Source organism: Pseudoalteromonas sp. Z9A4, assembly GCF_011378845.1.
GTDB lineage: Bacteria > Pseudomonadota > Gammaproteobacteria > Enterobacterales > Alteromonadaceae > Pseudoalteromonas > Pseudoalteromonas arctica.
On the sequence record NZ_WTLA01000004.1, the window covers coordinates 57672 to 173014 of the forward strand.

Annotated in this window: 114 protein-coding genes, 1 tRNA gene, 1 other RNA gene and 2 pseudogenes (2 of these 118 cut by a window edge); 48 read left to right on the forward strand and 70 right to left on the reverse strand. The window is 39.2% G+C overall.

Going from position 1 to position 115343, the window contains the following annotated elements; all coding sequences use genetic code 11:
* From GQR54_RS04895 to GQR54_RS04910, 4 genes are all read right to left on the reverse strand, one after another.
* A protein-coding gene (locus GQR54_RS04895; protein WP_166376720.1) for a type II toxin-antitoxin system RelE/ParE family toxin crosses the window boundary here: on the reverse strand, window positions 1-166 show its 5' portion. 122 nt of this gene lie to the left of the window's left edge; 166 of the gene's 288 nt are visible here — the first part of the coding sequence; its start codon is at window positions 164-166; its stop codon lies beyond the left edge, outside the window.
* Complete coding sequence (locus GQR54_RS04900; RefSeq protein WP_165728909.1) at window positions 156-407, reverse strand: type II toxin-antitoxin system Phd/YefM family antitoxin; 252 nt, start codon at window positions 405-407, stop codon at window positions 156-158. The genes GQR54_RS04895 and GQR54_RS04900 overlap by 11 nt, the downstream gene beginning before the upstream one ends.
* Before the next feature lie 88 nt (window positions 408-495).
* A complete protein-coding gene (locus tag GQR54_RS04905; RefSeq protein ID WP_166376721.1) occupies window positions 496-1506 on the reverse strand; it encodes an RDD family protein in 1011 nt (336 codons plus the stop codon).
* A gap of 152 nt (window positions 1507-1658) precedes the next feature.
* Window positions 1659-2744, reverse strand: a complete 1086-nt coding sequence (locus GQR54_RS04910; protein ID WP_166376722.1) for an alkene reductase — start codon at window positions 2742-2744, stop codon at window positions 1659-1661.
* Window positions 2745-2915: 171 nt separating this feature from the next.
* On the opposite strand from GQR54_RS04910, the gene GQR54_RS04915 reads away from it, so the two are divergent.
* Both GQR54_RS04915 and GQR54_RS04920 read left to right on the forward strand, forming a co-directional pair.
* Window positions 2916-3683, forward strand: coding sequence for a hypothetical protein (locus tag GQR54_RS04915; protein ID WP_166376723.1), 768 nt, complete (start codon window positions 2916-2918; stop codon window positions 3681-3683).
* An 82-nt stretch (window positions 3684-3765) separates the two neighbouring features.
* Window positions 3766-4290 carry a CIA30 family protein gene (locus tag GQR54_RS04920; protein ID WP_166376724.1) on the forward strand — a complete coding sequence of 175 codons (525 nt, stop codon included), beginning with the start codon at window positions 3766-3768 and terminating at the stop codon, window positions 4288-4290.
* Window positions 4291-4311: 21 nt separating this feature from the next.
* Here GQR54_RS04920 and GQR54_RS04925 read toward each other — a convergent pair whose 3' ends face one another.
* From GQR54_RS04925 to GQR54_RS04945, 5 genes are all read right to left on the reverse strand, one after another.
* Entirely contained in the window at window positions 4312-4860 is a 549-nt protein-coding gene (locus tag GQR54_RS04925) for a hypothetical protein (RefSeq protein WP_166376725.1), read from the reverse strand.
* A 146-nt stretch (window positions 4861-5006) separates the two neighbouring features.
* Window positions 5007-5261: a hypothetical protein gene (locus GQR54_RS04930; protein WP_002958531.1), complete on the reverse strand. Its 255-nt coding sequence runs from the start codon at window positions 5259-5261 to the stop codon at window positions 5007-5009.
* 25 nt (window positions 5262-5286) lie between these two features.
* Entirely contained in the window at window positions 5287-5763 is a 477-nt protein-coding gene (locus tag GQR54_RS04935) for an FKBP-type peptidyl-prolyl cis-trans isomerase (protein ID WP_166376800.1), read from the reverse strand.
* Between the two features lie 2 nt (window positions 5764-5765).
* Window positions 5766-8186, reverse strand: coding sequence for an AAA family ATPase (locus GQR54_RS04940; protein ID WP_240918871.1), 2421 nt, complete (start codon window positions 8184-8186; stop codon window positions 5766-5768).
* A 77-nt stretch (window positions 8187-8263) separates the two neighbouring features.
* Entirely contained in the window at window positions 8264-8722 is a 459-nt protein-coding gene (locus GQR54_RS04945) for a zinc ribbon-containing protein (RefSeq protein ID WP_007585575.1), read from the reverse strand.
* Between the two features lie 196 nt (window positions 8723-8918).
* Here GQR54_RS04945 and leuS point away from each other — a divergent pair, with 196 nt between their 5' ends.
* The 15 genes from leuS (at window position 8919) to GQR54_RS05020 (ending at window position 23819) form a co-directional block, all read left to right on the forward strand.
* Window positions 8919-11507, forward strand: coding sequence for a leucine--tRNA ligase (gene leuS / locus GQR54_RS04950; protein ID WP_166376727.1), 2589 nt, complete (start codon window positions 8919-8921; stop codon window positions 11505-11507).
* A gap of 1 nt (window position 11508) precedes the next feature.
* Window positions 11509-12000 (forward strand): LPS assembly lipoprotein LptE, encoded by a 492-nt coding sequence (gene lptE / locus GQR54_RS04955; protein WP_166376728.1) that lies wholly within the window; start codon window positions 11509-11511, stop codon window positions 11998-12000.
* Window positions 12000-13040 carry a DNA polymerase III subunit delta gene (holA, locus tag GQR54_RS04960; RefSeq protein WP_166376729.1) on the forward strand — a complete coding sequence of 347 codons (1041 nt, stop codon included), beginning with the start codon at window positions 12000-12002 and terminating at the stop codon, window positions 13038-13040. Before lptE ends, holA begins: the two co-directional genes overlap by 1 nt.
* An 18-nt stretch (window positions 13041-13058) precedes the next feature.
* Window positions 13059-13694, forward strand: a complete 636-nt coding sequence (gene nadD / locus GQR54_RS04965) for a nicotinate-nucleotide adenylyltransferase (protein ID WP_166376730.1) — start codon at window positions 13059-13061, stop codon at window positions 13692-13694.
* Between the two features lie 55 nt (window positions 13695-13749).
* Window positions 13750-14067, forward strand: coding sequence for a ribosome silencing factor (gene rsfS / locus GQR54_RS04970; protein ID WP_007585564.1), 318 nt, complete (start codon window positions 13750-13752; stop codon window positions 14065-14067).
* A gap of 37 nt (window positions 14068-14104) precedes the next feature.
* Entirely contained in the window at window positions 14105-14575 is a 471-nt protein-coding gene (rlmH, locus tag GQR54_RS04975; RefSeq protein WP_007585562.1) for a 23S rRNA (pseudouridine(1915)-N(3))-methyltransferase RlmH, read from the forward strand.
* Between the two features lie 9 nt (window positions 14576-14584).
* Window positions 14585-16453: a penicillin-binding protein 2 gene (mrdA, locus tag GQR54_RS04980; RefSeq protein ID WP_166376731.1), complete on the forward strand. Its 1869-nt coding sequence runs from the start codon at window positions 14585-14587 to the stop codon at window positions 16451-16453.
* The gene (gene rodA, locus GQR54_RS04985; protein ID WP_166376732.1) at window positions 16450-17556 is read left to right on the forward strand and encodes a rod shape-determining protein RodA; all 1107 of its coding nucleotides are present in this window, start codon (window positions 16450-16452) and stop codon (window positions 17554-17556) included. Before mrdA ends, rodA begins: the two co-directional genes overlap by 4 nt.
* Window positions 17556-18320: a septal ring lytic transglycosylase RlpA family protein gene (locus tag GQR54_RS04990; RefSeq protein ID WP_166376733.1), complete on the forward strand. Its 765-nt coding sequence runs from the start codon at window positions 17556-17558 to the stop codon at window positions 18318-18320. The genes rodA and GQR54_RS04990 overlap by 1 nt, the downstream gene beginning before the upstream one ends.
* A gap of 53 nt (window positions 18321-18373) precedes the next feature.
* Window positions 18374-19537, forward strand: coding sequence for a serine hydrolase (locus tag GQR54_RS04995; protein ID WP_010554697.1), 1164 nt, complete (start codon window positions 18374-18376; stop codon window positions 19535-19537).
* 175 nt (window positions 19538-19712) lie between these two features.
* Complete coding sequence (gene ybeD / locus GQR54_RS05000) at window positions 19713-19991, forward strand: DUF493 family protein YbeD (RefSeq protein WP_002958517.1); 279 nt, start codon at window positions 19713-19715, stop codon at window positions 19989-19991.
* Window positions 19992-20010: 19 nt separating this feature from the next.
* Window positions 20011-20664, forward strand: a complete 654-nt coding sequence (gene lipB, locus GQR54_RS05005) for a lipoyl(octanoyl) transferase LipB (RefSeq protein ID WP_010554695.1) — start codon at window positions 20011-20013, stop codon at window positions 20662-20664.
* Window positions 20661-21626, forward strand: coding sequence for a lipoyl synthase (gene lipA, locus GQR54_RS05010; RefSeq protein WP_002958515.1), 966 nt, complete (start codon window positions 20661-20663; stop codon window positions 21624-21626). The genes lipB and lipA overlap by 4 nt, the downstream gene beginning before the upstream one ends.
* Window positions 21627-21796: 170 nt before the next feature.
* A complete protein-coding gene (locus GQR54_RS05015) occupies window positions 21797-22036 on the forward strand; it encodes an RNA recognition motif containing protein (RefSeq protein WP_024605577.1) in 240 nt (79 codons plus the stop codon).
* Between the two features lie 163 nt (window positions 22037-22199).
* Window positions 22200-23819 (forward strand): M28 family metallopeptidase, encoded by a 1620-nt coding sequence (locus GQR54_RS05020; RefSeq protein ID WP_166376734.1) that lies wholly within the window; start codon window positions 22200-22202, stop codon window positions 23817-23819.
* Window positions 23820-23854: 35 nt separating this feature from the next.
* Here the strand turns inward: GQR54_RS05020 and GQR54_RS05025 are convergent, their stop codons facing one another.
* The 25 genes from GQR54_RS05025 to GQR54_RS05145 all read right to left on the reverse strand — a co-directional run bounded on the left by GQR54_RS05025 (window position 23855) and on the right by GQR54_RS05145 (window position 49006).
* Window positions 23855-24802 (reverse strand): PDC sensor domain-containing protein, encoded by a 948-nt coding sequence (locus tag GQR54_RS05025; RefSeq protein WP_166376735.1) that lies wholly within the window; start codon window positions 24800-24802, stop codon window positions 23855-23857.
* Window positions 24803-25022: 220 nt separating this feature from the next.
* Window positions 25023-25238 (reverse strand): EF-hand domain-containing protein, encoded by a 216-nt coding sequence (locus tag GQR54_RS05030; protein ID WP_024597051.1) that lies wholly within the window; start codon window positions 25236-25238, stop codon window positions 25023-25025.
* A gap of 95 nt (window positions 25239-25333) precedes the next feature.
* Window positions 25334-25540, reverse strand: coding sequence for a calmodulin (locus GQR54_RS05035; RefSeq protein ID WP_166376736.1), 207 nt, complete (start codon window positions 25538-25540; stop codon window positions 25334-25336).
* Between the two features lie 169 nt (window positions 25541-25709).
* A complete protein-coding gene (locus tag GQR54_RS05040; RefSeq protein ID WP_166376737.1) occupies window positions 25710-25922 on the reverse strand; it encodes a calmodulin in 213 nt (70 codons plus the stop codon).
* Between the two features lie 615 nt (window positions 25923-26537).
* A complete protein-coding gene (locus GQR54_RS05045; protein ID WP_007585532.1) occupies window positions 26538-26753 on the reverse strand; it encodes a TIGR02450 family Trp-rich protein in 216 nt (71 codons plus the stop codon).
* A gap of 70 nt (window positions 26754-26823) precedes the next feature.
* Window positions 26824-27177 (reverse strand): cupredoxin domain-containing protein, encoded by a 354-nt coding sequence (locus GQR54_RS05050; RefSeq protein ID WP_007378488.1) that lies wholly within the window; start codon window positions 27175-27177, stop codon window positions 26824-26826.
* A 20-nt stretch (window positions 27178-27197) separates the two neighbouring features.
* Window positions 27198-29444, reverse strand: a complete 2247-nt coding sequence (locus GQR54_RS05055; RefSeq protein WP_166376738.1) for a heavy metal translocating P-type ATPase — start codon at window positions 29442-29444, stop codon at window positions 27198-27200.
* Window positions 29434-29877, reverse strand: a complete 444-nt coding sequence (locus GQR54_RS05060) for a MerR family transcriptional regulator (protein ID WP_101217268.1) — start codon at window positions 29875-29877, stop codon at window positions 29434-29436. The genes GQR54_RS05055 and GQR54_RS05060 overlap by 11 nt, the downstream gene beginning before the upstream one ends.
* Before the next feature lie 510 nt (window positions 29878-30387).
* On the reverse strand, window positions 30388-30885 hold the full coding sequence (locus GQR54_RS05065) for a DUF2059 domain-containing protein (protein WP_166376739.1): 498 nt from the start codon (window positions 30883-30885) through the stop codon (window positions 30388-30390).
* 130 nt (window positions 30886-31015) lie between these two features.
* A complete protein-coding gene (locus GQR54_RS05070; protein WP_166376740.1) occupies window positions 31016-31348 on the reverse strand; it encodes a Na+/H+ antiporter subunit G in 333 nt (110 codons plus the stop codon).
* 9 nt (window positions 31349-31357) lie between these two features.
* Window positions 31358-31627, reverse strand: coding sequence for a K+/H+ antiporter subunit F (locus tag GQR54_RS05075; protein WP_166376741.1), 270 nt, complete (start codon window positions 31625-31627; stop codon window positions 31358-31360).
* On the reverse strand, window positions 31621-32157 hold the full coding sequence (locus tag GQR54_RS05080) for a Na+/H+ antiporter subunit E (protein ID WP_166376742.1): 537 nt from the start codon (window positions 32155-32157) through the stop codon (window positions 31621-31623). Before GQR54_RS05080 ends, GQR54_RS05075 begins: the two co-directional genes overlap by 7 nt.
* Window positions 32157-33674, reverse strand: coding sequence for a monovalent cation/H+ antiporter subunit D (locus GQR54_RS05085; protein ID WP_166376743.1), 1518 nt, complete (start codon window positions 33672-33674; stop codon window positions 32157-32159). Before GQR54_RS05085 ends, GQR54_RS05080 begins: the two co-directional genes overlap by 1 nt.
* Window positions 33671-34024 carry a Na+/H+ antiporter subunit C gene (locus GQR54_RS05090; protein ID WP_166376744.1) on the reverse strand — a complete coding sequence of 118 codons (354 nt, stop codon included), beginning with the start codon at window positions 34022-34024 and terminating at the stop codon, window positions 33671-33673. Before GQR54_RS05090 ends, GQR54_RS05085 begins: the two co-directional genes overlap by 4 nt.
* A complete protein-coding gene (locus tag GQR54_RS05095) occupies window positions 34024-36816 on the reverse strand; it encodes a monovalent cation/H+ antiporter subunit A (protein WP_166376745.1) in 2793 nt (930 codons plus the stop codon). The genes GQR54_RS05090 and GQR54_RS05095 overlap by 1 nt, the downstream gene beginning before the upstream one ends.
* Window positions 36817-37030: 214 nt before the next feature.
* Window positions 37031-38206, reverse strand: a complete 1176-nt coding sequence (locus GQR54_RS05100) for a hypothetical protein (protein WP_166376746.1) — start codon at window positions 38204-38206, stop codon at window positions 37031-37033.
* Complete coding sequence (nlpI, locus tag GQR54_RS05105; RefSeq protein WP_166376747.1) at window positions 38193-39071, reverse strand: lipoprotein NlpI; 879 nt, start codon at window positions 39069-39071, stop codon at window positions 38193-38195. Before nlpI ends, GQR54_RS05100 begins: the two co-directional genes overlap by 14 nt.
* A gap of 141 nt (window positions 39072-39212) precedes the next feature.
* Entirely contained in the window at window positions 39213-41339 is a 2127-nt protein-coding gene (pnp, locus tag GQR54_RS05110; protein ID WP_007585511.1) for a polyribonucleotide nucleotidyltransferase, read from the reverse strand.
* Window positions 41340-41959: 620 nt separating this feature from the next.
* A complete protein-coding gene (rpsO, locus tag GQR54_RS05115; protein ID WP_007585509.1) occupies window positions 41960-42229 on the reverse strand; it encodes a 30S ribosomal protein S15 in 270 nt (89 codons plus the stop codon).
* Window positions 42230-42382: 153 nt separating this feature from the next.
* Window positions 42383-43342, reverse strand: a complete 960-nt coding sequence (gene truB / locus GQR54_RS05120) for a tRNA pseudouridine(55) synthase TruB (RefSeq protein WP_007585508.1) — start codon at window positions 43340-43342, stop codon at window positions 42383-42385.
* On the reverse strand, window positions 43326-43811 hold the full coding sequence (gene rbfA / locus GQR54_RS05125) for a 30S ribosome-binding factor RbfA (protein WP_007585506.1): 486 nt from the start codon (window positions 43809-43811) through the stop codon (window positions 43326-43328). The genes truB and rbfA overlap by 17 nt, the downstream gene beginning before the upstream one ends.
* Before the next feature lie 156 nt (window positions 43812-43967).
* Window positions 43968-46628, reverse strand: coding sequence for a translation initiation factor IF-2 (gene infB, locus GQR54_RS05130; RefSeq protein WP_166376748.1), 2661 nt, complete (start codon window positions 46626-46628; stop codon window positions 43968-43970).
* A 25-nt stretch (window positions 46629-46653) separates the two neighbouring features.
* On the reverse strand, window positions 46654-48153 hold the full coding sequence (nusA, locus tag GQR54_RS05135; RefSeq protein WP_007585502.1) for a transcription termination factor NusA: 1500 nt from the start codon (window positions 48151-48153) through the stop codon (window positions 46654-46656).
* Between the two features lie 39 nt (window positions 48154-48192).
* Complete coding sequence (gene rimP / locus GQR54_RS05140) at window positions 48193-48648, reverse strand: ribosome maturation factor RimP (RefSeq protein WP_002958482.1); 456 nt, start codon at window positions 48646-48648, stop codon at window positions 48193-48195.
* A gap of 281 nt (window positions 48649-48929) precedes the next feature.
* A tRNA-Met gene (locus tag GQR54_RS05145) sits at window positions 48930-49006 on the reverse strand.
* A gap of 432 nt (window positions 49007-49438) precedes the next feature.
* Here GQR54_RS05145 and GQR54_RS05150 point away from each other — a divergent pair.
* Complete coding sequence (locus GQR54_RS05150) at window positions 49439-49900, forward strand: globin (RefSeq protein WP_166376749.1); 462 nt, start codon at window positions 49439-49441, stop codon at window positions 49898-49900.
* Window positions 49901-50092: 192 nt separating this feature from the next.
* The gene (locus tag GQR54_RS05155; protein WP_166376750.1) at window positions 50093-51649 is read left to right on the forward strand and encodes a cryptochrome/photolyase family protein; all 1557 of its coding nucleotides are present in this window, start codon (window positions 50093-50095) and stop codon (window positions 51647-51649) included.
* Between the two features lie 60 nt (window positions 51650-51709).
* On the opposite strand, the gene GQR54_RS05160 is transcribed toward GQR54_RS05155, so the two are convergent.
* The 10 genes from GQR54_RS05160 to GQR54_RS05200 form a co-directional block, all read right to left on the reverse strand.
* Window positions 51710-52156: an Hsp20 family protein gene (locus tag GQR54_RS05160; protein WP_166376751.1), complete on the reverse strand. Its 447-nt coding sequence runs from the start codon at window positions 52154-52156 to the stop codon at window positions 51710-51712.
* A gap of 229 nt (window positions 52157-52385) precedes the next feature.
* Window positions 52386-52916 (reverse strand): peroxiredoxin-like family protein, encoded by a 531-nt coding sequence (locus GQR54_RS05165; protein WP_166376752.1) that lies wholly within the window; start codon window positions 52914-52916, stop codon window positions 52386-52388.
* 113 nt (window positions 52917-53029) lie between these two features.
* Complete coding sequence (locus GQR54_RS05170) at window positions 53030-54427, reverse strand: sigma-54 dependent transcriptional regulator (RefSeq protein ID WP_197192714.1); 1398 nt, start codon at window positions 54425-54427, stop codon at window positions 53030-53032.
* 9 nt (window positions 54428-54436) lie between these two features.
* Window positions 54437-54811, reverse strand: coding sequence for an Hpt domain-containing protein (locus GQR54_RS05175; RefSeq protein WP_166376753.1), 375 nt, complete (start codon window positions 54809-54811; stop codon window positions 54437-54439).
* A 108-nt stretch (window positions 54812-54919) separates the two neighbouring features.
* Complete coding sequence (locus tag GQR54_RS05180; protein ID WP_231609322.1) at window positions 54920-55732, reverse strand: EAL domain-containing protein; 813 nt, start codon at window positions 55730-55732, stop codon at window positions 54920-54922.
* A 424-nt stretch (window positions 55733-56156) separates the two neighbouring features.
* On the reverse strand, window positions 56157-56447 hold the full coding sequence (locus GQR54_RS05185; protein WP_166376754.1) for a hypothetical protein: 291 nt from the start codon (window positions 56445-56447) through the stop codon (window positions 56157-56159).
* A 652-nt stretch (window positions 56448-57099) separates the two neighbouring features.
* Window positions 57100-59910, reverse strand: a complete 2811-nt coding sequence (locus GQR54_RS05190) for a PAS domain-containing hybrid sensor histidine kinase/response regulator (protein WP_166376755.1) — start codon at window positions 59908-59910, stop codon at window positions 57100-57102.
* A gap of 15 nt (window positions 59911-59925) precedes the next feature.
* Entirely contained in the window at window positions 59926-60066 is a 141-nt protein-coding gene (locus GQR54_RS19535; protein WP_346766072.1) for a hypothetical protein, read from the reverse strand.
* 127 nt (window positions 60067-60193) lie between these two features.
* On the reverse strand, window positions 60194-60451 hold the full coding sequence (locus tag GQR54_RS19540; RefSeq protein ID WP_231609323.1) for a hypothetical protein: 258 nt from the start codon (window positions 60449-60451) through the stop codon (window positions 60194-60196).
* Window positions 60452-60529: 78 nt separating this feature from the next.
* Window positions 60530-61567, reverse strand: a complete 1038-nt coding sequence (locus tag GQR54_RS05200; protein ID WP_166376756.1) for a response regulator — start codon at window positions 61565-61567, stop codon at window positions 60530-60532.
* A gap of 257 nt (window positions 61568-61824) precedes the next feature.
* Here GQR54_RS05200 and GQR54_RS05205 point away from each other — a divergent pair, with 257 nt between their 5' ends.
* Together GQR54_RS05205 and GQR54_RS05210 are read left to right on the forward strand one after the other, a co-directional pair.
* A complete protein-coding gene (locus GQR54_RS05205) occupies window positions 61825-62088 on the forward strand; it encodes a GrxA family glutaredoxin (protein ID WP_007585470.1) in 264 nt (87 codons plus the stop codon).
* 160 nt (window positions 62089-62248) lie between these two features.
* Window positions 62249-64114, forward strand: coding sequence for a DEAD/DEAH box helicase (locus GQR54_RS05210; RefSeq protein WP_166376757.1), 1866 nt, complete (start codon window positions 62249-62251; stop codon window positions 64112-64114).
* A gap of 198 nt (window positions 64115-64312) precedes the next feature.
* Here the strand turns inward: GQR54_RS05210 and GQR54_RS05215 are convergent, their stop codons facing one another.
* The 8 genes from GQR54_RS05215 to prmB all read right to left on the reverse strand — a co-directional run bounded on the left by GQR54_RS05215 (window position 64313) and on the right by prmB (window position 70282).
* Entirely contained in the window at window positions 64313-64588 is a 276-nt protein-coding gene (locus GQR54_RS05215; protein ID WP_002962183.1) for a YfcL family protein, read from the reverse strand.
* A complete protein-coding gene (locus GQR54_RS05220; protein WP_166376758.1) occupies window positions 64585-65748 on the reverse strand; it encodes an ATP-NAD kinase family protein in 1164 nt (387 codons plus the stop codon). The genes GQR54_RS05215 and GQR54_RS05220 overlap by 4 nt, the downstream gene beginning before the upstream one ends.
* Window positions 65738-66292, reverse strand: coding sequence for an elongation factor P hydroxylase (locus GQR54_RS05225; RefSeq protein WP_166376759.1), 555 nt, complete (start codon window positions 66290-66292; stop codon window positions 65738-65740). Before GQR54_RS05225 ends, GQR54_RS05220 begins: the two co-directional genes overlap by 11 nt.
* A gap of 336 nt (window positions 66293-66628) precedes the next feature.
* A complete protein-coding gene (locus tag GQR54_RS19545; protein WP_166376760.1) occupies window positions 66629-66871 on the reverse strand; it encodes a hypothetical protein in 243 nt (80 codons plus the stop codon).
* 62 nt (window positions 66872-66933) lie between these two features.
* The gene (locus GQR54_RS05235) at window positions 66934-67581 is read right to left on the reverse strand and encodes a glutathione S-transferase family protein (RefSeq protein ID WP_024593902.1); all 648 of its coding nucleotides are present in this window, start codon (window positions 67579-67581) and stop codon (window positions 66934-66936) included.
* A gap of 106 nt (window positions 67582-67687) precedes the next feature.
* On the reverse strand, window positions 67688-68065 hold the full coding sequence (locus GQR54_RS05240) for a DUF4112 domain-containing protein (protein ID WP_024591638.1): 378 nt from the start codon (window positions 68063-68065) through the stop codon (window positions 67688-67690).
* Between the two features lie 119 nt (window positions 68066-68184).
* Window positions 68185-69282, reverse strand: coding sequence for a chorismate synthase (gene aroC, locus GQR54_RS05245; protein ID WP_166376761.1), 1098 nt, complete (start codon window positions 69280-69282; stop codon window positions 68185-68187).
* Window positions 69283-69346: 64 nt separating this feature from the next.
* A complete protein-coding gene (prmB, locus tag GQR54_RS05250; RefSeq protein WP_166376762.1) occupies window positions 69347-70282 on the reverse strand; it encodes a 50S ribosomal protein L3 N(5)-glutamine methyltransferase in 936 nt (311 codons plus the stop codon).
* A gap of 152 nt (window positions 70283-70434) precedes the next feature.
* Between prmB and smrB the strand changes: the two genes are divergently transcribed.
* From smrB to GQR54_RS05285, 7 genes are all read left to right on the forward strand, one after another.
* Window positions 70435-70992, forward strand: coding sequence for an endonuclease SmrB (gene smrB, locus GQR54_RS05255; protein ID WP_007377742.1), 558 nt, complete (start codon window positions 70435-70437; stop codon window positions 70990-70992).
* A 27-nt stretch (window positions 70993-71019) separates the two neighbouring features.
* Complete coding sequence (locus GQR54_RS05260; protein ID WP_166376763.1) at window positions 71020-71949, forward strand: AEC family transporter; 930 nt, start codon at window positions 71020-71022, stop codon at window positions 71947-71949.
* Window positions 71950-72249: 300 nt separating this feature from the next.
* On the forward strand, window positions 72250-72708 hold the full coding sequence (locus tag GQR54_RS05265) for a hypothetical protein (protein WP_166376764.1): 459 nt from the start codon (window positions 72250-72252) through the stop codon (window positions 72706-72708).
* 72 nt (window positions 72709-72780) lie between these two features.
* A complete protein-coding gene (locus tag GQR54_RS05270) occupies window positions 72781-73383 on the forward strand; it encodes a DUF2589 domain-containing protein (RefSeq protein ID WP_166376765.1) in 603 nt (200 codons plus the stop codon).
* Window positions 73384-73412: 29 nt separating this feature from the next.
* Entirely contained in the window at window positions 73413-74072 is a 660-nt protein-coding gene (locus GQR54_RS05275; RefSeq protein ID WP_166376766.1) for a DUF2589 domain-containing protein, read from the forward strand.
* Window positions 74073-74126: 54 nt separating this feature from the next.
* Window positions 74127-74348: a hypothetical protein gene (locus tag GQR54_RS05280; protein ID WP_166376767.1), complete on the forward strand. Its 222-nt coding sequence runs from the start codon at window positions 74127-74129 to the stop codon at window positions 74346-74348.
* A 224-nt stretch (window positions 74349-74572) separates the two neighbouring features.
* Window positions 74573-74923: a hypothetical protein gene (locus tag GQR54_RS05285; RefSeq protein ID WP_166376768.1), complete on the forward strand. Its 351-nt coding sequence runs from the start codon at window positions 74573-74575 to the stop codon at window positions 74921-74923.
* 75 nt (window positions 74924-74998) lie between these two features.
* On the opposite strand, the gene GQR54_RS05290 is transcribed toward GQR54_RS05285, so the two are convergent.
* Genes GQR54_RS05290 through sixA form a run of 3 tightly spaced genes read right to left on the reverse strand, consistent with a single transcriptional unit; the run spans window position 74999 to window position 76593 of the window.
* Complete coding sequence (locus GQR54_RS05290; protein ID WP_166376769.1) at window positions 74999-75736, reverse strand: SDR family oxidoreductase; 738 nt, start codon at window positions 75734-75736, stop codon at window positions 74999-75001.
* Between the two features lie 8 nt (window positions 75737-75744).
* The gene (locus GQR54_RS05295) at window positions 75745-76098 is read right to left on the reverse strand and encodes a RidA family protein (protein ID WP_024591642.1); all 354 of its coding nucleotides are present in this window, start codon (window positions 76096-76098) and stop codon (window positions 75745-75747) included.
* A 24-nt stretch (window positions 76099-76122) separates the two neighbouring features.
* On the reverse strand, window positions 76123-76593 hold the full coding sequence (sixA, locus tag GQR54_RS05300) for a phosphohistidine phosphatase SixA (protein ID WP_166376770.1): 471 nt from the start codon (window positions 76591-76593) through the stop codon (window positions 76123-76125).
* A 192-nt stretch (window positions 76594-76785) separates the two neighbouring features.
* Between sixA and GQR54_RS05305 the strand changes: the two genes are divergently transcribed.
* Both GQR54_RS05305 and GQR54_RS05310 read left to right on the forward strand, forming a co-directional pair.
* Entirely contained in the window at window positions 76786-79509 is a 2724-nt protein-coding gene (locus tag GQR54_RS05305; RefSeq protein WP_010554661.1) for an insulinase family protein, read from the forward strand.
* Between the two features lie 54 nt (window positions 79510-79563).
* Window positions 79564-81816 carry a bifunctional diguanylate cyclase/phosphodiesterase gene (locus tag GQR54_RS05310; RefSeq protein ID WP_166376771.1) on the forward strand — a complete coding sequence of 751 codons (2253 nt, stop codon included), beginning with the start codon at window positions 79564-79566 and terminating at the stop codon, window positions 81814-81816.
* On the opposite strand, the gene GQR54_RS19550 is transcribed toward GQR54_RS05310, so the two are convergent.
* The gene (locus GQR54_RS19550; RefSeq protein WP_231609324.1) at window positions 81813-82007 is read right to left on the reverse strand and encodes a hypothetical protein; all 195 of its coding nucleotides are present in this window, start codon (window positions 82005-82007) and stop codon (window positions 81813-81815) included. The two genes, GQR54_RS05310 and GQR54_RS19550, sit on opposite strands and share 4 nt — an antisense overlap.
* A 352-nt stretch (window positions 82008-82359) precedes the next feature.
* Window positions 82360-82932 carry an elongation factor P-like protein YeiP gene (gene yeiP / locus GQR54_RS05315; RefSeq protein ID WP_007580599.1) on the reverse strand — a complete coding sequence of 191 codons (573 nt, stop codon included), beginning with the start codon at window positions 82930-82932 and terminating at the stop codon, window positions 82360-82362.
* A gap of 194 nt (window positions 82933-83126) precedes the next feature.
* Between yeiP and GQR54_RS05320 the strand changes: the two genes are divergently transcribed.
* A complete protein-coding gene (locus GQR54_RS05320; protein WP_166376772.1) occupies window positions 83127-83513 on the forward strand; it encodes an MmcQ/YjbR family DNA-binding protein in 387 nt (128 codons plus the stop codon).
* Window positions 83514-83549: 36 nt separating this feature from the next.
* Here the strand turns inward: GQR54_RS05320 and GQR54_RS05325 are convergent, their stop codons facing one another.
* The 3 genes from GQR54_RS05325 to fadI all read right to left on the reverse strand — a co-directional run bounded on the left by GQR54_RS05325 (window position 83550) and on the right by fadI (window position 87650).
* Window positions 83550-84059: a GNAT family N-acetyltransferase gene (locus tag GQR54_RS05325; RefSeq protein ID WP_010554658.1), complete on the reverse strand. Its 510-nt coding sequence runs from the start codon at window positions 84057-84059 to the stop codon at window positions 83550-83552.
* A gap of 73 nt (window positions 84060-84132) precedes the next feature.
* On the reverse strand, window positions 84133-86340 hold the full coding sequence (gene fadJ, locus GQR54_RS05330) for a fatty acid oxidation complex subunit alpha FadJ (RefSeq protein WP_166376773.1): 2208 nt from the start codon (window positions 86338-86340) through the stop codon (window positions 84133-84135).
* A complete protein-coding gene (gene fadI, locus GQR54_RS05335) occupies window positions 86340-87650 on the reverse strand; it encodes an acetyl-CoA C-acyltransferase FadI (protein ID WP_024608908.1) in 1311 nt (436 codons plus the stop codon). The genes fadJ and fadI overlap by 1 nt, the downstream gene beginning before the upstream one ends.
* A 306-nt stretch (window positions 87651-87956) precedes the next feature.
* On the opposite strand from fadI, the gene GQR54_RS05340 reads away from it, so the two are divergent.
* The 9 genes from GQR54_RS05340 to GQR54_RS05380 all read left to right on the forward strand — a co-directional run bounded on the left by GQR54_RS05340 (window position 87957) and on the right by GQR54_RS05380 (window position 97265).
* Window positions 87957-88913, forward strand: coding sequence for a MoxR family ATPase (locus GQR54_RS05340; RefSeq protein ID WP_024598407.1), 957 nt, complete (start codon window positions 87957-87959; stop codon window positions 88911-88913).
* Between the two features lie 3 nt (window positions 88914-88916).
* A complete protein-coding gene (locus tag GQR54_RS05345) occupies window positions 88917-89861 on the forward strand; it encodes a DUF58 domain-containing protein (RefSeq protein ID WP_010554656.1) in 945 nt (314 codons plus the stop codon).
* A 2-nt stretch (window positions 89862-89863) separates the two neighbouring features.
* Entirely contained in the window at window positions 89864-90298 is a 435-nt protein-coding gene (locus GQR54_RS05350) for a DUF4381 domain-containing protein (RefSeq protein WP_004335624.1), read from the forward strand.
* The gene (locus tag GQR54_RS05355; RefSeq protein ID WP_033028574.1) at window positions 90291-91277 is read left to right on the forward strand and encodes a VWA domain-containing protein; all 987 of its coding nucleotides are present in this window, start codon (window positions 90291-90293) and stop codon (window positions 91275-91277) included. The genes GQR54_RS05350 and GQR54_RS05355 overlap by 8 nt, the downstream gene beginning before the upstream one ends.
* Window positions 91277-93217 (forward strand): VWA domain-containing protein, encoded by a 1941-nt coding sequence (locus GQR54_RS05360; RefSeq protein ID WP_166376774.1) that lies wholly within the window; start codon window positions 91277-91279, stop codon window positions 93215-93217. Before GQR54_RS05355 ends, GQR54_RS05360 begins: the two co-directional genes overlap by 1 nt.
* On the forward strand, window positions 93211-94869 hold the full coding sequence (locus tag GQR54_RS05365; protein ID WP_166376775.1) for a BatD family protein: 1659 nt from the start codon (window positions 93211-93213) through the stop codon (window positions 94867-94869). Before GQR54_RS05360 ends, GQR54_RS05365 begins: the two co-directional genes overlap by 7 nt.
* A 61-nt stretch (window positions 94870-94930) precedes the next feature.
* The gene (locus GQR54_RS05370) at window positions 94931-95488 is read left to right on the forward strand and encodes a sigma-70 family RNA polymerase sigma factor (RefSeq protein WP_032827217.1); all 558 of its coding nucleotides are present in this window, start codon (window positions 94931-94933) and stop codon (window positions 95486-95488) included.
* On the forward strand, window positions 95488-96240 hold the full coding sequence (locus tag GQR54_RS05375) for a DUF3379 family protein (protein WP_024608912.1): 753 nt from the start codon (window positions 95488-95490) through the stop codon (window positions 96238-96240). Before GQR54_RS05370 ends, GQR54_RS05375 begins: the two co-directional genes overlap by 1 nt.
* Before the next feature lie 164 nt (window positions 96241-96404).
* Window positions 96405-97265: a TIM44-like domain-containing protein gene (locus GQR54_RS05380; RefSeq protein WP_166376776.1), complete on the forward strand. Its 861-nt coding sequence runs from the start codon at window positions 96405-96407 to the stop codon at window positions 97263-97265.
* Between the two features lie 48 nt (window positions 97266-97313).
* On the opposite strand, the pseudogene ggt reads toward GQR54_RS05380, so the two are convergent.
* Window positions 97314-98976, reverse strand: a pseudogene (gene ggt / locus GQR54_RS05385) (gamma-glutamyltransferase).
* 75 nt (window positions 98977-99051) lie between these two features.
* Window positions 99052-99489 (reverse strand): GNAT family N-acetyltransferase, encoded by a 438-nt coding sequence (locus tag GQR54_RS05390; protein WP_166376777.1) that lies wholly within the window; start codon window positions 99487-99489, stop codon window positions 99052-99054.
* Window positions 99490-99540: 51 nt separating this feature from the next.
* On the opposite strand from GQR54_RS05390, the gene GQR54_RS05395 reads away from it, so the two are divergent.
* A complete protein-coding gene (locus GQR54_RS05395; protein WP_166376778.1) occupies window positions 99541-99906 on the forward strand; it encodes a hypothetical protein in 366 nt (121 codons plus the stop codon).
* Window positions 99907-100009: 103 nt separating this feature from the next.
* Here GQR54_RS05395 and fabB read toward each other — a convergent pair whose 3' ends face one another.
* Entirely contained in the window at window positions 100010-101221 is a 1212-nt protein-coding gene (fabB, locus tag GQR54_RS05400; protein ID WP_166376779.1) for a beta-ketoacyl-ACP synthase I, read from the reverse strand.
* Window positions 101222-101399: 178 nt separating this feature from the next.
* Here fabB and mnmC point away from each other — a divergent pair, with 178 nt between their 5' ends.
* Together mnmC and GQR54_RS05410 are read left to right on the forward strand one after the other, a co-directional pair.
* On the forward strand, window positions 101400-103409 hold the full coding sequence (gene mnmC, locus GQR54_RS05405) for a bifunctional tRNA (5-methylaminomethyl-2-thiouridine)(34)-methyltransferase MnmD/FAD-dependent 5-carboxymethylaminomethyl-2-thiouridine(34) oxidoreductase MnmC (protein ID WP_166376780.1): 2010 nt from the start codon (window positions 101400-101402) through the stop codon (window positions 103407-103409).
* 342 nt (window positions 103410-103751) lie between these two features.
* Complete coding sequence (locus GQR54_RS05410; RefSeq protein ID WP_166376781.1) at window positions 103752-104387, forward strand: NAD(P)-binding oxidoreductase; 636 nt, start codon at window positions 103752-103754, stop codon at window positions 104385-104387.
* Between the two features lie 179 nt (window positions 104388-104566).
* Here the strand turns inward: GQR54_RS05410 and GQR54_RS05415 are convergent, their stop codons facing one another.
* Window positions 104567-105325, reverse strand: coding sequence for a sulfite exporter TauE/SafE family protein (locus GQR54_RS05415; RefSeq protein ID WP_166376782.1), 759 nt, complete (start codon window positions 105323-105325; stop codon window positions 104567-104569).
* Between the two features lie 184 nt (window positions 105326-105509).
* On the opposite strand from GQR54_RS05415, the gene GQR54_RS05420 reads away from it, so the two are divergent.
* Both GQR54_RS05420 and GQR54_RS05425 read left to right on the forward strand, forming a co-directional pair.
* Complete coding sequence (locus GQR54_RS05420) at window positions 105510-106514, forward strand: YHYH protein (protein WP_166376783.1); 1005 nt, start codon at window positions 105510-105512, stop codon at window positions 106512-106514.
* A gap of 35 nt (window positions 106515-106549) precedes the next feature.
* Window positions 106550-106846 carry a hypothetical protein gene (locus tag GQR54_RS05425; RefSeq protein ID WP_166376784.1) on the forward strand — a complete coding sequence of 99 codons (297 nt, stop codon included), beginning with the start codon at window positions 106550-106552 and terminating at the stop codon, window positions 106844-106846.
* Between the two features lie 485 nt (window positions 106847-107331).
* On the opposite strand, the gene ssrA is transcribed toward GQR54_RS05425, so the two are convergent.
* Window positions 107332-107688: a transfer-messenger RNA gene (gene ssrA, locus GQR54_RS05430) on the reverse strand.
* A gap of 98 nt (window positions 107689-107786) precedes the next feature.
* Between ssrA and GQR54_RS19555 the strand changes: the two are divergent.
* Window positions 107787-107984, forward strand: a pseudogene (locus tag GQR54_RS19555) (DUF342 domain-containing protein); the annotation flags it as partial.
* A gap of 1 nt (window position 107985) precedes the next feature.
* Here the strand turns inward: GQR54_RS19555 and rnt are convergent.
* Window positions 107986-108672, reverse strand: a complete 687-nt coding sequence (gene rnt / locus GQR54_RS05435) for a ribonuclease T (RefSeq protein ID WP_166376785.1) — start codon at window positions 108670-108672, stop codon at window positions 107986-107988.
* Between the two features lie 202 nt (window positions 108673-108874).
* On the opposite strand from rnt, the gene GQR54_RS05440 reads away from it, so the two are divergent.
* On the forward strand, window positions 108875-109753 hold the full coding sequence (locus GQR54_RS05440) for an OmpA family protein (protein WP_010554639.1): 879 nt from the start codon (window positions 108875-108877) through the stop codon (window positions 109751-109753).
* A 5-nt stretch (window positions 109754-109758) separates the two neighbouring features.
* Here the strand turns inward: GQR54_RS05440 and GQR54_RS05445 are convergent, their stop codons facing one another.
* The gene (locus GQR54_RS05445; protein ID WP_166376786.1) at window positions 109759-110652 is read right to left on the reverse strand and encodes a DMT family transporter; all 894 of its coding nucleotides are present in this window, start codon (window positions 110650-110652) and stop codon (window positions 109759-109761) included.
* Window positions 110653-110868: 216 nt separating this feature from the next.
* Here GQR54_RS05445 and tyrP point away from each other — a divergent pair, with 216 nt between their 5' ends.
* Window positions 110869-112071 (forward strand): tyrosine transporter TyrP, encoded by a 1203-nt coding sequence (gene tyrP / locus GQR54_RS05450; protein ID WP_166376787.1) that lies wholly within the window; start codon window positions 110869-110871, stop codon window positions 112069-112071.
* An 84-nt stretch (window positions 112072-112155) separates the two neighbouring features.
* Here the strand turns inward: tyrP and GQR54_RS05455 are convergent, their stop codons facing one another.
* The 3 genes from GQR54_RS05455 to GQR54_RS05465 all read right to left on the reverse strand — a co-directional run.
* A complete protein-coding gene (locus GQR54_RS05455) occupies window positions 112156-113346 on the reverse strand; it encodes an amino acid aminotransferase (protein ID WP_166376788.1) in 1191 nt (396 codons plus the stop codon).
* 80 nt (window positions 113347-113426) lie between these two features.
* Window positions 113427-114086, reverse strand: coding sequence for a GAF domain-containing protein (locus GQR54_RS05460; protein ID WP_166376789.1), 660 nt, complete (start codon window positions 114084-114086; stop codon window positions 113427-113429).
* Between the two features lie 56 nt (window positions 114087-114142).
* On the reverse strand, window positions 114143-115343 hold the 3' portion of the coding sequence (locus GQR54_RS05465; RefSeq protein ID WP_166376790.1) for a SpoIIE family protein phosphatase. The gene runs 449 nt beyond the window's last position; 1201 of the gene's 1650 nt are visible here — the last part of the coding sequence; its start codon lies off the right edge, out of view; the stop codon is at window positions 114143-114145.

Here is a 115343-nt window from a genome sequence, read left to right on the forward strand (position 1 = left end):
GCAATTTTATTTTGTAAACATTATCGAAGCCGCGTAATTTAGAGGCTGACACATGCGGGTTATCTAAGCGCTCAGTAAGTTTCTTTTTAAACTGGCTTTTAAGTGGTGGTGCAAGTTTCTCCCACTCCTTTAAGGCTGCAGGTAAAAACTTTAACTTATAAGTCATCTATACTAACTTCAACCGCTTGAGATAAATCGCCCCTGCGGCTCTCAACAACTTTAGTTAGTTCATAATCATCCAGTTGTTCCATTAGTAGCTCATACATTGCTGCAGGTACTAAGTAAGCTGCAGGCTTGTTATGATTTAATATGGCTATTGCAGCGCCATCTGCTTCATTTAAAAGCGCTGTTGGATTTTTTTTAAGTTCTGAAATACTTGCCGAACAATCAGCTAAAACTTGTCTCATAAAACACCTAAAAAGAACTAAATTAAGCCCTAATTTTAGACCTTTTTTTATTTATAGCTATTCTTTTTTATAATCTTGTTAGTTTTTATTACTCTTTCACTGCATCTACAACGGTTTCAACATTCACAGGTTGATTCAAGTTACCTTTAATAACCACTGTCGCTGATATTTTATCTTGAATCGCTTGCCTGTTTGGATCCCAATATATCTGTAAAAACCCTAACAGCCCGGTTGCAAAGCCTGCACCGTAGCCGCCGTAGCGACCAAAACAATCTAATAAACCTAATGGCTCACCGCTCAGTGCGACTACGCGGATATTACATACTTTTTTACCTGGTGTTTGGCCGCGCCAAAGTAATGAGAACAACGTAAAGTAAACAGCAGCCCAGCCAAACCCTAAGCCTAAGTCTTGAATAATGCCTTTGCTCCACTGCAAAATACTATTTGTGGTTGTTTGCGCTGGTTTTTCTTCTATTAACTGTGCAGGCTTTATTTCGTTATTTTCACTGAGCACTAATAGCTGTAAAAATACGGTAGCAAGTTGTGGGTTTTGTAGGTCATCCATTTCTGCTAATTTAGGAACTTCCCAAATTAAATTATCAAGCGCATTTTGTTGGCAAGGTTGCTCACAGCTGTCATCGGCTGTTTGCGCTAAATAAGTATTTACCCATTGTTTTTCTGTGGCAGTAAGCTCAATTTCATCTTGTATTTTTACGCCATGAACAGCCAAACCTTGATCTGCGTTATCGCCTTCTAGGTAATCTATGCCAATTGAAAGCACAGTAAGTGCGCTTACAAATAAAAAACTTGCTGCAAAAATTTTTAGGGTTCTTCGCCAAAACGACGACATTTTAGGTAAGTACTGTTGCGCAGTGCCTTTATAAAAAGCCATTGCCGCGACAAATGCGATTAAAGCCGCGCTGAGTTTGGCGGCTAAAAATATCAGTGCAACATCAATAATAATAGCTAGTGCACGCCTACTTGGTGTAGCTAAAGGCAAGCCTAGTAATGCACTGTCAATTTTAAAGGCGTAGGGTGTAATAACTTCTCGGGTTTCAGAATTTGATAATTCTAATTGTTCTATCTCTTTGGCTTTCATTTATTTTCTTGTTATTAAAATAGGTAACCCGGTTAACTTACGCGTTTTTTATTTTTTGCTCAAGATAAAGCTAATAGAATCAGTGCACAAAAAAGGGCTGCATAAAATGCAGCCCTTCATGTTTTTACTCAATGTTTATTACTTACTAGCAATTATACCGTTGGATAATCGGTATAGCCTTGCTCTGCACCACCAAACAAAGTGTCGGGGTTGTGGCTGTTAAGTGGCTTGCCTTGCTTTAAGCGTGCTGGTAAGTCTGGGTTTGATACAAACGGGCGACCAAAACCAATCATGTCGGCCCAGCCTTCGCTAAGTGCTTTGTCTGCGCGCTCTTTTGTGTACTTGCCTGCGTAAATTAATACACCGCTGTAGGCTTTGCGAATAGCGTGTTTAAACTCAACACTCATCAAAGGTGCGTCATCCCAATCGGCTTCGGCTATATGCATGTAACCTACGCTGGCCTTATTTAATGCCTCAGAAACCGCTAAATAAGTTTCCTCAGGGTTTTCGTCTACAGTGCCATTAAGAGTTGTTAACGGGGCTAGTCTTACGCCTACTTTGCTGCTACCAATTTCGTCGCTAACAGCATTTACCACTTCAATTAAAAAACGTATTCGGTTTTGCACGCTGCCACCATATTCATCGGTGCGAGCATTTGATTCTGAGTCTAAAAATTGGTTAATAAGGTAACCATTAGCAGCATGAAGCTCTATGCCATCAAATCCTGCATTAACTGCATTTTTAGCAGCTTGGCGAAATTCGCCTATGACATGCGTAATATCTTGTTTGCTCATTTCGCGTGGGAGTTGGGTGTCTACAAACCCCGGTGCGCCGTTTGTATCTACAAATACTTTTACGTCTTTTGCAGCAATGGCCGAGGCTGAAATAGGCTGCACGCCACCGGTATTGTCACTATGAGTTACGCGGCCAACATGCCAAAGCTGAGCAAACATCACGCCACCAGCGCTGTGTACTGCGCTTGTTACCTTACTCCAACTTACAACTTGCTCATTTGAATAAATACCCGGAGTCCAAGCGTAGCCTTTGCCAAGTTCACTAATTTGTGTGCCTTCGCTTACAATTAGCCCGGCACTTGCGCGCTGTGCGTAATATGTTGCCATTAAGTCGTTAGCTATATCGCCAGGCTGTGTTGAACGCGAGCGAGTCATTGGGGGCATAACAATACGGTTTTTTAATGTTTTACCTGCAAGTTCTATTGGTTCAAAAAGTAATGTCATAATGCCTCCTAAGTTTGATTGCGCTCATAATAACGTAACCAAGCACATGCAAAAACAACAAAATAGTTTTGTTGTATTTGCAATAAAGCTACAAAGTAAAACACATTAACTTTAGGTGAACTAAATGTATTTTATTGACTCTTAACAGCACTATTAAGTTGAGGGTTTGATGTGAATAAAGGGAATGCGTGGCCGTGGGTTATCTCGTTATGTATACATGGCGTGTTGCTGTACTTATTACTTTCACATAAATTACTTTCGCAAAAAATAAAGGTTGAAGAACCTCAAACAAAAAAAGACACCGTAATAAACGCTTATGTAATGGTTAACTTATCAACCCAACCTAAGTTAAGCACCGTTAACACCACCACTAACGCACCGATTGTTGAACCTGCAAAGTTAGAGGTAAAAAAAGTACCTGAATCTATAAGCACTAATAAAACACCTACAACTCAAACACAAGTTACTAAAGCACCCAAACAACGTGACGAAAAACCAAAAACAACAACAGTAACAAAGTCCACTATTACAAATAAACCTCAACCCCCTGCTCACACCATTAATACCAACACGCAAACGTTTAAAAAACTTAACCCGTATGCGTCTATTTATGGCGCACCTATAAATAACTTAACGCATAAAAAAATGGTCACGTTTGGCGAAGCTGATAACTCAGATAGTACTGATGATGCAATAGCTGCCACGCCCACAATTAAATCACCGGTTAAGTCACAAAAATCGGAAGTTATTAGCCAAAATACAATAGGCACACGACGATTAGAAAAATTTAACGGTAAATGCTATTTAATTGATACTTCAACCGTATTTGGTAGTAATGGCATGCCTCAAGGTAGCGCGCAACACTGCCCTGGTGAGCAAACTGATGATGAAATATTATTTAATAAAATAATGGATAAGTGGGCTCGTAAAAATAATTAGTTTTAAATTAGTGAACAAATACGTTGTTAAAGCGTATTAGTTATAGTTACTCCACTTACTTAATGCCAATTAGGAAACACGTATGACAACAAAGCAACTATCATCACTTTTTGTATTTAATTTATTAGTTGTAAGTGCACAAGCGAATGCAAACCAGCGCTGGTACGTTGTTAACGACTTAGTAATGGGCGGTGCATCTAATAGCCAATTCACACAAATACAAGGCAGTTTACTGTTTACAGGCAGTGTTTCGCTTGATAATAACGGCGGTTTTGCATCAATACGTACAGAGCTAAATACCCAAAGCCAAAATACTAAAGCTGTAGCGCTGCGTGTTAAAGGTGACGGGCAAACTTATCAGCTCAGGCTCAGAACAACTAATTCTCTTGATGGCGCAGCGTATACTCACTCATTTAAAACAGTAAAAAATGAATGGGTAGATATAAACTTTGCTCCGAGTGATTTTACTTTAACGTATCGCGGTCGCGTGCTTGAGCAGCAACCGATTATTGATTTTGACGATATAAAACAGCTAGGCTTTATGATTGCAGGCAAGCAAGAAGGTAAGTTTAAACTTGAAGTGGGTAAAATTGAGTTTAAAAGCTAACCCACCAGCATGTTGGTGGCGCTAAATAGTATAGTCGTCGCCCCGCCTCTTCATTTCACTAATAACCAGCTCAACCATTTGTTGTTTTATTGCTGCTTGCTCTGACTTTAACTCCCCTAATTGCAGCTCTAACATATCTATTTGTTCTTGCTGTTGCGTGTTTTTATATTTTTTTGCACCTAGGTGGTCAGCATCTAAAACTAAATTTGCATCACTTTTATCTAACTCACTTGCAGAAGTGTTTATAGTTAAACTACGTTGTACGGGGCTTTGTTTAAGTTTATTAATTTGTTCTTGCAGCGCAACAACTCGCCCAGTGAAGTGCTTGTATACTTTTTCTAGGTTTTTATATTGATTGCCAAACGTTGCGTTATCTTCACTATATTCTTGCGCTTTGGTATCTAGAAACTTTGATAACACATATTTTGGCTCTTCATCACTCTCTTCCTCGCTCTCTTCCTCGCTCTTTTCTTCACTCGCTTTTTCAACAGGTAGTTTATCTGATTGCGCTAAAGTTTGAGTATTTGAGCTGTGTACTTGGTATGGAATGGGAGTCGGTGAAATCTTCATTATTTTATCCCTAAAATAGCTTTGTAACTATTACAGGTATCGACCTCGTATTAAAATCCTTGAGTAAATTTTAATGTTAGCTAAAAGCAAAAAGCCCCACTTTATTAAAGTAGGGCTTATACCAATTTATTAAACTAACTCGTTGCTTACTTAGTGCTTTGGTTATCTTGTGAGAGCGCAATAAGTGCAAGCGCCGCATTTAGGCGAGTATTTAAATTATTATAAATAGTCATTCCAAACACACCAATAATACAAACTATTAAACCCATTTGTAGGTTAACGCTCATCTCTAGTAAAAAAACAGCTGCAACGAGTAAGCACAGCGCTAGTGCATAAATAATAGATTGAAAGGTAAAGTTAATATCACCTTTGGCTATTTTAAGTAATTCGTCTTTATTCATAATTTACTTCCTTGTTATTTAATCACTAAGACTCAATTGCCAGTAACTCTACTTCAAAAATAAGTACTGAGGCAGGAGGAATACTACCTACCCGTTTTTCGCCGTACGCTAATTGGTGCGGTACATATAGCGTGTATTTATCGCCAGGGCTCATAAGTTGTAAGCCCTCAGTCCAACCTTTAATAACTTGGTGCAAACCAAAGCTAATAGGTGTTTTACGCTCTACTGAACTGTCAAACACAGTGCCGTCGATTAGTGTGCCGTGGTAATGCACGTTAACCATACTTTTTGGGGTTGGTGTGTTTTCGTTTACGCTTTTATGGATTACTTTATACTGCAAGCCAGAAGTCGTTTCTACTACACCTTCTACCTTTGCGTTAGCGGCTAAATAATCTGCACCTATTTGTGCATTTATGCCTGCTTGTTGTTTTGCTTTTTTACTATTTTGAAATATTAAAAAACAAAAAATGGCGATAACTACCGCCAAAATTATATTAATCATCATTAACCTTTTTCGTTATCTAGCTCTTCGTCTTTTTCGTCATCATCGCCGTTTACTATGTCGGCAATCTCTTTAAGGCGAGCAAGCGCAATACCATTTACGGAGCTTTCTGGATACTGGTCATCAATAATATCGCCAGCTTCTATATCCATTAACAAGTTAAGCGCTTGGTCTACGGTTTCAACTGCGTAAATATTAAATTTACCCGCTTCAACCGCATTAAGTATTTCGTCATCAAGCACTAAGTTAACTTGGTTTGATTTAGGAATGATAACGCCTTGCGAACCTGTTAAACCACGCATTTTACACAGTTTAAAAAAGCCTTCTATTTTTTCGTTTACGCCACCAATGGCTTGTACATCACCATGTTGGTTTATAGAGCCTGTAAGCGCAATAGATTGGCTAATAGGTAGGCTTGTAATAGACGAAATAAGCGCACACAACTCTGCTAAAGATGCGCTATCGCCATCTATGTAACCATAGCTTTGCTCAATGGCAATATTAGCGCTAAGCGTTAAGCTAAAGTGCTGCGCATATTTATTACCTAAATAACCGGTAAGCAACATAACACCTTTTGAGTGAATTGCTTTACCAAGCTCAGCTTCGCGTTCAACATCTATTACGCCATCGGCGCCAGCATAAACCGTTGCCGTAATACGCGCAGGGGTACCAAATGAGGTATCGCCAATGTGTAATACGGTTAAGCCATTTACTTTACCAATGGCTTGGCCGTCGGTTGCAATAAGTGTGTGACCTTCTTTTATATCACTGAGCATATTTTCGCTAATTTGGCCGGTACGGTATTGCTTGCCTTCAATGGCTTCGTCAATATGGTGCGCGTCAATAACGGCTAATTTGTCTTGCTTTGCGTAGTAACTGGCTTCTGCAATAAGTTCAAGTACATCAGCAAAACGCGCTGATAATTTATTTTGATGCTCAGCTTGGCGGTAACTAAATTTAAGTAAACGCACCATAGCAGCCTGCGTTGCAGTGCACTTTAATGTTTGCTCGCAATACTCGGTTACTTTAGTAATAAACTGGTATTGCAATTTATCGCTACTTGGCAAGTAGTAATCAAAATCGGCTAATACTCTAAATAGCTCTGCAAATTCTTCGTCGTATTCACCTATGGTGTAGTACAACTCGCGCGAACCTAATAAAATAATTTTAACATCAAGCGGTATAAGCTGCGGGCGAAGTGTAAAGCTCGTCCCTACTGTGCTGTCTTGATACGGTAAGTCGTTTTTAATTTGATGTGTTTTTAACGCGAGTTTTAAACCATCCCACACTTGTGGGTTTGCCATGATTTTTTCAGCGTCCATAATTAAATAGCCGCCATTAGCACGATGCAATGCACCAGCCTGAATTGAGCGATAGCAGGTAATTAAAGAGCCTTGCGATGTTGAGTACTCAATTTTGCCAAATATATTGCCAAACGTTGGGTTAGGCTCGTACACAACCGGTGCTGCGTCGTCCTCTTTAAACTCAACTAAAATGTTAGGTGCAAAAAAGTCGGTAAGCATGCCTTTACGATCAAAGTCTTCTTTGCTTTCTTCACTTTCATCTTCGTCATCTAGCCATTCAAGTACCGCGTCTATAATTTCAACGCGTATATCTTTTAAATAGCGCAGTACACCAATATGCGTGGCATATTTATGTTCTAAGTCTTTTAAAAGTGGTTTAGTGGCTTGCTCTGCAGTCGATTTTTTAAGGTTGCGTTGTTTTTCTTTTGATTCGCGTTTCCAACGTGGCAGCTCTATTAACGCTTCTATTAATGCATCTTCTAGCTTTTCAATTTTTTCAAAAAACTCTTCACGTAACGTTTCTTCAAGTTCGCCAAATTCACTGTCGCTTAATTGTTTACCATCTACAAGTGGTGCAAACCCTACTGAATTTTTTTCTTCAACTAATGCAACGCTTTGCTCAAACGCCGCAATTTCTACTGCGGTAATAGCACTGTCATAGGCATCGTTAAATTCACGATCGATTGATTTTTTCTTACGCTGATACGCTGGGTTATCAAATGCCGCAGGAAAGGTGTCGAGTACTTCATCTAAAAATGAATCTATGTCGTCACTAAGTTGCTTACTTTGACCTGGTTGCATAAACAGCGCAATAGGTTCTCTGTGGTCATCGTAATTGTTTACGTATAACCATTCGTTTGGCGTTGAGCGGTCTTTTGCGTGTTGTTTAAGTTTATCTTTAACAAGCGTAAAGCGCCCGTGAGCGGCCTCGCCCATTACATAAACGTTGTAACCCGGCAGTTCCATCCCTAATGAAAAATCTAAAGCACTTTGGGCGCGTTGTTGGCCTATAAACGTAAGTTGCTCTGGGTATGGATTGTTCATACACGTGTTTACGTGATTAGTAGAAATACTCGGTGCGAGCTTTGAAACAGATAGTGGCAGCAATTTTTTCGTCATTCTAACTTCTTTTTTTACCAGCATATTCGCTGGCCTTTGGGCGTATTAAGTGGCCCGCAGCCACTTAATACTTATATTTAAGGGTGCAGTGCCTTACGACTAAAATAGATTCCATCACATTCAATACACGGTGTAATTTGTGTAGCGTGATAAACATCGTAACTATGGGTGCAATTCTTACATACTAATGTGCCCATGGCTATCCATTCGCCTGCGTGATATACACCATTGTGCTTAAAATCTTGGCTAAGAGATTGCCACTCAAGTTGAGTTTTATCTTCTATGTGCGAAAGTTCAAACCAAAGAGACTCTTTAAGCTCTTGCCATGCAAGCGAATTATAGTGTGATTCGTTCTCTACTATATGTTCAATATCATTCTTTAAATAACTTTTGTAGAGCTCATATCTTTCTTGACTTAAATCTTTAAGCGCCTGCTCAGATTCAACAAACCCAGAAACCACATCTTTTAAACCATGCTCTTTCACATCTTTTATCCAATGGGTAAAACTGCTAAGCCATGTTTTGTAATCAGTCATTTTTTACTCCTTCAAAATTGCTGTTAAATCAGTCTGTAACTTATGTCTTTAGCTAACCACACTATAAAAAGGCAGGTTAACCTGCACTGAAAGTTACAATTTAATAAAAGCATGTTTTTGACGCTGTGAATAGTGTTTTATTTGGGGTATCCTAACGGCAATTTTTTATTAGTTTGCAAGAAGTCTGGAACCATAGATGCAAGAGCAATATAACCCGCAAGATATAGAGTCAAAAGTACAAAGCTACTGGGAAGAAAACCAGGTATTTAAAGTCACTGAAGATGAGAGCAAAGAAAAGTATTACTGCCTTTCTATGTTCCCTTATCCGAGTGGTCGACTGCATATGGGTCATGTGCGTAACTACACCATTGGTGATGTTGTTTCTCGTTTCCAGCGCCTGCAAGGCAAAAACGTAATGCAACCTATGGGTTGGGATGCGTTTGGTTTACCTGCAGAAAACGCTGCTATTAAAAACAAAACAGCACCAGCTAAGTGGACATACGAAAATATTGATTACATGCGCACCCAACTTAAGCAATTAGGTTTTGGTTATGACTGGGATCGCGAGATTGCGACGTGTCATCCAGAATACTACAAGTGGGAGCAGTGGTTTTTCACTAAGCTTTACGAAAAAGGCCTAGTGTATAAAAAAATGTCGACAGTTAACTGGGATCCAGTGGATCAAACTGTACTTGCTAACGAACAAGTTATTGATGGTCGCGGTTGGCGTTCAGGCGCTGTGGTTGAGCAAAAAGAAATTCCACAGTGGTTTATTAAAATTACCGACTACGCACAAGAGCTACTTGACGATTTAGACAAGTTAGAAGATTGGCCAGAGCAAGTTAAAACAATGCAGCGCAACTGGATTGGCCGCTCTGAAGGGTGTGATATTGAATTTAAACGCACCGATAACGACGAAACATTTAGCGTATACACAACTCGTCCAGATACCTTTATGGGTGTTACGTATGTTGCTGTTGCCGGTGGTCACCCTATCGCACAAGAAGCCGCTAAAAATAGCGACGCTATTGCAATGTTTGTTGAAGAATGCAAAAACACCAAAGTTGCCGAAGCAGACATGGCAACCATGGAGAAAAAAGGCATAGCAACAGGCTTTTACGCCACTCACCCATTAACGGGCGAGCAAGTACCAATTTGGGTTGCTAACTTTGTATTAATGCATTATGGCTCAGGCGCTGTAATGGCAGTACCTGCACACGATCAACGCGATTTTGAATTTGCAACGGCTTACGGTCTTGACATAAAACAAGTAATTGCACCTGCTGAAGGTTCAGACCTTGAAGTAAACCTAGATAAAGAAGCATTCACTGACAAAGGCGTACTTGTAAATTCGGGTGAATTTAACGGCCTTGATTTTGAAGCTGGTTTTAAAGCGATTGCCGATAAATTAGAAGCACTCGGTGTTGGTGAGCGTAAAGTAAACTTTCGCCTGCGTGACTGGGGTGTTAGTCGCCAACGTTATTGGGGTTCGCCTATTCCAATGCTTAGCGATGAAGACGGTAAAGAACTTGCGGCTACTGAAGATATGCTACCAGTTCGCTTACCAGAAGATGTGGTAATGAACGGTGTAACATCACCACTTAAAGCAGACCCAGAGTGGGCTAAAACAACAGTAAATGGCGCACCTGCGTTTCACGAAACTGATACGTTTGACACCTTTATGGAATCGTCTTGGTACTACGCACGATACTGTAGCCCACGCTACGACGAAGGCATGCTAGATCCAGCGGCTGCTAACTACTGGTTACCAGTAAACCAATACATCGGTGGTATTGAGCACGCTATTTTACATTTATTGTACTCGCGCTTTTTCCATAAATTATTACGTGACTTTGGTTTAGTTAATTCTGATGAGCCGTTTGACCGCTTACTTTGTCAAGGTATGGTACTTGCTGAAACATTTTATCGTAAAGATGAAAAAGGCGGCGACATTTGGATTTCGCCAACTGATGTAAACACCGAAACCGACGAAAAAGGCCGCGTTACTAAAGCATGGCACAAAGAAGATGGCGAGCCGGTATTCTCATCAGGTATGAGCAAAATGTCTAAGTCTAAAAACAACGGTATAGACCCACAACATGTAATTGCCCAGTACGGTGCAGATACAGTGCGTTTATTTATGATGTTTACAGCACCGCCAGAGCAAACGCTTGAATGGTCAGACTCAGGCGTTGAAGGCGCGCATCGTTTCTTAAAACGTGTATGGAAATACGCGGTAGACGTTAAAACAGTAGGTTACCAAGCACTTGATAAATCAGCGCTAACTAACCCGCAAAAAGTACTACGTCGCGACTTACACAAAGCAATTGCTAAAGTGACTGATGATGTTGAACGTCGTCAAACCTTTAACACCGCTATTGCAGCCATTATGGAGCTTTCTAATAAGTTATTAAAAGCACCACTGAGCGACAAACAAGATGTAGCGATTGCTAACGAAGCACTTGAAGCATTAGTTATTATGCTTGCACCCATTACTCCGCATTTATCGCATGAGCTTTGGAAAGAGCTTGGTAAAAAAGGCGAAATTTTAGATGCTGCATGGCCAAAAGTTGACGAGTCTGCACTTGTTGAAGATGAAAAACTAATCATCGTACAAGTAAACGGCAAGCTTCGCGCTAAGTTAACAGTGGCAGCTGGTGCAACTCAAGAGCAAGTAGAAGCCCTTGCGTTTGCAGAATCTAACGTAACTAAATTTACTGATGGCTCAACCATTCGTAAAATCATTTACGTACCAGGCAAGCTACTTAACGTGGTAGCTAACTAATATGGCTGCATTTGACGCCATTAAAAATGGACTAGCCTTAGTGCTAGTCTGTTTTTTGTTATCAAGCTGTGGCTTTCATTTAAAAAAAGCCTCTAGCCTGCCTGATAACTTAAAACAGCTAACACTTGTAGGCGATGACGAAAAATCGACTTTATTCACTGAGCTTAAAAAAGAGCTTAAAGCGAGTAACGTAGAGTTAGTATCGTCAGCTAAAGATAAAGCCCAATTGTATTTACGCAAAGAAAGCATTGAACGCCAAACACTTTCGCTGTTCCAAAACGGCCAAGTTGCTGAATATGAGCTCGCTTATGGCGTATCGTATGTAGTTAAACGCCCAGGTGAAAAAGCGATAGAAAAACGTTTTGAGCTTTATCGTAATTACCAAGACGATCCGGATCATGCATTAGCAAAAGCAAAAGAGCTTGAGCTACTTATTAGCGAAATTCGTGAGCAAGCCAGTCGTCGTATTGTTAGAGAGCTGTCGCAACTATAATGCGCTGCTACGCTAATCAACTACCGAGTGAACTAAATAAAGGGCTAAAGCCCTTTTATTTAGTATTTGGAGAAGAGCCTTTTCAAGAAGCGCAGTGCGTACAACAAATTCGCGACTGTGCTAAGCAACAAGGTTTTGATGAAGTAATTAAGTTTACTTTAATGCAAGGATTCGATTGGCAAGAAATTATAGCCCAGTACCAAAGTATGTCGCTGTTTAGCGCCCGCACTATTATTGAGCTTGATTTAAACCAACAAAAGCCAGGCGTTATTGGCAGCAACACCTTTAAAAAAGTAGTTGAGCTGGTTAATCCCGATACTATTTTAATTGTTAAAGGCGCTAAAGCCAGCCAAGAAGTACAACGTGGAGCATGGTTTAAAGCTCTTGATAAGCAAGGTGTATTTGTACCTTGCTACCCGCTTACGGGCTCTCATGTAAAACGATGGCTTGATGAGCAATGCCAACGTTTATCACTTAATATGCAAAGCGACGCCAAAGTAAGCTTAATAAATGCCACCGAAGGCAACTTGTTAGCCTGTTTTCAGGAACTTGAGAAGCTCTCGCTGCTGCACGGCAATGCATTAATTACTCAGCAATTAGTAATGCAAGGCCTATTAAACCAAGCCAAATTTGATATTTTTGATTTAAGCGATGCGCTATTAAATGGCCACGCCAAACAAGCTATAAAAGTATTAAACAAACTTGCCAGCGATAACACCGAAGTGGTGAGTATTTTGTGGGCTATAACCAAAGAGCTTAATACACTTATAAGTGTGCAACTTGGTTTATTAAATGGCGAACCTATCGCTAATTTATTTAAACAAAAAGCAATTTGGAAAAACCAACAAGGTCCAGTTCAAAATGCTATTAACCGTTTAAACATGCATACACTAGAACAAATAAACAGTGATGTTGCGTTGTTTGATGCCAGTTACAAGCAAGGTAATTTAATTGCACCTTACCAAGCGCTTGCTCATATTTGTATTAAATTTTGCCAGCCGCTCAACATTCCTATGCCGTGCCACGCGGTTAATAAATAAATAGCTAATGGGTGTTAAATGATCGCAATTTTTGGTGGCACTTTCGACCCAGTCCATTTAGGCCATCTAAATATGGCGCAGCAATGCGTAAATGCGTTTAATTTGGATACGCTTTATTTTATGCCCTGTGCATTACCTGCACATAAAGCAGCTCCGGGTATTAGTACGCAGCACCGAATTAATATGCTCAACGCAGCTATTGCACCTTACCCTCATTTTGAACTCGATTTAAGAGAACTTAATCGAACCGGTCCATCGTATTCGTTGCTGAGCTTACAAGAACTTCGTAAAGAGCACCCCACTACACCTATTTTATTTTTAATTGGTATGGACTCATTTAACAACCTAGATAAATGGTTTGAGTGGAAGGCAATAACGCAGCTTTGCCATATTGTGGTGTACCAGCGCCCTGCTCAACATTGCACTGTAACAGGTGAGTTCAAAAGCTATATGCAACGCGCAAATGCCGGCGAAGTAGCGGCACTTAAACACTCACTTGCAGGTAAACTTTATTTTTTACCGGGCGAAATGCTCGATGCGGCCTCAAGCACCATTCGCGAACAACTGAAAAAAAGTAATAAAAAGAATGAACTATTGCCCGATGCAGTGAGTCATTACATAGAAGTACATCAGCTCTATCAAATTGATGCTTAAAAACTCCTAGCGTGTTAAAATGCGCGCCATTAAATTTTTAAATTGAGACAAAACCTTGGATTCAAAACAACTACTCGCCTTTGCTATGGACAAAATTGACGATATGAAAGCGCGTGACATCGTTCATATTGACGTTACTGGAACATCAGATATCACAGATTACATGGTAATTTGTTCTGGTACTTCTAAACGCCACGTACAGTCAATTGCCGATCACTTAGCAAAAGAAGCGCGTCATGCAGATTCAGAGCCATTAGGTTATGAAGGTGAAGGCGACGGCGAATGGGCACTGGTTGATTTAGGTGATGTGGTTGTACACGTGATGCAAAACGAAGCACGTAGCTATTACGATCTAGAAAAACTGTGGGGCTAAACGCTCACTCATTTTAGACAATGCTTGGAAGTAATACGTGAAAATACAAATGATTGCTGTTGGTACTAAAATGCCTGCATGGGTAGAAACGGGATTTGCAGAATATCAGCGCCGCTTCCCTAAAGATATGGCCCTAGAGTTAATTGAAATTCAAGCCGGAAAACGTGGTAAAAATGCAGATATAAAACGTATTTTACACATTGAAGGTGAAAAAACATTAGCGGCTATTCCAAAAGGCAATCGTATTGTAACGTTAGAGGTAACAGGGAAAGCGCTGGATACTCACCAACTTGCTAAAAATATGGAAAAATGGCAACTCGATGGCCGCGATGTAAGTTTACTTATTGGCGGACCTGAAGGACTTGCTCCAGAGTGCATTGCAGCTTCTGAGCAAAAATGGTCGTTATCTAATTTAACATTGCCGCACCCTTTGGTGCGTATAATTGTTGCAGAGAGCCTTTACCGAGGCTGGAGCTTAAATAACAACCATCCTTATCATCGCGAGTAACCCCTTGCCATGCTAAAACATAGACCCACTATTCGTGACCACTCCGCAGAAGCAAACTTATTTGCTAGGCGAGCATTCGTGGGTTTTGTTTTTGTATTAGGATTAGTCGCTGTATTACTTTCTAATCTTTATACTATTCAGGTAGAAGATCACCAAGACTACCAAACCCGCTCCAACGATAACCGCATTAAAGTTATTCCTATTGCACCCAACCGTGGTTTAATTTACGACCGTAACGGTGTGCTACTTGCTGAAAACAAACCTGTTTACAACCTTGAAGTCATCCCCGAAGAGGTAGATGACCTTGACGAATCGCTTGATCAAATAAGTAAAATAATTGCGATTACAGAGCAAGATAAACAAGACTTTTTAAAAGATATAAAACACACCCGTCGTTTTAAATCACAAGTATTAAAAGCCCGCTTAGACGAAACAGAAGTAGCAAAATTTTCGGTTAATCAACATAAATTCCCTGGTTTTAGTATTGAGGCACGTCTGGCTCGCTACTACCCATTTGGCGACACGCTAACGCATGCGCTCGGTTATGTTGCCAAGCTTAATAGAAAAGAGCTAAACCAATTAAAACAAGAAGACCGTGCGACCAATTACCGCGCTACACATGATATTGGCAAACTCGGATTAGAAAAATATTATGAAGAAACACTGCACGGTAAAGTGGGTTCACAACGGGTAGAAGTTAATAACCGTGGCCGTGTAATTCGCACCCTAAGCATGACCCAACCGCAGCCAGGTAGCGACTTAGTACTTACCCTAGACGTGGGCTTACAACAAATTGCACAACATGCGCTTAAAGACATGCGTGGTGCTGTTGTAGTTATGGATGCCAAAGATGGCGGCGTGCTGGCGCTTTATTCAAACCCAAGTTACGATCCAAACTTATTTGTACACGGCATTAGCAGCAAAAATTACAAAGCGTTACTTAACCAAGACCGTCCGTTAATAAATCGTACTACGCAAGGTCGTTATGCGCCTGCCTCTACGGTAAAACCCTTAATGGCTGTATTAGCGCTTGAAGAAAATATAGTAAATGAATCAACATCAATGTGGGATCCTGGTTTTTTTCAAATTCCAAATGTTGAACACAAATGGCGAGATTGGAAACGTTGGGGCCATGGTCATGTGGATGTATACAAGGCGATTGAAGAGTCGTGCGATACCTTTTTTTACGATGCGGCTTATCGATTAGGTATTACTAAAATCAGTGATTTTATGGCCCGTTTTGGCTACGGCGATTTATCAGGTATTGATATTCACGAAGAAACTACTGCTATTTTACCTTCAAAAGAATGGAAAGAAGGACGCTTTAAAGAGTCTTGGTGGCGCGGCGATACTATTTCTGTAGGTATTGGCCAAGGTTACTGGACTGCTACACCGATTCAAATTGCAAACGCGACTAACATATTGGTTAATCGTGGTATTAACCACCCCCCCCATTTGGTACAAGTGGTTAAAAAAGATAATGACGTAATACAAATTAACAACGAAGAAAAACCCCCAGTTATTTTAAAAGATCCGCGCCATTGGCAGGTATCGTTAGATGCAATGCATAATACAGTTCAAAAAATATCAGGCACAGCGCATAAAGCTTTTAAAGGGACTAACTACGACTCGGCTGGCAAAACAGGTACCGCGCAAATAGTGAGTATTGCCCAAGGTGAACGCTACGATGCAGAATCTCTTAGAGAACGCCAACGCGATAATACAATTTACATAGGCTTTGCCCCTTATAGCGATCCAAAAATTGTGGTTTCTGTTGTATTAGAAAACAACCACGGCGGTATTCAAATTGCTCGCCAACTTATGGATTACTACTTTGCAGCCAATCCAGTTAATCTTGCAAGGAACGATACACCATGACCGCTTTGCACGATAAACGCTCTATTTGGATGCGTATGCATCTAGACCTACCACTGCTTATTGCATTACTCATAATGATGGCTGGTAGCATAATGGTTGTTTACAGCGCAAGCGGCCAAGACTCTTCAATGATGATTAGGCACATGACTCGTATGGGCGGTGCGGTTGTTGCTATGGTTGTTTTGGCCCAGTTTTCGCCTGCCACATTAAAGCGTTTAGTGATCCCACTTTATTGCATTGGTTTATTAATGCTAGTGGGTGTACTTTTATTTGGCGTAAGCTCAAAAGGCGCACAGCGATGGCTCGATTTAGGGGTGACACGGTTTCAACCTGCAGAATTAATGAAGCTGGCAGTCCCTATGATGGTAGCTTGGTATATAGGGCGAAATCACTTACCTCCTCGGCCAATGCACTTAATAATTGGCTTTATGATTGTAATGCTCCCTACATTATTAATTAAAGAACAACCCGATTTAGGTACTGCTATACTTATTGCAAGTTCAGGTATATTTGTTTTGTTTTTGTCTGGATTAAGTTGGCGTTTAATCGGCTTTTTAAGCTCTATAGTAGCGCTTGCCGCATGGCCATTTTGGCACTACGGTATGCACGATTATCAAAAGCAGCGTGTACTCACCTTTTTAGACCCTGAGAGCGATCCGCTCGGTTCGGGTTATCATATTATTCAATCTAAAATTGCTATTGGCTCAGGCGGTATAGAAGGTAAAGGCTGGCTGCTTGGTACGCAATCGCAATTAGAATTTTTGCCAGAGCGCCACACCGACTTTATATTTTCGGTTTTAAGCGAAGAATTTGGTTTATTTGGTGTATGTGTTTTGCTTAGCCTTTATTTATTTATTATTGGCCGTGGTTTATACATTGCTGTTAATGCACAAGATGCATTTGGTAAATTGCTCGCAGGCGCACTCACCCTCACCTTTTTTGTGTACGTATTTGTAAACATAGGCATGGTATCGGGTTTATTACCTGTTGTTGGCGTACCTTTACCACTTATAAGTTATGGTGGTACATCGATGGTGACGTTAATGGCAGGGTTTGGCATTATTATGTCAATCGCGACAGATAAAAGGATGCTTTTAAAATAATGCGACACACTAATCAGCTTATATTTACTACATTATTAATTTTACTTTTAAGTGCTTGTAGTAGCGGTTCTAGTAGCCGTTATAGCATGCGCCACGATGCAGCACCACTTAGAGCTCCTACTACGCTTGAAATGCAAGACGCTATAGTAACCGAAACCACTAAAAGTGCCAGCGCAAGCCGCCCATATACAGTGCTTGGTAAAAGCTATTCCCCTATGCTTGATGAGACAGGCTATTCTGAGGAAGGTACTGCCTCGTGGTATGGTCGTAAGTTTCATGGTTATCACACCTCAAACGGTGAAACCTACGATATGTTTGCCATGACAGCAGCGCACAAAACATTGCCATTACCTAGCTTTGTTAAAGTAACCAATACCTCAAATGGTAAATCGGTAATCGTACGCGTGAACGATCGTGGCCCGTTTCATGACGATAGAGTGATTGACCTTTCGTATGCTGCTGCTTATAAGCTTGGCTATTACACTCATGGTACAGCAAAGGTTAAGCTAGAGGCCGTTACCCTTGCCGGCGCAACTGCGCGTCAAACCTACATTCAAGTAGCTGCAGGTGGTACACTTGCTAATATTGAAGCACTTGCCAGTACATTGCGAGATCAATACAAATTACCTACAAATATCGTTCAAAAAGACGACATTTACAGACTGCATTTAGGGCCAATAAAAGATACCCCTCATGCAGACGAAGTATTAAAAAAATTAAAACAAAATCAATTTCAAAACGCGTTCTTGCTTTACACTCAGTAAGACCTTTAAAATAGCGTAACGCGAATCTTTAACTTTAACCATTAATGAGTATGATGAAATCTATTAAACATAAAATCCTCAAAGGTGTATGCGGCCTAGTTTGTACAGCCGCCGTATTCTCAGCCAGCGCCCAAATTATTCCGGCACCACCTCAAGTTAATGCAAAAGGTTATTTTTTAGTCGACTTTACAACAGGTAAAGTTATTGCTGAAGGTGAAGCCGATACACAGCTAGCACCTGCAAGTTTAACTAAAATGATGACCAGTTATGTAATTGGTACTGAAATTAAAGCAGGTAATATTGCTACTACCGATATGGTAACGGTAAGCGAAAAAGCATGGGCTAAAAACTTCCCTGAATCTTCAAAGATGTTTATTGAAGTAGGTAAGCAAATTAGTGTTGATCAGCTTAACCACGGTATTATTATCCAATCAGGTAATGATGCATGTGTTGCAATGGCTGAGCATATTGCTGGAAGCGAAAGCGCATTTGCTGATTTAATGAATGCCCATGCTGCTAAATTAGGTATGAGCAACAGCCACTTTATCAACAGCCACGGCCTTGATACTGACGAGCACTTCACAACGCCTCGCGATATGGCGACACTTGGTGCTGCACTTATTCGTGATGTGCCAGATGAATATGCACTTTATAAGCAAAAATCGTTTACTTATAACGGCATTAAGCAATATAACCGTAACTCATTATTGTGGGACGAAAGCTTAGATGTTGACGGCATTAAAACTGGCCATACATCAGAAGCTGGCTACAGCCTAGTTACCTCAGCAACTAAAAACGATATGCGTTTAATTGCTGTTGTTATGGGTACTACCAGCGAACGTGCTCGTAAAGTAGAAAGTAAAAAACTACTTAACTATGGTTTTCGTTTTTATGAAACAATTACTCCGTACAAAGCAGGCGATAGCTTTGCAGAACAACGTATTTGGATGGGTAACAAAGAAAATGTATCTTTAGGTATTTTAGAAGATACACCGATTACTATCCCACGTGGTCAGCATAAAAACCTTAAAGCTAACTTTGAGCTAGATAACACACTTGAAGCACCACTTGCTAAAGGTACTAAAGTAGGTACGTTATTCTTACAACTAGAAGGCGAAGATATTGCTCAATACCCACTAGTAACACTTGAAGAAGTGGAAGAAGGCAGCTTCTTTAGCAAAATTTATGATTACTTACGTTTACAGATCATGCAGTAATTTATAGCTCCCCTATTAACTAGGGTAACTAATTTAAACGTCTCCACTGTGAGGCGTTTTTTTTTGCTTGAAAAATGTTAGAATGCGCCCCATATAAGCAAGACTGCTAATTGCCTATCTGTATTAAGCTTCGAGCTTGCATAGAGTCCACACTTTTGTATGAGGAGTCACCGTCGTGGTTCAACCTGTTAAAGATACTAAATTTGATGAGTACCTAGAGTACCCTTGCCCATTTACATTCAGAATAATGGGTTTAGCTAATGTAAACTTAACTGATCAAATTTTAGCTAAGTTACAACCAATAGCACCTGGCGATTACGCCCCTAAAGTAAAACCAAGCAGCAAAGGTAATTACGAGTCAGTAAGCCTTGTAGCAACGGTTACTAGTGGCAAACACATTGAAGAAATTTACAACGTGATCAGCAACATTGATGACGTACGCCACATGCTTTAAGCCATAGTTGAGATTTGTTGTGAACGAAAACACTTTGATCGTACGCCAACTGGGTCGTCAGCGTTATATGCCAATTTGGCAAAAAATGCAGGACTTTACCGACACCCGTGATGAAAATACGCCAGATGAAATTTGGCTTGTAGAGCACGAGAGTGTATTCACTCAAGGTCAGGCTGGTAAGGACGAACACTTACTGGCTCCTGGCGACATTGAGGTGATTAAAGTTGACCGTGGCGGACAAGTAACTTATCACGGCCCTGGCCAGCAAATGATGTATGTATTATTTAATCTACGTCGTTTAAAGATTGGTGTACGTGAACTGGTTACATGGCTTGAAGAGTGCATTATTGAATCACTCGCCGAGTATGGTATTGAAGCTTATGCTAAAGCTGATGCACCCGGTGTTTACGTTAACGACAGCAAAATTGCATCCCTTGGGTTAAGGGTTCGTCGTGGTTGCTCGTTTCATGGCTTAGCATTAAATGTTAACATGGACCTAAGTCCATTTTTACGCATTAACCCATGTGGTTATGCGGGCATGAATATGGTGCAAACTAAAGAATTAGATGGTCCTCAAAACCTAGAAAGTGCAGGTGAAGGATTGGTGAAACACATGATCAAGAAGCTTAATGCAACACAGGTTAAGCATACTGAAGGGTTTGAAAACGAATGAATAAACCAGTCAAAATGGAACCAGGTGTAAAACTACGCGACGCAGAAAAAATGGCGTTGATCCCAGTAAAAGTTTTACCTACAGAAAAAACTGAAATGTTGCGTAAGCCAGAATGGTTAAAAATTCGCTTACCTAAATCAACCGATCGCATTGACGGCATTAAAAAAGCGCTACGTAAGCATGGCTTACACTCGGTATGTGAAGAGGCTTCGTGCCCTAACCTATCTGAATGTTTTAACCACGGTACAGCTACCTTTATGATTTTAGGTGCAATTTGTACTCGTCGTTGCCCATTTTGTGATGTTGCTCATGGTCGCCCATTAAAACCTGATGCCACTGAACCTGAAAAGCTAGCACTTACTATTAAAGATATGAAGCTAAGCTACGTTGTAATCACTTCAGTTGACCGTGATGATTTACGTGATGGTGGTGCACAGCATTTTGCCGATTGTATTCGCGAGATTCGTAAACATAATCCAACTATTACTATCGAAATTTTAGTACCTGATTTTCGTGGCCGTATGGACCGCGCACTAGAGATATTAATCGAGACGCCACCAGATGTGTTTAACCACAATCTTGAAACTGCGCCACGTTTATACAAACTAGCTCGCCCAGGTGCTGACTACAAATGGTCATTAGAATTACTACGCCGCTTTAAAGAAGCTCACCCAGAAGTTAAAACTAAGTCTGGCTTAATGGTTGGTTTAGGTGAAGAAATTAGCGAAATTGAAGAAGTACTTCGCGATTTACGTGCTCACAACGTTGACATGCTAACTGTAGGCCAATATCTACAACCTTCTAAGCATCACTTACCGGTTAAACGCTACGTGCCACCAGTAGAGTTTGACGGCTTAAAAGCGTATGCAGACGAAATTGGCTTTACTCACGCGGCTTCAGGTCCGTTTGTACGCTCAAGCTACCATGCTGATCAACAAGCAGCGGGCAAAGAAGTGAAATAAGTAAACTTAAGTATTAAACTACTTTTATGGTAAAAAATGCCGTTAGTTAATAAATTAAACTAACGGCATTTTTGTATGTGATAAGTTTTTTTTACCATTTATCAAATAAAATTAGGTTAAACCCATCTAAGTTGAGATAATTAGCACTGACATAATTATTTAGGTTCATTATGAAACTATTAGTTCGTAACTTGTCTCGTGCTACCACTGAGCATGAGCTTCGTACTTTATTTGCAGAGCACGGTAAAGTGACTACCTGTAACTTAGTACTTGATAAAGACACTGGCCAATCTAAAGGCTTTGCCTTTTTAGAAATGCCAAACGACATAGAAAGCAAAAGCGCTATTAAAGCACTTAACCAATCTACTGTTGATAAAAGTAAGATCCGCGTGAAATTAGCGGATGCTTAAGTAATAATTTATTACTTAAAGTTAAAAGAACCAGCTTGCGCTGGTTTTTTACTAATGGCTGATAGCTAATCTGCAATTGCGTGAAAAGTTCTCTATAAAAATTCGACATCGCTGCAGTGCTTCCTTTATATTGAAAGCCCAATTAAATAACAATATGAAGACTATGGCATATACTCTTTTAAAAAGCGCTAGCCTAAGCCTGCTAGTTGCACTCTTTGGCTGCTCAGAGCCTGCAAGCAAACAAACCCCATTAGAAAATACAGCCGGTGTAAGCCTTAGCAATATTAAACAGCATATTAAAACGCTAGCCTCTGATGACTTTCAAGGCCGAGGCCCGCTTACTCATGGCGAAGTGAAAACAGTAGGCTACTTAAGTAAGCAATATAAAGCGCTGGGTTTAACCGGTGCTTATAAAGGTAAATACTTACAGCCTGTAAAAATGGCAATGGTGACTGCTAATCAGGATATGCAGTTAAAGGTAGGTGATTTGAGCTTTGAATCAGGTAAAGACTTTACCGCACGTACCGAGCAACTTCAGCCATTAATTGATGTAAGAAGCTCTGACGTTGTATTTGTTGGCTATGGTATTAATGCGCCAGAATATAAGTGGAATGATTATAAAAATATTGATGTGACGGGTAAAACAGTGGTTGTGCTAGTTAACGATCCAGGCTTTGCTACTCAAAACGATGCCCTTTTTACTGGCAATGCAATGACCTACTACGGTCGCTGGACTTATAAATATGAAGAAGCCGCTCGCCAAGGTGCAAAGGCTGTATTTATTGTTCATGAAACAGCACCTGCGGCATACCCTTGGGGCGTAGTTGAAAGTTCAAACACCGGCACTAAATACACGTTAATGGATAACAATTTAAACGCGTCTAAATTACCGGTTATGGGCTGGCTAACACTTGATGCGACTGAGAAAATGTTTAACGCCGCAAAGCTTAACTATCAAGATTTAAAACAAGCAGCATTAAATGATGACTTTAAAGCGACGCCACTCAACTTAAAAGCAAACCTTGCCTTTAAAAACGAAGTATCGCATGCAAAATCGCATAACGTAGTTGCACAAATTACAGGTAGCGAATCACCTGACGAATACGTTGTTATTAGCGCTCACTGGGACCACTTTGGTACTAAACAAACTGATACTGGCCCTAAGATTTATAACGGCGCAGTAGATAACGCTTCAGGCACTGCAGCCACGCTTGAAATAGCACGCATCATGAGCAAAATGAATAAGCAAAAACCATTTAAACGCTCAATTATTTTTGCTAACTTTACAGCAGAAGAAACGGGGTTAATTGGTTCTGAAGAATTTGCATCGGGTGCGGTTGTACCTACAAAACAAATGGTCGGTCTATTAAATATTGATGGCATGAACGTGCTTGATGGTACTGACTACATCTTACAATACGGTAAAGATTTATCGACAATGGAAAGCTATTTAGCAAAGGCTGCAAAATCACAAGGCCGTGTTGTTAAAATGGATCCTCGTCCGCAAAATGGCTTATTTTTTAGATCTGATCATTTCTCACTTTCTAAGCAAGGCGTGCCTAGTTTATTATTTATGAGCCTGGGCGATACCGATCCTGAGTACATTGCGCATAAGTACCATAAAGAAGCAGACGACTACTCTGCTGATTGGTCGTTAGGTGGTGTTAAGCAAGATATAGATCTTATTGTTGATATAGCCACTCAACTTGCAAACAATGGCGATTGGCCAAAGTGGACGAGCGAGTCTGACTTTAAAGCCAAACGCGCGCAAGATAAACAATAAATAACTATTAATAGTTATGTAATATAAAAATCCTCCTACTTGGAGGATTTTTGTTTTAAACGAGCCCGCATTAATAGCGTTTCGGCCTTTGCCCCTAAGTAAACATAAATAGCCAGTGCAATTAAAAGCCCCACTACTGCAAGCATCATCGCTATTGCAGGCATTAAATATTCCGATTGCCCCAGCGCCGCTTTAAACATAGTTAACAGCGCCTCAATTGATATAGCAATCAACACGGTAGATATAAACCGTGTAATAGTGCGCCGCGTAGATGAGTGCCTAAAAATATCCTTATGCATAAGGATTTCTTCTTCGAGTATTGTTTTACCTAAATCGAATACTGCTAATGCTAGGGTGATGTAAATAATGATACTAAAGGGTTCAAGTGGGTCTGATGAGGTATCTACATGGGTTAATAGCGCGTATATATCATTAAAAACGATATTCAGTAAAAATAATACTAAGCAAAATAAGCACGCAACAATAATACCGTAACCCGCTTTGAAGTAAGGCGACATATTAGCGCGCGCAGTATCACCCATTACAAACTCAATAAGCTGCGTTAAGCTCACATCAACGACCAAGTAATGTTGATTATTAATTGGTTTTTTTAGTTCTTTAATCGCCGATATACATAAATGGTTAGTCGCTATAGAAATGTAGGGATCAGTAAAGCACACTCTATCACTTGCTTTAGCGTTCAAAAAATAGGGGCGCTCGCTTAAATCTTGTTGATTACCACTTTCACCTAGTTTTTTGCTATATGCCCGTTTAAAGCAGACATTATTACCCTGCTGCAAACCTTCTGCATTTAAACAATATTGTAATTCTAAAAATGGGTACTGCTTAATCAGGTAGCGGGTATCACGCTCCTTAGTTAACCCATCCTCAATACTCATCAAAATAGATTCAAGTAAGCTGTGTATTACATGCTCATATTCGTGGTAGCGCTCAACACTACTGATATAACTCATTCGCGCCATTTTAAATACTCATTAACCTAAGTTATAAATAGATTTGCAAGTTTAAAACCAATAATAAAATAACTTAATAATCAGTAACTTAATTAAATTAAAACTCGAGTTTTGCACTATTTTGGTGACTAAACAGTAATATATTAAATTAAATGCACAAAAAAGCAGATAAGTATTAATTACTTAGCTGCTTTGTGAGTATGACTGGTAAGGTTCTACATAGAGCTTATTACTGAACCTTCGAAAACTCTTCTTTAGATAACTCGCCATTTCCATCTGTATCTAATTGATCAAAAAGCTGTACTAGTTGCGAGTTTACTTGGGCTTCTGTTTTACTAATTACGCCGTCGCCATCTGTATCAAAAGAATCAAAATCTACCGCAGCAAACGCCGCTGAAGAAGAAGCTAGGGCTACAAGTGCTAGAGTTTTGTGTAATGTTTTCATAATCGTTTCCTTAGGCTTTGAGCCTGATTAGGGGTGACCTGATTAGAGGTAAGAAGTCCTTTTCAAAGATCCTTTAGGAGTAAAGTGTTTATAAATTAATATTCAAAAAAATCATTTTCTGTCGGACCACCGCTACTTTGAACATTTAGCTCGTCAAATTTCTCTATCACTTGCACCGATTCTTCAGCTTGACTAATTGAAGCGCTGTCGTCTGCATCGAGTGTTTCAAAGTCTGTGTTTGCAAATACTACTGACGAAGAAACAATAGCCATAAGTACAAATGTTGATTGTAGCTTTTTCATAATTTAATCCTTCAAAAGTATGCGGTGCCCTAAATAAATTTGCTCTATAGTGCTCTCTAGTCACTTCCTGGTTATTCTTTTTAGTAGGCTCCCTTGCCTACTTAGGTTGTCTTTGGCAACTCAGAATTTAGATAACATTACAGAGCATTAACTGCTTAAGGCTTTAATTTTAGGCCTTAGAAAACTCATCTTCAGATAGCTCACCGTCTTGGTTTGTATCGAGTTCTTCAAATTGGCCTAAAAGTTTTGCATCTACTGATGCTTCGGCTAGGCTAATTGCGCCATTACCATCTACGTCTAGCGTATCAAAATCTGTTGCTGCAAAAGCCGCTGATGAAGAAGCTAGAGCCATTAGTACTAGTGTTGATTGAAATGTTTTCATAATAGTATTCCTTCATTGGGTTGTTGCGATTAAGGCCTTTGGCTTTCATCACGTTTTGCTTAATACACTCTAGGTATTACAACTTCGGTGCCACTTTTTATTTATTATTTAAAAACAATGAGTTAAACGATATAAAACGAGAGAAGCTTAATTTGGGGAGGTGTCATTGTTGCTATTTAGCAACAGTCATTTAACTAAAAACAATAAATCTATATAAATCAATTAGTTAAGTTTAATTAAAAAGACACACTTTTGTTAAAAAGCCAATAAGGGGGGCGTTTGGGTTAGTCTTCAAAATAAACTGAATATGAACATGGAAGTAACATAGGATTTATTCGCGACTATTAAATAATTAATTTGCTTATAATCAGTAAGTTATATTGTTTTTGAGATTTATTATAAAAATTTTGGAAGGATATTTTGAAATTAACTGTTTTGTTGCCAAATGGCGAATTACTCAGAAAGAATGTGATATATGAGCTAAGTTATAGCATTGAGTTCATAACTTAATGCGCCGTAAAATATAGGTTCGCTTGAGTTAAGCAAACCTATATCGTGTTCCAGCTATCTGCAAATGTGCCGCTATTGGAGTGAGGTAAATTATGTAGATTTAAATTACTTCCACCCTTGTAGCCACTTTTGGTTATCTTTTAAATCTCGCCAACTAATTGGATATTGATTTTTTGACATAACAGCCTCGGTAATACACTCAATTACATTACCATCTTCATCAAATTCCACCTCAACAATAATGAAGTGTTTTTCTTTATTTATAGAAGGTGTTGCGGTCCATTTACTATTCAATAATTTTTTAGGGTTTAATTTATTCATTTAATATAGCGACTCTTACTCGTAACTTTTATAAGGCAACTATACGACCCCAACACCTACTTAGTTCAGGTTACTGAGCAACTAGCTTGCCCTTATACATTTGCATTTGGCAATGAAAATCATACTCACCGGCTTCAAGCGCGGGTAGTTTAACTGTGTTGCCATCACCCATTGCCAGAGTTTTACTTATATCAAGCTGTGGAAATACCACGGTTTCGGCGCACGGCGCGCTGTCTTTTCTATCAAAGGTAAGTACAACCTCTTTGTTGGCTGCCACTTTAATGTGTCCTGGCTTATAAACACCGTTATCAACGACTATCGTTACTTTGTTGTCATCACTTTGTGTTTGCTCTGGTTTGTATAGCCAAAACCAATAAATAATTGCGGCTATTAACAGTGCACCACCTATATTAATCATCAACATAATGTACTCCTTAGCTTAAATTACGATTTATTTGGTTTGAAAAAACGTAAGCGATTAGCGTTACTTACCACTGTAAGCGATGAAAGTGCCATAGCTGCACCTGCAACAACAGGGTTAAGTAGTATTCCAAAAAATGGATACAACACGCCGGCTGCAATCGGAATACCCGCCACGTTATAAATAAAGGCACCAAATAGGTTCTGTTTAATATTTAAAATAGTTGCACTACTCACTGCAATTGCATCAGCAAGGCCATGTAACGAACCACGCATTAAGGTAATGTCTGCACTTTCTATTGCAACATCGGTACCTGTGCCAATTGCAAACCCTACATCGGCTTGCGCAAGTGCGGGGGCATCGTTAATACCGTCACCTGTCATACCCACTATTTCACCGTTTGCTTGGCGCTTTGTTACTTCGTTTACTTTGTCATCAGGCATGACTTCTGCAATAAAGTCATCAATACCAACTTGCTTAGCAACGGCTTGTGCAGTAGCTTTGTTGTCACCTGTTAGCATAACTAGGTGAATACCTTTATCTTGCAGGCGTTTAATAGCTTCAACTGAATCCTCTTTAATAGGATCTGCTACTGCAATAATAGCTTGGAGCTTATTATTACTTGCAAAATACATGGGCGTTTTAGCATCACTGGCAAGTGTTTGAGCTTGCTCGGTTGCATCATCAACGGCTACATCGTATTTATCCATTAGCGCTTTATTACCAAACAACAATGTTTGCCCGTCAACACTGCCAGTGACACCTTTACCTGTAATTGCGTTAAAGTCAGCTACTTTACTTAAAGTTAACCCCTGCTTTTTAGCGTGTGCCGTAATTGCTTCTGCCAATGGATGCTCTGAGCTACTTTCAAGGCTTGCAACACGTTGCATTACTGTATTTTCATCACTGTTGTTAAACGTAACTACATCGGTAACTTGCGGTGTGCCTTGAGTAATAGTGCCTGTTTTATCTAAAATCATGGTGGTGATTTTAGATGTTGTTTGCAGCGACTCACCATTTCGAATTAATATTCCTGACTCTGCAGCTTTACCAATACCCACCATAACCGACATAGGGGTTGCGAGTCCTAGCGCACAAGGACAAGCAATAATAAGTACAGTGGTTATTGCAACAACGGCATAAGCAATTGATGGCTCAGGTCCAAAGTTTAACCATGCAAGGCCAGCAAGTACTGCAATAATCATGACTGTTGGTACAAATATTCCTGATATAACATCAGCTAAGCGCCCTATTGATGGCTTAGAGTTTTGTGCACGCTTTACCATATTGATAATATTGGCAAGTGTGGTTTCGCTACCAATGTGCGTGGCTTTAAATAATAAAGTGCCACTTTTATTAATACTTCCGGCAACGACTTTGTCGCCCGTTTTTTTGCGGTCGGCCATTGGCTCACCAGTAAGCATTGACTCATCAACCGTACTGCTGCCTTCAATAACATCGCCATCCACAGGGATTTTTTCACCCGGGCGTACGCGTACTTCATCATTTTTTACAACATCACTAATGTCGATGTCTTGCTCTTGCCCATCGCGAATTACGCGTGCAGTTTTTGGTTGCAGGCCAATTAAGCGTTTAATTGCTTGTGAGGTGCGCCCACGTGCTTTTACTTCAAAAGCGAGCCCTAAACTAATTAAACCGATGATCATCGATGATGCTTCAAAATATACGTGTCTTGCAACTTCCGGTAATAAGTTTGGTGCTATTACCACAAACATTGAATACAACCACGCAGTACCTGTACCAAGCGCTATTAATGTATCCATATTGGCAGCATGGTTTTTGAATGCCTGCCATGCACCGTTGTAAAATTGTTTACCTGATATAGCCATAACCACAAGCGTGACTATACCCACTAAAAACCATGCTATTCGTTGTGTGTCGGTGGTCACACTCATGTCAAAAATAAGCCCGTATATCATTAACGGTGCACCGACCCCTAACGCTAATATCATATTACGCATTAGCTTTTTATAATGTGCCTCATCCGACTTTGCTTTTTCATCAAGTGCATCTTGATCAGACTCGTTACTCATTGGCTTAGCTGAATAACCAATGTTTTCGACTGCTTTAATAAGCGTGCTTTCGCAAGCTTTACCTTCTACACGGACAGTACGCTGTGCAAAGTTCATTTCTACATTTTGCGCGCCTTGCACGCTATTAAGGGCTTTTTCAATTTTAGCCACACAACTGCCGCAATTAGCACCCTCAATAATAAAGTTTTGCGCGGTGTCTTTTGTATTAGTCGTCATTACGCTGCTCCTTATTTGCAGAATCGTTTATTGGATCAACAAAAGATTCTATTAAACTACACACGTCACTGGCATTTGCACCATCGGCTGATGTATCCCATTGCTCCAGAGCTGCATGCATTCTGTTTCGTAATTTTAATGTTTCTTGAAATAGTGCTTCGGTTTCTTCTAGGCGTTTAGTAATGAGTTTACGCGTTAACGGACAAGGACAATTCCCCTGCTCTGACTCACCTATAATGTGTTGAATATCTTTGAGTGAAAAACCAAGTTGACGAGAGCTAATAATAAACTTTAAACGCTGCTGGTCTTGCTTTGTATATTCTTGATAGCCATTTTCTTCACTGCGTATTGGATTAAGTAACCCAACACGTGTGTAATGACGAACAGTATCGGCAGTCACGCCCATTAATTTGGCGAGTTGTTTAACATACATAATTTAGCTCCGTCGTGTTTCAGTAGCTTCATAATAAACCTAGGTGCAACACATAGGTCAATGACTATTTTAAAACTAATAAAATAATAACAACTCACTTAATTAAGTGATCTATTTGAGACAAGAAAATAGTGTTGATAACAAGGCAAAGGTTTCGTTATTTAGTTGTTATCATTAGTTGCCCCCTGTATCCATGCAATCGTATATCAAAAATGTTTAACGCAGTTAACGCCGAATTTAATCCCTCAAATTGATTAAGTATTGTTGCTCATTGGTATAGTGACACAAACATAATTAACTTAAGCTGATATCGGGCGTGTATTATCTGGAGGGGAGTAATTCAGGAGAGAAGCGCCTAAGTAAGGCGCGTATTAATCTAAGGGCGTGTTGATCATTGGTGGTTTAATTTACAGCAGTATATTTGGTCTTTAGGCAAGGCAGAGCCTATGTAGTGTGGTTATTCCCCATAAGTAGGCGATAACGCAGCATAAATACCAAACATACGCTGCCCTAGTTTGATTCGCTACGGCTTTGCTCTAATTCGTCGCTTAGTTGCTGCGCTAATGTTTGTATTTTAGGCATAGCATCTTTCATTAAGCTTTGTGACATTTGCATAGACTCTTGCATTACAACAGGCATTTTTTCAAGTATTTTTTGCCCTGTATCTGTTTTATAAAACGCTAACATATCGGCAATTTCTTGCTCACTAAAATATTTGTCGTACACGCTAATCATCATCGGCTGCATTTTGGCCCAGCTCATTTCGGTTTTTAATACCGTCGTCATATCGCCGTAGTATTTATCAAAAATTGCCTGTTCAGAAGGCTTAACGCCCATTTGGTCTGACATGCCTTTCATCATACCTTCAACCTGGCCGTACATAGAGTCAACCATTGAATCTAAATTCATTACACTAATAAGTTCATCTATTTTTTGCTGCTTAGTATTTTGTTCAGCATACAAACTACTAGAAAAAATCAGTAATGATAAAAGTAGTACCTTACCCATAATAATATCCTTCCATATAAATAATCGTTTTATATTTACATTATTAATTAGTCTTGTAAAGGGTACAAGCAATCACTAAAAAGGCCGAATAAAATGAACTTATTCGGCCTTTTATAAATATATTTTTATGCTAATCGTCTTCTACATTATCTAGGCCTTTAGTGCCTTCTTTGGCTTTTAGCTTATGATGAATAGCTGACTTTATTAGCATGTAACCACTAATCGGTGCCGTAATTAGTAAAAATATAGTAATGAGTATTTCTCTAACACTTAGTCCATGCTCTGAATTTGCAAAATAAACCATAGCTGCAATTAACATGCTCGCCATACCCAACGTGGTTGCTTTAGTTGGCCCATGCAAACGCATAAAAAAGTCAGGTAGTTTGATTAAGCCTATTGAGCCAATTAAAATAAACGTACCACCAAATAATAATAATATTGATACAACCCATTCGCTGATCATGTTTTCACCTTATTCAATTATATCGCCACGTAGTAAATACTTACACACTGCAACTGTACTTACAAAACCAAGCATGGCAATCAATAGTGCAGCTTCAAAATAGAGCCCTGTATCCATACTAATGCTGTATAAAATAATCAGTGCAATAACGTTAATGTACATTGTGTCGAGCGCTAAAACGCGATCAGGCACTGATGGACCAATAATCAATCGCCATAAATTAAGTAATAAAGATAAGCCAATCATCGAAAATACAATGAGTAATACAGTGTCTAACATTGAAATATCTCCTTTAGTGGAGCTTCGTAGCGTTGTTTTATTTGTTTGATAAGTGCTTCTTCATCTTTAAGGTCAAGCACATGTATTAGTAAGTAGCGTTGTGTTGGCTCTTTACCTTCAGGTAACGATTCAGCAATTGGGTAAACCTCTGCACTCACTGTACCGGGTGTAAGCGATACACTACTGGCTAATATGGTAATTGGCATGTCATGAGTTAAATCTATCGGTACTTTTATAAAGGCCGGACGTAAATTTTTAGATGGCCCGAGTATAAGTAAAGCCACCTGTAAATTTGCAATAATAATATCGTAAAGCACAATAAGTAACTGCTTAAGCGCCAAGCCAGGCTTTAAAATAAGCGGCTGAGGTTCGCGAAGTGAAAAGCTTAATAAAGGTATAAATATAGCAAATATAGTCGCTAGTACTAAGTGCCCTACCGACACGCTATTGTTTAACAACAACCATACCATAAACAAAAATAAGCTACGAAATGGCGTTGGTAACCAACGAAAACGGGCTTGTAATCTCATCACATGCCTCCTTTAAGTACAGCGTTAATACCGCCGCTTATATCATGTAACTGAGTAGCAGCACCTAGCATGTAGTCACTTATTGGTCCGCCAAAAATAACTAACAATGGCGAACACGCAAGTAAACCTATAATCACAGTTATCTGCAACGGGTGTGCATTTGCACAATCTGCGTTTTCGCTGTTTTTACTTTTATGCTCCCAAAACAAGGTCGTGCCAGCACGCGAAAGCGCTATTAACAACGCAAAGCTTGTTACTAAATATACAGGCCAAAACAGTAAAGCTTGCTCACTATTTAATGTAGCTTTAAGTATCCAAATTTTACCTACAAAGCCTGATAGTGGCGGCATACCAACTACCGTTAAAGCTGCAACAATAAAGCACACACCTAATAAAAATGGTTGTTTAACAGAGCGACCCGCTACTAGCCTATCGCCAACTTTACCGCGCTGCGTAGAAACAAGGTCTGCTAATAAAAATAGTGCGGCACTAACAAGTGTTGAATGCACTAAATAATATAAAAGTGCAGCAGTGGCATTTACATTTTGTAATGCAATTAGTGCAACCAACGTACCTACCGATACTAAGACTAAGTTAGAGGTGAGTTTACGTAAGTCTTGCGCTGCCATAACACCAATGGCACCCACTATAATGGTTGCAATTGCTAAGCCCCAAAGCCAAGGCTGCGCCATATGTTCAAGCGCTCCGGCTTGTTCGCCAAATATCACCGTGTAAACACGAAGCATGGCGTAAACGCCTACTTTGGTCATAATCGCAAATAATGCAGCAACCACAGGTTTAGCACTTGAATACGTATTTGGAAGCCATAAATGCAGAGGTAATAGTGCGGCCTTTAAAGCAAATACAATGAGTAGTAATAAACCACCTGCTTTTGCTAGGTATACATCATCGCCCGAAAGCTCTGATACTTTTTGTGCCATATCTGCAATATTAAGCGTACCAAGCACACCGTATAAAATACCCAAACCGATTAAAAATACGCTTGAGCCAACTAAATTTAATATTACATATTGCAGTGCAGCACGGGTGTTTTGTTTATCACCTGCGTGCATTAACAATGCATATGATGCAATCAGTAACACTTCAAAAAATACAAATAGGTTAAATAAATCACCAGTTAAAAACGCGCCATTTACACCCAGTATTAAAAAATGAACAAGTGGATGATAAAAGCTGCCTTTTTCGTCATCGCCAGCACTACCATATAAAATAGCGCCCAAACCTAAAAATGAAGTTAACGTAACTAATAAGGTAGACAACATATCAGCGACTAAGACTATCCCAAATGGTGCAGACCAATTACCAATAGCGTAAACATTAATACCCGTATTATTAATATGCGTAAGTAAAAGCACACTAATAGCGAAAGTAGCTATTGCCATTACAATTGAAACTAAGCGGCGAACTTTAACGCTTTTACCACATGGCGGAAGCAGTAAAATAACTGCGGTCAGCATAGGTAATAAAATAGGTAACGAAGCTAAATGTTGGATCATTTTTGCTCCTTATTATCTGCTGAGGTACTAGGCACATAACCATCGACGTGGTCGCTACCTAAATCGGCGCGCCCACGTATTGCCAAAATAACCACGAATGCGGTCATCGCAAAACCGATTACAATAGCGGTAAGCACTAAAGCTTGAGGTAATGGATCAGCATAGTCTGTACCAGTACCAAGTACTACCGCCTTATTAATAGTAAGGCGACCTGCTGAAAACAAAAATAAGTTAACAGCGTATGAAATCATAGTAAGCCCAAGTACTACAGGAAACGTACGAGCTCTTAGCAGTAAAAACACACCGCAACTGACCAATACTCCAACGCAAGATGCGTACAATAATTCCATTAAATATTTACCTCTTTTTTCTGGGTATCTGCCGTCATATTACCTAAGCTTGCTAAAATCATTAATGTAGCGCCGACAACCGTTAAGTAAACACCTAGGTCAAATGCAATCGCGCTGGCAAGCTCTGTTTTACCGACAAACGGAATATCAAAGTAGTCAAACCAAGTTGTTAAAAATGGCTTATCGAAGAACCAACTACCCACACCTGTAAACAGTGAGATACCAATACCTGAAGCTATAATTTTACGATAATTAACATCAAAGCGTTCGTTTATCCATGCTGTACCATGCGCCATGTATTGCAAAATAAACGCGATTGACGTTACTAATCCAGCAATAAAGCCACCACCAGGTAAGTTATGCCCACGTAAGAAAATATATGCAGAAACTAATAACGCAAGCGGTAATAAACTTTGTGAAATACTCGCCAGCAATATCGGATGACGCTCTTTAGCCCATGGGCGCCCTTCGCTGTCACTTGCTGGCATAAATAATGGGATTCGAGAAAGTACTTTAAATATACCTAATGCGGCAATACCTAATACGGTAATTTCTCCAAGCGTATCAAAGCCCCTAAAGTCGACCAAAATAACGTTAACCACGTTGGTACCACCGCCACCTATTTTAGCGTTAGCAATAAAGAAGTCTGATATAGAATCTAACGGGCGTGTAAGTAATGCGTAACAAATACTCGCTATCACTACACCTAATGTAGAGGCTATTGCTAAGTCTCGAAGTATTCGTAATGAACTTGACTCTTTTGGCGTATGCTGCGGCAAGAAAAACAATGCCAGCATTAATAAAATAATGGTAACAACCTCAACAGTTAGCTGCGTAAGCGCTAAATCAGGTGCAGAAAAAAGCGTAAATACAACCGACACCATTAATCCTACAATTGAGAGCATCAACAACGATACCATTCGAGAGCGGTGCCAAATAACAGTAGCAAGGGCACCAATAATCAATAAGCCAGCACCAATTGCATTATGCGCATCAACAGGTGTGAGTGGCATGCTACCGGCAAGTTGCTGCATTTCAAATAATGGCCAACCCGCACACAGTAATACTACTGCTAACATAATTACAAGATAGCGCTGCAACGATCCATTTTCTATACTGCTTACCTTGGACTGGCACCAAGCAATAATACTTAAAATTACACGTTCAAAGGTTTTTTTAGCGTTAAGAGGTGGTAATGATGCTTGAAATTGGAATAGATATTTACGATTAATATAAATAAATAAGCCGCCAGCAATCGCCATTGCACTCATCAGTAGAGGCAAGTTAAATCCATGCCAGATAGCTAATTCGTACACTGGCATTTCTTTTCCAAGTACAGCTAAAGATGCCGCAGATAAAATACCGTCAATTGTAAAGTGCGGGAACATACCCACTAACAAACAAATCACAACGAGAATTTCTATTGGTACCCGCATATAACGTGGTGGTTCGTGTGGCGTACGAGGTAAATCAATTGGTTCACCATTAAAAAACACGTCGTGAATAAAACGTGCTGAGTACGCTACAGCGAAAGCACCTGCAACCGTTGCCAGTACAGGAATTAACCACGACATAGAACCAAGCACTTGCTGATGCAGCGTTTCTGCAAAAAACATTTCTTTAGACAAGAAGCCATTTAGTAAAGGTACTCCTGCCATTGCAGCCGCCGCGACCATCGCAAGCGTTGCAGTGTATGGTAAGTATCGCCACATACCATTTAGTTTACGCATATCGCGCGTACCCGTTTCGTGGTCAATAATGCCGACAGCCATAAATAACGACGCTTTAAACGTTGCATGGTTAATAATATGAAAAATAGCAGCAACGGTCGCAAGCTCAGTATCAAGCCCGAGTAATAGCGTTATTAAACCCAAATGACTTATTGTTGAATAGGCTAACAGCCCTTTTAAATCATGTTTGAATAATGCTATATAAGCGCCAAACAATAGCGTTGCTAAACCCGTTAAACCAACGAGCAAGAACCAAGTATCGGTACCAGCTAAAGCAGGGTGAAAACGTGCTAACAGAAATATACCGGCTTTTACCATCGTTGCAGAATGTAAATACGCGCTTACTGGCGTAGGCGCTGCCATTGCATGAGGAAGCCAAAAGTGAAATGGAAATTGTGCCGATTTAGTAAATGCACCCAGTAGCACCAATACCAATGCTACTTCGTATAAATCATGAGATTGAATTATTGCTTTACTCGCTAGAATAACATCTAGGTCGTAACTACCAACAATATCACCTAATAGCATCAATCCAGCAAGTAACGCTAAACCGCCCGCGCCTGTTACAGCAAGCGCCATACGTGCGCCCTTTCGCGCTTCTGATTTATGCCACCAAAAACTAATTAATAAAAATGAGCTAATGCTCGTTAATTCCCAAAACAACCACAGTTGAATGACGTTGTTAGACATAACAATACCAAGCATTGCAGTCATAAATAGCATTAAGTAACTATATAACTTAGCCATTGAATCGTTAGCGCTTAGGTAGTAACGCGTGTAGAGGATAACGAGCAAGCCTATGCCTAAAATCATAAACATAAACAATAAACTGAGGCCGTCTAGCCGCAGAGATAAATCGAGTCCTATTGACGGGATCCAAGCTAAAGAATAACGAATGGTTTCGCCCGCTAAAACGGCAGGTGCATGGTATAGAGTAATCCCCAAAGCCGTCAAAGGCGCAAGAGCCGTTAAACTAGTGCTTAAATTGCGGGATAACTTACCTGTGCATGCAGAAATAACACTGCCAATTAAGGATAACAAGGGTATCCAGAGCAAAGTCATAATGTAGGGCCTTTTATTATCATAAGTTTATCAGGGCATCTCTTTTTAATACTAAGTGATGCTTTTACTGCCTGTTTTTAAACGACATTAATGACTATAGTTATACTGAAAAACACTGATTTTGTCTATAAAAAGCGGTTCTGAATGGTTTTTTTTTAAACAATAACTAACAATTTATTAAGCCTAAAAAACAATTAATTAATACTGATAATTGTTAATTCAATATAGCCTTATTTACAAATGTAAGCGCGCTAGGATGGCGATGAAAGTTACCATTGGTCATATCTAAATGTTTCAACCAAAGTTGCCTATACTGCGCTGAGAGCCCTAACTGCTGATATTGCATAATAGACCAATTTTCACTAGGTTTATAAGCAGTACCCCCTACCTGGCAACTCTTTGCTTTATGCCAACCTGTTGGCGGTGACTCACCATGAGAAATAAATAAATTAGGTGCAACAAAACCCGTTTTTACACACAACCATGCTTGCTTAGTTTTAGGCAAAGCGTATTCATCTTCAAAACCGTTAAAATGCATCAGCTCATGCAAAAATACACTATATTTTGCTTTTGAGTTTATTAGCATTGTCCCATTCGTAACATTAGCCGTTCCATCTTTAGGCATCATCACTATAAAATCAAAATTGTTAGGAAGCTGGTTATTAAGTTTAGATAATTGCCAGTCACACTTTGCTATTTGACTAGTACTACTTTTGCACTCAAGCATACCCGCAACGTAGATTGGTTTTGAAAAACAAAAAACATTTTCACGGGGCTCTGGTTGTTTATTATAAGCATTAATAAACTCTGTAAGTTTATATAAGCCACTACGATGATCGCTCATAGTCAGCACATTAAACATACATTGCGCATTAGGCTTACTTATATTTTTTAAAGATGAAAAACCAAGATCATGAATAAACGCGGTAGATATTTTACTCTGTGGTGTTTTTAATTGAAGTTTAAGATGATTTAGCACATCCCCTGCTGGTAATTTGTTTTTACTAGCGAGTAACTCTAAATCGCTCCAACGTGATTGCTCAAGTAACTTTGTTGCTAATATTTTACGCTCAGGGATTGTTAAGTCATTTATAGCGGAGAGCCAAAATTGTTTTGCAGTATCACTCTGACTACTTTTAATAAGCTTAAGAGAATACATATATTGCGCTGAGGAAATTTGATTGCGAGCAAGTATAGCCAAAGAGCTATTTGGTAACTGCTCTAGGTGAGCAGAAAAGTAAGCGGGTGAATTCCAATAACTTTGTAGAACATTGGCTTTTGTATTTAAAACATGCCAAAAGCCAATAGCGCCAAGGTGATTACTCGAGCCTGTAATTAACAAACAACATAGTAATACACCTATTAATTTAAAACGCTTAACTTGCGTCAACACCTTCCATCAACTCAAGTTCTAAACGGGCATATTTGTATTCAATATACTCGTGTACATTGGTTGCTAGCGCAAGCCTAAAATAGTCTGATGCTAAATACAGCTCACCTGCTGCTTGATGCATTTTGGCTAAGTAAAAATAAGCTTCGCATAAACGCTGCGCATATTCTTGCTCAGTTCTAACACCATCACTAATGCCTGATAAAAATGCATGTTCACTCATATCGCCCGTATAAAGAGAAATTAACTGATACGCCCATTGTGAATCATCAAGCGCAGTCGCATTTTGTTTAAGTGCATCAAGTGCGATTACTTTATCCTCTTGTGCCTGGGCTAAATAAACCCATAAAACACGGTACGGATCGTTAGGAGAACGGGCTAAAAACTCGTTAAAGTCATTTTTAGCAAGGCCTGCTCTATCGCCGTAATACAGTGCGATACCTCGATTCAAATAGGCGTATTCATGCTCTTCATCAAGTTCTAGAGCTGAATCGAAAAACTCATAGGCTTTTTCGTACTGCTGCATAAGCGTATGTTGAATACCTAAAAAATTATACACTTCAGCTAAATCAGGCTTAAGTTTTACTGCGCGGTTAAAATCAATACGCGAAAGAGTGGTCATACCTAGACTATCGAAAAGTACACCACGGTCGTAATAAAGCTTAGCTTGTTGCTCTTCGCTTAAGTCAGCCCTATTCAATAACTCTGAGTAGCGTGCAATAGCAATTTCACTTCTAAAGTCAGAGGCTAAAGGTGCAGTAAATGGCACATTAACAATCGGGGTTGGTTCTGATTCTGTTGTAGTTTGGCAAGCGCTTAAAGACAAAATAGCAAAAGATGCCAAAGCTAAATGTTTGAGTATCATTAAAATCCTTAATACCAAGATATATCGCGATTAATATAAGACAGACCTTGTCCAATAAGGTTTCATTAAAGCATAAAAAAAGGGGCTAAACAGCCCCTTTTTTATCATCTAGCTAATATAACTAGATTAATAAGTTAACAATTACGCGTCAGTTGGCGCGTCAGCTGCAGGTGCTGCTGATTCCATTGCTTCTTTAATACTTAGACGTACACGGCCTTGGCGATCTACTTCTAGTACTTTAACTTTAACTTCTTGACCTTCAGAAAGGTGATCAGCCACGTTATTAACGCGCTCAGTACTAATTTGAGAAATATGTACTAGACCATCTTTACCAGGAAGAATGTTTACAAACGCACCGAAATCAACAATACGTACAACTTTACCTTCGTAGATAGTACCTACTTCAAGTTCAGCTGTTAATTGCTCAATACGGCTAATTGCATTAGCTGCACTTTCGCCATCTGTAGCGGCAATTTTAATTGTACCGTCGTCACCGATTTCAATCGTTGTACCTGTTTCTTCAGTAAGCTGACGAATAGTTGCGCCACCTTTACCAATAACTTCAGCGATTTTCTTCTGTGGGATTTTCATTGTGTATATGCGAGGAGCAAACATTGATAGCTCTTCAGAAGGAGCAGAAATTGCTTCATCCATCACTTCTAAGATATGTAAACGTGCAGCTTTTGCTTGTTTAAGCGCAATTTGCATGATTTCTTGAGTGATACCTTCGATTTTGATATCCATTTGAAGTGCAGTGATACCTGCAGCTGTACCAGCAACTTTAAAGTCCATGTCACCTAAGTGATCTTCATCACCTAAGATGTCAGAAAGAACAACGAATTTATCGTCTTCTTTAACTAGACCCATCGCAATACCGGCAACAGACGCTTTAATTGGTACACCCGCATTCATAAGTGCAAGTGAAGTACCACATACAGAAGCCATTGAAGATGAACCGTTTGATTCAGTGATTTCAGATACTACACGGATTGAATATGGGAATTCAGTCAATGTTGGCATTACAGCAGCAATACCACGCTTAGCAAGGTTACCATGGCCGATTTCACGACGCTTAGGAGAACCAACAAAACCAGTTTCACCTACACAGAATGGAGGGAAGTTGTAGTTAAGCATAAAGTGGTTTTTATGAGTACCAGTTAAATCGTCGATTAACTGTGAATCACGTTCTGTACCAAGTGTAGCTGTTACTAACGCTTGAGTTTCGCCACGAGTAAAGATAGCAGAACCGTGAGTACGTGGTAATACGCCTGTCATTACATCTAGTGCACGAATCATATCTGGTTCACGACCATCGATACGTTTTTCGCCAGAAGCGATACGGCCACGAACGATTTTCTTCTCAAGTGAACCGAAGATTTTACCAATTTCTTGCTTATCTAAAGACTCGCCTTCAGCAAGTTCAGCTGTTAACACTGCAACAACTTCATCTTTAGCTACGCCAAGTGCTTCTTTACGCGCTACTTTATCAGTGATTAAGTAAGCTGCGCCTACTTTATCAGCAGCAATTGCTGCAACTTTATCTTCTAGTGCAACGTTTTTAGCTGGTGCAGTCCAATCCCAAGTAGGCTTGCCTGCTTCTGCTTTAAATTCTTCGATTGCAGTGATGATCGCTTGAGATTGCTCATGACCATATACAACAGCGCCAAGCATTACGTCTTCTGCAAGTACGTTAGCTTCTGATTCAACCATAAGTACCGCTTTATCAGTACCGGCTACCACTAAATCAAGTTGGCTTTCTTCAAGCTCTTTTAATGTAGGGTTAAGTACGTATTCGCCGTTGATGTAACCAACGCGAGATGCACCAATTGGACCACTGAACGGGATACCAGAGATAGCAAGTGCTGCTGAAGTACCAATCATCGCAACCATATCAGGTTGGATTTCAGGGTTGACAGAAACAACAGTAGCAATAACTTGTACTTCGTTTACAAAACCGCTTGGGAAAAGTGGACGAATTGGACGGTCAATAAGACGTGCAATAAGTGTTTCGCCATCGTTAGGACGACCTTCACGCTTTAAGAAACCACCTGGGATACGACCAGCAGCGTACATACGCTCTTGGTAGTTAACTGTTAGTGGGAAAAAGTCTTGGCCAGGTTGTGCTTCACGCTTACCAACAACAGTTACTAAAACTGAAGTGTCGCCAATGCTTGCAAGTACAGCGCCGTCTGCTTGACGAGCGATTGCACCAGTTTCTAGAGTCACTGTATGTTGACCTAGTTTGAATTCTTTAATAATTGCTTGCACTTAAAATATTCCTTAAATGTATTCTAATAAGTTGTCATCAAAGTACCAATTACAGTACATAATTGTATTCAGTTGGAAATCAATTAAGTACTACAATTGGCAATGATGTGAATAAGCGTAGATAAACCTTTTTACCTACGCGCATAGTATATACCAAAGCTGCTTCAAAATGCGAGTCTAGGGTGTGTTGATCTTTGTGGATTGAAATTTGTTCAATCTAGGGTCGATTTAATCACGGCGCGAGATTTGTAACCTAGTGGGCTAAGTAAAAATCGAGCAACAAAGAGTTAATCGCCCCTAGGATGAACCCGCAGGGCAGCGCATGTTTGGCATTTATGCAGCGTTATCGCCTATTTATGGGGAATAACCACACTACATAAGCGCTGCCTTGCCTAAAGACCAAACATACAGCTGCAAAATTAATCACGAAAGGTCAACACACACTAGCTACTAGATTTAAGCTGGGCTAATGAGTGGGTAAATACAACGATGCTTGATAAGCTATGAAATAGGAGTTTTACAATATAATTCAATAGGTTTATATATTTGTTTTATTTTCAAACACAAATTTTAGGCACAAAAAAAGGAGCTAAAAAGCTCCTTTTTCTATAATCTAGTTCTTAGCGACGTAGGCCAAGTTCTTTGATTAACGCAGTATAACTAGTGATGTCTTTACCTTTAAGGTAATCAAGTAGTTTACGGCGAGTGCTTACTTTACGAAGCAGACCACGACGTGAGTGGAAGTCATGCTTGTGATCAGCAAAGTGACCTTGAAGCTTGTTAATGTCAAAAGTAAGTAATGCTACTTGTACTTCTGATGAACCTGTATCGCCTTCTGCACGTGCAAATTTAGCAATGATATCGATTTTTTCTTGATTGCTTAGTGACATAGTAACTCCAAAAATTAAATTTAAAAGGTGTCTTAGCCGATCACTAATTCAGCCAAAACGATTAAGCGGGCGTATTCTACCAACTGTAGGAATAACTACAAGCTAATTATCCCCAACTACAACTAATAAGCCACCGTTAGGCACATTAGTTGCTTATTCAGGCTTCACGTAATCGTCTTGCTGACTAGCAAGACCACGTTTAACCTTTAAATGACCGTTTGAGTTGCGCTCACCAGTACCAATAAATATATTATCCGCAACAACTTTAATTGCACCATCAGGTAAAGCGATTGATAATTCTACAGCTTGCCCGTGACTAAAAATCCCCCCTTGTTCTTTTGTAATTTCAACAACGGGTAAATCAGTTAAAGCAGTATCAATTGGTAGCAATAGCGAGTCTAAATAAGTTGAAGGCGCAAGCTCTTCTTCTTTCGCTTTAGCAAGCAACGCTTCAATCTCATCAAGCGAGACCATTTTATCTGCCGGATACTGACCAACAGCGGTTCTATGGAGCATAATAACGTGTGCGCCACAGCCTAGGTTTTCGCCTAAATCATCAACGATTGTACGAATGTAGGTCCCTTTAGATACATGGGCCGTCATTTGTAATACGTTGCTTTGTTCATCAAATTCGTCAAACGATAAGCTAAACACGTTTATTTTTCTGCATTTGCGAGGGACTTCAATACCTTCGCGCGCGTACTTATATAACGGTCTACCTTGGTATTTAAGAGCTGAGTACATTGACGGGTATTGTTCAGACTCACCAACAAAAGCAGCTATTTCTTTTGTTAGCTGTTCACGCGTAACGTTCACATCTTTAGTGCTAACAATTTCGCCATCAGAATCTGATGTTGTTGTGCGCTCACCCAGTTGTGCACGAACGATATAGGTTTTATCTGTATCGAGTAAAAATTGCGTAAACTTAGTCGCTTCACCAAAACAAATTGGCAGCATACCTGTGGCAAGTGGATCTAAAGCACCTGTGTGCCCAGCTTTTTGCGCAAAATAAACACTTTTTGCTTGCTGTAATGCCTTATTTGATGAAATGCCTTCAGGTTTGTTTAACAACAAAATACCGTCAACTGCACGGCCTTTACTGCGCTTTGCCATCTGTATCAGTGCCTTCTTCGCTATCTGTATCGTCTACGTGATCAGTACCTTCTTCGCTATCTGAAACATCAGCAGCATCAACACTTTCTACGTCTTCATCTACATGCTTTGCGTTATCTTCGCGGATAATAGAATCCACTAAATTAGAAATACGCATACCTTCCATTAATGAGTTATCAACTACAAACTTTAACTCAGGCATTATACGAGCACGGATACGCTTACCAAGTAACGAGCGAATATAGCCCGTTGCTTCATTAAGTACTTTTGCGCTTTGCTTTGCTGCGTCTTCATCTTGTGTGTTAAACACAGTAATGAAAATTTTGGCATAAGATAAATCGCGCGATACTTCTACCGCTGACACTGTCACCATACCTAAGCGTGGATCTTTAATTTCGCGTTGTAAAATTACAGCAATCTCTTTTTGGATTTGCTGTGCAACACGATCAGTGCGAGAAAATTCTCTCATTATACTTGTCCTAAAATAATAACTTATTGAAATTAAATAATAAGTTAACTAAATAATGGATATGCAAATGGGGGCTAAGCCCCCATTTAAAATCTTAGCGTAGGGTGTGTAGAACGTCCGGCGTTAACCTGAGCGTTCAATACTCCCTAGTAACAATTATAGAGTACGTTGTACTTCAACTGTTTCAAATACTTCGATTTGGTCACCAACACGTACGTCATTGTAGTTCTTAACGCCGATACCACATTCCATGCCGTTACGAACATCAGCAACATCGTCTTTAAAGCGACGAAGTGACTCAAGTTCACCTTCATAGATAACAACGTTTTCACGTAGTACACGGATTGGAGCGCTACGTTTAATAACACCTTCAGTAACCATACAACCAGCGATTGCGCCAATTTTTGGAGACTTAAATACGTCACGAACTTGAGCAAGACCAATGATTTCTTGTTTAAACTCTGGCGCTAGCATACCTGACATTGCTTGTTTAACTTCGTCAATCAAGCTGTAGATTACGCTGTAGTAACGTAGGTCTAAGTTTTCAGTCTCGATAACTTTACGAGCTGAAGCATCAGCACGAACGTTAAAGCCAACTACAATTGCGTTAGACGCTGCAGCGAGTGTTGCATCAGTTTCGGTAATACCACCAACACCTGAACCAACAATCTTCACTTTCACTTCATCAGTAGAAAGTTTAGTTAGTGAATCAGAGATTGCTTCGATAGAACCTTGAACGTCTGCTTTAAGTACCACGTTAACTTCAGAAACATCGCCTTCAGTCATGTTAGTAAACATGTTTTCAAGCTTAGCTTTTTGCTGACGTGCTAGTTTAACATCGCGGAACTTACCTTGACGGTATAAAGCAACTTCACGCGCTTTACGCTCATCTTTAACTACAGTCGCTTCGTCGCCTGCAGCTGGAATACCAGAAAGACCTAAAATCTCAACTGGGATAGATGGACCAGCTGACTTAATGTCTTTGCCGTTTTCATCGCGCATTGCACGAACACGGCCATACTCAAGACCACATAATACAATGTCACCTTGGTTAAGCGTACCAGATTGAACAAGTACTGATGCTACTGGACCACGGCCTTTATCAAGACGAGATTCAATAACAACACCAGCCGCCATACCTACAGTAGGTGCCGAAAGCTCTAAAAGTTCAGATTGGTTCAATACTGCTTCAAGAAGGTCGTCAATACCTAAGCCAGTTTTAGCTGAGATATGAACGTACTGCGTATCGCCGCCCCACTCTTCTGGGATAACGTCTAGTACAGCAAGTTCGTTTTTAACGCGATCTGGATCTGCACCTTCTTTATCCATTTTGTTTACTGCGATGATTAAAGGAACGCCAGCTGCACGAGCATGCTGTACCGCTTCTTTAGTTTGTGGCATAACGCCATCATCTGCTGCAACCACTAGGATTACGATATCAGTCGCTTTAGCACCACGAGCACGCATTGAAGTAAATGCAGCATGCCCTGGAGTATCTAAGAACGTGATCATGTGACCATTTACGTCTACGTGGTATGCACCAATGTGCTGTGTAATACCACCGGCTTCGCCAGAAGCAACCTTCGCAGAACGAATATAATCAAGCGTAGATGTTTTACCATGGTCAACGTGACCCATTACAGTTACTACTGGAGCACGAGGCTCTGACTTACCATCTTCGTGGCGGTCATTAAGTACTGTTTGCTCTAATTCGTTTTCTTTAACAATGATAACCTTGTGACCCATTTCTTCTGCAACTAATTGTGCAGCTTCTTGGTCAATCACTTGGTTAATAGTAACCATGTCACCCATTTTCATCATTGTTTTAACAACTTCAGCGCCTTTAACGGCCATGCGTGATGCAAGCTCAGCTACTGTAATTGTTTCGCTAATACGCACTTCATTTTTAACATCAACAGTTGGTTTTTGGAAACCATGTTGTAATGATGCAGGTGCTTTTAACTTAGACTTGTTACGGCCTCTTGACGCTGCAAATTTATCTTTTGCTGGCGCTTTTTTCTTTTTCTTAGCACGGCGTGTACCTTGCTCATCACGAGCATCGGCAACATCTTCTGCTTCACGTGCATAAGTAGAAGTCGTAAGATGGTGATCCGCTGTTTCTTCGCGTTTCTTACGTTCTTCTTCTTCTTTCTTCCAGCGTGCCGAGTTTTCTTCAGCTAGCTTTCTTGCTTCTTCTGCTTGACGTTTCGCTTCTTCTTCAGCTTTCTTCAATGCGGCCTCTTCTGCTTCTTTTTGCAGACGCTCAGCTTCTATGCGATCTTTCTCAGACTTAGCACTTTGCTCTGGGGTCATCTGCTTTTGTTTCGCTTTACGCTCTGCATCAGCTTTGCGTTTAGCTTCTTCTTTGGCTTTACGGTCGGCTTCTTCTTTCGCTTTGCGTTCTGCCTCTTGTTTCGCTTTTAATTCTGCGGCTTCTTGGTCAGCTTTTTGCTGCTCTTCAAGACGCACTTTTTCTTCAGCAGCTAAGCGAGCTTGCTCTTGTTCTTGTTCCATTGCGCTTTTCTTCACGTAAGTACGTGTTTTGCGAACTTCAACTTGAACATCTTTTGCTTTACCAGTAGAGCCCGTAACACTTAAAGTGCTTTTGCTCTTACGTTGTAAAGTCATACGCGCTGGGCCATCTGAACCTGTACCGCCATGATGCTTGCTTAAATGATCAAGTAACGTTGCTTTTTCGGCTTCTGTTACGTTATCAGTTGCTTGCTTAGTGATACCTGCTTGTGAAAACTGCTGTAGCAATTTATCAACAGTCGTACCTATATCGCCGGCTAGTTTTTCAACATTTACTTCTGCCATAGTGTGTAATACCTCCGTTAATAAATTACTCGTCTGCAAACCAACAAATGTTTCGTGCAGCCATAATCAGTTCACCCGCTTTTTCAGATGAAAGTTCTGTGATATCAACTAATTCGTCAATACCTTGTTCTGCCAAGTCTTCAAGTGTAACAACACCCTTGCTTGCCATAACAAATGCTAAGTGACGCTCTAAGCCTTCAAGCGCAAGTAAGTCTTCAGCTGGCTCTGCGCCATCTAAGCTTTCTTCCGTTTTAAGTGCTTTAGTTGTCAATGCATCTTTTGCGCGTGAGCGCAGTAAATCTACAGTCTCTTCATCAAGACCATCAATTTCTAAAAATTCAGACGCTGGTACATACGCCACTTCTTCAAGTGTCGAGAAACCTTCGTTGATAAGTAATGATGCAAACTCATCATCAATTTCTAAATTTTCAGTGAATAAGTTAAGTAACTTATCAGATTCAGCTTCATTTTTAGTACGCATGTCTTCAACAGTCATTACGTTTAGTTCCCAGCCAGTTAACTGACTTGCTAAACGAACGTTTTGACCATTACGACCAATTGCTTGCGCTAGGTTATCTGCTTCTACAGCGATATCCATTGAGTGAGTGTCTTCATCCATTACGATTGAAGCAACTTCTGCTGGCGCCATTGCATTGATAACAAATTGTGCCGGGTTGTCATCGTAAAGTACGATATCAACACGCTCACCGCCAAGTTCTGACGATACAGCCTGAACTCGTGCGCCACGCATACCAACACATGCACCAATTGGGTCAATGCGTTTGTCGTTAGATTTAACAGCAATTTTAGCGCGTGAACCTGGATCACGTGCAGCGGCACGTAATTCAATCATCTCTTCGCCAATTTCTGGCACCTCAATGCGGAATAATTCCATTAGCATTTCAGGTTTAGAGCGCGTTACAAATAATTGTGCACCGCGTGCTTCAGGCTTAACTTCATATAAAAGACCACGGATACGGTCACCCGGGCGGAAGTTTTCACGTGGTAACATGTCATCACGGTAAATTACCGCTTCTGCGTTGTTACCTAAATCAAGTACGATTGCATCGCGAGTTGCTTTTTTAACAACACCCGTTACCAGCTCGCCTTCTTGATCTTTGTATGCTTCAACAACTAAAGCGCGCTCAGCTTCACGTACTTTTTGTACGATAACTTGCTTAGCCATTTGTGTTGTAATACGGTCAAATTTGATTGAGTCGATTTGCTCTTCAACATAATCACCCATTTGCAAATCAGGTTCTTCAACCTGTGCTGCTTCTAGAGTGATTTCGCTGTATGGGTTCTCTAAAGAACCATCTTCTAATACAGCGGCAATCTGCCAACGACGGAACGTATCGTAATCACCGGTTTTACGGTCAATTGCTACGCGTACTTCAATTTCGCCATCGTGTTTTTTCTTTGTAGCTGTCGCTAAAGCGAACTCTAGAGCTTCAAAAATCTTTTCTTTTGGAACCGCTTTCTCATTGGAAACGGCTTCAGCAACCAATAATATCTCTTTTGCCATGGGTAATGCCTCGCTTGCCCTATTCCTTCGCACTCGAATTTAAAACTTCGCGATTAAATTCGCACGTTCGATGTTACTAAGCATGATCAGATGCTCTGCACCATCGCTAGATAGTGTGATCATATCGCTGCTAACTGCTACTAAGTCGCCTTTAAAATTACGACGACCATCCTGTGGAAGTTTAGTACGCACGCGTACTTCCTCTCCTTGCGCCTGCTCGTAGTGATCTTGTTTGAATAATAGACGATCAACACCAGGAGACGATACTTCCAAATCATATTCATTTGTAATTGGGTCTTCGACGTCTAAAATCGCACTAATTTGGCGACTTGCATCCGCACAGTTATCAACTGAGATCCCATCCTCATGAGCAATATATACTCTCAAGGTAGAATGGCGACCCGCTTGCACAAATTCAAGACCATGCAATTCAAAGCCTAACATTTCTACCGCAGGCGTTAACATGGTTACTAAATCTTGTTCAAGTTTTGTCACGAAAATCCTCCATACAAACAAAAAAAGGGCTTATAGCCCTAAAATACTGAGTTTAAGTTTTAATTTGATGACAATTGCCACAAATCGCAAGGTGCAGATACAACAACGCCCCGAACCAAGCGGGGCGTCACACCAATAAAGCATAAAACTGTGTGGCCTAGGGCCAAGCTTGGTTGCGAGTCAGTAAACTGACCTAATTAAACTACATAGTCTAAAACGCAAAACGCGCATTACTTAGAATGCGCGATATAAATTAGTAAGGTAATACCTACTAGTAGAATTGGTTGCGGGAGCCGGATTTGAACCGACGACCTTCGGGTTATGAGCCCGACGAGCTACCAGACTGCTCCATCCCGCGCCAATAGATATCAAACTTTAAATTTAATATCGCTGTTAGCTGTTTTACAACATGCTAAACAATGGCAGCTATTATAAGGATGTACGGGATGATTAGCAACTATAATACGCAATTAGTTTATAAAATTTCCAATTCGTCAAGATGCTAATTTAATGTATATATAAGTAACATAAGTAATCAATCAATTTTATAATATGCTTGTCTCTAAATTATTAAATATCACAGCTTACTACTTTTGAGCAGAAATCAAGCAAACTAAATTTGAGCAACCTTATTACCCTCTAGATCCTTACAATTTACCAGAAACTAAATTGATATAACTGAAACCCATACTTTAACACTAAAAAAACGTGCAGAATTTCAACTGCCCGCTATAATCAATTTTATAACACTTAATAATAATAGTTATTACTCACTGCATCGAGATAAAAAATGAACCAACAACAATCAGCATTGTTAAATAACTTAACAATTATTAAGCCAAATTTTCATGCATTCACGGCTCGATTTCACAGTAAATTGGCTGAATCTAGCATTGAAATGAATTACCCAACAGCCTTACAATTTAACGAAAAGAGTTTTACCCTTTTTTGTGTGTTAGAACGAATTGTTAAACATTTAGATAAGCCAGCATCGGTAGCTCCTTTTTTAGCACATCATTTAATGTACCTAAAAAAAAGCAGTGTTTCACAAAATGACATTGCACTATTATCTGATGCGTTTTACGAGACCCTTAAGGAGCACCTTGGTAAGCACTTTACTCCTGAGAGCCAGCTCGCTTGGAAAAAAGCCCTTAAATATTTTGAAAACTTTGCCAGCAATATTCTATTTAATGTATCTAATGTGATTTCGTTACAACAAAAAATGCAGCAAAAGCAAAGTAATAAAATTTAAATATACAATTTTTAGGGGTGGCAATTTAACTTACTTAACCTCCCCATTAATTAAACTCATTTGCACACCATGATCCAACACGCCTTTATTGCCTTGATAATCGGTTAAGCCTTTTTGCTCTATTCACTCCTAGTTAAATAGTAAAACGATCCTTTAATTAAATACGTCCGTATAAAAAAATTTGGCTTTACTATGACCCATCACAAAACACTCAGACTAATACTGGGCGATCAGCTAAACCCATCTCATTCATGGTACAAACAAAAAGACGACGATACGCTTTATCTCATCGCAGAGCTAAAACAAGAAACTGACTACGTTAAACATCACATTCAAAAACTGTGTGCTTTTTTTAATGCTATGGAAAACTTTGCAACTGCATTAAACACGGCAGGTTTTAATGTTTTGCATTTAACACTTGATGATACCGATGACGACAAAGACTTGATTGAATTACTCAAGCGAGTTGCCGATAAATACCAATGCGACTCTATTGAATATCAATACCCTGACGAGTTTAGGCTAAAATCTCAATTAGCTAAGTTTAAAAGTGATAGCTCATTAAATGTAATTGCTACAGATGCTGAACACTTTTTATTACCGTTCACCGATATAAAAACACGCTTTACAAAAAACAAGCATGTAACAATGGAGCACTTTTATCGTGCTATGCGTAAGCAATTTAATATATTAATTGATGATGCTAAGCCAACTGGTGGCAAATGGAATTTTGATAGTAATAATCGTAATAAATTTTCCAAAAAAGACTTAGCCGACATCCCAGAGCCTAAGTTATTCAATACTGATGTTAGCAGCATTATTTCTCGTTTAAATAAACACAACGTCGCTTATTTGGGTGAAATAAATCAACATTCACTGGAGTGGCCAACAACGCGTAAACAAGCGATTGAATCTCTTGAATACTTTTGTGAGCACTTACTTAGTCGCTTTGGTCACTTTCAAGATGCGATGACAGATCAAAGTAAAAACAATACCAGCCTGTACCATAGCCGTTTATCGTTTGCCCTAAACGCAAAAATACTCCACCCGTTATATGTAATCAAACGTGTAATAAGCGAATACGAACAAAGACCTAATGAAATATCCCTCTCGCAAGTAGAGGGCTTTACTAGGCAAATATTAGGCTGGAGAGAGTATGTGCGTGCCATTTATTGGATTAACATGCCCGACTACGCAGTTAAAAATCAATTACAAGCCAAAAATAAACTGCCATCTTATTTTTGGAACAGCTCTACAAAAATGAATTGTCTAAGCCACTCACTCAAACAAAGCCTTGAAACCGCTTATGCCCATCATATTCAGCGTCTAATGGTTATTGGGAACTTTTGCATGCTTACAGGTATTAACCCTGATGACGTAGACAACTGGTACTTAGGCGTTTATATAGATGCCATAGAATGGGTAGAAATGCCCAACACTCGAGGCATGAGCCAGTTTGCCGATGATGGAATAATTGCAACAAAACCCTATGCTGCAAGCGGTAACTACATTAATAAAATGAGCGATTACTGCAAAAGCTGTCAGTACGATGTTAAACAAAAAGTAGGAGATAAGGCCTGCCCGCTAAATAGCTTGTATTGGCATTTCATGAATAGACACAGAGACAGGCTAGAGAAGAATCCACGTATTGGTATGGTATATAAAAACTGGGATAAACAAGATAAAACACTTCAAGAACAAACGCTGCAACAGGCAACCTACTACCTTAATAATTTAGAAGCGCTTTAAGTAAAAAAACCGCCTCAAATGAGGCGGCTAAATAATCAGGGGAATATGTACTTTAGAAGACTATTTACCTTCTATTAGATTGCTATTACCAATTTCTATTTTACGTGGTTTAAGTGCTTCAGGAATTTCACGCTGTAACTCTATGCTCAATAAGCCGTTAGCTAAATCGGCACCAAGTACTTTTACATGGTCTCCAAGCTGAAACTTACGTTCAAAGTTACGCTCTGCTATACCTTGATGAATAAACTTACGTTCATTATTTTCATCTTTATTAGCTTTAATACCTGCAACTTTTAATGTGTTGTTTTCTGACTCAATGGTCAATTCACTATCACTAAAACCGGCAATGGCCATAGTGATTCTGTATTTGTCTTTATCGAGTGCTTCTATATTGTAAGGAGGAAAACTCGGCTGCTTGTCTGTATTAGCTGCCGCATCCATAAGTGATGCTAAATGTTCGAAGCCGATAAATGAACGATAAAGTGGTGACAAGTCTACTGTACGCATAATAATATCCTCATATTTAAGCGATATTTTGCATGTGCTTTTCTATTGAACAAGCTCAAGCAAAGTTTAATTAATAATATAAATTTCAATTGTTTAATTTTAATTTAGGACCCATAAGGCGTCCTACTTAACTACATATGGACGGTAAAATTGTTTTCAAGTAAATTTATTAAAAATAAATAAAAAAGGCACTGAAGAGTGCCTTTTTTGAAACCATGTAAAGTGAATACTATTTAATAAATGTGCCTCGGATTGGATAGTCGTTTTCTCTTGAAAACTTAATCCCACCTAGCAGTTGCTCTAAATCAGGACGAACAAACGGGCTGTTTGATATATCTACCATTTGAAGCTGATTTTTTTCATTAAGCACATAAATTCCTGGTTCAGCAAATGGATGATCAGTTTCTGCACCACTGCGAGGCTCGCTAATATGTAGCCCTAAATCAGTCATTTGTTCGATTGTTAAACCATAGTAAATTGGGAAGTTAATATCTATTTTTTCAAGATGTTTATTAAGCTGCTCATGGCTATCACCACTTACTGCAACCACTTCAACTCCAGCCTCTTTAAAGTCTTCATGAATTTTGGCAAGCTCGTTGAGTTGCGCAGTACATTTAGGGCAGTGCTGGCCTCGATAAACAACAATCATTTTCCACGGGGAGTCACTTATCCTGTCAACTAAATCTACCTTTTTCCCATCAACATCACTCACTACTAGTGATGGCATAATATCCGCAGGTTTTAAACTAGTGTTACTCATTGCGATCTCCTTTTACTATTTCAGATTAAAAATTAATTTTGCCCTTACACATAGAGTTTAGGGTAACTTTTATTAATTCAACCTAAAATTGTAATTAAAAATCTATTAAAGCTTTAAGACCATCCCTTTATTTTTCTATAAATGGTAGATGCACTTACCCCTAAATAAGCAGCAGCAAGAGGAATGTTGTCTTCGCAGCTTTTGATTGCGTTTTCAATAGCCCTTTTTTCAACTTGCCATAAAGGTTCTATATCGTGAACCGACATAGGAGATAATTGAACACTCTGATCGTTTGTATTGTGAATTGACTTAGCTGAGCTAGAGTGTTTTACAGCGCCTAGACCAAATGAATTTGGTAGCATATCTTTTTCTATTACATCGGCATCATTAATAACGACTGTATTTTCAATTACATTTTGCAGTTCGCGTATATTTCCTGGCCAATCGTAATTACAAAAAAGCGTCTTAACTTCATCAGAAAAGCCAATAAAATGTTTAGCGTTACTATCGCTTTTTTGTTTTAAAATATACTCAGCGAGCAGTAAGATATCGTTTCCGCGTTCTCTTAGAGGGGGTAGCTTTACGGGGATAACATTTAAACGATAATATAAATCTTCTCTAAAGCGCCCTTCTGCTACCTCTATTATTGGATTTCTGTTGGTTGCACATACCAAGCGAACATCGCTGTGTAATACTTCGCTGCTACCAACCTTGCTAAATATGCCGGTTTGTAAAAAGCGTAATAACTTAGCTTGTAAGTTATGCTCCATTTCACATAATTCATCTAGAAATAGCGTACCGCCGTTAGCCACTTCAACAGCGCCCTTTCGATCGCTTAACGCCCCACTAAACGCACCTTTAACATGACCAAAAAATTCTGATTCAAATAACTCTGCAGGGATCGCAGCACAGTTTATAGCAATAAATGGCCCTTTATTTCTGGGGCTTGCATCATGAAGGGTTTGTGCACAAACTTCTTTACCGGTTCCACTTTCACCTGTAATAAATACGCATGCTTTGCTTCTAGCTGCGCTATCTAGCAATCTAAAAACGGTTTTCATTGCGAGAGATTCACCAACAAAATCTTGGCTTTTATCATTGCTTTCAACCAAAGGTTGTACTTTAGTTTGCTCTTTGGGTGTTAACGCGCTTTCTACTGAGCTAATAAGTCGCTGACTTGTGAAGGGTTTTTCTAAAAAATCGAAGCCACCTAAACGCATAGCTTCCACTGCAATATCAATAGAACTATTTGAGGTGATCATGACTACATTAGCAGGATTTTTTTGTTTATTTACAAATTGTAAAACTTCAAGCCCACTTATATCAGGCAAGCATACATCTTGTACTATCACCGCAGGCATTTTTTCTTTAATACCGACCAAAGCAGAATATCCATCTGCGAAATGCTTACATTCAAAACCTACTTGCTCTAGCTGACTTGCGTACAAAGCACCACTTGCGATGCTATCCTCAACAATATAAACAAGGCCTTTACCCATTGTATCTGACACGGCTTTCTCCTAGATAGCTATACTCTTACTCATTATTTGATATGCATCTCGGGTTTTATCCACGTTATGCTTAATAACAAGCGCTGCGTGCAAATTTTCTTCTGTAGTTGGTGGTGGTGAATCGTGTAACTGTGTTGCCAATGCAGCTAGAGGAGCGGCTCCATATAAAGCAGCCGAGTTTTTCAAAACATGCATTATTTCTCTAATTTTTATAATATCTGCATTACTAATTGCCGTATCTAATTGGTTTGCCATAGTAACTAATTCATCGATAAATAAGTTTACTAATCGGGCTAAAACACTTATTCCAACATCCTTTTCAAGTTGAATTAAAACGTTTAGATCTGTAATACTTTTATCGATAAACTGCTCTGATATAGGCATAGATGACCTTTGTGTAAGTTAAAGCTTCGTACACTAGTAAAATGTAATAGTTGTAGTTTAAGAGTAATTTATTTTTTGCATTTTGCAAATCAAAATGAATATAAACAATCATAGAGCCCAGGTATCAATACTTTTTGTTAATGTTTGCGGCTTATCGAGCAAGTACCCCTGAGCAATATCACAACCAAGTTGTTCTAATATTTGTAATTGCTCATTCTCTTCAATGCCTTCTGCTACAGTTTGTAAGCCCAATCGCTGAGCCATCGCAATAATTGCACTACATAACGTAAAGTCTTCATTATTAGTTGCAATACCACTTACAAAACTGCGATCAATTTTTAAACCATCAATATCAAATTGACGAAGTAGACCTAAAGACGCATACCCAGTGCCAAAATCATCAATCCACACCTTTACGCCTTCTTTATGGAAGTTTTCAAACGCCTTAGCTATTTTATCAGGACTATGAATGAGCGCTGTTTCTGTTAATTCTACTTTAATAGCCTGTGGTGGTATTTGGTACTTTTCTAGCAAAACCATTACTTTTGAAAACACATCACCATCTAAAATTTGTACCGGTGAAATATTTAAAGAAACAGCAATATCTGTCATACCAAAATGTCGCATCTGCTTTAAATCAGACAAACATTGCTCAAAAATCCAGTCACCTAATTCTAAAATCATTCCTGATTGCTCTACATGAGGGATAAACTCATCAGGGCCTACGATACCAAAGCGCGGTGATTGGCACCTTATTAGCGATTCAAAGCCGACCAACTTACCCGTTCCTAATGATACAAGCGGTTGATAAACCATTTTAAAATAATTATTTTGCATTGCATCCGACATGATTCTCTCTAACTCATGCCATCTTGCGAGATTGACTGTGCTTTCTGATTCTAGGTACTTAAATGCATTCATGTTTTGCTCCGATTCTCACTCTTAGTGACTTATGTAATCAAGAGCAAGTTACAGACCATTTAAAAAGTAAAAGCGTAAAAATAAAAACAGTAAATTCAAAAGGTTAAGTTTAGTTATTTGAGTGTTTAAATTTTTCCATTTTATTTGCATTTTGCAATTCAATTTACAATGCACCTAAATTAATAAATGAGAGCTTACTCAAGCCCAAACAGCACAGAGAAACCAGTTAATAATTGTTGGCTAAAAGTAAGGATTAGTAATTGAAAATAAGTATAAAGAAAGGCTTGATAAACTAATTAGGTTACGCACAGCTTGAATTAAAAAGCGTACACGTAATTTTAAAGCTAGGGATAAAAAGTTAAAACGGTGGTAGGAAACATAAAAAAACGCAGGCAACAATAAATAGTTACCTGCGCAAAAGTCTCTAGTTTGAAAGAGTGTCGTTATTTTCGTTTTTAGGGGCTGTTACATGTTGTGCATAGTTAGTATTTTGCGAGTCAAATGTATTACTCATCGACTGTGCATTTTCAACATCAGCTTGTGTAAAGGTAATCGGCTGTATGTCCGTTAACGGCTCTACAGAATCACTACCGCGCAGAACTGTAATACCTATTACTAAGGTAGCTACAAGCAAAATAGACAAAACCATGATTTCAGGTGTAAGTACCCAATTATTACTTTTAGGTTGTTGTTCGGCTTTTGTATTTGTTTGCATATTGCACCTCTTAAAAATTTAACTAAATTGTCTTGATTTGATATTTAATATGTTGCGAAAGCCGTGCCAACTAAACAAAAACAAACGAAAGATAAAATAAACAACAAAATCAAAGTATTAAAAAAATTAAAAATGTAATTTAGAATCCAAAAATAATTTGTAACGTTGTATTTTTATTTTGAATTGCAATTTGCGAATCAAATTGAAAAACTATAATAAAAACACTCATTAAATACTAAAAAATAAATTTAACTTACTCCTAAAATACTAGGTTAATTTTTTCGTTTATCAAGTTTTATGCATCACAAACCCATTTTTTATATTAGGGTCTGTTGATCTTTGCGGATTGAAATTTGTTCAAACTAGAGGCGGTTTAATCGCGGCGCGTGGTTTGTAACCTAGCGGGCTCGGTAACTGCTCCTGCGCTACCCCCTACTGGCTTACATCCATGTAAGAATAAGTAAAAACCGACCAACAAAGAGTAAATAGCCCCTAGGAAGAACCCTTTCGGCAGCGCCTGTTTGGCATTAATGCTTCGTTATCGCCCATTTATGGGGAATAACCACACTGCATACGCTCTGCCTGGCCTAAATGCCAAACAGACTGCTGCAAATTTAACCCTGAAAGTTCAACAGACCCTAGCCTTCATTGCTCAGCTCAGCTTTTCCCACACTTGCGCTAAACGAATGAGCTTTAAATGCTTAGATTCAATAGCCTGTTTTGGTGCATATTTATCAAGCAATAAATAAAGTATTTCACTTACAATTGGTTTAGCTAAATAATCATTCATCCCCGCTTCAATAAATCGCTCTTTATCACCATGAATCGCATTTGCAGTGAGCGCTATTATAGGGGTGGCTATACCTAACTTTCTGATTGCTTTAGTTGCAGAGATCCCATCTAGTATTGGCATTTGGATATCCATAAAAATAATATCAATTTTATTGTTTTTAGCCTTGGTTATTGCCTCTTGCCCATCACTAGCGATATATACCCGACAACCTTTTTGCTCTAAAAACTGTCTTATTACTATTTGATTATTAGTATTATCTTCAGCAACCAATACATTGGTCCCATTCAACTGAGTTAACCCTGAAGGGCTTTCTAAGGCTTCTTTTTGTTCACGATTAGTAAATATAATATCTAAATGAAATAACTGCTCTTCCAATAAACTAATTGCTCGCGGTACATGCGATACTTTAAAAGGGCCATTTAACCTAAGCTCTCTGTCGTTAAGATTTTGCGGTAATAAGCTTTCACCTAATAAGTCTAAGATAAGTAAACACGGTGAATTAAGAGAGTTATATGTATTTATACACTCGCGTGTTTGGGCTAGCATTGGAGGATCAGTTAATACAATTGCATCAGGAAAACTATCATACTCAGGGATATCTGGGCATATTTCATAGTGATCAAAAGCGATAGAAAACCGAGTGAGTGTGTGCTCCAACGCGGTTTTTAAAATTTGGTTATGTCCTACAATCCATACTCTTGGCTTTTTACTTCGTGCTGCAAACCCTTCTCTCAATGTTGAGTCGGTTGTGTCTATTTGTAACGGGTAATTAACGATAAACTCACTCCCTTTATTGAGCTCAGAGTTAACCGAAATATCTCCCCCTACTACATCACAAATTTGCTTACATATCGCAAGGCCTAAGCCACTACCACCATGTTTTCGGGTAATTGAATTATCTGATTGAATAAAAGGCATAAACATACTTTCTATTTTATTTTTTGCGATTCCCATTCCTGTGTCTTTTACTGATAAATGAAGATTTAAATTATTGGCTCCAATGTAAGTACATCTAACGGTCACCGTTATTACGCCTTGCTGAGTAAACTTAATCGCATTGGCTAATAAATTAATGGCTATTTGCCTTATACGTGCATGATCACCAATTACTTGAGCGGGGACATCAGGGTAAAAATCAAGAACAACCTCAAGCCCTTTTTGCAAAGCACTTTGGGTAATAATATCTACTGCTTCCTCAATACACGTATCTATACTAAATGGTTGATTATCGAGTGTTATAGCTTGTGCTTCAAAACGCGAATACGTTAATACATCGTCCAATACACTCAGTAATGCATCAGAGCTTGTTTTAATCATTTGTGTGTAACGCATTTGCTCAGAAGTTAAACCGGTATGATGCAAAATATCTGCAGAGCCAATAACGGCATTTAATGGCGTGCGAATTTCATGGCTAATATTTGCCATAAATCGGCTTTTAGACTCAGCTAATGTTTCTGCCTGATGTTTAGCTTCAAGCAATATTTGCTCGCTTTCAATACGTTCTTGTATATCAACAAGTGTTGCGGCAATAGATAACAAATCGCTTTCGTAGCCACCCACAATGGGAGTAAGTGTCATTTCAACCCAATTATTTATCCCTTGTGCATTAATCAAACGTATATCAAAGCGACGTATATCACGCTTACCTTGTTTATAATCAAGCAGAGTGTTACTAATTTTTTCTACATCTTCTTTTGCTATAAACTTAATTATAGGTAAGCCAAGGCTCTCATCTACATTGCTATGTAAGACGCGTTGCCATGCTTGATTTATAAATAATAAATTGCCAAATGTATCAAGGCGTAAAACAATATCAGGAATATTATCTACAACAGAGTGGTAGTTATATTCTATCTCTGCCATTGCTTGTTCAGCTTTAACTCGCTGCGTAATATTAGTTTCTATAGCGATAAAATGCTTTACTTTACCTTCATCATCTCGCACTGGGTTTGCATCAATAGCAACCCAATAAACGTTACCATTCTTATCGTAATTTGTAGTTTCAACTTGAAAAGGAAGCCCATTTTTTACAGCGTGAGACATAACCTTACGACTCTTTTCACATGTTTTTGGCCCTTGTAGCAATTGACCTGGGCTAGTGCCTATAACCTCATCACAGGTGTAGCCTGTAAGCACTTCAAAACTATTGTTAACCCACTCAATCACACCAAACTTATCTGTAATAATTACTAAGTTATTTGTATGGCTCGCAACAAGCGATAAACGTTTAACATATTTTTGCTGTTGCGTTAGCAAAAATTGAGAATCTTTATGACGTTGAATGTCATAGAACGAGCCTATAAAGCCGCTTTTTTCGTCATAAACTAACCTTAACTCAAACCAGTTCATGAGCCCGGTGCTGCTTTTAATTTGTATTTCTACACTGGGAGCCTGCTTCCCTTCTAGTAAACAACAGCTATATGCAACAAAATGCATAATATCATCGTAATTCATTAACTTAGTAATATTGGAGCCAATTAATGAATCGTTTGAGTAACCTAGTTTTTTCTCCCAAGCTTCATTGATGTAAGTGAGATTTAAATGTTTATCACACTCAAAAATACACTCATCTAAAATAGCTAATAGCTTTGCTTGACGTTGATTACTATTGGAAAGTTTTTCAACTAGTGCATATTGGATTTGAACTTGTAGCTCATCATTATTATTCATGGTCTCTCTAATACTTCATAAAAATATTACTCTCACAAACTCGTGTATAAAGAGAGGAACCTTTTCACAGTAGAATGTTTGTTCAAAAGGAGTGCGTCTCGGTGTGCAGACGCTTAAAATAGTGACATTAGAACCAAATGCAACAGCAGTGCGCACAGTTGAATCAATACAGATAGAAGACACAGTACCCGCTAAAATTATATTAGTGGCCCATGTTTTTTAATGTTTTCGGCTAAACCTATATGTGTAAAAGCATTTAAACCTCTTTTCCCTAGCACCACTTCTATAATATTACTAAAAGGTCTAGCTGCTTAATAGTTTGAGCGCCGTACGAACCCGTTTTAAATGCCCCCACCGCAATGGCTTTTAATATACCAATTCGATTTTTCAGCTCGCTGTAGTTTTGCGTAAAGTGAATGGGTGTATTAACAACTAAAGCAAATTGCTCTGCACATAAGGTCAATAAATAGAGTGTATTTTTTACCATGCCAGTAATTTTTGATGACTCTTCAACCGCGTCATAAAAAATGCCTTTTGGCAAAAAAAATTGTTTTGAAAACCAATTAAAATAAATGCTATTTTAGAGAAATTATCCATAACTCTCTCTTTATTAATCAATTTAAGAGGCTAACTGCCAAGGTTTAATAAATTTCTCAAGTACCGCTTTTGTCACTGGCTTTTGTAAATAGTGAGTAATTCCTTTATCAAATAACTCAGCTATTTGCTCATCGCCTGTTAACCCCGTTAAAATAACTTTAGGAGTATCGTTATTAGGTGTATTTTGCCTAACTAATTGCTGCGCCACATCGCTACCAAACATTCCTGGCATACGCTCATCTAAAAGTAGTAAGTCAAATTGCTCATTTTGAGCAAGCGTTAATGCACTAGCACCATTTTCTGCACACGTTACTAAGCAGCCCAGCATTTCAAGCATTACTTTTGTAGCAATTTGGCTCGGTAAGCTGTCGTCTGCAACTAATACCGATAAACGTGTTTGTGTGTGAAATGTTGTTAAAATAGTAATTAAGTCGGTATCAAAAAATGGCCAGCCTAATATTTTTTTAGAGAGTTTATGAGCTTGGCTCAGCTCATAAACATCGTTAATAGAGCACAACTTTATATGTGTATTTAAGCTGTCACTATTTAATTTATCAATTAATGCGTCACCACTAAGATGGCGTAAATCCTCGAGCTGTGCAGACTCTCTAAGCGTGCTATTGAATAATTTAAAATTTAGACCAAAACGGTAGTGAGTATCAGCTGACATTTTTAAACAGCTTTTGAGTAACGCCTCGCAATCAGTTAAAACGTCTACATTTTGTCTAATATCAAGCGCTAAACTAACAGATTTTTTAGTTACTAAAAGCCCGTGAAAATCCAACGTATTTACTTGTTCAGAATCATCAACCTGATAGTGAATACTAACCCCATGAATATTTTCTTCGAGGTTAAGTAAAAAGCACTGCTTTACAGCTGCTAGCGCCGGAATAAGAAACTCCTCGCATTGTGCAATCATTTGCTCAGGCGGAATTTGCAAACAGACATAGTTACATTGCAATTTGTTGATCAAGGTAATAGAGAAATTTCGACTTTGGGTTTCACAATATTTACCTATTACCCCTTGGATAATTTCTAAAACGTGACTATTGATATTCATAAAGTATTCTCGTTGACCCAATGTATAACTCTAGATTATCAAGTTATGTGCCATAAATTAATTCTTGTAAACACACCTGCATTCATAGACTTAAGTATTAGGCGAACAGGGCTCTGATTTGTTATTCGCATTTTGCAAATCATATTGCTATGCATAATATGATTTATGTTTTTATTAGAATGGTGCAATCGATTTTTTCCGCTTTAAATAATTTTTCAATCATTTAAACTGATATTAATCAAATTGAGGAGAAAACTATGTTAACCGTAATTTTTGGCCGTGAAGGCTGTCCATTTTGTGTTCGTGCGAAAGATGTTGCTGAGCAATTATCAAATGAACGTGATGACTTTAAATTTCGTTATATCGACATAATTAAAGAAGGCATTAGTAAAGCCGACCTTGAAAAGTCAGCGGGTAAGCCTTGCCCTACTGTTCCACAAATTTTTGTAGACCAAAATCACATTGGCGGATTTACCGAATTTGAAGCTTACGCAAAAGAAAACCTAGGCTTGTACAAATAAGCTTTGTATTAAATATGTTAACCAGTTTAATAAACCCTGCATTGGACTGGTTAAATTTCATCCAACATCAAACACATACAAATTAGTTTCAATTTATACAAGCATTTGCCTCGCGAATCCTATATAATGCGCGCCTCTTTAAATTCGTTGAGGCGTATTAATGTCAGAACCAGTCACGTTTGAATCTCTAAATCTTTCTCCTGCAATTTTGAAGGCAGTTGAAGAGTTGGGTTACAAGACACCATCTGAAATCCAAGCTCAATGTATACCGTTATTGCTAGAAAGAAAGGACGTACTGGGACTAGCTCAAACGGGTACAGGTAAAACCGCAGCATTCGCACTGCCATTGTTAAATAATATTGACCCGTCTGTAAAACAGCCGCAGATCCTTGTACTTGCACCTACACGCGAGCTTGCGATCCAAGTTGCTGAAGCATTCGAACAATTCTCTAAACACATTCGTGGTGTTGAAGTATTGGCACTGTATGGTGGCCAAAGCTACAGCATCCAATTAAGCGCACTTCGTCGTGGCGCACAGGTTATTGTTGCAACACCTGGTCGTTTAATCGATCACATTAACCGTGGTACTATCAAGTTTGATGCTTTACAAGCACTTGTACTCGATGAAGCCGATGAAATGTTACGTATGGGCTTTATCGATGATGTAGAAAGCATCATGGAAAAAACACCGCGTGAAAAGCAAACATGTCTTTTCTCTGCAACCATGCCTAAGCAAATTCAAAACATCAGTAGCCGTTATATGAATAACCCTGAACAGGTTCATATTTCTGCGCGTAACTCAACAGTATCATCTGTAGAGCAGGTTTTTTGGAACGCTAGTGTACATAAAAATAAAGCAATTGTTCGCTTTTTAGAAGCTGAACAATATGAAGGTGCCATTGTTTTCGTACGTACGCGTAACGATACAGTACAACTTGCTGAGTTATTAGAGCGCGAAGGTTTTTCTGCAGCTCCACTTAACGGTGACATGAACCAGCAAGCACGTGAACGCACTGTAGAACGCTTAAAAAGCGGCATGCTTAATGTTGTTATTGCAACAGATGTAGCAGCACGTGGTCTAGATGTTGACCGCTTAAGCTTAGTTATCAACTACGATATTCCACAAGATTCTGAAGCCTACGTTCACCGTATTGGTCGTACAGGTCGTGCTGGTCGTACTGGTAAAGCAATTTTATTCGTAAAACATAACGAACGTTATTTACTTAAAAATATCATTCGCCATACGAAGTCTGAAATTGCACAAGTTGAATTACCAACTGCAAAAATCGTTGAAGAAAAACGTATTGAAGCGTTACAAGCAAAATTAACTATTGCGCTTGAAAACAAAGATATAATGTTCTTCAATGACGTAGCAACTAACATGGCTGAAAAACTTGACCTTCCTCTTGAAAGCTTAGCGGGTGCGTTACTGTGTTTAGCACAGCAACAGTCTCCGATTAAAGTTGAAGAAGTTAAGATTCAACCTCGTGAACGTAACGAGCGTAACGATCGCAACCCACGTAGTAACGACCGCAATGATCGCGGTGGTGACCGTGGGCGTCGTAACGAACGTGGCGGCGAACGTGGTGGTGAACGCGCTGAGCGTAAACCTCGCGAACGTAACAGCCGTGATGCAGGCCCTATGGATACTTACCGTATCGAAGTAGGTCGTGAACACGGTGTTCAGGTTAAGAACATTGTTGGTGCTATCGCTAACGAAGCTGACATCTCAAGCAAGTTTATTGGTGATATTCGTTTACACGACAATCACAGTACGGTTCAATTACCGCAAAATATGCCTAAAGATGTACTTGATCATTTCCAAAAAGTGTTTATTTGTAAACGTCCTATGGGCTTAACAATTACACAAGATCAAGGCCCTGCTGAGCCACGTGCAGAACGCTCTGAGCGTCCAGCTGGTGACAAAAAGCGCACCTTCAGTAAAGATAAAGACGACAGCCAACGCGGTGATAAGCGTACTGGCCCTCGTAAAGAACGTCGCCCAGTAAGCTTCACAGCTAAATAAGCAACGACTCTTTAATAAAAAAACCTTGCCACGAAAGTGACAAGGTTTTTTTGTGTCTGGGATAAACTCCCGCTTACCACATGTTAAGCCAATAAACAGTAAGCCTTTGCGTCGCGCACATAAAATAAAACCAAGCTAAAAATAAAAAACACGATCGCGCTAAGCAAGTCGTGTTTGTGTGTTGTGCTAAAAGAGCTGTTAAGCGAGGGCTTTAACTTCTTCCCACAAGCGTGCAACTAATGTCTTATCTTCTTCGTTAAGCTCACCATTACGATACGCTTTAACTAAGCTCTGCTCTACAGTTTCGTTTAGCTCATCTATACTGATTGTCAGCTTTTCTACTTCGGCATAACCAACTGCAAGATCAAAATGACCTCGTAAATAGCCGCCTGCAAATAACTCATCGTCAGTTGCTTTTATTACTAAATCATCGAAGTACTGCTGGGCTGCATCGATATAGTTCACTAAACTCATTTATTAATCTCCTGGTTTTGCAAAGCACCTGTATTTTCAAGGTTTTGGTGCCCTACTGCATACATAATATGGTCGTTAAATCCGGTGGTTACTTTAATATAACCCGTTAATTCATCATCTAATTCGCCATCGCCTGTATCACAAATAAGGGGGCGACCATTAAGCGCTTGTAGTTTTGTTTTAGTTGCTACTACAATAATGTTTTCTTTTCCAATTGCGCGTATAAGCGCAGGGCTCAATTGCTGATTACCACGGCCAAATATATGCCCTTGCCCGCCAATGAGCGTAATGACTAACTTAGTACTTTGCTCATGAGTAAGCTCAAGTAATTGCTTAGCCGTTAAATCTTGAGCAACTAAGGTTTGATCTTTTATTAAATCAACGCCAAGCAACGTATTCTCAAGTCCCATTTCTTCCATTATGGCCTCAACCGTTGAGCCGCTACCCATTATATAAAATGTGTCTTCATCCATTTGCGATACAATATGCGCAGCAATGTCGGCAAGTACGAGTTCGTCGGTTTCTTTGCCGCCATTTTTAACCGCTTGCATATAGCGTACTTCGCTAGGTGTTTGCATTTCGCCGTAGCGCTTTGCTTTTACTGTGCCTTGTCTAAAGGCATCTTCATCTATATCCATTACATCTGCATCAGCTAAGGTAACTAACTCCCCCTTAACCAGCATTTCGACTACGCGCCCTGCAGCTTTTGGTGTAATAGCGTAAACACCAGAGTGAATTTTACAGCCTGCAGGAATACCAAGTACGGGAATGGTATCCTCTATTGCATGGCAAATATTACGCGCTGTACCATCGCCTCCAGCAAATAAAACTAAATCAACACCAAAGTCTTTAAGTACTTTTGCTGCTTGTTCTGTGTCATCTGGGGTTGTTATTACTGCAGAGTTGTATACAACCTCTACATTAAAGCCCAAGGCTTTTGCTGTTTGCTCACCCATGTCACCGTTAACGGTGTAAATGGTTAAGCGTTCTTTATAAGGCAATAGCACTTCAAGCGCTGCTTTTGTTCGGCTATTTGCTTTTGGTTCTGCACCTAATTCGATTGCTTTAGCGGCTGTGTGTGCGCCATCACTACCTTTTAAAGCAACTGTTCCGCCTAAACCCGCTACTGGGTTTACAATTAAACCTAATTTAAACGCCATTACAAAGCTCCTTCGGATGTTGCCAATTAAATTGCTGCGCTGTTAATGGCCACTGTGTATTATAAAAATCAGAGAGTGCTTTTAAAAGTGACTCTGTACGAGAGTTAAAGCCATTTTCGATTAACGATAATACACGTGCATGTACTCGCTGCTGAAAATCAAACCGACATGTTTGCTCGCCGTTTAAGTTATCCACCGACACATTAAAATTAAACCCTGCTGCGGTGCTTAATAACCACTCTATAGCTTGAGGCTTTACTTCTACGTTTTCAAACTCAGCTTGTTTTTGTTTGTCGCGCCCATCAGGACAATACCAATAGCCGTAATCTTCTAATAAACGACGTTCATCGCCTGCAACCAACCAGTGTGCAACCTCATGTAATGCACTAGCATAAAAACCATGCGCAAATACAACTTGGTGATATGGCACGTGCTCTGTTGCTGGTAAATACACAGGTTCAAAATTGCCTTTTATCAGACATGTATTATGACTTTGATAAAAAGTGCGTTCAAAAATTGAAATTAGATCAGCTATTTGATGCATAAAATTAGGCTAATTTTTCTCGGTTGCAGCGCTATTTTGCGCAGTAAAAACGAGACGAATTGTACGGGCTTTTACAACTAAAGTAAAAATAAGGCGTGATAGTAAAATATAAGCGGACTAATCTTTCACTTTATTGATATTTTTAATAATACCTAAACAGTAAAGAGTATTACCAAGTTTTTTACGCTGTGTTTTTTCACCTGAGGTTTTATTGGCTAAGCTAGTTAACATATCGTACCGTTTACGTAGAGTTAGTATATATCTGGCATGTCTACGGCATTCAAAGCAATGAGTACAGTGTGAATCGACCCAAAATCTTAATGTTTCAAACCAATATTACTGCTCTTGAGCAAAAAAAATAAATGCCTTAGAGCAAGTCCCGCACTTCTCTTCAATATCAACATAAAGTGCCCGAGGATAAATGGCATAGTTTTGCTTTTTTATATCAGCCAATATTACCGTATTAGGGAAGTATTTAAGGCTCGAGTAACGCCAGTGCGCATTCTCTATCGCCTCTATTGTCACTGGGGTATTGGTAGTTATTGGTGTATTGCCATACCTTGGGTGATTTAGATACATGAGCTGCCTAGTTTAAACTTATGATTTTAAGGCATAAAACATGCCATATAAGAAAACAATAATTATACAGGCGTTCCTGCTTCATCACACTCTACTATGTCGGTCTCGGTTAATGCCTGAGTGATCCATGCTTGCAATACTGGGCAGCGCATAACAAAGTCACAATATTGCTGTGCCTCTGGCGATAACGTAATTTGATAGGTTTTTAAGCGCAGTACAACAGGCACATACATGGCATCAGCAATACTAAAGTCACCAAAAAACCACTCATTTGGAAACACATCTTGTTGCTGTGCAAATATCTCGTCTATACGGGCTATGTCTTTTAGTGCTTCGCTCGATAGGTCTACTTTACGGGTTGCTCTTATATTCATTGGCATTTCACTGCGCAGTGCCATAAAGCCTGAATGCATTTCAGCGCTTAGCGCACGCGCTTTAGCTCTTTGGGTAATATATTTTGGCCATGCAGCGCCTGATAAGTAAGCATCGTTAATATATTCACAAATTGCTAGCGAATCCCATACCTGTAAATCGCCATCAATTAACGCTGGGACTTTTTGCAAAGCAAAGGTCTTTTTTAGTTCATTGTAAAAGTCGGGGGTGTCGAGTACCAGCTGGGTTTCACTAAACTCAACATCAAATTTACTCATTAAATACCATGCACGTAATGACCAGCTAGAGTAGTTTTTATTACCGATAAATAATTGCATATTGTAGATACCAAAGTGAATAGACGCTCCTACCTTACTAGGTGATTTAACAACCAACAACATTTTGTTTAAAGTCTCTTTGCTAACTGTTACTTAAAGCTATTAATTACTCACTCAACTGCTTGTTTAAATGCTTTTTTAATAGTTGTGTATTACGCGTGTTAGCTTTAAAAAAGGCATCAAAAATATCACCAAAAAATGGCACTAAACCGCCCACAAAATCTATGAGCATATTGATAATCATCTTAGTTTTTATACGTTTACTCACACCTAAACGCTGGGCTTCTATCAGCACATAACTTGATAAAATTAGCCCTGCGGCATCACCTATAACGGGAATTAAACCAATCACAGCCTCCAAACCTATATTAAATTTAGTAAAAGGAATGCCAATGCTGCTATCAGTTAACTTACTGAATCGCTCTAAGCGGGCTATTGCAGCTTGGGCTTTTATTTGTGAGTGTTCATTAATATTATCGTTCATGATTGCTACCCTCCTTCTTGCAGTATATAGGGCTTACTTGAACAACTCCTGAAAGGCTTTAAACTAAATTACAGACATAAAAAAACGCGGTAATCCGCGTTTTTTATAATTATAAATACTTACACAGAGCCGTTGATTGGCCCGTGTTTGTGGTTTACATGTGGATTTTGTCCGCGTTGACGCAGTAAATGATCCATCAGTGTAATGGCCATCATTGCTTCAGCAATAGGCACGGCACGAATGCCCACACACGGATCGTGACGACCTTTAGTGATCATCTCTACCGCTTCGTTTCTTGTATTAATGCTGTTACCTGGGATGGTAATGCTCGACGTTGGCTTTAGCGCAATAGAAGCAATAATGTCTTGCCCTGTCGAAATACCGGCAAGTACGCCACCCGCATGGTTTGATGTAAAACCTTCAGGGGTTAACTCGTCACGATGCTCAGAGCCTTTTTGCTCAACTACGTCAAAGCCATCACCAATTTCAACGCCTTTAACTGCATTAATACTCATTAATGAGTGTGCAAGTTCGGCGTCAAGGCGGTCAAATACTGGCTCACCAAGACCTACAGGTACGTTGCTTGCCACTACTTTTACTTTAGCGCCAACTGAGTCACCTTGCTTTTTAAGGTCACGCATATATTCGTCAAGCGCTTCAAGCTTACTTGCATCAGGGAAGAAGAATAAGTTATTTTCAACTTCATCCCAATCAAACGTTTCCGCCTTAATAGGACCTAGCTGGCTTAAGCATGCTTTAACTTCAATACCATGAAATTGCTTTAAGTATTTTTTAGCGATAGCGCCTGCCGCTACGCGTATTGCGGTTTCACGTGCAGACGAACGACCGCCACCACGATAATCGCGCAGGCCGTACTTATGCCAATACGTGTAATCGCCATGACCTGGGCGAAATACATCTTTAATTTTGCCGTAATCTTGCGAACGTTGATCGGTGTTTTCAATTAATAAACCAATGCTAGTACCTGTGGTTTTACCTTCAAAAACGCCTGCTAATATTTTTATTTGATCGCTTTCGCGGCGCTGCGTTGTATAACGGCTTTGGCCTGGTTTTCGGCGATCTAAATCAATTTGTAAGTCGGCCTCTGTGATTTCAAGACCTGCGGGAGTACCATCAACAACGCCGCCTAATGCAACGCCGTGGCTCTCACCAAAGGTGGACACTTTAAATAACTGTCCAATGCTATTACCTGCCATTAACTTTCCTCATTCCTAATGACTACCAATAGCCAAGCACACGGCTTGGCTATTCATTTTTTACTTATTTTACAAAATACTCATCTAGCTGCTTTTTGCTAATTACAAATACACCTAAGCCGCCTTGTTCAAATTCAATCCATTCAAACGGCGCGCCCGGATACAGTGCATCCATATGTACCATAGAGTTACCAACCTCTACAAATAACAAACCGTTATCAGTTAAGTGTTCACTCGCTTCACTTAAAATAGTACGGGTTACATCTAAACCATCGTGGCCTGATGCTAGCCCAAGCTCTGGTTCATGATGAAATTCACGTGGCAGATCAGCCATATCTTCTGCATCAACATACGGTGGGTTTGCAACTATTAGGTCGTATTTTTGACCTGGCACACCGCTAAATACATCAGACTGAATGGGTAACACACGATCGTTTAACATGTAATCGTTAATGTTTATGTCTGTGACTTCAAGCGCTTCATACGATATATCTACCGCATCAACTTGGGCCTGCTCAAAAGCTTGCGCAAGTGCGATTGCGATACAACCCGACCCCGTACATAAATCTAATATGCGGTTAACCGATTGTGGCTCTTCAAGCCAGGGGGTAAAGCGATTACTAATAAGTTCAGCAAACGGTGAGCGAGGTATAAGTACACGTTCATCCACATAAAATGGCATACCCGCAAACCACGCTATGTTTGTTAAGTAAGGGACTGGTGTGCAGTCATTCATACGCTCTGCAATAAGACCCGCAAGTCGGTTTTTTTCTGTGCTTGTTAAACGCGCGTGCATTAATTCTTTTGGCGCATCAACAGGCAAGCTAAGCGCAGGCAGTAATAAGCTTACAGCTTCATCCCATGCGTTATCTGTACCGTGTCCAAAAAATATACTACTACTTGCAAATTGGCTTGTAGTCCAACGTAACCAGTCATGTAAAGTTGACAGTTCTGCAACGGCTTCTTCGAGTGTTGCTTCTTCTATTTGTAAATCGCTCATATATTTTTACCTGTATTAGCTTACTGACTGTTTTGAGTCTTTAAGACGATTGCATTGCCTATCTGCGCTGGGCAAATTACAATTGCCCCTCATTTAAGTATTGTACCGCCTTTTGCGCTGCGTTTTTACGTTTTTTTGTTTAGGTAATAGTTATGAAAAAAGACACTCCATCACATTCGTCCCTAAGCAATGACGACATAAGCTTATTTCGTCAAACGATCACAGGCGCCAAAGTATTTAAACAAGATACTCATCGTTTTGATACAAAGCCTAAGGTGTCACAAGCTAAGCAATTTGCCCAGCAAAAAAAGCAGGCTCAATCTGAATTTTTCTTCTCAGACGTTTATATTCCCGATATAGACACCCACGGCACGGTTAAATATGTAAAACCTGGCCAAGATACCTTCCTAGCTAAACAGCTTCGCCGTGGTGACTTTGCACCCGATTTGACGCTAGATTTACATGGCTTAAATAAAGAACTTGCTAAAGATGAACTCGCTGGACTCATTCACGAATGTAAAAAGCAGCATTACTATTGTGCATGTGTAGTGCATGGTATTGGTGGCGGTGTACTAAAACACAAAGTACCGCAGTATTTAGTACAGCACCCTGACGTAATAGCGATGCACCAAGCCCCTCTCGAATATGGTGGAAGAGGCGCTGTACTTATTTTAATTAATTTACCGCAAAGTGATGAATTTAGACGCTAACTTTAGCTATTACTAGGATGTAACTACGTGCATATTTTTTCAATTATTTTTCCGCTCATTTTTATTGTTGCGTTTGGTTACAGCTGTTGCCGATTAAAATTTTTCGAAAAGCAGCATATTGCAGGCTTAAGTAAATTTACTTTTTATATTAGTTTGCCTGCTTTTTTATTGTTAAATATGTCGCAAATTAACTTACAGCAAAGCATTAGCCTTTTTGCATTTTTGAGTTTTTACATACCCGTTCTGAGCGTGTTTGGGGTGGGTATTTTAATTGATCGCTTTTATTTAAATAAAAAGTATTTAAAAAATTACCAACAACACGGCGTCTTTGGACTTGCTTCTAGCTATTCAAATATGGTGTTAGTGGGTATTCCTATTGTTATTGCATCGCTTGGCAAAGAGATGATAGCCATTGCGTTTATGATCATTACTTTTCATAGCACATTGTTATTTGCACTTACTTTTTTAATAGGAGCTAAAGGCAGTAGCGATAAATTTTCGTGGTCGCACTTTGGAAAAAGTATGGTGTTAAACCCAATAGTACTAAGTATTGGATGCGGGCTTATATTAAACATATTAGGAGTAACATTGTTCATCGACTTAGCAAATAGTTTGGAGCTATTAGCTAAACCAGCAATTGCCTGTGCGCTATTTGTACTTGGTGCAAATTTAGCTTTTTATAAAATAGCTGCAAATTGGCAACCCGCGTTAATAGCATCAATTTTAAAAATATTTTTATTGCCTGCGCTAGTTTTATTGGTAGGTACTTATCTATTTAAACTAGACACGCAAATACTTAATGTATTGGTACTTTTAAGTGCGTCCCCTGTTGGCGTAAATGCTTATCTTATTGCGAATCAAATAAAGCAGCATGAAGCCACTCTTGCTGGGGCTGTCGTGCTTTCTACTATTTTAAGTGTTATTAGTTTTACACTTTGGCTGACTATATTGTTGTGACAAAATTAAAACTATGCGCTTTAACTCTTTTTAAATTAATTTTAGTAACTTGACCATAAATACATATACCTAACCTTAACCAGTTAGGATATAACAAAACATTCCCCGATCTAAAACCCATCATAAAGCACTGCAAAAAAAATAAAAAACAATTAAAACGAAAAAACTAACAAGATGTTAATTTCATATGAATCATTCTTATGTCCTTATTAGCTCCTGAAAACTACAAATAAAGAAACCCGTACAAGACTTTAAAGGTAACGTCTTTGAAGTGTACCCCTTCAGTTGGAGTCGCAAAGGATGCATTACGAAATTTTTGGTGCAATTTATACGAATAAAATAAATCATATGAATGAGTTATATATTTTTTATGAAGATTATAAGGTTGAAGTACTTGCCAGGCTGCCCTTTTTCTTATCCGAACTTGTAGAACTATTCACTGCCAATGAGTTTTATGATTTTATAGAAAAGCACGGTGGTAAAAAAATTTACTTAGGTAAACATAAGTCAAAATTAGAAATGAGTTTAAAGATAAGTTTAACAGAATCTCATTACCGAAAACTTTGCTCTCTTGCTGACTCATCTGGCTATATTGAAATTCCAAATAGGTGGGGCATATTTAGTTTACTTAGAAAAATAGCGTATGAGAATTCAATAAAAAACGGCATGGCAAACGATGAACTAATCAGAGTATTTGGCATTAGTCAGCGCACTATATCGACAGCAAGGAAAAGGATAGCCATTTCAAAACAATCATAAGATCAACTCTTATTAACTTATCTTCTTTTAATACCTATAACTGACATAACAAAGTCACAACGGAATACAAAGATGATTAAATTTAGATCGCTTATACACGAACTTCACTCAAGCATTAAGCAAGCCGCTAATGAGGTTGAAGCTCAAGGTATAAAACATATCAATAAGTTTTTTGAAATTGTAGAAATACCCATTGAAAACGTAACTGATCTTGATGATGAATCGATTCAAAAAGTTAAAACATTTATCGATAGTGATGATACAGAGTCAGCGCTTAACATTCTCAAAAACCACAATGAAAAACTAGCATCTAATAATCAAATTCGACGCGTACTTAAGCCCAAAACAATGCAAATGGCCTTCCCAGATAAGGACCATAATGGACCTAAGATCAGCTATGTTGATGTACCTATTATAACTCTGACACCAATCAGCTCACAAAAAATACACGAAGTTAGCATAAAAGCAAACCTAGAAGTAACTGCTAACGATCAAAACGAATTATTTGTCGCATTTCCAAAGCAAACTCAAAGAGGTATTTTTTCTAAATCACAAGAAAGAAGCACTTCTAATGTGGAAATCGAAATAAAACTTCAAGGAGGTGAAACTCCTGAAGGCCTTCAAAAACTTATTGAGGGCTATGAGCGTTCACTTAGGGCGCAAATTCCTGGGTAAAAAACGAACATTAGAAAAAGGATACTATAATGGAAAATTCACTAGTAAGTATGGCTCAACAATTTTCAGGTTTACCAATGAAATCTTTAATTGGTGCTCCTTTAAATGCAGCAGCTGATGCCAATGCAAACATGGCAATTACGCAAACGCAGTTTTTATTAGAAACTTGTTTTCAACCAATCGATGATAAAGATAAAGAAGGAGGTGTACGTAGACCTATTATGGTCAAGCTTGAAATTACTCGTCCTGTTATTAATCAAGATACAGGTGAGTCATCAACGCCTGCAGTCTCTACTTTAAATTTACCTATTTTAACTATTTTACCGTTAAACTCGCTTGCCGTTAAAAATGTTGATGTTAGTTTTGAAATGGAAGTGAAAAGCTCTTATTCACACGACACTGAAAAGTCAGATAGCCAGAGTGGAGAAGCTAGTGGTAGCTTTGAAGCTGGTTTTAGCTATATGGGATTTTCTGCCAAAGTAGAGGGATCCGTTAAATCAACTAGCCAGTCATCATCCTCAGATAAAGAGCACTACGAAAAGTCAAATTCCGCTAAATACACCGTAGCAGTTAATGCTGGACAGTTGCCACTTCCTGAAGGAGTAACAACAATAATCCAGGCATATACGGCAGCTATTCAGCCTATAATGATCAAAAATCCTAAAAATGAGGATACAAAACCTGGATAACAACTCATAAGCGCCTTTTAATAAAGGCGCTATTTAAAACATGTAGGAACTACTATGAATTTAACAAATACCATTAACTGTCCTCACTGTCAGCATTCTAAAATTATTATTAGTATTGAAGCCTTATGTGCAGGAGAAAAGTTTTGCTGCCAATTATGTAATACTGTAATTAGCTTAGCGGCAGAAGATAGAGTTCAAGTAAAATCCGCCAGTGAAAAGTTACAATCTAGCTCTGCAATAGGAAACTGTAATAGCGATTATGCTAAATTTAGTTAATAGTGCCTACATTTTATGTGACTTCTTTTAACCTCTCTCATTTATATACAATCCAATCTTAAAGTTGATCTCAATAGTGGAATCAACTTTTAATATTTCTATTGAACGCCTCTGCAATGCACTACATAGCTCATTGAAAATCATATGAACCACTCTTATACCTAAAATTGTTTATTGTTGCTATTTTTACTTAGCAACTTAATGCAACAACAAAGGTGAAAAATATGAAAACCATTAATATAAAATTGATTAAACTCATTGTATGCTCATTAAGCTTATTATCACTTAGTAGCTACGCGGAATGTATAGTCAGTGACGATGCCATTTTCCCTCAAGATCAAGGTAGTATCACTTTCTGGCAATGGTTAATCCGAAATTCAGATGATAACGCACTTGCTATTTTTTGGGATCAGGGTAATTGCTCTATCTCAAAAGGCCCTCACTATGGTGGGACAGCGCCAGCTACGGGCGATGGTTCTACATTGCATATAACGGTTAAAGACAGCTTTAGAACATGCCACGTTTTTAACCAAAAAAACAGTGAATCAAGAACACTGACAACTTGCAATCCATAGCTGAGAATAAGGGTATTTATCCTCAAAGCTTAACAGTCCAACATAGTGTCTCTTACTCAGCAAAATAGGTGACACTTACAAGCCACCAGCTACATCAATAAAACCACCTGTAGTGAATGAAGCGTCACTGGAAGCTAAAAAGTAAATTGCTGCAGCAACTTCCTCGGGTGTACCGCCTCTGCCAAGGGGTAATTTACTTTTAAGACGATCGACTCGATTTTTTTCACCGCCATCACTATGCATATCAGTGTAAATAAGCCCAGGTCTAACAGAGTTAACACGAATACCTTTACTTGCCACCTCTTTGGCCAAGCCAATAGTAAATGTGTCCATTGCACCTTTAGATGCTGCATAATCAATGTACTCATTAGGAGAGCCCGTTTTAGCGGCCCCCGATGATACATTAACAATACTACCGCCATTTCCCATTCGCTTTACTGCTTCACGACTACATAAAAAAGCACTAGTAATATTTGTTGTCAAAACTTCGTTTATTCGCTCAGCACTCATATCTAACAAAGGCATTTGTGGTTTTAAAATACCGGCGTTATTTATTAGTACATCAAGTCGACCAAAGACTTTATCTATATGCATAAATAAAGCTAAAACGTCAGCCTCTAGTGATACGTCACCTTGAATTACTTCAGCCTCAACGCCTAATCGCTTTACTTTTTCTGCCACCAATATCGCACTAGCTAAATCAGCTTTATAATTAATGCAAACATCATAACCATGCTTTGCAAAATATAGTGCAGTAGCTGCGCCAATACCTCGACTAGAGCCTGTGATAAGTACAACGGGGGAGCGAGTCATTAAAGCTATTATTCTTTTAAAGCTGCGACTACTGAAATTTCAACAAGCAGTGCATCACGTGCCATTTTAGCTTCTACGCAGGCACGTGCTGGTGCATAACCCTCGGTTACCCATGCATCCCATACTGCATTCATATCAGCAAAGTATTCCATGCTCTTTACATAAATAGTCGCGCTAAGCATATGTTCTTTTGAACTTCCCGCTTCATCAAGCAATGCCTCTACTTTATCAAGCATAGTTTGAGTTTGTTCTTTGATATCTTTTTGCGCGTCGGCGCATACCTGCCCACATAAATACACAGTGCCGTTGTGTTTTACAATGCGGCTCATGCGCGCACCTGTTTGTAAACGTTCTATTGTCATTTTACTTTACCCAATTATTTATATTTAAACGTTTTCTGGGGCATTTATACTTAAATAACTACTACGCTGGGTTTGCTCATCGTAACTAATAACAGCAACAGCACCCGTATTAAAAATGGGCATATTGCCAGGACTTAATTGGTCCACTAAATAACTTACAATAGGCATATGTGATACAACAAGCCATGTATTGCATTGGGGGTGAGTAGCAATAAGTGTTTCGATGTAGTCAGCAGCAATTTGAGGTTTGCCTTCGGGAATTATATCAGACGTGGTTTCGCTAAATTTAAATACGTTATTTTTAGCCACACCTGCAGCTGTTTGCTGTGCTCGAATGTAAGGACTAACTAACAGTGCATCAGGGTAATGTGCTTTACTGAGCCAAAGGCCCATTTTTTCAGCTTCTTCATGCCCTGCTTGGGTTAAATTTCTACCTGCATCATCAGCCTGCATGGGTGTTGCTTCGCCGTGGCGCATTATTAGGATTGTTTTCATAAAAAATCAACCGATTAAAGAATATAAAACAGTAGCCAGTTTGCCCGTTTGTCAGCTATATTAACAATATAAATCTATTTATTTCTAAAATAGTTCTTTCATGAGATTCAGGTAAATCTTTAAGCTGTACTTCGCTTTCCTGAAGCCATCATCTGTTGTTAACAAGTAAACGTTTAGTTTCAGGAGCATCATTTGAATATCAGCCGCAATGATAACAGAGCATACCGCGCCTTTACACTGGACAATGGTCTAAAAGTACTATTAGTGCAAGATAAAGATTCTACAAAAGCGGCAGCATCAATGGCAGTTAATGCCGGACATTTTGACGACCCTCTTGATAGGCAAGGCCTAGCACACTTTTTAGAGCACATGCTTTTTTTAGGCACTGACCAATACCCAGATTCAGGCAGTTTTAATAATTTTGTTTCGCAAGCTGGCGGCAACACCAATGCGTGGACCGGCACTGAGCATACCTGTTACTTTTTTGATATTAACAATCAAGAATTTGAACAAGCACTTACCCAATTTAGCCGCTTTTTTATTGCGCCTCTTTTAAATTCAGCCGAAACAGAAAAAGAACGTAACGCAATTGAAGCCGAGTTTAAACTAAAAATAAAAGACGACGGTCGCCGTATTTATCAAGCCCACAAAGAAACGGTAAATCCAGCTCATCCATTTGCTAAATTTTCTGTAGGAAACCTACAAACCTTAGCTGACAGAGAGCGCTGTATTAGTGATGAACTTCGTGACTTTTTTAATAGCCAGTACCAAGCTCAGTGGATGACTTTAGTTATTTGCGCAAACGAAACACTAGACACACTACAAAGCTGGACTCAAACTTACTTTGGCGCAATTAACGGCAACAAAAACCTTAAAAAGCCAGAGATCAGTGAGCCACTTTATCGCAAACAAGACATAGGAAAAATACTCCATATTGAGCCACATAAGCATATGCAAAAACTTATTATAAGTTTTGCTATGCCTAATATTGACGACTTTTATCGCCATAAAACAGTAAGTTTTATTGCCCACTTACTTGGCTATGAAGGCGCGGGTTCTCTTTATTCTATTTTAAAAGAGCAAGGCTGGATCAATGCACTTTCTGCTGGCGGTGGTATTAATGGCAGCAACTTTAAAGATTTTAATATTAGCTTAGCGCTTACCGATGAGGGTATTGAATACTTCGAAGACATTATTGAAATGGTGTTTGAATACATTTGCTTAATTAACGATAACACCGAAAAATTGCCACGCTTATACCAAGATAAAAAAAATCTATTACAAATAGCATTCGATAACCAAGAAAAGTCACGCCTGATTGATTGGGTCAGTAATTTAAGCATTAATATGCAGCATTACGATGAAGCAAACTACGTGCAAGGCGACTATTTAATGGAAGGCTTTAAAAAAGCGACCCACGAAATGGCCATGCAGTGGTTAACGCCACATAATATGCGCATCGTACTTATACATCCAGATGTAGAGCCTGAACATAAAACGGCATGGTACAACACACCATATAAAGTAGAACATATTTCACCTAGTTGGCTTGATGCCCTTAGCGAGATAAATAAGCCGTTGAGCGAAATGCTGCTACCTACAGCTAATCCTTATTTAACAAAAGAAGTGGTGTTATTTGATGTCGTAAAACCACAAACAAAACCCGAGTTATTAGTAAAAGAACCCGGTTTTGACTTTTGGTTTAAACAAGACAACACATTTCGTGTTGCTAAAGGCCATTTTTATTTGGCCATGGATTCTGATTTTGCCGTAAAAGATGTAAAACATATGGCACTCACCCGCTTATTTACAGATTTATTTATGGATAGTGTGGGCGAGCAATTTTATCCAGCAGAACTTGCGGGACTTAGCTACCACTTAACCTCGCATCAAGGTGGATTAACTCTACATACCGCGGGGCTTTCATCTAGCCAGTTAGAGCTTGTTGATCAATTAATAGATGCTTTATTTAATGTAGAGATCTGTGCAAAACGCTTTGCTGAATATAAAAAACAGCTTGTAAGGCATTGGCGCAATAGCAACCAAAACAAACCAGTCAGTGAGTTATTTAGCATTTTAGGCGCAAAAATAATGCCTTGGAACCCACAACCTGGGGAGCTTGCATCGGCATTAAAAAACACCTGTTTTCAGCAATTTAATGAGTTCAGAACAGACTTTTTTAAAGCACTACATGTTGAATCATTTTTACATGGTAACTGGCAGCAAAGTGATGCAATAGCCTTTCAAAAAAAGGTCGCAAATCACTTAAAAAACGCAACCATAATTGAAGATTTAAGACGCCCTCTTTTTGAAATTAAAAAAGTAACTCGCTACGAGTTAGAGCTTCCTTGTAACGACCATGCAATGGTTATTTACTATCAAGCGCAAACGGATTGCGTGGCCGAAAAAGTAAAAATGATGGCGTTAAATCATTTAATTAATCAAGATTACTTTAATGAATTACGAACTACACAGCAACTTGGCTACTTAGTAGGCGCAGGTTATGCACCATTTAATACGCGTGCTGGTATAGCATTTTATGTGCAGTCACCTAAGTTTGATGCAAAAACTTTATTGCATCGACATAACCGTTTTATTAAAAACTACCTTGATAACATTGATGCACTTGATGAAAACGATTGGCAACAGCAAAAACACGGCCTTAGTACTCATATTGCAGAAAAAGATAAAAACTTGCGCCTGCGCTCACAACGGTTATGGCTTGCTATAGGCAATAGAGATCATGAATTTCATATGCAACAACGACTTTTAGATGCCTTAAATGCGCTAACCCTAAAAGAACTAAAAGTTTATGCACTAAGCCTATTTGATGATAATAGACCAAGATATGAGCTTTTAAGCTCGGCAAAAGTCAATAAATCTCAAAATATGCCCGTTTACTCTCAATCTCTTTGACACTAGGTTTAGCTTGTTTTAAATTATCATTTGTAAATTAGAAGTAATAAAAAAATGATAAAAATAATAATAAAGCTAAGCATGCTTGTAGTACTTGCTTACTCATTTGAGCTTTTTGCCTTTGAGTCATCACTTAATTACAACTCCGACAATATACTTATACTAGCAAGCGCCATTATAGCGTTTGCTTTGCCCTACCTGTTATTTGTAATCCACAAACTTAGACGCTCACGCTGCCAACTCCATCTTTCTGAAAAACGCCTTAAAAGTACTGTTGAAGGTAGTGGCGATACACTTTGGGACTGGAACATAAAAACAGGCGAAGTTATTCGTATTAACGATAAGTACTTAATGGATTCAACTACCTTAATGGGGTTTCCGCCAAACAAAGGCCTTATTCACCCTCACGATATTAATAACGTTGAGCACTTGTTAAAAGTACACTTTGCACAGCAGTCTGCTTTTTTTGAAGCCACTTACCGGATAAAAGATACATTTGGTCGTTGGCATTGGGTGCTCGATCGCGGAAAAATAATTGAAAAAGACGCTAACTTATCACCTCTTAGAATGACAGGTACCGTTCGCGATATATCACAGTTAAAATCAACGGAAGAGCGCCTAAACCTTTTTGCTAAATGTGTTGAGTCGCTCACCGATGCCTTAGCAATTTACGATAAAAACTTTAAACTGGTTGATACAAACCCTAGCTTTTTAACCTTGTTTGGTGGCGTACGCGAGCAATACTTAGGAAAAGATTTTAACCTACCTGGGTATGAGCCAAGCTATACAAAAAAAATTATTGAAATAGTAAAAGAGCGCGAACATATCCAACAAGAAGTGAAGCTTCGTAATAGTGAGCGCGTTTTATTGCCTATAGAAATATCTATAGATGAAATTAAAAACGATCAAAATCAAATAACCAATTATGTCGTGGTTTATTCCGATTTAACAGAGCGTAAAAAAGCCGAATCGCAAATGCATAATCTATCGAATCGAGATCGTACAACCAGTCTGCCTAACCGAAATTTATTTTTTACTGATTTACATAAACTAGTAAAACTCAATTCGCACCACGCATTGCTTGTATTCGATTTAGATAACTTTAAAAAAATAAATGACTCGTTAGGGCATCAACTAGGTGACAGCCTATTAGCTAAATTAGCGATGCGCTTAAATAAACTAACCCGCGAAGATGATGTGTTTTATCGTTTAGGCGGCGATGAGTTTGCTCTGGTAATGTCTGACACTAACGACATACATGTAATTACACGCATGGCAAAACAGTTTTTAGCCGCCATTGCTACACCATTTAAAATGGCTGGCCACGAACTGGCAATCACCTCAAGTGTAGGTATTGTATTATTTCCAGAAGACGGTAATACACCTGAACTGCTCTTAAAAAATGCAGATACCGCCATGTATCATGCTAAAAAGAAAGGTAACAGCTACTTATTTTTTAACGACACGATGAACCGCCAAGCAGTTAAACGATTGCAAATTGAAAACCTCATGCGCTTTGGTTTAAAAGAAGACCATTTTGAAGTGTACTACCAACCAAAAATGAATATTCGCACAGGCAAGCTAACAGGAATGGAAGCATTAGTGCGCTTTATTACACCCAAAAAAGGCATTATTAGCCCAGGCGTGTTTATACCCATAGCCGAGGAAACAGGCCAAATAATTGAAATTGGTGAAGTGGTATTAAATAAAGCCTGCAGAGACGTAAAAGAATGGCTAGATAGCGGTTTATTTAGCGGCCGAGTAGCTGTCAACTTATCAGCAAAGCAATTTAGCCTCCCCGATTTAACTTCTCGTATTGACGTTATTTTGCAAAAAAACGAATTACCTTCTTACTTTTTAGAGCTTGAAATAACAGAAGGTACTGTAATGGACGACCCTAAAGAAGCCATTGCAATTATGCGTTCGTTAAGTGCCCGAGGTATTCATTTAGCAATGGATGATTTTGGTACTGGTTATTCATCATTAGCGTATTTAAAGCAATTTCCGCTTAATACACTTAAAGTAGATAAAGCATTTATAGATGACATGACCAACGAACGTGGGCGTAATATGGTCGACTCAATAGTCACTATTGCACATAACCTTGATTTGCATGTAGTTGCTGAAGGTGTAGAACAAGCTCATCAAATTGATATACTTAAAAAGCTTAATTGCGAAACAGTACAAGGTTATTACTATTCTAAACCACTATCAAAAAGTGAATTTACTGAATTTTTAAAGCAGCAACAAACTAAAGCAACCCCAAGCTTAATTAGAAAAAATAAAAATGTGGCGTCGATAAATTAAGGGCGCCATATACATGCATTTATTCCTACATTTCTAACTAAAGCACGACGATAATGTAGATTAAACAAGCACCAGGCCACAGGGCCAAGTATACCGCCTAAAATGAGCCATCGCTTAATTGGCATACCTTTTTTAATGGCTTCTAAATACATTAAAGCTATAAATGTAATACTTAGTAAAAATATAAACAAAGTCACCTCTTAAAGTTGCTCAAAAATACGGCGGTTATTCTAACGCTAACGTGATTAAATTTAAAGTCACAAATCCCCCGCGCGCACAAAAAAGCCGAACCTGTTAAACACAGATTCGGCTTTTAAAATTATAATTTATACCAATCTGCTTATATATGGGGTCTATTTAACGTTAAGAAAATTACGCTAGAACTAGGCAAAAGTTTTTATATCTAGTTGTTCTCGGCAATTGCTCCCTGCATTGCTCTACCTCCTGCATCCATGCAGTCGTAAATAAAAAACTTTTAACGACGTTATAGTGCAATTTAATTCGTTAAATTGATCAAAGATTTATGCAGGTTGGTATTACAAGTTACTTTTCAGCACGGCCCATAAATTTGTGTTCAACAGTATTAATACGGATACGGTCACCTGTTGAAATATGCTCTGGCACAGAAATATTTAAGCCAGTTGACATACGTGCAGGTTTTGAACGAGCACTCGCAGATGCACCTTTGATAGATGGGTCTGTTTCTTCAACAACAAGTTCAACACTTGACGGTAAATCAAGCCCTACTGGCGCGCCATCAATAACAATTACGTGTACGCCTTGTGTTTCTTCATTAACAAATAAAATTTCTTCGCTAATAGCATCTTTGCTTAAGTTGTAAGGCGTGTAATCTTCATTATCCATGAACACATACTCGTCACCATCAATGTACGATAGCATTACTTCACGGCGGGTTAAATCAGCCAGCGTTAGCATGTCACTGTCTTTGAATGTTTCGTCAACTTTACCACCTGTTACCACATCGTATAAACGCATACGGTATAAACTACCACCAGCACGACCTTGCGGCACAGAGCGCACAATATCTTTTACAACTAAAACGCGGCCATTGAAGTCAATAGCCGTACCTTTTTTAACATCACTCGCCTTTGGCATGTGTGAATTCCTATTATTTTTTTGATTGCCAGAAACATACCACGAACTGGATTTTGTTCAACTAAAATTACGTTGGTTTTACGCTACATGTTGTATTAGCTTGTAAAATTTTAATTTATACTAAAATACATATAATCAAATGTGAAAAAAACTGCTATGGTAGCTTTACCGAGTATGACTTCAAGGAATGGATCATGGACCAGAAAAAAGTACATGAGTATTTAGTTAAAAAACCACTTGTTCAGGTTACAAAACCATTTGCGCAAGAGGTTGATGTATATAAAGTGAATCATAAAATGTTTGCGACTCTTGCTATTGGCAATGACGGTCAAACTAATGATGATGGTGAGGTTATTTGGTGGCTTAACTTAAAGTGCGATCCTGATGAAGCAATATCATTGCGTGATATTTTCCCGGCAGTGATCCCTGGTTACCATATGAATAAACGCTTATGGAACACAGTAATTTTAGACGGCACAATTGCACAAGGTGAAATTGAGAGAATGATTGATAACTCATTTAATTTAGTCGTAGAAAACATGCCAGAAAAAGACCGAAAAGCTATTTCACTTCACTTGTAAACACTTTTTGGGCTAGGCTACTAGCCCATTAAAACCCTACACCTTAAGCGTATAAATTAAATCGTCATATAACTTTTCGCCTATTGTATGCACTTTAAAAAGTGTATCGGTATGGGTTAAACCGCACTTACCAAGCACCTTTTCAGAACCAATATTGCCACGCGTTACGACTGCTTTAAACTGCCTAATACCACATTCTTTCCAAGCCCAGTCAATCACAGCTCTTAGGGATTCTGTCGCGTAGCCTTTATTAAAATACTCTGGCAATAATAAATAACCAAGCTCTGCGGTTTCTCCGTCATAGGCAAAACCTGTAACACCCACAGGTTGTTTTGTTTGATTATTAATAATGAGTAAACACAGGGGATGACGTGATTTAGCATTCCACTTAGGCAAGCGTATCTCAAAGCGGTTTCTTACCAGTGACTCCATTGGCATATCAAAACAAAACTTAAGGACTTGAGGATCGCGATGAAGCGCTAGAAAAAGAGGCCAATCAGATTCTTCCATTTGGTACATGCTCAATCTTTGTGTAAATAATGTCATTAAGCTCCTCATTTATTTATAAAAACTATAAAAAAACCGCATTTAAATGCGGTTTTTTTATATAGCAGAAACTTTATTCTTTCGCTTCAATCTCTTTGGTAACTTCAGGCTCAGTTACACTTTGCTCTTGTAACTCAGTGCTTTGTACTTCAGGAGCTACAACCTCAACATGTGTTGCGTTATAAAAAGTAGCACCAGAGCTTGCCATTGTTACCAGTGATTCACATGGTGCAAAGTTAGCATCGCTGTTAGCTAATGTAGACATATCAGAGCTTATTTTACTCGCGCCTAATTTATCCATATATCTAAACGGGCCACCTAAAAATGGTGGAAAACCAATACCAAATATTGCACCGATATCGCCATCACGTGGGCTGGCAATAATGCCATCATCTAAACAGCGTACTGCTTCGTTAAGCATTTGCGATACACAACGCTTAGCAATTTCGCTCTTGTTTAAACGTGGAGCCGGGGTAACACCCAATAGTTCGTAAACTGACTCATCAACCTTTTTGCCTTTTTTATCGTATTCATAAAAACCACGACCCGATTTACGGCCAAGGCGTTTTGAATCAATCATACGCATAAATGCATCAGGGCCTTTAAAACGCTCGCCTAATTCTTTTTCAAGAATTGGGGCAATTTTAGAGCCAATATCAATACCTACTTCATCAAGTAGAGCCAGCGGTCCTACCGGAAAACCAAACTCAACAAGCGCTGCATCAATCTTTTCAATTGGCTCGCCTGCTAACATTAAGTTAGCAGCTTCGTTTAAGTAAGGCGCTAAAATACGGTTGACGTAAAAACCGGCCATGTCTTTTACAACAATTGGCGTTTTGCCTTGCTTACGTGCAAAGTTAACAACGCGGGCAATGGTCTCTTGAGACGTACCTTCGTGTGGAATAATTTCCACTAATGGCATTTTTTCCACTGGTGAAAAGTAATGCAAGCCAATTACATTTTCGGGACGTGCTGCCTGGGCTGCAATTTGCGATATTGGTAATGATGACGTGTTACTTGCAAAAATTGTATTTGCTTGGCATTGCTGCTCTACGTCTGCAACCATACCTTGCTTAAGAGCAAGATCTTCAAACACCGCTTCTATTACTAAATCAATGTGTTTAAAGCCACTGTAGTCAGTTGTACCTGTAATACGGTTCATTGTTAACTGCACATCAGCTTTAGACATAATACGACGCTTAAGGCGCTTGTCTAAAATTTTATAGGTGTAGCTCATTGCATTACTAATGCCCTGCTCTGCTACATCTTTAATACGTACCGGTACTTTAGCTTTAACAGCACTTACGTGCGCAATGCCTGCGCCCATTAGTCCACCACCTAAAACAGCAGTTTTGCTTATTGCGGGTGCGTCATCATTGCGCCACTCTTTTTTCATTTCAGTGGTTGCAAAGAAAATACCGCGAAGCGCTTTAGATTCGTCACTCATTACAAGTGTTGCAAAGCTTTCAGCTTCTGTTTTATACGCTTTTAGCTCATCAAGCTCTACACTAGCTCGCACTGCTTTAATAATAGCTAGTGGTGCTGGGTAGTGCCCGCCCGTTTTTTTAAGTACGTTTTCTTTGGCTTTTTTAAAGATAAAGTTACGACCAAACGGGTTTGACTCTAATAATTTACTAATATTGTCGAGCTTTGGCTCTTTTGCTTGTGGCTTTTTCTTAGTCGCAAATTCTTTTGCAACTTTTAGCAGCACACTGTGCGGTACGCAATCATCAAGCACGCCTGCTTTTTTAGCTTGCGTAGGACGAATTTGTTTACCGGTTAGCATCCACTCAAGTGCTTTTTGAATGCCGACAATTTTAGTTAAACGCTGGGTACCGCCGCCACCAGGTAGTAAACCAAGTTGCACTTCTGGTAGACCAATTTTTGTTAAATCACTGTCGGTACCAATACGGTAATCACACGCTAAAGCAAACTCTAAACCACCACCTAATGCAGCACCATGAATTGCACTAACTGTTGTATATGGCAGCTTTGTCATATCAAAAAATGCTTTATGGCATAGCTCGCTAATAGCTAAAGCATCTTCACGCTTTTGAACGCTATCAAGCATTTTTACATCGGCGCCAGCAATAAAGTTATCGCTTTTTCCGCTTATAAATACCATGCCCTTTACATTTTGCGACTTAGCGTCTTCTAGTAATACTTTTAAATCATCGGCAAAACTGCTGCGCAGGGTATTCATTTTCTCACCCGGCACATCAATCGTTACCACGGCGATTTTATTTTCATCTACCGCTAAATTAAATACTGAATCTGTCATTACGCGCTCTCCAATACAAAGGCTGCACCTAAACCACCAGCAGCACACGCTGTTGTTAATGCTAAACCGCCACCACGACGTTTAAGCTCGTGTAAGCTCTGCGTAATTAAGCGTGCACCTGTTGCTGCAAATGGGTGACCATATGCTAAAGAGCCGCCGTTAACGTTAAACTTATCCATGTTAATTTCGCCAATTGCTTTGCTGCGACCTAAATGCTCTTGTGCAAATTTGTCTGAAGCAAACATTTTCATATTGGCAAGTGTTTGCGATGCAAACGCTTCGTGCATTTCAATTAAATCTAGATCAGCAAGCGTAATACCCGCTCTATCTAGTGCAATAGGCGTTGAATGAGCTGGGCCCATTAACATATCTTTTTCTACGCCAATTGCCGAAAATGCAAAGCTACGTACGTAACCTAGTATTTCGTAGCCAAGTGCTTTTGCTTTGCTTTCGCTCATCATAAGTACGGCCGCTGCACCATCAGTTAATGGTGTTGCATTTGCGGCAGTAACAGTACCGTGCTGACGGTCAAAAACAGGTTTAAGCTTGGCGTAGCCTTCAACCGTTGAGTTTTTACGAATGTTGTTATCTTCTGAAATAAAGCTTTTATATGGCGGTAAATGTGCCGTCATTACTTCATCTTTTAACTTTCCATCAGCCCATGCTTGCGTTGCAAGTGAGTGAGAACGATGCGCTAACGCATCTTGATCTTCACGGCTAATATTATGTGTTTTAGCCATTTGCTCAGCAGTTTGCCCCATTGAAAGGCCTGTTGAGTACTCTGCAACAGCAGGAGGCACTGGTAATAAATCTTTTAAGCGCAGTTTTGAAAATATTTTTAAGCGTTGACCAAGCGTACGCGCTTTATTTAAATCAACTAAGCTGCCTGCTAGCTTTTTACTTACACCAATTGGCAATACTGATGACGAATCTGCGCCGCCTGCAATACCTACACTTACAGATCCCGCCATAATAGACTCAGCTACATTAGCAATAGCCTGAAAGCTGGTAGCACATGCGCGCGATACAGAATATGCATCAACCGATACCGGCATACCTGTGCCCAATACAATTTCACGTGCAATATTTGGCGCTTCTGGCATTTGTACTACTTGACCAAATACAAGTTGATCAATTTCTGACTTGTTGAAATTTAATCGTTCAAGCATTTCGTTAACCACCAATTTACCCATATCAAGTGCAGGTACATGGTGAAACGCTGTTGCTTGCTTTGCAAAAGGTGTACGTAAGCCGCTAACTATGGCAATACGGTCGCCCTTTGGTGTTTTTAGTATGTTTTGCTTAGACATTTATGCTCTCCCGCTGACAGGTCTGACCTGTTTGTTTTCCTCGATTCTAAACAACCCGTGTGCTAAAGCCAATAGAAAAACACAAATTTATATAAATAGTGTTTAATTACGACTATCACAATAGGCTTTTTTAGACGCATTTACAAAGTTTTGTGGTACGCTAAAAATCGTTAAAAAATAACGAACTATTTTAAAAAATACAGTCTAACTCTTGAGTTACCCAATTATAAACCTTATAAATAGGTCAGTATTTATCACCTAACACTATTAGGTACAAACCCAGCTGACGAGGACAGTCCACTTATTATGGCAGCTAACGCATTTTCACAATTAAAAACGTACTTAGATACACAAATCATTGGCCAGCCAGAGCTTACACAAGCGCTACTTATTGCTATTTTAGCTGATGGTCACTTATTAGTAGAAGGCCCTCCTGGGCTTGCAAAAACACGTGCGGTTAATGCACTTGCTAAAGGCATTGAAGGCTCATTTCAGCGCGTACAGTTTACGCCAGACTTATTACCGGCTGATGTAACAGGTACCGATATTTACCGCCAACAAACCAGCGAGTTTGTATTTGAAAAAGGCCCTCTTTTTCATAACCTAATTTTAGCTGACGAAATTAACCGTGCACCAGCCAAAGTACAATCAGCATTATTAGAAGCCATGGCTGAACGCCAAGTTACCGTAGGTAAAAACACCTATCCGCTTAGCGAGCTGTTTTTAGTTATGGCAACACAAAACCCGCTAGAGCAAGAAGGGACTTATCCGTTACCAGAAGCCCAGCTGGATCGTTTTTTACTGCACCTAAGTATTGGTTACCCTGGCGCAGAGCATGAGCTTGATATACTGCGTTTAACGCGCGGCGAAGCACTTAACGAGCAACAGCCGGTATTGCAAAAAATTAGTCAAAGCGATTTATTTGCAGCTCGTAAAGAGATACTAGGCCTTTATTTAGCAGAGCCGCTTGAGCAATATTTAGTACAACTTATTATTGCCACCCGTGAAGGCGCTAAATTAGATGCGCAACTAGGTAGCTGGATTGAATTTGGTGCAAGTCCGCGTGCAACAATAGCACTTGATAAATGTGCTCGTGCTCATGCATGGCTTCAAGGCCGTGACTTTGTAGCACCTGATGACATTCAAGCTGTTGTGCATAACGTACTGCGTCATCGCATTATTTTAAGTTACGAAGCCCAAGCCGATGGCATTACTAAAGATCAAGTAATAAGCCGTATAGTTGAACTTGTAGCCGTACCATAAGTTATGCAAAAACAATTGGAATCCCAAGCATGGCTCAAACAGAGCCATAGCCACGGTGTTAATTTAGCACTCAAAGAGCTGATGTATTACAAAGCCAAAGCGCAATTGCTTGAACTTGCCCCTAAGGTAAAAATAAAAAACACCTTAACAGGGCAATACCTTGCACCGCACAAAGGCCGAGGAATGGAATTTGCCGAAGTGCGACATTATCAGCAAGGTGACGATATTCGCTCTATTGATTGGCGAGTTACTGCGCGTACCGGCGAGACTCACACAAAGCTCTTTCAAGAAGAAAAAGAGCGCCCTGTGTTTGTATTTACTGATTTTTCTAACTCAATGCTGTTTGGTTCAAAGTTACTGTTAAAGTCGGTGCAAGCTGCGCATATAAGCGCTCTTGTTGCATGGTCGGCGTGTCAGCGCGGCGATAGAATTGGCGGTATTGTGTTTAATCAGCACTCGCATTTGGAGTTAAAGCCCAGCGCCCGTGAAAAAGCAGTCCTTAAGCTTTGTCATAATTTATGCGACAACCACCAGCAAGCACTCAACAACATTGATAAAACAGCCCCTAACAACTTTAGCGATAACCTAAAGCGCCTAAATCATTTAGCAAAACCAGGTAGCTTAGTGTATTTAGTGTCTGATTTTAATGCTCTGGATGATGCGAGCTTTAAGCAACTCGAAATATTAAGCCGCCACTGCGAGCTGATTGGTTGCCATATAAGCGATCCATTTGAGCATCAGTTACCTGCGTTTAAGCAAGCAGTCACCGTTAATGCAAATGGTCAAGACTTTGCCCTACCATTAATGGATAACAGCTTTAGAGAACGCTTTGCTAAAAATGCTGAGCAAGCATTTAGTACGCGCTTTAATCGCTTAACTAAATCGGGTCTTAATTTAATATCATTCAATGCAGCAACACCGCTTGAGCTGCAATTAGTGAGAAAATAACCATGCAAACCAATCCACTCGATGGCCTGCACGATATAATAGCGCCAAGCCAAGTTAATTGGTGGCCACTCGCCCCTGCTTGGTGGGTTATTATTGCACTGCTGTTTTTAGCACTGTGCGCAGCTATTTATATATTTTACAAAAAACATAAATTTAAAAAGCCTAAACGCTACGCAATACAATTGAGCCAAAGTGAGCAAAATCCTCAGCAACTGCATATTATTTTAAAACGTTTAGTGATTGAATATTACGACAAGCGCCTTGCTGCGCAATCTACCTCTAAATGGTGCACAACACTTAATACACTCACCGGTTTGAGCTTTACAGAACAAGAAATACTAAGCTTGTATAATCCCAGCCAAAAAGATACAACACTGTGCGAAAAATTTCGCCAAGGTATTAAGCAATTTAAAATAAAGGAGTCAGTAAATGTTTGAATTTAGCTGGCCATGGTTATTTTTATTACTGCCCTTGCCTTTATTACTTTTACTATTAAAACCCGCGGCAAGTAATGCCAGTACGCGTTTACGTATACCCAGTTTTGCAAAGCACAATTTAACCAGCCAAAGCATTGAGCCACACGCACGACGTTTAAATCCTTTCGAATGGATAATTTGGTTATTACTTGTTACTGCCGCTGCCAATCCAACATGGTTAGATGAGCCAATCTCATTACCAAATGAAGGGCGCGATATAATGTTAGCAGTTGACTTATCAGGCTCGATGACCGAACAAGACATGGCTTACAATGGCCAATATGTTGACCGCCTTACCATGGTAAAAGCCGTACTCAGTGATTTTATAGAGCAGCGTCAAGGCGACAGGCTTGGGCTGATATTATTTGGCGACACCGCATTTTTACAAACCCCCCTCACGCGCGACGTTAAAACAGTAAGTAAAATGCTCAGTGAAGCGCAAATTGGTTTAGTGGGGCGCGCAACAGCCATTGGTGATGCATTGGGTCTTTCGGTAAAACGCTTTGCCAATAAAGATGAAAGTAACCGAATTGTGGTGCTATTAACCGACGGACAAAATACCGCTGGTAATTTAAACCCAGAAGATGCACTACTGCTAGCTCGCGAAGAAGGTATTAAAGTGTACACCATTGGCGTTGGCTCAGATAATCCGCGCGGCTTTAGCCTCTTTAATATGGGTGGCTCTAGTGGCAGTAATTTAGATGAAAGCTTACTTAAAAAGATTGCCGAGCAAACTGGCGGATTATACTTTAGAGCCAAAGATGTAGCAGGCCTTCAACAAATTTACGCAGAGCTTGATAAACTTGAACCTATTAGCGCTGATGAACAAACATTTCGCCCACAAAGCTCATTATTTTACTACCCGTTACTTATCGCTATTTTACTTATTAGCTTAAAAGTAATGCTTAGTACACTGCGTGCATTAAAGGAGCCAAACTAATGGATTTTGAATTTATTCGCCCTGCTCTTTTATGGTTACTCATACCTGCTGTGGCATTATTTTTTGTTGCCTTAATTAAGCATAAAAAAACGACTAGTGAGCAGCTAATTGCACCGCATTTAGCACAATTTATAATGAGCGAAGCAAACACTAAAGCCAGCCAGCCACTTTGGTTAGTTGCTTTGTTTTGCAGCCTTGGCATTTTATTTAGTGCTGGGCCTAGCTTTGAGAAAAAACAAGTTCCTGTATTTCAAAGTAAAAGTGCCCGTGTAATTGTTATGGATATGTCGTACTCAATGTACAGCACTGATATTTTACCAAATCGTTTAATGCAATCACGCTTTAAAGCGCTTGATATGATTGAGCTATTTAAAGAAGGTGATACCGCGCTTGTAGCTTACGCAGGCACGGCCTATATAATATCGCCACTAACAAACGACGCCACAACACTTAGTAATTTAATTCCAAGCTTAAGCCCTGAAATAATGCCAGACAAAGGCTCAAACGTTTTAGCCGGTCTTGATATGGCCAAAGAGCTATTAACGCAAGCGGGTTATATTGATGGCGACATTATTTTAGTGACCGACGGTATTGACCAACAAGAACAAAGCGACGTGAGTAGCTTTACCAGTAACACCCAATATAGATTAAATATATATGGCGTGGGTACCGCTCAAGGCGCTCCAATTAAGTTACCTGAAGGTGGTTTTTTGAAAGACAGATACGGCCAAATTGTAGTACCTACTCTCAATGCCAGTCAGCTTAAAAATTTAGCATCGAGCAGTGGTGGTAAATTTGCTAGTTACCAGCCTAGTAATAACGACATAAATACGTTTGCCCCAAATGCACAGAGTGAATTATTGAAAGACGAAAAACAAAGCCACGCACTTTGGCGAATAGATGCAGGTATATACGGACTCTTGTTATTACTGCCATTTGGTTTGTATTTATTTAGACGCGCTGCCTTGCTGGGGGCTTTTTTAGCCTTTAGCTTTTTACCGCAGCAAAATGCGTATGCCGTAGAGCTTCCTACTCTTTTGCAAAATGCAGATCAACGTGCATTAGAGGCTTACAAAAATAAAGAATACGATGCAGCAACACAGGCGCAATCGAGTGAGTTAAAAGGCGCGGCGCTTTACCAGCAAGGTAATTTTGATGCTGCACTTAATGAGTTTAGTAATGATAAGTCGGCTAGCGGTTTATACAACTACGGTAATGCCCTCGCCAAAGCTGGCAAGCTTGAGGACGCCATTGAAGCCTACAAACAAGCCCAAACCTTACAAGACGACTTTACACAAGCAACTGACAACCAAGCTTTAGTTGAACAATTACTCAATCAACAAGAGCAACAAAACCAGCAAGATCAGCAAAGCGACGGCGACGACTCTCAAGACCAAGATGATAGCCAGAAAAAAGATGAGCAAAACCAAGGGCAAAATTCTGATGAGTCAAAACAGGATAAGCAACAAAATGGTGATAAAAGCGATTCTGAAAAAGGCGAAAACGAAAGTCAAAGCTCAAGCGATGAAGAATCTGATAAAGAATCAGATAAAGAGTCTGAACAATCAAAAGATCAACAAGGTGAGCCTGGCGAGCAATCAGACAAGCAAAATGAACCTGATATGCAAGCTCAGCCACAAAGTGAGCAAGGGCAAAATAAAGACGCTGACCAGCCTCAAGACGAGCAACAACAAAGTAAGCCACAAACAATGAGTGAGCAACCTGCTACTGATGAGCAAAAACAAAATGCTCAGCAACAAGCTATGCAAGCCCAAGCAAGTGAGCTCACTAATGAAGAAAAAGAAAAAGCACAACAGCTTAATCAACTACTTAGAAAAGTCCCGGACGATCCGGCTATTTTATTACGGAATAAAATGCAATTAGAAGCCCAAAAAAGACAATATAAACGTCGCCCTACAGGAGTCGAAAAATCATGGTAATGCGATTATTTTGCTGTTTATTGCTATTAAGTGCGATGCCTTCGTGGGCTGCCACCAAATTAGAAGCCAGCGTAGATAAAAACCCTGTTTTAGCGGGTGAATTTTTTATGCTTAATATATCCGTAGACGATACAGTTAAAGGCGAGCAACCAGACACCTCATCGCTGTTAAAAGACTTTGTGGTAGGCCCAACAAGCTTAAGCTCTCGTACCAACATTATTAATGGCAGCATTAATAAACAAACCACGTGGTCGGTTAAATTAATGACCCGTGCAGAGGGCGATTACACTATTCCTGCATTTAGCGTTGCAGGGTTAACCTCACAGCCTATTAAATTAAAAGTGGCAAAACGCTCAGTTGATGCAGATAAAAATAATGAAATATTTTTAAAAACGTCGCTCTCGAGTAATTCATTGTTTGTCCAAGAAGCCGGTGTTTACACTATTAAGCTTTACCTTGCGAAAGAACTGCTTGATGGTAGCTTAAGCACACCAAGTATGGAAGATGCTCAGCTAACCCAATTGGGTAAACAAACTGAAAGCTATGAGCTTGTTGATGGTAAACGCTACCTTGTTATTACTCGCGAGTATTTGATTCAGCCACAAAAAAGTGGTGCGTACACTATTGCAGGCCCCGCTTTTCAAGGACGAGTACAACAAAATTATCGTCAATTAGAAGTATCAGCTCTTGGCGACGATCAGCAAGTAGAAATCAAACCAATTCCGAGTGACTATAAAGGTGCATGGTTACCAAGCGAGCTGGTTAGTCTTGATGAAGAATGGCAACCTAACGACAACACCGTAGAAGTAGGTACGCCTATAACACGTACTATTACACTTACAGCGCTTGGGGTTACAAAAGAGCAATTACCTGAAATCTCTATGCCTACCATTGATGGCATACGCAGCTACCCTGATAAAAAAGAAAATAACAATGCAGTACGTGACGGACGCGTTGTATCGCAGCAAACTGCATCGTATGCATTACTGCCGCAAAAACCAGGTACTTACACTTTACCTGAAATACAGCTGCCTTGGTTTAATACTAAAATGAACCGTATTAGCGTAGCTACATTGCCAAAGCGCACTATAACGGTAACGCCAAGTAGTACCGCACCTAATACCGCCGTGGCAAACCCACAATCAAACCCAAACAATTTACCTGCTATTGAAAATATTTCGAATGAAGCGACAGGCACACAACGTATTGAAACTAAAAGTGATACTCCTCTTTGGTTAATAGTTGTTGCCGCTTTAGGGTATATTTTATGGATTGGTACTGTAATTTTTTACTTAATGACCCGTTCTACTAAAAATACGACTGAGAAATTACAACCAAACAACCGTGATATTTCTCAGCCGAGCTTAAATGAGCTTAAAACGCTCGCTAAAACACACGATGTGAAAGCTTTTTACACCGCATTAAATAGTTTTTCTGTAAAGGTGACTCACAAAAATGTTGGCGCTATTGATGAACTTTGCATCCGCGTAAACAGCAGCGAGCTTAATGGCCTCATTAGCCAATTGCAGGCACAACTTTATAGTAATAAAGGCGCAAACACGGATCTTAATGCTATTATTAAAATTCTTGAGAACTATCAAACTCAAGCATCAAAGTCGCAACAAGCTGTATTAAAAGACCTTTATGATTAATAACTACGATACTCAGGTCTTTTTTTGCAATAAATAATAATTTTTAATTAAAAAAGTGCTTATGCTTGGAAAGAAAAAATCAAACAATCAGGTCTTAATCGATATGGCAGAGAAACAAAAGCGTTATGAAGCCTTGGTCCACGTTTACAATAAAGAGCTTTATCGCTTTGCTTATTGGTTATGCCGTGATCCGCACATAGCAGATGATTTAGTACAAGAAACGTTTTTACGCGCGTGGCGTTCTCTCGACTCTTTACTTGATCAAAAGGCAGCTAAACCTTGGCTGCTTACTATATTACGAAGAGAAAATGCGCGCCGATTTGAACGTAAACAGTTTGATTACAGCGACGTAGAAAACGATACGCTTGTTGATGAAACCAGCCACTCATTAGATGATGAAATGGAGCAAACGGTTATCCAACGCCAGATCGCCCTGCTATCTGATGAATACCGAGAGCCATTATTACTACAAGTTGTAATGGGCTGCTCTGGTGAAGAGATCGCTGGCATACTTAATTTAAATAAAAACACGGTAATGACTCGTTTATACCGTGCCCGAAATCAACTTAAAGAGGCTTTAAGCCGTGATGATGAACAACTTAAAGGGGCATCAAAATAATGGATGAACTTGAGTTTCGTCGCCGCACTATTGCGCAGCCAAACGACATTGACAAGGAGCTCATGGAGTTTGCTAACAATAACCCAGAGCGACAAAGTTTTATTAATGATATGAAAGATTTTGATAAATTTATTCAAGACTCTTTAGATATACCTGTGCCTGAAAACCTTGCAGACCGCATTCTTTTAAACACATCGTTAAAAGAAAAAGCACTACAAGAAGAGCAAGCAACAGGAAAAAATGTAGTTGATGCCCGCTCGCGTTTTAAGCTTGACCGCGTGCATCTTGCATTAGCTGCATCTTTTGTAGTGGCTATTAGTGCCTTCTTTTTTAGTACAGAGCAAAATATTGCACACGAAGCGGGTGAGCATGCGCTTGCCCATGTGTACTACGAAATTAGTGCGCTTGATAAAAAAGAGCCCATTAGCCTACAAAGCGTTAACGACAAGCTTGCAGTATTAGGTGGTCATCTTGATGAGCTTCCTGGTGATGTAACTTACGCTATGTTTTGTGATTTTAAAGGCGAAAAAGGGCTACATTTGATATTTGAGTCTGACTTTGGTCCTATGACGGTATTTATAGTACCTTCTGAAAATAAATCATTTGGTTTTGGCGATGATAATTTCCGCGATGAGCGCTTTGAAGGTCATATTAACCGAGGCTCACAAGCAGATACTATTTTAGTGGCAAGTGTTGGAGCACCTCTAAATACTTATAACGAACGCGTTACTGGCGCTATTCGTTGGCTTTAAAATAAACAAATTTACCGCTTAGTCCCTACTAAGCGGTTTTTTGATTATATACCCACCAATAAACTTTTTCTTTTATACTCAAAACCTCTGATTTTTAAAGTAATTAATTAAACTCCTTAAGAAAGTAAATTATAATCGCGGCTCGATTTTAATTAGGGAATTTCATGAAGAACATCATCGTTATTTTTTCATTATTGGCATTATTATGTACTGCCAGTTTTGATGCACACACACGTAAAAAGTTTGGCAGTAGTAAACGCGGACAAACTCCTGCAACACAACAAACAGCACAAAAACAAAAAGCAGATACAACAACCCCAACAGCAGCACCTAAAGCCACATCAAATAAAAAAGGCATTATGGCTGGCGTTTTGGGTGGTCTTTTAGCGGGTGGCTTAATTGCAGCAATGTTAGGCGACGATTTTGAAGGTTTTCAGCTATTAGAAATGATTTTATTAGCTGGCGGACTATTTATTTTATTTAAGCTAGTAACAGGCTTTTTACGTGCTAATCGTGCCCCACAACTTGCAAATGCCAGTGCAGGTACAAGTGCTCAGCAAAATGCTTTTAAACAAGCACCTATCGAGCAACCAACAAGTACAGGCTTTGCTAACAGCGCCCCACAAGATGAAAGTGTCCCTTTTAATTTACCACCTAACTTTGACGTTAATGGCTTTTTGCAAGGTGCCCGTAGTCATTACCATACGCTACAAACTGCATGGAATAATGCCGATTACACCACAATGGCTGAATACTTAAGCCCTGCGCTTGTTGCCGAGTTTAAAGCTGAACGTGAAGCTATACAGAGTGTAGACACTGAAGTAATGTTTATTGATGCCGAACTTGTGCGTGCAGATACAAATGCGCAATCGTGGCAGGTTAGTGTTCGCTTTAAAGGTAAGTACCGTGATTTAGGCGATAAAAAAGAACAGCCTATTTTAGGAATTTGGCACTTAGAGCGTCTAATTTCAGACGATGCTCCATGGCTAATAGTGGGTGTTGAAGATTTAATTGATACTCAATAAGCTTTTATTATTTTAAACACCGCGCTTTTTAGCGCGGTGTTTTTTTATTTAAAAAACAATTGATTTACCGCGCCCTGATGCTTCAGAAGCAGCATCTAATTGCCCATTTTTATTAATAATAACGTGTAAGTCACCAAAGTGTCTCTCGTCTATGGTGTAACCCATTTTTGTAAGCTCTGCTTTCACGCTATCGGTTAAACCTATGTGCGTTCTAATTATATTTTTAGGCCACAATTGATGATGAAAACGAGGGCTATTTACAACCTGCTCTGCACTCATATCAAACTCTATCGCATTTAAGATAGATTCGTACACAGAGCTAATAATGGTTGTGCCACCAGGCGAGCCTGTCACCATTTTAACGGTGTTGTCTTTAAGTAATATTGTAGGTGTCATAGAACTCAACATACGCTTGTGTGGCTGTATTTCATTAGCTTTACCGCCTAACATTCATAACGCCTGGTTTGGCGCTAAAGTCGTCCATTTCATCATTTAAAATAAACCCCGCACCTTCAACAACGACACCGCTACCAAACCCTAAGTTTATTGTGGTGGTATTTGCTACAGCGTTACCCATTTTATCAACGATTGAAAAGTGCGTAGTTTGCTCACTTTCTTTAAGGCCCGGTTTAATATTTTCGGTAGTCGAGATAGCGGTCAACGAAATGCCATTACTGCGCTCTTTGAGGTAATTAATATTAGTTAACGCGTTTACTGGTACATCAAAAAAATCAGGATCGCCTAAATACTCTGCTCTATCTGCAAATACACGTTTACCTATTTCAGAAAGTAAGTGCACATACTGAGTCGAGTTATGCGCTAAGCCTGCATCTGGTTTTTGTAACTCATACATTTTGAGCCACTGTAAAATAGCAATACCACCTGAACTCGGCGGTGGCGAAGTAAGTACTTCATAGCCATTCCAACTTGCTTTAATGGGTGTACGTGATTTAGCGGTATAATTTTTTAAATCATCTTGATTAATAATACCACCATGCAGATGCATAAATTTAGCAATAATATTTGCAGTTTCGCCTTTATAAAATCCATCTTGGCCGTTATCACGAATACGCTTTAGCGTTGCCGCTAACTCTGGTTGCTTAAAGACTTTATTGGCTTTTACATCAGCAAAATATTTTTCAAAGTTTACATTTATTTTTTGCTCTTTTAGATGAGCTATATAATGGCTAACACCTTTTGCTAACTTAGGCGGAACTACAAACCCTTGCTCAGCCAACGTTACAGCAGGCTGTACTAGTGCTTCCCACTTTAAAGTGCCATGCTTTTGATGGGCAAGCCACATACCCGCTACACTGCCAGGTACACCGCTTGCGTGAATGCCATATATTGATTTGTTTGCAATAACATTACCTTGCTCATCTAAATACATATCACGATGAGCCGCTGTTGGCGCTGTTTCGCGATAATCTATAAAATCGCCTTTGCCATCTTTTTGAATAAGCATAAATCCCCCGCCGCCAATATTTCCAGCTTCAGGAAGCGTCACTGCAAGTACAAATTGTGCCGTAATAGCCGCATCAACAGCATTACCGCCTTGCTCTAATATACTTTTAGCAGCATCGGCACTGAACGAGTCAGGCATTGCGACCGCGCTTTGCGCTAAAGGTTCTGCTGCGAGATTAAACACGCTTAGCTGTAAAATAAATAAACTTTTAGCAATAAACTTGCTTCTAGAGAAAAATAGTCCCATGGAACATCCTTAATTTATTGTTTATGGCAATCTGTATTGATATTTTCTGATACGAAATAACGTTCACACGCTCTATTAATCTATGCTCTTTGAATAATGTACTGAAGCTACATCAGCACCTTGTTCTTTTTGTGTGTAGTTTTTAACAAATTGCATGCCTAACTTTTCCATAACCTTTATAGAGGCTAGGTTATTTTTATTAGCCGTCGCACTGATTTTTTTTACATCTTGTTGCTTAGTTATCTCATTAAACATGGCACAGGCAGCTTCTGTCGCATAGCCATTGCCCCAGCTTTCTTGTTTTAATCGCCAACCAATTTCTATATCACTAAAATCAGGTAATTCACTAAATAAATCCATTGGTTTTACAATTATATAGCCAATAAAAATATTACTTTTTTTTATTGTTACTTCCCATAATCCCCAATACGTTTGCTCATATAATTGTGAGCCTGTATCTTTATGCATTAATTTTAAATTTAATCGTTCTGTTCCGAGTGTGTTCATTTTCATTGTTGTATAGTCCGCCACGAATTAATTATCAGTCTCTAAAGGGGATAGCACATGAATAAATTAGCAGGTTTAGCTTTATTAGGCACTTTAATTACGTTAACTGGTTGTGAAGATGCCAACGAAGTAAAAGAAGATGCAAAAGATAAAAGCGCACAAATGCAAGAAAAGCTTGGTGATGCATGGAACGACGTTAAAGAGACAACTAACGATCTTAAAAATGATGAGTCTTTAAACGAGCTATTAGAGCAAAGTAAAACAATGGGCTTAGACATGTACGACGACGGCAAAGAGATTGCGGTTGATGCGTGGATTAAAAGCAAAGAAGCTGCTGGCGAGTTAACTGAAAAAACTAAGCACAAAGCGCAAGAAATTGCTGACGAAATTGAGCAAGCACGTAAAGAACATAACGAAGGTTAATTTAACTTTCGATAATAAAAAAGGAAAGCCTCGGCTTTCCTTTTTTGTTTTAAGCTATTTAGCCCAGATATGTGTTTACATATTTAGGGCTTATAAGCTCAAATTAACCTTTGTACTTACTCATAACTAAAGTCGCGTTTGTGCCACCAAAGCCAAAGCTATTAGACATTACAGTATTTAACTCAACATCACGACGCTCAGTAATAATATCTAAACCTGCCGCTTGCTCATCTAGCTCATCAATATTAATTGAAGGCGCTACAAAGCTGTGCTCTAGCATCAATACTGAGAAGATAGCTTCGTGAACACCTGCAGCACCGAGGGCATGACCCGTCATTGCTTTAGTTGCGCTGATCATTGGTGACTTACCACCAAACACTTCTTGAATCGCACCAAGCTCTTTAACGTCGCCTACAGGTGTAGATGTACCATGCGTGTTTAGGTAATCAATGCTGTCTACATCTTGCATAGCTTGGCGCATACAACGTGCTGCACCTTCGCCAGATGGAGCAACCATGTCGTAGCCATCTGATGTTGCACCGTAGCCAACAATTTCAGCGTAAATGTGCGCGCCACGTGCAAGTGCATGTTCAAGTTCTTCAACTACAACAATACCGCCGCCGCCAGATATAACAAAACCATCGCGATTTGCATCGTATGTACGAGACGCTTTTTCTGGTGTTTCGTTGTACTTAGTAGAAAGTGCGCCCATAGCGTCAAATTCCATTGCCAATGTCCAGTGTAGTTCTTCACCGCCACCAGCAAAAACAACATCTTGCTTACCTAATTGAATTTGTTCTACTGCATTACCAATACAATGCGCAGATGTTGCACATGCAGAGCTAATTGAGTAGTTAACACCTTTAATTTTAAAGGGTGTTGCTAAACAAGCAGATGTAGTGCTCGCCATAGTACGTGGCACCATATAAGGCCCTACACGTTTTACGCCTTTTTCACGTAAAATATCAGCAGCTTCTACCTGCCATTTAGACGAACCACCGCCAGAACCAACAATAATACCCGTGCGCTCATTTGATACTTGGTCGTCAGACAAACCTGAGTCTTCAATTGCTTGAGTCATCGAAATATAAGAATATGCAGCAGCATCGCCCATAAAGCGCATTGCTTTGCGGTCAACATGTGCTTTAACGTCAATATCAATTTTACCCGATACGTTACTACGTAACTTGTAATCGGCAAATTCTTGGTTAAAAGCGATGCCGCTTTTGCCCGTTTTTAACGATTCTAATACTTCTTCTTTGTTGTTACCAATGCTTGATACAACACCGATACCTGTAATTACAGCTCTTCTCATGGGTAATTCCCTTAGCTTAATACTTAATTGCATTCTATTTTACGCGAATTTAATCACCTAAGTGGTCAGCTTTCTAGCGTACACTTGTACTCTGAACTGCTAGCTTATAAATAACGCCAGACTATTACAAAGAAAACCCGTAAAATAATTAAAAATATATCTATAAATTTAAAAAATTATGATTAAGAACGCACATAGTCACATTAATAATTTAGGTACACCTTTGACTAATGACTCCGGTGATATTTATTTTTCTAATGACGATGGCTTAGCTCAATCGCATTATGTGTACTATGAGCAAAATAATATAGATGTACGATTACAAAATCATGACCAATCACATTTTGTTATTGCCGAAACCGGTTTTGGCACCGGTTTAAACTTTTTAAATACGTGGCAACGCTTTAAAGACCACCTTGAGCGGATGCAAGTTCAAAATGAATGTGAAAAAAGCGTAAAACGCCTACACTATATTTCGTTTGAAAAGTATCCCTTAACATTAACAGACTTAAAACAAGCATTAACCGCTTGGCCTACCTTAAGTTATTTTAGTGAGCAATTAACAGTAAACTACCCAATTAATTTAGAAGGATGCCACCGGCTCGAATTTAATAATGGCAATGTTGTTCTCGATTTATACTTTGGTGATGCGCTTGAATCAATACAAGCAATGAGCTACCCGCAAACAGGAATTGTTGATGCTTGGTATTTAAATGGGCTTGAGCCAAGTGAAAATCCTGATATGTGGCAGCAAAGTTTATTTAACTCCATGGCTAATATAACAAGAGCTAATGCAACCTTATCGACTTTTACTGCCGCTGACTTTGTTCAACGAGGATTAATAGAGGCTGGCTTTAGTACTAAAAAAGCCAAAGATTTTAATCAAAAAGAAGATATGCTTACTGGCCAACTTAAACATGTTAATAACGCTCAATCAACCCCCGCTTATTTTAATCAAGATAGCAGTACTTTAAAAAATGTAGCGGTCATTGGCGGTGGTATTGCCAGTAGCTGTATTTTATACAGCTTGGCTAAACGTGGCATAACCAGCCAATTATTTTGCCAAGATGAAAAGCCTGCAATGGGGGCTTCGCACAATGTGCAAGGCGCTATTTACCCTCACCTACAAGCTAAAAACTCGCCGCACAGCGAATTGTTTGCACATAGCTTTTTATACGCCAAACGCCTATATAACAACTTACTTAGCAGTGGTTTTAATTTTGATTACGATTGGTGCGGCGTATTACAACACGCAGTGAAAAAACCTCTCGCTGATAAGCACGAAAACTTAGCACAAAAGCAACTGTGGCCAACCCAGCTAATGCGTAACGTAACCGCAGAGCAAGGCGATGAAATAGCCGGCGTAACAACAGGTTATTCAGGCGTGTTTTTTGAACAAGGCGGCTGGGTTAACCCGCCACAATTAGTAAACGCTATGCTTAGCGCTGCAAATAGCATAAACCCATTTAAAAGCGTATTTAACTGCGATATAAAACAGCTTAAAAAAACTGACAACGGTTGGTTTTTATTAACGAATGATGAGCTGTTAGGCCCGTTTAGCGATGTAATTATTTGTGCAGGTGAGCACAGCGATGCATTTGAGCAAACAAAAGCGCTACCTATAGTAGGCGTACGCGGTCAGGTTTCACATATTGAGGCAAGTGAGCAATCACGCAAACTTAAAACAGTGCTATGCCATAAAGGCTATTTTACACCGGCTTATTTAGATCATCACTGTATGGGTGCCACGTTTGAAAAAAACACTAAAAGCCGCCAAGTTACCGAGCTAGACAACCTAACTAATAAAGAACAGTTACTTAGTTTTTACGACCAAAGTGAATTTGCCGCCACCCTTGGCAATATAACCTCAGCAAAAGCGGCTGTTCGCTGCACATTTATAGATCACCTACCAATAGCTGGGCAATGGTGTGAGCAAAGTGATTATACAATGGCTTTTGCTAATCTACGTTTAGGTAAACGCTACCAATATGAGCAACTCAATAAGCCACAACAAGGCCTACATATTTTTACCGGTTTTGGCGCACGCGCGTTGTGTAGCGCACCACTAAGTGCAGACCACCTCGTAAGTTGTTTAAATAACGAACCCCGCCCATTAAGCGAACGTGTAAGCCAAGCTATTCATCCTGCACGATTTATAGTGCGAGACTTAATTCGTAATAAAATTTAAGCAACAGCGGTGCTTTTTGGTAGGTTAAAAACATCGCTCAAAAAATTATAATTAAAAGCATTCCCGACAAAAACGCTACACCACCTAAAAATATAACTGCCAAAAAGTATTGTTAACTTACACCATCACGATAGTATGTAAAAAGCATAACAGCCAAATAAAAACTCTAAAAAACACACCAAAAGCAGTTAATTTTAATACTCAGTTAAGCATCGCACTTTAATTAAAGTATTTTTTGAAATTAGCTCATTTAAACTCTTTTTTACCCTTTAAAAATAATCCTCTACCCCAAGGTCTGTTTGTAAGCACATTACTTTTACTATTTATTGGAAGGAGTTAATTATGAGTAAGACCCTAATTATTGGCGCAAGCGGACAAATAGGTAAAATGGCAACTGAGCTACTTTTAGAAAATGAGCAAAATGTTGTGGCATTAGTGCGCGACAAAAATAAGTTAAGCGATTTAAACAGCTCTTTTTTAACTATTGTTAAGCAAGATCTTGAAGGCGATTTTGGTGACGCAATGAAAGGCTGTGACCAAGTGATTTTTGCTGCTGGTTCTGGCGGAAGTACAGGCGATGATAAAACTGTACTTATTGATTTATGGGCTGCAACAAAAGCAGCTACATTCGCTAAAGAGCACGGCGTTAATCACTTTATTATGGTCAGTTCGATTGGTGCTGACGATCCAGATTCGATTCAAGGTGATTTAAAACCTTACTTAGTTGCTAAGCACATGGCTGACGAGCATTTAATAAATAGTGGTTTAAATTATACCATTGTTCGCCCTGGTACACTGACTGACGATAGTGCTTCAATGCAAGTAACTACGCAGCGACCAAGTGATCGTTCAAAAGCCAAAGTTAGCCGCGAAAACGTAGCTAATGCATTATTACATATTGCGACCAACTCATTTATTAGTAACCGCATTTTTGAGTTGTTTGATGGCGACAAGCCAATTAAAGCCGCTGTTAAATAAGCTTTAATACCAATTTAATTAAACGTATGAACAATTATTACAAAAAATATGTAATTCATCGATAAGGCAAAAAATTACAGCGTAGTCGCTCTATATTAGTAACTTTTTGACGCAGTGAATTATTTAATCCGCTTAAATAATTTATGTTTAATAAAATTAAATTTACTCCACTAAGCAAATTAGTGGAGTAACATTTTTATACCTTGCCAACCTAGTTGCAGCGTTAATAACGTTAAAATCACCCTAAAAATACGCTTGAATTTATCCCCAGACATGCTTTTAAATAGTTTAATTCCGAACCAAGTTCCTACAGCACCACTTATTATCATAGCAATTACAAGCGGTATCCATTGCCAAAAACTAAAGCCAACAGCACCATAAATTATCGCTTTTAATAAATGCTGCACACTCATAATGCTCGAAAACGTTGCCGTAAATTTTAACTTTTCGTAATTATTTATATATAAACAGCTACCAACTAATGGGCCACTTGCCCCCACAAACATAGAAATAAAAGTAGTTATGCCACCGGCGACCATACGCCACACCTTAGAGGTTAATTTTATAGGTGGCGTTTTACCCCACAGTAAATAAATAACAAAAATAGCGACGACTAACTTCATAGCATCAAGTGATATATCATCAATTACAAAACTTGATAACCCCGCCCCTACTAAGCCGCCTAACGCAAAATATACAAACATGCTTTTATCAATATGCCTAAAGCTGAGTAAAAACCTATTTGCATTAGAGCCAAGCTGTACTAAACCATGCACAGGCACAACAACTGCCATTGGCATAAACGACGCCATAACAACAAGCAGCATTAATCCACCACCAGCACCAAATGCAGCAGATATAAAAGAAGTAAAGCCAGCGGTGATCATTAACAATAAAAACAAAAATAAAGACATGCTGTCGGGAAATAAAAAATCCATAAAACTCCACTGCCTATTTAAGTACTTTTAAGTCGCAGTATTTAAACAATAAAAGGTACTAAGCACATTTATAGCAACTTTATCAGCTTCTATCTCGTGCTATGTACTATGTTGCGTTGTTTTTGCACTTTGTTTGCACATTTAACAAATATTATACATTCAACTTCATTACCGGATATTTTTGATGAGAAGATTTAACACACCAACTTTGACACCGCTTGCAGTGTGTATATTTGCACTGGGTTTAGCTGCCTGTAACGGTAGCGATGCTGAAAGTACCGTCGTAACTGAAACAACCACCGATGAGGGAACTACAACAGATACTTCAACCGATTTTGTTGTAGAAGTTGACCCTTTTAACTTTGAAAGCGATGCACTCATTTCATCAATTACCACTCAAACATGTACGCTAAGTAATGGCGATGAAGCCTCATGCTACAAAATTGATATTGCCGGTGCGCCTTCAAATTACGAGATTGGTGTATTTTGCCCTCAAAATATCACCTCAACAGCAGACGAAGCCGGTATTTGGTTTGATGGCACCGGTGAGGTTTACGATATAACCGGCGACTTTATTTTAAATCTACCTACATTATATAACGATAGTCATTGGCAGCTATACGACGAAGGTACAGGCCTTGTAAATGTAACCGACACACAAGAATCGTGTGATGGCGCTGCACGTCCAAATGTAGAAGAACAATACCAAAACCACTGCGTAGAATGCTCTATTGATTATGTTGATGGCGGTATATCAGAATCATTTTTAATTCCAATAACGCCTGTTGCAACCACTCAAAATAGCAGTATTGGTAACGCCAATGTAGGTGTTGCTCTCAATGGTGTTGTACTTGCTGCACCCGCGCCTGTTGAGGCTATTTTAGGCGCATACACTATTGCAGCCTTTGATGATTGCGCTGGCCATATTAACTTAGTAGCAGGTTATCACTACCATGGTGAAGCAGGTTGTAGCCAAACACAAATTCAATCAGACGGTCATGCCGCCATGATGGGTTATGCACTCGATGGATTTGGTATCTTTGGCATGCTTAACGAAAATGGATTAGAACCCACTGATTTAGACGAATGTAGAGGCCACACCGACGATACACGCGGATACCACTACCATGCAGCCGATGTATCTGAAAACATGTTTATTGGTTGTTTTAAAGGTGCTACCGCAAGATAACTCGTATTCTAGCTAAATAATTAACTGAGATACTAATGAAAATATTTAACGTGATAAAAGCACTAACCACTGGCTTTTTACTTGCTGCCTCATGCTCAGCGCTAAGTCATGCAGGCCACGGCTCAAATGCGCCTTGGGAAGCATGTGAAGCAAAAGCCATTAATGAAGATTGCAGCTACACAAGCCATGATAAAAAAGCGACAGGCACATGCCAAGCAATGAACAAAGTACTTATGTGCGTTCGAAATAAACCACCTGAAACATTAATAGACAAAGCAATCCAACCAGCAAGTGATCAAAAGCAATCTGTAAAATCACTCGCTAAAAGATAAAGTAACAGCTACACGCCAAAGCCTTAACGCTGTTTGTTAGGGCTTTTTTAATCAAAAATTATTGAAAAGTGTAATCCTTATCTGTCGAATTAGTTTCATATAGCAAACAATACAACAATCAAAAAACTTGGATAATGACACATACAATGAGATCACTCAAAATACTGTCCTGCCAAAGTGCAGTGGATAAATGCTGTTGATTGGATTAGCCAAATCCATATTAGACAACATCAAAACACACAAGCCATAAACACCACTGCCAATGCAGTTTAGGTGAATAAAGCCAATACTTAATTTAACTTCATAATAAGCATACTGTCGTTATTTTGTATTTTAATAATTGTCATAAAAGTGAAGTTACGTGCTATAGCTATAAGAGAATCTCAACTTTCACTTTATGAATTCCATAAAAAAACCCGCAAATTTGGGTTAACAAATTTGCGGGTTTCTTATGGTTTTCGAATAACGAGTTCAAAAACCTTTATTGGTGGAGCTGGGGGGATTTGAACCCCCGTCCGAAAAGCCTCGACCGTCGGTACTACATGTTTAGTATTGTCATTTAATTAACCTTTAAGTCCCGGACAAACACGGTAAGTAAAGGCGAGGCCGCTTAGTTTTAGCGCTTCAACCCCGGCCAGGGTTTCCGTCGCGATCAGGTGTTAGGGTGACACTCCAAAATCCAGTCCACAAGAATACATGGAAGGAGCGCTAGCCAGCCTAAGCTGCTAGAGAGTAGTTATCGTCGTTTGCGATTACTTTAGGTTGCGGCTGTTTAACGAGGCAAACCGCACCTCGACATGCACCTTGGGCTTCTTGAATTCCGTCGAATCCTAATCAGCCCCTGAATTAGTAACTCAATTCAGAGCGTACAAACAGTATAACCGAGTAAAGTACTGATACTCAAGGCCTAGTAACGGTTTATTTTAATTGCATGCATCAATCGTACGTTAAACAACCGAAAATCACTTATCAAACAAAAATAGTCCAATTACTTGCCTGTCAGTCGCTATTTAAAAGTAAAATACTAATGCACTTTGATACGGAGCTTAGAATAGCGAAGGGTTCTAAACAATTTTCGCGTATTTATCCGCCCCACCTAGTTAAGCTAACTGAGGGTAAAATTACTCAGACGTTTTAGTTTATTCGTTATTTTGTGTCTCAGTTTCAACTTCGGCATTAGCGTCGCAATCGTCGGTTGGCGCTAATGGCCAACCACCTAATTGCTGCCAGCGGTTTACTATTAAACAATAAAGCTCAGCTGTACGTTCTGTGTCGTAAAGCGCAGAGTGCGCTTGGCTGTTGTCAAACTCGATACCTGCCGCTCTACATGCTTTTGCTAATACAGTTTGCCCTAACGCTAAACCTGCTAAAGATGTTGTATCGAAGCTTACAAACGGATGAAATGGCGTACGCTTAATGTTGTTACGCTCTATTGCTGCATTTAAAAAGCCATGATCGAATGCAGCATTATGCGCCACAATAACTGAGCGTTGGCACCCAGCGGCTTTTTGCGCTTTGCGTACTACTTTACATATTTCTTTAATTACTTCACCTTCAGGCACTGCGCCACGTAATGGTGAAAACGGGTCTATACCGTTAAAGTCGATGGCTGCTTGTTCTATATTAGCGCCTTCGAATGGCTGAACATGAAAATGAACAGTATGATCTATGCTGAGCAATCCTTCGTCATCCATTTTTAAAACAGAGGCTGCTATTTCTAATAAGGCATCTGTTTCTTTGTTAAAACCTGCAGTTTCAACATCAATAACAACAGGAAAAAATCCACGAAAGCGTTTTGCGAAAGGTGTTTGCTCAGTATTTGCCATAGTCTTCTTTGTTTATACGTGTAAGCTGACTATTATGTCAAAATTGATGCCCCCTAGGCTAGGGGATTTAAGTATTTATTGCTTTAAAATTGTAGGCACATAACTTGCTTTAACTTATGAGTTAGTTATATAGAGAACAAACTAATCATTGCAGTCGTTAATTTGCCAAATTATTGGCATTCCCGGATAGCTGGAGAGCACCATGAAGTATAAGTTGTTATTTATTAGCCTTAGTATAAGTGCAGTGCTTTGCAGTACTCACTCGCAAGCTGCTATGCGCCAATATACAGCAACCCAAGACAACTCCAACTGGGAAGTCGTTAAAACAACGCGCTTACAATGCCAATTAAATCATGAGGTTCCTTATTACGGTGAAGCTATTTTTAAAGCTTCAGCAAGTAAAAATAAAAACTTAACGTTTAATTTAGATATGGTTGTTCGCCCAGATAACTACGCAATTGCAGGTTTAAAAGCAGTGCCACCTACATGGCGTGCAGGATTGCCCGCTCGCGATATTGCAAACATGAAATTACTTAAAAAGTTTGATGGCGAGCTAGGCAATAAAACAGCATGGGAAATGCTTACCGAGCTTGAAAAAGGCTACTACCCTACTTTTTATTATCAAGACTGGCAAAACAGTGCCGATAAAATTGCCGTTGGTATATCGAGCGTAAACTTTAAACAAGCTTACTGGGCTTTTTTACAGTGCCGCGATGAACTACTCCCTTACAGCTTTGAAGATATTTCGTTTACTGTAATGAACTATCAATCTAACAGCAGTAAATTAACTAAATCGTCGCAACAACGTCTTGATAAAATTGCTGAGTATTTAAAAAATGATGCAAGCATAGAGTCTATTAGTATTGACTCATACACTGATAGCTATGGCGGACGCTGGAATAACTTAGATTTATCGCGCAAGCGCGCCAAAACTATAAAAGATTATATGGTGAGCTTGGGTGTTGATGAAGCCAAAGTACAAACAACCGGTTTGGGCGAAAAACGCTTTGTTGATAATAACGATAACATTTTAAGCCGAGACAAAAACCGTCGTTTAATTATTCAAATAGAAAAAATGTAGTAAAGCTAATTTGCGCTTACTTTACTGCGTTTTAAAAACTTATCACCAAATTGAAAAAAGCCCAGACTAATTAAAATAATAACCGCACCAATTATTAACTCTTGGCTTAATGACTCATTATTTAGCCAAGCTCCCAAGCCTAACGCAAAGCTAGGAGTTATAAGTGTAGTAAGTGATACCGTGCTTGCATTAAGGTTTTGCAGCACATGAAAATACGCCAAAGCCCCTACTAAAGATCCAAATATTCCTAGATAACCAATAGCCCACAATGATTTTGCACTCCAGTTTTGTATATGCAACTCACCATCTAATAACCACCAAGCAATAAAAAAGAGTGGGGTTACAAAAACTAAGGCACCAAATGTTGTTGCCATAGGATGAATCGCAATCTGCACACGCTTGATCATCACACCACTTAAACTAAAAAAGCAGACAGCCATAAACACATAAAGCAACCCAAGTCCTTGAGTTTGCGAGTTTTGTACTTGGTTATAACTAACAAAATATAAGCCAATTAAGGCGCACGCTAACGCAACTAATTTAATCGGGCTAAATTTAGGTTCATTTAATAACTGCTGAGCAAGTAACCCCGACAAAATAGGTGCAAGGCCAAACATAAGCGAAATAATACCCGAAGGGACTGTTTTAGCTGCCATATAGCTCAACAACATACCGCCAAAAATACCTATACTCGAATAAAAATAAAGTAAGCACGCATTTTTGCTCCAAGGTACTCTAATGTTTGTTATGGCAACAATTAAACCACCTAAAAACAACCCCACCAGCATACGCATTAATACAGCAAGCGTTGGCGATACTGTTTCACTGCTCCACACAATCCCTAGAGGTGTAGTAGACCAAATGAGAACCATAAAAAAATACGATGCTTTTACCGGCACATGCCAATCCTTAGCGTTTTATAACGCAATCCAACGTACATAAAATTATACCCTCACCACCCTATTTTAATACTTTTAAATGCATACAAGTCCTTAATAAATACAGTTGTAAATTGTAAGTTACATTTTAATACTGCTCTTTTATTACAAAACTATTTGAGATTTGAGTAACTAGTTATATCGTGCATGTATATTAATAATAATTAAGGTAATTAAGTGCTTAAAAATAAAACAACTGGAAGCATGTTAATTGTTGCAGGCACCACTATTGGTGCGGGTATGTTGGCATTGCCAATTGCATCTGCCGGGCTTGGGTTTAGTACTGCGCTTGCATTAATAATTGCTAGCTGGTTACTAATGACCTACACCGCACTACTCATGTTAGAGCTACACCAGTATGCACCACGCGATGCTACATTAAATACATTGGCTAAATTATGGCTTGGAAAGCGCGGACAATACATCGCGAATTTTTCGATGATTTTTTTATTTTATGCTTTATGCGCTGCTTATATTGCAGGTGGTGGTGCACAACTTCAAGCGCGTATAAATATAGGCTTTGATGTAGATATAGCCCCACAGTTTGGCTCTGTGATCCTCGCTGTTATTATTGCAAGTGTGGTAACACTAGGCACTAGCAAGGTAGATAAACTAAATAGAGTGTTATTTACAATAAAAATTATTGTATTAGCTAGTTTGTTTTACATGCTTACCCCTTATGTACAAGGTAAGCACTTATTAGAGATGCCCGTAGAGCAAGGATTAATCCTTTCGGCTATACCGGTTATATTTACTTCGTTTGGTTTTCATGGCTCTATCCCTTCTATTGTTAAATATGTTGGTGTAGAAATAAAAGTACTGCGCAAAGTAATGATTGCTGGAGCCGCCCTACCTTTAGTTATTTATATTTTTTGGCAACTACTTAGCCAAGGTATTATGAGTCAAACTGATTTACTCAACAGCGAAGGTCTTAATGGGTTTGTATCTAGCGTGGCTAGTATTGCGCATAACCCAAGTGTGGCAACGGCCGTTAAGTTATTTGCTGATTTAGCACTTGCGACATCATTTTTAGGGGTGAGCTTAGGGTTATTTGATTTTTTTGCTGATGCATTTAAAAAGGGTGACAATAAAACAGACCGAATTAAAACGGCTTTAATTACGTTTATTCCGCCACTTGGCTTTGCATTGTTTTATCCTCAAGGCTTTATTATGGCCTTAGGGTACGCTGCAATAGCACTTGTCGTCCTGGCAATATTTTTGCCTGTAGCAATGGTTTATAAACAGCGTACAACATCAAATAAAACAGGCTACCAAGTTAAAAGTGGGAATGTTGGGCTTGGTATAGCGGCTATATGTGGCATAACTATTATTGCTGCGCAGTTTATGCAAATGGCGGGGCTTATTCCTGCTATCGGTTAAAGGTTGCTGCTGTTTGTTTAAATTTAGATAATAAAAAACCGCACATCATTAGTAATGATGTGCGGTTTTTTATATTAACTGCGTTTATTTACAAACGTCAGCTACAGCATTTGAAAAGTATTCAATATTTGAATGACTAACACCTGCAACATTTACGCGGCTAGAGCCAACTATGTAAATGCCGTATTCTTTTTGTAGGCGAGCAATTTGCTCTTTATTAATACCTAAGAAAGAAAACATACCGTTTTGGCGTTCAATAAATGAGAAGTCTTGAACAATATCTTTAGTTGCTAAGCTTTCTTTAATTAAGCTACGTAAGCCATTTATACGACTACGCATTTCATCAAGCTCAGAGTGCCACAATTGTGTAAGCTCTGTACTGCTTAAAATAGTATTAACAATGTCAGCACCATGTGCTGGCGGCATTGAGTAAATACTACGTACAACGCTTAACATTACCGAGTTTGAAATATCTGCTGTTGCGCTGTCTTTTGCAATTAGTGAACATGCACCAATACGCTCGCGGTATAAGCCAAAGTTTTTAGAACATGAAGAACAAATAATTAGCTCTTCCACTGCATCGGCTAAAATACGTAAGCCACGTGCATCTTCTTCAAGTGAAGCACCAAAGCCTTGGTATGCAATATCAACAAGTGGTGTAAAGCCAACTTCTTTTGCCAGTTCGGCAACCGTGTTCCACTGTGTTTCGTTTAAATCCATACCGCTTGGGTTATGACAACATGCATGTAGTAAAACCACATCGCCTTTAGGCACTTGTTTAAGTGTGTTGATCATTTCATCAAACAGTAAATCTTTATTTTCGTAATCGTAATATGGGTATTCTTTTACTGTTAAGCCTGCAGCTTCAAACAAGCTAATGTGGTTAGCCCATGTTGGGTTAGTTACCCAAACAGTCGCGTCTGTATTACAACGCTTAATAAATTCAGCTGCAACACGAAGTGCACCCGTACCACCTGGCGCTTGCGCAGTACGTACGCGATTTGCTAGCAATGCTTGATGCTCGCCTAATAGTAACTGCTCCATTTTTTGGCAGTAATCTAAATTACCCGCTAAACCAATATAAGATTTGCTCATTTCGTTTTCAAGACGAAACGCTTCAGCTTTTTTAACCGCTTTAAGAACCGGTGTATTGCCTTGCTCATCTTTGTAGACACCTACACCTAAATCAATTTTATTAGGGTTTGTATCTTGTTTATAGGCCGCCATAAGGCCAAGAATAGGATCTGTTGGTAATGGTTTTAATACTGAGAACATTGGCTATCTCTTATCGTTATTTAGGGGTTAGCTGTTAAGCTAAGCTTAACATAAAAGCACATCATATTGACTAGCGTTATTTACGCTAGAAAGTGAGGAATTTTAATACAACATGCAATTAAAACGGCAAGCGTCTTTTCATCAAAAAAATCATTTTTAAAGGCTTCTGCATCTACAATACCAACACATTCATTTTTTGCGTTGAATAAAGGTAAACAAGTTTCTGACTTAACTTTAGGATCGCATGTGTAGTATTCACCGCCTTGTGATAAATACGCTTCAACGTTATTAATAATGCGACCTTGATGAGATAGCGCAACTTGTACGTTATTACTCCCTGCTGCAAATGCTTGCGTTAAAGGAAACAACGGGCGACTAGGCGCACCATGATAAGCTAATTTTAATAGTTGATCACCTTCAGGGGTATTAGTTGATTGATAAATACCATACCAATCAACGCCTGTTTGCTGTTCGATGTAGCTTACAATACTTTGTAAATTAGCTAACTTAAGTTGTGTTTGCTCATCACCTTTAAGATAGTCAGTTAATTTGAATGGCTCATCTTGTAAGTAACCAAATAAACTACACGCTCCGCCCTCGCCAAGCTCAGGTATTTGATACTCCCAACGCACATCAGGTAAAGTTGAGTTTGTAAGATGCAGATCAAGCTTTTCAAGCTCTGTTGCAATCAAAGTAGGATTAGCACTTAATTGTGCTTGTTTTAGGTAAGAAAAAATCATTTGGCCATCCATACATCTAAAGTTTCGAGAATAATAGCATGGATATTTTTACAGAGCTAGCTCAACTTGTAGCACATTTCAACTTGGTTACCACTGGCGTTATAAGTAACTTTTTCGGCTATTTCTTCTAATAAAGACACGCCTCTGCCAAATTCGTTATTAGCCTTTGCCAACTCATCGTGCTTACTACTAAACCCTCGGCCTGAATCGCAAATAATAAAATATAAACTGAGCGTGTCGGGGCAATAGCGCATATCAATAATAATCATGGCATCTGTAAGTTTAGCAAGGGCAGCCTCTCTCAACTCGTAATATCTAAAAAAACCATCTTCTTGTTTTTTAATTTCTGAGTTAAGGCCTAATACACCATGATCAAGCGCATTGTTATAAGCCTCAGACAGCAGTAAAAATATATTAGAACGATGAGTATTTAGCCCCTCAACACTACTTAAAATATTAACGACATCGTAAACGGGGTCTGTTTTTTTTATTTGCTCTGAGTTTAAGCTCAAAGACAAATTAAAAGCCAAAGTAGAAAATGCTTCTCGCTCTTGTTCCTCAGGAATTAAAGGCAGGCAGTTTAGTAAAACAATGCTTAAATCGTCTTGCTGCTTAGTACCATCTGCAAACTTAGTAACATTAGCAACTATGCCTTCACTACTAATCATCGATTTACTTTTTAAGGTTTGTAAAAAACGCTCTTCCCCAAAAAATATATCCTCTTTGTTTGCTGTTTCTATAATTCCGTCGGTTGCTAATACTAGACGTGTATTACTATTTGTTTCAAAATGAATAACTTCGTATTCAAATTCTTGTTCATCTAAAATCCCTAGCGCCATATGCTGTGATTCTAATGTTTGTTTTACATTACCGTCTTTATCTATTAGGTAGGCATCGGGTAAGCCGCCCATCCATGCAGAAACACTTTTACCTGATGCACTAAGCTCTATAATGGTTGCAGCACAAAACATATGCCCAGGTAGTAGGTTGTACAGTAGTGTATTTAGCTCACAGGCAATATCGTTAACCGCCATGCCTTTTTGTACCATAGTATAAAAAACACGAGAAGTTGGTAATGCACCAATAGCTGCAGCAAGGCCGTGACCCGTAAAATCTCCCAACATGCAATACAAATTACCGATTGGGCTTTGCGCTACTAAAAACATATCGCCGTTAAACATAGAGGCCGGTGATAAATTAAAATCTAAATACTCTTTAAACTTACCTTGGTTTTCTAATGAGTTATTAAAGATATGT

What these genes read in the sequence shown, in the direction of transcription:
- GQR54_RS04900 (WP_165728909.1), bottom strand. Translation starts at nt 407, where the DNA reads ATGAGACAAGTTTTAGCTGATTGTTCGGCAAGTATTTCAGAACTTAAA.
- GQR54_RS04905 (WP_166376721.1), bottom strand. Translation starts at nt 1,506, where the DNA reads ATGAAAGCCAAAGAGATAGAACAATTAGAATTATCAAATTCTGAAACC.
- GQR54_RS04910 (WP_166376722.1), bottom strand. Translation starts at nt 2,744, where the DNA reads ATGACATTACTTTTTGAACCAATAGAACTTGCAGGTAAAACATTAAAA.
- GQR54_RS04920 (WP_166376724.1), top strand. Translation starts at nt 3,766, where the DNA reads ATGACAACAAAGCAACTATCATCACTTTTTGTATTTAATTTATTAGTT.
- GQR54_RS04925 (WP_166376725.1), bottom strand. Translation starts at nt 4,860, where the DNA reads ATGAAGATTTCACCGACTCCCATTCCATACCAAGTACACAGCTCAAAT.
- GQR54_RS04930 (WP_002958531.1), bottom strand. Translation starts at nt 5,261, where the DNA reads ATGAATAAAGACGAATTACTTAAAATAGCCAAAGGTGATATTAACTTT.
- GQR54_RS04935 (WP_166376800.1), bottom strand. Translation starts at nt 5,763, where the DNA reads ATGATTAATATAATTTTGGCGGTAGTTATCGCCATTTTTTGTTTTTTA.
- GQR54_RS04940 (WP_240918871.1), bottom strand. Translation starts at nt 8,186, where the DNA reads ATGACGAAAAAATTGCTGCCACTATCTGTTTCAAAGCTCGCACCGAGT.
- GQR54_RS04945 (WP_007585575.1), bottom strand. Translation starts at nt 8,722, where the DNA reads ATGACTGATTACAAAACATGGCTTAGCAGTTTTACCCATTGGATAAAA.
- leuS (WP_166376727.1), top strand. Translation starts at nt 8,919, where the DNA reads ATGCAAGAGCAATATAACCCGCAAGATATAGAGTCAAAAGTACAAAGC.
- lptE (WP_166376728.1), top strand. Translation starts at nt 11,509, where the DNA reads ATGGCTGCATTTGACGCCATTAAAAATGGACTAGCCTTAGTGCTAGTC.
- holA (WP_166376729.1), top strand. Translation starts at nt 12,000, where the DNA reads ATGCGCTGCTACGCTAATCAACTACCGAGTGAACTAAATAAAGGGCTA.
- nadD (WP_166376730.1), top strand. Translation starts at nt 13,059, where the DNA reads ATGATCGCAATTTTTGGTGGCACTTTCGACCCAGTCCATTTAGGCCAT.
- mrdA (WP_166376731.1), top strand. Translation starts at nt 14,585, where the DNA reads ATGCTAAAACATAGACCCACTATTCGTGACCACTCCGCAGAAGCAAAC.
- rodA (WP_166376732.1), top strand. Translation starts at nt 16,450, where the DNA reads ATGACCGCTTTGCACGATAAACGCTCTATTTGGATGCGTATGCATCTA.
- GQR54_RS04990 (WP_166376733.1), top strand. Translation starts at nt 17,556, where the DNA reads ATGCGACACACTAATCAGCTTATATTTACTACATTATTAATTTTACTT.
- GQR54_RS04995 (WP_010554697.1), top strand. Translation starts at nt 18,374, where the DNA reads ATGAAATCTATTAAACATAAAATCCTCAAAGGTGTATGCGGCCTAGTT.
- lipA (WP_002958515.1), top strand. Translation starts at nt 20,661, where the DNA reads ATGAATAAACCAGTCAAAATGGAACCAGGTGTAAAACTACGCGACGCA.
- GQR54_RS05015 (WP_024605577.1), top strand. Translation starts at nt 21,797, where the DNA reads ATGAAACTATTAGTTCGTAACTTGTCTCGTGCTACCACTGAGCATGAG.
- GQR54_RS05020 (WP_166376734.1), top strand. Translation starts at nt 22,200, where the DNA reads ATGGCATATACTCTTTTAAAAAGCGCTAGCCTAAGCCTGCTAGTTGCA.
- GQR54_RS05025 (WP_166376735.1), bottom strand. Translation starts at nt 24,802, where the DNA reads ATGGCGCGAATGAGTTATATCAGTAGTGTTGAGCGCTACCACGAATAT.
- GQR54_RS05030 (WP_024597051.1), bottom strand. Translation starts at nt 25,238, where the DNA reads ATGAAAACATTACACAAAACTCTAGCACTTGTAGCCCTAGCTTCTTCT.
- GQR54_RS05035 (WP_166376736.1), bottom strand. Translation starts at nt 25,540, where the DNA reads ATGAAAAAGCTACAATCAACATTTGTACTTATGGCTATTGTTTCTTCG.
- GQR54_RS05040 (WP_166376737.1), bottom strand. Translation starts at nt 25,922, where the DNA reads ATGAAAACATTTCAATCAACACTAGTACTAATGGCTCTAGCTTCTTCA.
- GQR54_RS05045 (WP_007585532.1), bottom strand. Translation starts at nt 26,753, where the DNA reads ATGAATAAATTAAACCCTAAAAAATTATTGAATAGTAAATGGACCGCA.
- GQR54_RS05050 (WP_007378488.1), bottom strand. Translation starts at nt 27,177, where the DNA reads ATGTTGATGATTAATATAGGTGGTGCACTGTTAATAGCCGCAATTATT.
- GQR54_RS05055 (WP_166376738.1), bottom strand. Translation starts at nt 29,444, where the DNA reads ATGACGACTAATACAAAAGACACCGCGCAAAACTTTATTATTGAGGGT.
- GQR54_RS05060 (WP_101217268.1), bottom strand. Translation starts at nt 29,877, where the DNA reads ATGTATGTTAAACAACTCGCCAAATTAATGGGCGTGACTGCCGATACT.
- GQR54_RS05065 (WP_166376739.1), bottom strand. Translation starts at nt 30,885, where the DNA reads ATGGGTAAGGTACTACTTTTATCATTACTGATTTTTTCTAGTAGTTTG.
- GQR54_RS05070 (WP_166376740.1), bottom strand. Translation starts at nt 31,348, where the DNA reads ATGATCAGCGAATGGGTTGTATCAATATTATTATTATTTGGTGGTACG.
- GQR54_RS05075 (WP_166376741.1), bottom strand. Translation starts at nt 31,627, where the DNA reads ATGTTAGACACTGTATTACTCATTGTATTTTCGATGATTGGCTTATCT.
- GQR54_RS05080 (WP_166376742.1), bottom strand. Translation starts at nt 32,157, where the DNA reads ATGAGATTACAAGCCCGTTTTCGTTGGTTACCAACGCCATTTCGTAGC.
- GQR54_RS05085 (WP_166376743.1), bottom strand. Translation starts at nt 33,674, where the DNA reads ATGATCCAACATTTAGCTTCGTTACCTATTTTATTACCTATGCTGACC.
- GQR54_RS05090 (WP_166376744.1), bottom strand. Translation starts at nt 34,024, where the DNA reads ATGGAATTATTGTACGCATCTTGCGTTGGAGTATTGGTCAGTTGCGGT.
- GQR54_RS05095 (WP_166376745.1), bottom strand. Translation starts at nt 36,816, where the DNA reads ATGACTTTGCTCTGGATACCCTTGTTATCCTTAATTGGCAGTGTTATT.
- nlpI (WP_166376747.1), bottom strand. Translation starts at nt 39,071, where the DNA reads ATGATACTCAAACATTTAGCTTTGGCATCTTTTGCTATTTTGTCTTTA.
- rpsO (WP_007585509.1), bottom strand. Translation starts at nt 42,229, where the DNA reads ATGTCACTAAGCAATCAAGAAAAAATCGATATCATTGCTAAATTTGCA.
- truB (WP_007585508.1), bottom strand. Translation starts at nt 43,342, where the DNA reads ATGGCAAAGCGCAGTAAAGGCCGTGCAGTTGACGGTATTTTGTTGTTA.
- rbfA (WP_007585506.1), bottom strand. Translation starts at nt 43,811, where the DNA reads ATGAGAGAATTTTCTCGCACTGATCGTGTTGCACAGCAAATCCAAAAA.
- infB (WP_166376748.1), bottom strand. Translation starts at nt 46,628, where the DNA reads ATGGCAGAAGTAAATGTTGAAAAACTAGCCGGCGATATAGGTACGACT.
- nusA (WP_007585502.1), bottom strand. Translation starts at nt 48,153, where the DNA reads ATGGCAAAAGAGATATTATTGGTTGCTGAAGCCGTTTCCAATGAGAAA.
- GQR54_RS05150 (WP_166376749.1), top strand. Translation starts at nt 49,439, where the DNA reads ATGAACCAACAACAATCAGCATTGTTAAATAACTTAACAATTATTAAG.
- GQR54_RS05155 (WP_166376750.1), top strand. Translation starts at nt 50,093, where the DNA reads ATGACCCATCACAAAACACTCAGACTAATACTGGGCGATCAGCTAAAC.
- GQR54_RS05160 (WP_166376751.1), bottom strand. Translation starts at nt 52,156, where the DNA reads ATGCGTACAGTAGACTTGTCACCACTTTATCGTTCATTTATCGGCTTC.
- GQR54_RS05165 (WP_166376752.1), bottom strand. Translation starts at nt 52,916, where the DNA reads ATGAGTAACACTAGTTTAAAACCTGCGGATATTATGCCATCACTAGTA.
- GQR54_RS05175 (WP_166376753.1), bottom strand. Translation starts at nt 54,811, where the DNA reads ATGCCTATATCAGAGCAGTTTATCGATAAAAGTATTACAGATCTAAAC.
- GQR54_RS05180 (WP_231609322.1), bottom strand. Translation starts at nt 55,732, where the DNA reads ATGAATGCATTTAAGTACCTAGAATCAGAAAGCACAGTCAATCTCGCA.
- GQR54_RS05185 (WP_166376754.1), bottom strand. Translation starts at nt 56,447, where the DNA reads ATGCAAACAAATACAAAAGCCGAACAACAACCTAAAAGTAATAATTGG.
- GQR54_RS05190 (WP_166376755.1), bottom strand. Translation starts at nt 59,910, where the DNA reads ATGAATAATAATGATGAGCTACAAGTTCAAATCCAATATGCACTAGTT.
- GQR54_RS05200 (WP_166376756.1), bottom strand. Translation starts at nt 61,567, where the DNA reads ATGAATATCAATAGTCACGTTTTAGAAATTATCCAAGGGGTAATAGGT.
- GQR54_RS05205 (WP_007585470.1), top strand. Translation starts at nt 61,825, where the DNA reads ATGTTAACCGTAATTTTTGGCCGTGAAGGCTGTCCATTTTGTGTTCGT.
- GQR54_RS05210 (WP_166376757.1), top strand. Translation starts at nt 62,249, where the DNA reads ATGTCAGAACCAGTCACGTTTGAATCTCTAAATCTTTCTCCTGCAATT.
- GQR54_RS05215 (WP_002962183.1), bottom strand. Translation starts at nt 64,588, where the DNA reads ATGAGTTTAGTGAACTATATCGATGCAGCCCAGCAGTACTTCGATGAT.
- GQR54_RS05220 (WP_166376758.1), bottom strand. Translation starts at nt 65,748, where the DNA reads ATGGCGTTTAAATTAGGTTTAATTGTAAACCCAGTAGCGGGTTTAGGC.
- GQR54_RS05225 (WP_166376759.1), bottom strand. Translation starts at nt 66,292, where the DNA reads ATGCATCAAATAGCTGATCTAATTTCAATTTTTGAACGCACTTTTTAT.
- GQR54_RS19545 (WP_166376760.1), bottom strand. Translation starts at nt 66,871, where the DNA reads ATGTATCTAAATCACCCAAGGTATGGCAATACACCAATAACTACCAAT.
- GQR54_RS05235 (WP_024593902.1), bottom strand. Translation starts at nt 67,581, where the DNA reads ATGCAATTATTTATCGGTAATAAAAACTACTCTAGCTGGTCATTACGT.
- GQR54_RS05240 (WP_024591638.1), bottom strand. Translation starts at nt 68,065, where the DNA reads ATGAACGATAATATTAATGAACACTCACAAATAAAAGCCCAAGCTGCA.
- aroC (WP_166376761.1), bottom strand. Translation starts at nt 69,282, where the DNA reads ATGGCAGGTAATAGCATTGGACAGTTATTTAAAGTGTCCACCTTTGGT.
- prmB (WP_166376762.1), bottom strand. Translation starts at nt 70,282, where the DNA reads ATGAGCGATTTACAAATAGAAGAAGCAACACTCGAAGAAGCCGTTGCA.
- smrB (WP_007377742.1), top strand. Translation starts at nt 70,435, where the DNA reads ATGAAAAAAGACACTCCATCACATTCGTCCCTAAGCAATGACGACATA.
- GQR54_RS05265 (WP_166376764.1), top strand. Translation starts at nt 72,250, where the DNA reads ATGCATTACGAAATTTTTGGTGCAATTTATACGAATAAAATAAATCAT.
- GQR54_RS05270 (WP_166376765.1), top strand. Translation starts at nt 72,781, where the DNA reads ATGATTAAATTTAGATCGCTTATACACGAACTTCACTCAAGCATTAAG.
- GQR54_RS05275 (WP_166376766.1), top strand. Translation starts at nt 73,413, where the DNA reads ATGGAAAATTCACTAGTAAGTATGGCTCAACAATTTTCAGGTTTACCA.
- GQR54_RS05280 (WP_166376767.1), top strand. Translation starts at nt 74,127, where the DNA reads ATGAATTTAACAAATACCATTAACTGTCCTCACTGTCAGCATTCTAAA.
- GQR54_RS05285 (WP_166376768.1), top strand. Translation starts at nt 74,573, where the DNA reads ATGAAAACCATTAATATAAAATTGATTAAACTCATTGTATGCTCATTA.
- GQR54_RS05290 (WP_166376769.1), bottom strand. Translation starts at nt 75,736, where the DNA reads ATGACTCGCTCCCCCGTTGTACTTATCACAGGCTCTAGTCGAGGTATT.
- GQR54_RS05295 (WP_024591642.1), bottom strand. Translation starts at nt 76,098, where the DNA reads ATGACAATAGAACGTTTACAAACAGGTGCGCGCATGAGCCGCATTGTA.
- sixA (WP_166376770.1), bottom strand. Translation starts at nt 76,593, where the DNA reads ATGAAAACAATCCTAATAATGCGCCACGGCGAAGCAACACCCATGCAG.
- GQR54_RS05310 (WP_166376771.1), top strand. Translation starts at nt 79,564, where the DNA reads ATGATAAAAATAATAATAAAGCTAAGCATGCTTGTAGTACTTGCTTAC.
- yeiP (WP_007580599.1), bottom strand. Translation starts at nt 82,932, where the DNA reads ATGCCAAAGGCGAGTGATGTTAAAAAAGGTACGGCTATTGACTTCAAT.
- GQR54_RS05320 (WP_166376772.1), top strand. Translation starts at nt 83,127, where the DNA reads ATGGACCAGAAAAAAGTACATGAGTATTTAGTTAAAAAACCACTTGTT.
- GQR54_RS05325 (WP_010554658.1), bottom strand. Translation starts at nt 84,059, where the DNA reads ATGACATTATTTACACAAAGATTGAGCATGTACCAAATGGAAGAATCT.
- fadJ (WP_166376773.1), bottom strand. Translation starts at nt 86,340, where the DNA reads ATGACAGATTCAGTATTTAATTTAGCGGTAGATGAAAATAAAATCGCC.
- fadI (WP_024608908.1), bottom strand. Translation starts at nt 87,650, where the DNA reads ATGTCTAAGCAAAACATACTAAAAACACCAAAGGGCGACCGTATTGCC.
- GQR54_RS05340 (WP_024598407.1), top strand. Translation starts at nt 87,957, where the DNA reads ATGGCAGCTAACGCATTTTCACAATTAAAAACGTACTTAGATACACAA.
- GQR54_RS05345 (WP_010554656.1), top strand. Translation starts at nt 88,917, where the DNA reads ATGCAAAAACAATTGGAATCCCAAGCATGGCTCAAACAGAGCCATAGC.
- GQR54_RS05350 (WP_004335624.1), top strand. Translation starts at nt 89,864, where the DNA reads ATGCAAACCAATCCACTCGATGGCCTGCACGATATAATAGCGCCAAGC.
- GQR54_RS05355 (WP_033028574.1), top strand. Translation starts at nt 90,291, where the DNA reads ATGTTTGAATTTAGCTGGCCATGGTTATTTTTATTACTGCCCTTGCCT.
- GQR54_RS05360 (WP_166376774.1), top strand. Translation starts at nt 91,277, where the DNA reads ATGGATTTTGAATTTATTCGCCCTGCTCTTTTATGGTTACTCATACCT.
- GQR54_RS05365 (WP_166376775.1), top strand. Translation starts at nt 93,211, where the DNA reads ATGGTAATGCGATTATTTTGCTGTTTATTGCTATTAAGTGCGATGCCT.
- GQR54_RS05370 (WP_032827217.1), top strand. Translation starts at nt 94,931, where the DNA reads ATGCTTGGAAAGAAAAAATCAAACAATCAGGTCTTAATCGATATGGCA.
- GQR54_RS05375 (WP_024608912.1), top strand. Translation starts at nt 95,488, where the DNA reads ATGGATGAACTTGAGTTTCGTCGCCGCACTATTGCGCAGCCAAACGAC.
- GQR54_RS05380 (WP_166376776.1), top strand. Translation starts at nt 96,405, where the DNA reads ATGAAGAACATCATCGTTATTTTTTCATTATTGGCATTATTATGTACT.
- GQR54_RS05390 (WP_166376777.1), bottom strand. Translation starts at nt 99,489, where the DNA reads ATGAAAATGAACACACTCGGAACAGAACGATTAAATTTAAAATTAATG.
- GQR54_RS05395 (WP_166376778.1), top strand. Translation starts at nt 99,541, where the DNA reads ATGAATAAATTAGCAGGTTTAGCTTTATTAGGCACTTTAATTACGTTA.
- fabB (WP_166376779.1), bottom strand. Translation starts at nt 101,221, where the DNA reads ATGAGAAGAGCTGTAATTACAGGTATCGGTGTTGTATCAAGCATTGGT.
- mnmC (WP_166376780.1), top strand. Translation starts at nt 101,400, where the DNA reads ATGATTAAGAACGCACATAGTCACATTAATAATTTAGGTACACCTTTG.
- GQR54_RS05410 (WP_166376781.1), top strand. Translation starts at nt 103,752, where the DNA reads ATGAGTAAGACCCTAATTATTGGCGCAAGCGGACAAATAGGTAAAATG.
- GQR54_RS05415 (WP_166376782.1), bottom strand. Translation starts at nt 105,325, where the DNA reads ATGGATTTTTTATTTCCCGACAGCATGTCTTTATTTTTGTTTTTATTG.
- GQR54_RS05420 (WP_166376783.1), top strand. Translation starts at nt 105,510, where the DNA reads ATGAGAAGATTTAACACACCAACTTTGACACCGCTTGCAGTGTGTATA.
- GQR54_RS05425 (WP_166376784.1), top strand. Translation starts at nt 106,550, where the DNA reads ATGAAAATATTTAACGTGATAAAAGCACTAACCACTGGCTTTTTACTT.
- rnt (WP_166376785.1), bottom strand. Translation starts at nt 108,672, where the DNA reads ATGGCAAATACTGAGCAAACACCTTTCGCAAAACGCTTTCGTGGATTT.
- GQR54_RS05440 (WP_010554639.1), top strand. Translation starts at nt 108,875, where the DNA reads ATGAAGTATAAGTTGTTATTTATTAGCCTTAGTATAAGTGCAGTGCTT.
- GQR54_RS05455 (WP_166376788.1), bottom strand. Translation starts at nt 113,346, where the DNA reads ATGTTCTCAGTATTAAAACCATTACCAACAGATCCTATTCTTGGCCTT.
- GQR54_RS05460 (WP_166376789.1), bottom strand. Translation starts at nt 114,086, where the DNA reads ATGATTTTTTCTTACCTAAAACAAGCACAATTAAGTGCTAATCCTACT.